An 89,156-nucleotide genomic window follows, 5' to 3' on the forward strand; every position below is an offset into this window, starting at 1 on the left:
AGAGAATGGGAATTAGTTTAAACTGCCGCCCACGTCGACGACCTATCTAAGAACTGGTTCACTCCGTCTGAGGGTCGGATAGATTGTCAGAAAAGTGCTTCACTCCGTCCGAGGGTCAGATAGTTTGCCTAAGAACTGGTTCACTCCGTCCGAGGGTCAGATAGTTTACCTGAGAACTGATTCACTTCATCCTAGGGTCGGACAGCCTGCCAGAAAAGTGGTTCACTTCGTTCGAGGTTCGGACAGCCTGCCTGAGAATTAGTTTGCTTCATCCGAGGTTCGGACGTACGAAGAGTCGTCAGAAAAAGGTGCCAGTTAGTAGACACCTTACATCTTCATGGATTTAATTTTGGCTTCATCAGGAGTAACGCGTAGGGTCTTTTGCCCCGTGTAGGTTACAAAACCAGGTTTACCACCTGTTGGCTTGTTAAGTTTTTTGACTTCAATCATATCCACCTGAACGAGATTGGACAATCTCGCCTTAGAAAAGTATGCCGCCAATTCCGCAGCATCTGTCTTGACCTCATCACTTGGTTGCAGATTGCCTGTGATGACCACGTGACTGCCGGGAATATCCTTGGCATGAAACCAGAGTTCCTCTTTTTTCGCCATTTTAAAGGTCAACTCATCATTTTGCAGATTGTTTCGTCCAACCAGAATAACTGTCTGTCCATCAGTAGACAAATATTTCTCTGGTTTTTTCCGTTTTTGGATTTTTTCACGCTGACGTCGACGAATAAAGCCTGTCTGAATCAATTCTTCTCGGATTTCTGTAATTTCTGTGAGATTAGCTTGTGACAAAGCTGTTTCTACACTCTCCAAATATTGAATGGTTTCTTTAGTTTCTTCAATCAGTCCCGTTAAATGCTTGACCGCTTCTTTCAGCTTTTGGTATTTCTTAAAATAGCGCTGAGCATTTTGGTTAGGGGTCAAAGCTTTATCCAACACAATAGTAATTTTCTCGCTTGTGTAGTAATTGTCCAGTTCTACTTGGTCTTGATTGTTTGGAACTTGGTGCAAAAAAGTAGTGAGGAGCTCTCCTTTTTGGCGAAATTCCTCCGCATTTTCAGTCGCGACTAATTCCTGCTCTTGTTTTTTTAATTTCTTGCGATTTTTTTCTAATTCATTCTCCACTCGATGAATCAGTTCACTGGCTTGCTGATTAACACGGTCGCGTTCCGCCTTGTCTTGATAGAAAGCATCTAACAATTGTGATAAACTAGGAAATTCTTTTTGACTATCCTCAAAGAGAATGGGGGTAAATGACTTGCTAGTCAGGGTACCCTGAGTGAAGCTAGCGAAGAAGGCGCGGAAGATTTTTAACTTATCACTTGTTAAGCGCTGGCTGAGTTCGGCTGCTGTATCGCGCCCCAATCCTTGAAATAAGTTTTGTAAAGAACGGGCCGACAAATCCTCTGTATGCAAAATTTCAAATAATTTTTCATCAGAAATCGTAAACGGATTGCGATTATCTGTTTGAGGTGGAGTGACATAGCTTGAACCAGGCAGAATCGTACGGTAACTATTTTGAGAAAAGCCGACATGTTTAATAGCTTCAATAATATTGCCGCTTGCCTTATCCATTAGGATGATATTGCTGTGCTTGCCCATGATTTCGATGATAAGAGTTGCTGCCACGTTATCTCCAATTTCATTTTTATTGGAGACAGAAATTTCTAAAATTCGATCATTCTCGATTTGTGAAATGTTTTCAATTGTAGCGCCTTGTAGATATTTTCGCATAACCATGATAAATGTGGTGGGCACTGCTGGATTTTCAAAGGCGGTACGGGTTAGTTGAATGCGACTAAAAACAGGGTGAGCGGATAAGAGTAATTTGTGATTTTGCCGATTGCTGCGGATTTGCAGCACTAATTCCTGCTCAAAAGGTTGGTTGATTTTTTGAATACGACCATATAGCAACTCTTGCCGCAATTCCTCTGTCATGTGGTGTAAAAAAAATCCGTCAAAGGACATGTTTTTCTCTCCTTGAATGATACTAAAGAAAATTATAACAAAAAATAGCAAGAAAAGGTTGGAAAATTATTGTCAGAAAAGTTTGACAAAATACTTGACTTTTGTTTCAGAAACATCTAAAATAATATCAAATTAGAAAAGTAATAAAATAGTTGTTGGCAGAGAGCTTGTGGTTGGTGAAAACAAGTAGCAGCGTTTTATGAAATTGGGCTAATGGATAGAAGTTGAATTTGAAACGATAAAAATTCGGTGAGCACACCTTACAGTGCAACTTGTTGTTAGACAAGATAGAGATGTGGGAGAAGTCTATTATTTTTCCCATAATTGAGGTGGCACCGCGATTTACGCCCTCACACAAGATGAACTGTGTGTGGGTTTTTCTTTTATTGTTTCATTTCCCTTAAATGGAGGAAAAATATGTTTAAACGATGGCGACTCTGGCTTTTACTCGAATAAAAAATAGAAAAATATGAAATGGATAACAGATATGAAAAACAAACGGTTAATGGGAATGATTGCTCTTTTAGTGGTATTAGTTGTCGGAGGCATTATTTATTCTAGTGTAAATGGCGAGAAAGCACCGAAGACAAACAATACAACCAAAACAGTAAAAGTTGGTGTGCTGCAATATGTCAGTCATCTGTCACTTGATTTGATTTATAAAGGGATTCAAGAAGGATTGGCGCAAGAAGGTTATAAAGGCAAGAAGATCAAAATTGACTTTATGAATGCAGAAGGTGACCAAAGTAAAGTGGCAACGATGAGCAAGCAATTAGTTGCCAATGGCAATGACGTGCTGATTGGAATCGCAACGCCTGCTGCTCAAGGTTTGGCTAGTGCAACGAAAGACAAGCCAATCGTCATGGGAGCAGTGACCGATCCAGTTGGGGCGAATTTAGTAAAGGATTTGAAAAAGCCGGGAGGCAACATTACAGGTGTGTCTGACCACAACCCAGCTCAACAGCAATTGGAGCTCATCAAACAATTAACACCGAATGTGAAAACAATCGGCGTCCTTTATTCAAGCAGTGAAGACAATTCAAAAACGCAGGTAGAAGAATTTACAGCTTTGGCTGAAAAAGCAGGCTATAAAGTGCTTCCTTATTCTGTACCTTCTACCAATGAGATTGCTTCAACCATGAATGTGATGACAGGAAAGGTAGATGCCATTTGGATTCCAATTGACAACACCATTGCTTCGGCTTTTTCAACAGTCGTTTCCAGCAATCAAACGGCTAAAAAACCTATCTATCCAAGTGCGACCGCTATGGTAGAAGAAGGTGGTCTGGGTTCAGTGGTTGTCGATCAAAAAGATCTTGGAGTGGCGACTGGAAAAATGACGGCGAAAATTTTGAAGGGCGCTAAACCAGCAGACACAGCTGTTGAAATCTTTGCTACTGGCAAATCAGTTGTGAACAAAAAAGTGGTTGCTCAGTTAGGAATAACAATTCCAGATGATGTTCTGAAAAAAGCAGGACAAGTCATTGAGTAATCCGATTATAAGAAACGATATTTTAAAAGTTAGGACAACAGTATGATACTTTCAATTGTCTCACAAGGACTTGTTTGGGCTATTTTAGGCTTGGGGATTTTTATGACTTTCCGCATTTTAAACTTCCCTGATATGACAACAGAGGGCTCTTTTCCATTGGGCGGAGCAGTAGCAGTTACGCTGATTAGTAAGGGAATCAATCCTTTTCTAGCAACTGCTGCTGCCATTCTAGCTGGCTGTCTGGCAGGCATGGTAACAGGGCTTCTCTATACTAAGGGGAAAATTCCTACTCTCCTTTCGGGGATTTTGGTCATGACTTCCTGCCATTCTATTATGCTTATGTTAATGGGGCGGGCTAATCTTGGACTTCTTGGAACGAAGCAAATTCAGGACTTTCTACCGTTTTCTGGCGAATTAAACAATCTTCTGACAGGATTGATTTTTGTTAGCTTGGTAATTGCAGCATTGCTCTTTTTCTTAGATACAAAATTGGGTCAAGCTTATATTGCCACAGGAGATAATCCGGATATGGCAAGTAGTTTTGGCATTCACACAGGACGAATGGAGTTAATGGGTCTGGTGCTGTCTAATGGTGTCATTGCCTTAGCTGGCGCCCTTATTGCCCAGCAAGAAGGTTATGCGGATGTATCGCGTGGAATTGGTGTCATTGTTGTGGGGCTTGCTAGTCTCATTATCGGAGAGGTGCTTTTTACCAGCCTGACATTGGCAGAACGCCTATTGACGATTGTTGTCGGTTCTATTTTCTATCAATTCCTGATTTGGGGCGTGATTGCGCTTGGCTTTAATACCAGCTATCTTCGCCTTTATAGTGCGGTTATCTTGGCAATTTGTCTCATGATTCCGACTTTCAAAAATAAATTCTTTAAAGGAGTCAAGTTAAGCAAATGACAGCAATTGTAGAATTAAAAAACGCGACAAAAATTGTCAACATAGGTATTGAGGAAGAAAAAGTTATTTTAAATGATGTTTCACTGGATATTTTTGAGCATGACTTCATTACGATTTTAGGCGGAAATGGGGCAGGGAAATCCACGCTTTTCAATGTCATTGCAGGAACATTACCATTGACGAGTGGCAGCATTTATATTCTAGGTGAAAATGTGACCAGTTATTCACCAGAAAAACGGGCTAAGTATCTGTCACGCGTCTTTCAAGACCCAAAGATGGGAACGGCTCCGCGCATGACGGTGGCAGAAAACCTATTGATTGCTAAATTTCGTGGTGAAAAACGCCGTCTAGTGCCACGCCGTCTGAGCCATTATCGCAAAGAATTTCAGGAGACGATAGACAAAATCGGCAATGGTTTAGAAAAACATTTAGATACGCCGATTGAATTTCTCTCGGGTGGGCAAAGACAGGCTTTGAGTCTTTTAATGGCGACTCTCAAACGCCCTGAGCTGTTGCTTTTGGATGAACATACAGCAGCGCTTGACCCTAAAACAAGTGTGGCATTGATGAGTCTGACAGATGAATTTGTGAATCGTGACCAACTAACTGCTCTTATGATTACTCACCATATGGAGGATGCTCTTAAATACGGAAATCGCTTGATTGTCATGAAAGACGGACAAATTATCCAAGACTTACATCAAGAAGAGAAAGCGAAAATGACGATTGCGGATTATTACAGCTTATTTGAATAAAAAAATTCCAATCTCCTAGCTGAGGTTGGAATTTCTTTTTTGCGCTTCTCTGATAGTGTTGGGAACCAGACGAATCCGCTTAATATCTGAAATACGAATAATCGTTGACATACTTTTCTGGAAGTTTTTGACAATCAATTGCTGGCGCTCTTTGTCATATTTGACAATATCACCCGTAAAACTTTTATCTGAAAAAATGACATGCACACCTGATTTTTTTTGCAAAGCTGTTTCAATCGTCTGCAAAATATTGGCGTTGTCTTCCTCTATCTCTTGTGTATCCTTTTTGTAATTGATAAATTCACTTGCTCGCTCTAAAATCATTTCGAGAAATTTTTTCATAGCTAAATTCTCCATAACTTGTTACAATATATTATATAACAAACTCGCTAAAAAAGTAAATTTTTTACGAATAAATCAAGAAAGAAGAAAAAGGAGACAAAAATGTCAGAATTCAAATTTGAGATAGAAGAAAAGTTATTGGTGTTATCAGAAAATGATAAAGGCTGGACGAAAGAGCTGAATCGTGTGAGCTTCAATGGTGCGCCAGCCAAATACGATATTCGTAGTTGGAGCCCTGACCATACAAAAATGGGGAAAGGGATTACACTTTCCAATGAAGAATTTCAAGTATTAGTGGATGCTTTTAAGGCTTAGTAAAGCGCAAATAGAATCAAGGTAAGAGAGTGAGAGACAGTCAATCTATAAATGGCAGCTATTGATGACTCTCTTTTTGTTGTAAAAAAATAAGAAAATTTTACACAAAAACTTGAAAATACGCTTTCAAAAGATTATACTATTAAATATAGAGATTGTATATATACATATAGTGAGCTTAGAATTTTAGGAGGTTTAGGATGCTTGAAATTCAAAATTTAGAAAAAAGTTTTGGGCAAAAACAAGTTCTATTTGGTGTTGATTTCAAAGCTGAATCAGGACAAATCCTTGGTCTGATTGGGAAAAACGGTGCTGGGAAAACAACGATTTTCCACAGCATTCTGCGTTTTTTAGAATACAGCGGTAGGATTTCTTTTGAGGGCAAAGCTATTTCTCAAGATACTTATCGGGAAATTGGCTATTTACCAGAAGAACGAAGTTTGATGCCTAAGTTGACTGTCTATGAGCAGGTGCGTTATTTGGCGAATTTAAAAGGTGTCTCAAGTGCAGTTGTGAGAGAAAAATTGCCTCAGTGGATGGAACGATTGCAAGTTAAAGGAAAATTGACTGATAAAATCAAGAGCTTGTCAAAAGGAAATCAGCAGAAAGTGCAGCTGATTATTACACTTTTACATGAGCCAAATTTGATTATCTTAGACGAGCCTTTCAGCGGTCTTGACCCAGTTAATACGGAGATTTTAAAGCAAGTTATTATTGAAGAAAAAGAGCGCGGAGCGACCATTATCTTTTCTGATCATGTCATGACAAATGTGGAAGAATTATGTGATAAGATCATCATGCTTCGTGATGGTAAAGTCATTTTGGATGGTAGTGTACAAGAAGTTCGTAATCGCTATGGGAAAACACGACTCTTTGTATCTAGTCCGCTTTCTCAAGCTGAATTAGAGGCGCTTCCTCACGTAAGCAGAGCCAGTCTGACCAATCAAGGAACATGGCGATTGATATTAGATGACGAAACAGCTGGGAAGGACTTGTTTGACTTGCTGACTAAAGGACAATATATTGCAACTTTTGACCAACAAGCTCCAACAATTGATGAAATCTTTAAGTTAGAATCAGGGGTGGAAGTATGAAACAGACGTTAATTGTGATCAAAGAGACTTATCTTCGTCATGTCAAGTCATGGAGTTTTGTCTTCATGGTTCTTTCTCCTTTCATCTTTATTGGTCTTAGTTTTGGAGTTGGGTATCTTTCTTCCATGTCAAGTAGCAATTCTAGCCGTATTGCAGTTGTAACAGACAATGCACAAATCAAGGAAGTTTTAAAAGATAGCAAGAATCTGGACTTCGATTATAAAGATGAAGCAGCAGCCAAGAAAGCTATAAAAGACGGTGATGTCGAGGGGTATTTGCTGCTATCAGAAGCAAGCGGTCAAATTAAAGCAACCTATGTTGCTGATACAGGGATGAATAGCACTACAAAGGCAGCAATTTCACAGAAATTACTACAATTGCAACAGGTTGCAAATATTAGCCAAGCTAATTTATCAGCTAATCAAGTGAAGCTACTTTCAAGAGCTATTGATTTCAAAGAAGAAATTGATGAGAAGAAAGAAGCGAAGAAGGCAACTCAAACGATTGTCGCAACAGCAATTGGTCTTGTACTTTATATGATTCTCCTTGTTTACACAAGCTCAACTGCTCAAGAAATTGCAAGCGAAAAAGGAACCAAGATTATGGAGGTTATTTTCTCCAGTATCAAGGCTTCTGAATATTTCTATGGTCGAATGGCAGGGATTTTTGCAGTTATCTTGACCCATGTCAGCATTTATGTAATCGGTGCAGTGCTGTTGCTTGCTTTTTCAGACCAGATTTCTTTTGTAAAAGAATTCTTAGATGCCAATCCAAATCTGATGAAGCATTTGGGAGAAGCAATTTCCTTTAATACTATTGCTTTCATCACCTTGAGTGTCTTTATGTTTGTGGTCTTATCTGCCTTTTTAGGATCAATGGTGACGAGAATTGAAGACGTTGGGAAAGCTGTTCAGCCTGTTGTGATGCTGATTCTCCTTGGATTTTTTGGAGTGACGGCTCTTGGAAATGCTGGTGACACGATCTTGTTGAAGGTTGGTTCTTATATTCCGTTTATTTCGACCTTCTTTATGCCCTTCCGTGCGATTAACGGTTATGCAAATGGGCTAGAAGCTTGGATTTCATTTACCATTTCCTTTGTCTTTACCTTAGGAATGACAGTTTATATCGGTCGGATTTACTCCAGTTTGATTTTGCAGACGGATGATATTGGCATTTGGAAGAGCTTCAAAAAAGCTTTAGCTTATCATTAAAAATTGTTCTCCACAAGTATTCTTGTGGGGATTTTTTCTTGATAAGGTATGCAGTCAATCTCTGTTGAAAAACTTTAAAAATGATATAATAAGACTATATTTTGACAAAAAGGATGCTCATGAAATTACTTTATACTGATATTCGCAATCCCTTAACGAAGATTTTGGTGAAAGAAGCAGAGCGCTTGGCACAAGCAGGCAAGCGCGTGTTTTATATTGCCCCCAACTCTCTTTCATTTGAAAAAGAGAGGGCTGTTTTGAGTCTTTTAGAAAACCACGCTTCGTTTGCTATTACAGTGACACGTTTTGCGCAGATGGCGCGTTATTTTGTCCTCAATGATGTGCAGCAAGGCAGACCATTAGACGATATTGGTTTGGGAATGCTCTTTTATAAGGTATTATCTGAAATGGAAGAGCATGATTTGCAGGTGTACGGAGGCATTCGGACGGATGTGCAGTTTATTCAGCAATTGGTTGAGCTTTTTCATGAATTGCAAGCTGCTCAAATGACCTTTGCGGATTTAGACTATCTAGATGAGGATGAGAAAAAAGCAGATTTGATCAAGATTTTACAGCTAGTGACGCATCAGCTAAATCAGAGTGAATTTATTTCTGAGTCAAATATTATGGTCTTTGCTAATCATATTACAGCAGGTGATGTAGATAAAGAATTGCAAGGATTGGCTTTGGTCATTGACGGTTTTACACGTTTTTCAGCTGAAGAAGCTTATTTGATCGAGCTTTTGCATAGCAAGGGTGTGGAAATCATTATTGGTGTTTATGCCAGTGAGAAGGCATACCGTGCAACTTTTCGAGAGGGCAATCTCTATCAGGCTAGCGTGGATTTCTTGCGCCATTTGGCAAATGAGTATGAAGTGAAACCTGAATATAGACCTGCAACGCAGCCAGATGATGCTTTTGGGAACATTTCAAAACTGCTAGAAAGCCGTTATGATTTCTCAGATGTTGAGTTGGAATTGACGGAGCAAGACCGCTCGCATGTACAGATTTGGTCGACTGTCAATCAAAAAGAAGAACTGGAATATGTGGCGAAAAGCATTCGCCAGCGAGTTCATGATGGTGCTCGCTACAAAGATATTCGCTTACTTTTGGGAGATGTGGAAGCCTATCGTTTGCAGTTAAAGACGATTTTTGATCAGTATCAGATTCCTTTTTATTTGGGGCGAAGCGAGTCCATGGCACATCACCCTTTGGTGCAGTTTATTGAAGCGTTAGTGCGTTTAAAACGCTATAATTTTCGGACAGAAGATTTGCTTAATCTTGTAAAAACAGGTCTTTATGGTCATTTAAAGCAAGAAGAACTAGACTTATTTGAGCAATATATTCGCTTTGCAGATGTAAAAGGGATTAGTAAATTTTCTAAAGATTTTACTCATAATCAGCATCAAAAATTTGACCTGATTCACATCAATCAATTAAGAAAAAAAATAGTCACTCCGCTTTTGGAGTTTTTAAAATCTCGCAGTCAAACAGCGACAGGTTTGCTTCAAAAATTTCATCAATTTTTAACAACAATTGCTTTTTCTCAGAATTTTGCTGGTTTGGTAGATTCTACGAATCCGCAAGATCAAGAACGGCAAGAAGAAGTTTGGAAAGCTTTTTGTCATGTTTTGGAACAATTTGCCAGTGTCTTTTCAGCCAGCAAGGTCAAGCTAGATGATTTTCTGACTCTAGTGCAGTCAGGAATGCTGTTATCCAACTATCGAACTATTCCAGCAACGGTGGACGTTGTGACCGTTCAATCTTATGATTTGATTGAGCCCTTGTCAAGTCCTTTTGTCTATGCTGTTGGTTTGACCCAAGACTATTTTCCAAAAAATTCCCAAAATAAGAGCCTTTTGTCAGACGAAGACCGACTACGATTAAATGAAGCGACTGATGCGCATTCGGAATTGCTGATTGCTGCTCAGGAAAATCTCCAGAAAAATCGTTTTGTTGCCTTGTCGCTTTTGAATGCTGCAACAGAGAGGCTTGTCCTCTCCACCCCTCAGATTGTCAATGAAATAGAGAACAACATTTCTCCATATTTGTTAGAATTGCATGAACAACCAATTGGGCTGCCGATTGAAGTGAAGCGTTTGCAGGCAACGAGTGATGATATTGGAACTTATCGAGCTCTGCTGGCAAGGGTTATTGAGTTGAATCAAGGGGATATTGATCGGGAGCGTTCTTTGACGGAGAAAGAGCAGACTTTTTGGTCAGTAGCTGTGCGGGTTCTGCGCAAAAAATTGGAAAGCGAAGGTATTTCGATTCCTAATGTAACGTCAAGCCTTGAAACAGAAACCTTGTCAACGCAGACATTGCAAGCTCTTTATCCGCCTCATCAGGCATTTCTACTGTCGACTTCAGCTTTGACAGAATTCTACCGCAATCAATATGCTTATTTTTTGAAGTATGTCTTGGCTTTGCAGGAAGAAATGACGATTCACCCAGATGCGCGCAGCCATGGAAATTTTCTGCATCGTGTGTTTGAAAAAGTCATGCAAGAGCAGTCTAGTGAGCCATTTGATAATCGCCTAGAAAAAGCCATTCAAGAAACCAGTCAGGAGGCAGAATTTAAAACTCTTTATACGGAAAATGCAGAAGCCTTGTTTGCTCACGAAGTCTTGCTGGACACAGCGCGTGCGACAGGGCGTGTTCTAGAAAGAAATGATTTAGTAGAAACCATTCAAGAAGAAGCTGTTTTCGGTCAAGAAGAAACAAATGTTCTAATCTTGTCAGACGGACGCAACCTTCAAATTCGAGGGAAAGTTGACCGGATTGACCGTTTGAGGATAGATGGCAGTCTAGGCGTTGTTGACTATAAATCAAGCGATACGAATTTTGATTTTCAGAAATTTTTCAATGGCTTAAATTCTCAATTACCTACCTATCTAGCAGCTTTGAAACAAGAGTCGTGGATGAATGAAGAAGAGCATGCTTTTGGCGCCATGTATTTGCAGATGACCAATCCACTTGTGCCTTTAGCCAAGACGAAATCGCAAGGCGACGCTGTCAAAGAAGCAATGAAGAACCTAGAATATAAAGGTCTGTTCTTGTCTGAGCAGGCTCGTCAGCTGAATGCTTTGTACGATAAAAAGAAAGTGAATCTGTTGAGTCAAGAGGAGTTGGAGACATTGTTGGCTTATAATGCACTCTTGTATCGCCGTGCTGCTGAGCAGATCTTGGCAGGGCATTTTTACATCAATCCTTATACGGAAAATGGCAGAAGTATTGCACCTTTTGTGGAGCAGTACAAGTCCATTACGGGATTTGAAGCTAACTTTCACCTCTCTAGCACCCGCCATTTGGTTAAGTTAGATAGCCACCCGACAGGTGAAAAGAAGCGTCAAGCATGGATAGAAAAGATGAAGGAGGAGTTAGAAAAATGAGACAGATTCCATTTTTGAGTCAGGAAGAAATCTATGCTTTGCAGGATCAAGAAGCACAGTCTGACAAAGCTCAAAAACGTACACCAGAGCAAATCGAAGCCATTTACTCCTCCGGTCAAAATATCCTTGTATCTGCTTCTGCAGGCTCAGGAAAAACCTTTGTTATGGTGCAGCGGATTATTGACCAAATTCTGCGGGGAGTTCGCATTGACCAGCTCTTCATTTCGACTTTTACCGTTAAAGCAGCCAGTGAATTAAAAGAGCGCTTGGAGAAAGAGTTATCCAAGGTCTTGAAGGCAACAGATGATGAGGAGCTCAAACAGCACTTGGCGCAGCAATTAGCCGATATTCCGAATGCCGACATTGGAACAATGGACTCTTTTACCCAAAAGGTCCTCAATAAATATGGTTATCTCCTAGAATTGGCGCCAAATTTTCGCATTTTGCAAAATGCGAGTGAGCAGTTATTGCTACAAAACGAAGTTTTTGAGCAAGTTTTTGAAGAATTCTATCAATCTGATCAGGCTATTTTATTTAAAAAATTAGTCAAAAACTTTACCGGTCAAAGAAAAGATTTACTTGGTTTTCGAGAGCAGATTTATAAGATTTATGCTTTTTTGCAATCCACCAGTAGCCCAATCGAATACTTAGAACAAGATTTCTTGAAAGCTTACGCTCATGCGGATTTCCAAGAAGAAAAAGCGCAACTTTTAGCACAAACAAAAGAAGCCCTTTTTGACCTAGAAGAATTTTTCCAGTATCATTTGGCGAATGAAGCCAAGGAATTTCCCAAAGCAAAATACCTTGAAAATGTGCAGCGTGTGCTTGATTGTCTGGCAAGTTTACAAGGGCATTCCTCTGAGGAAGCCTATCTCACAACGCTCAATAACATTGTAGAAATATCGCGTGCCAGCAATGGAAAAGCCTTGACGAACAGCGGACGAAAAGAAGAATTAAAAGAAATTATTAACGCCTATAACGAAAAACGCAAAGAAAAAATTCAAGTTTTACGAGATTTGGCAGATCAATTTTATCGCTTTGAATTTCAAGTGACCTATCATGAGGAAGCCAAGGAAATCTTGCTTGTATTGCAGCAATTTATGAAATCGTTTGTGACAAGCTATCTACAACGGAAAAAAGAAGAAAATGCGTTTGAATTTGCAGATATCAGTCATTTTGCCATTCAGATTTTAGAAGAATTTCCTGATGTGCGCCACTTTTATCGGACAAAATACCATGAAGTCATGGTGGATGAGTATCAAGATACCAACCACACGCAAGAGCGGATGCTAGAACTGTTATCAAATGGGGGTAATCGCTTTATGGTGGGGGATATTAAGCAGTCTATTTATCGTTTTCGTCAGGCTGATCCGCAGATTTTTAATGAGAAATTTAAAACCTATCAAGACGATAGCCAGCAAGGGAAATTGATTGTTTTGAAGGAAAATTTCCGCAGTCATGTGGAAGTCTTGGAAGCCACGAATGATGTTTTCAAACGTCTCATGGATGAGGAAGTGGGAGAAATTGATTATAATGAAACGCATTATCTGGTAGCTGGAAATCCTGCTAAAAAAGCACCAAATCCACAATATCAGACGGAATTTCTCATTTATGACGGAACGCTTGAGACGGATAATGAGGAGAATGACAAGGATGTTTCTTCTGTTTCTGCAGGAGAAGTAGCGCTGGTCATTAAGGAAATTATCCGTCTGCACAATGAGGAAAATGTCCCATTTGAAGATATGACATTGCTAACGGCTTCGCGGACGCGCAACGATGTGATTTTATCTGAGTTTGCCAAATACGGTATCCCAGTCGTTTCAGACGGTGGCGAGGATAATTATTTGCAATCTGTAGAAGTTATGGTGATGTTGGATACCCTGCGTACGATTAACAATCCGTTCAATGATTATGCTTTAGTGGCGCTCTTAAAGTCACCAATGTTCACCTTTACTGAGGATGAATTGGCTCGTTTGGCCTTGCAAAAAAAGGTGACAGAAGCTACTTATGTTACTCATCAGGAAAATCTCTATGAGAAATTGAAAAATTCTCTGAGTGGGAACGGTCAACATCCCGAACTCATCACACCTCCTCTTTTAAAGAAAATCCAGCAGTTTCAAGAAATATTGCTGGATTGGCGAGAGTTTGCAAAAATAAATTCGCTCTATGATTTGCTTTGGAAAATTTATCAAGACCGCTTTTATTATGACTATGTAGGAGCCCTACCAAATGGAGCAGGGCGTCAAGCGAATCTCTACGCTCTTACTTTGCGAGCAAATGACTACGAAAAGATGAGTTTTAAGGGCTTGTCGCGTTTTATTGGGATGATTGATAAGATCTTAGAAACTCACAATGATTTGGCGAGTGTCGTCGTTGCGGCTCCGAAGCATGCAGTCCGCTTGATGACAGTTCATAAGAGCAAAGGTTTGGAATTTAAATATGTCTTTTTGCTTAATATGGATAAAGTCTTCAATCGTAAGGATAGTAGTTCTGCTTTGATTATCAGTCGTCAAAATGGCGTCGGCATCAAGTATGTTGCGGACGTAGTGGTAGACGTTGCTGATGAGCTGGCGCCTAATCATGTTCGTTTGTCTATCGATACTCTTCCTTATGAGCAAAATGAGCGTGAGATTCATTTGGCAAGTATTTCTGAGCAGATGCGTCTGCTCTATGTTGCTATGACGCGGGCAGAAAGAAAGCTGTATCTGGTTGGCAAAGGTCGTCAAGAAAGCTTGGAGAAAAAGACCTTCCCTGCTCCTGAAAATGGTCGTTTAGCAGCCTCCATTAGGCAAACTATGACAAGTTTTCAAGACTGGATTTGGGCTTTACAGACAGTCTTTGAGAAAGACGATTTAGCTTTTTCAACACAATTTGTGACGGATAGTGACTTAACAAGTGAGAAAATAGGTCAGTTAAAGCTGAAGGAACGGATTGTCGAGGAGAACTTAGCGCACAATCGCCAGTCTGAGGATATTCGCAGGGCTTTGGATATTTTGGAAAATGTGGACAGGCTAAATACTCAGTATCGAGCAGCCATCCATTTGCCAAGTGTTCGGACACCGAGCCAAATCAAGAAATTTTATGAACCGGTCATGGATACAGACGGTGTTGAGATTATGGAGAAAAAAACTCCAGATTTTATTGGAAAAACTTCTTTTGAACTACCTGACTTTGCTAAAAAAGCCCCTGTTATAGGAGCGCAAATCGGTAGTGCTGTCCATGAACTGATGCAGCGTATTCCTTTAAATCAACTGCCTACAATAGCTATTTTAAAGAAAATATTGGCTCAGGTTCAGGCAGAAGAAACTGTCAAAAAGAAGATTGATTTGCAAAAGATAGCTAGTTTCTTTGAGACAGAGCTTGGTCAACTACTCTTAAAGCAGGCAGATAAAGTTTATCGTGAAGCTCCATTTGCTATGTTAAAGCAAGATCAAGCGAGCGGACAGGATTTTGTAGTCCGTGGAATTTTGGATGGTTATCTCCTACTGGCTGATCGTATCGTTCTCTTTGATTATAAGACAGATCAATATACAAATCCAAGTGAATTAGTGGAGCGCTACCAGGCACAATTAGCACTTTACGCTGAAGCTCTTCGTCGTTCGTATGGTATTGAAAAAATAGAAAAATATCTAGTGTTGTTGGGCGGAGTTCAACTTCAAGTAGTAAAAGTAGACTAGATAGGATTTTTAGAGAATTGGGATGATGAATGCTCCCAATTCTTTTTTACAAAAATAGAATCCTCTATTTCCGAATATTTGAGTTGTAAAAAATAAAAAAGTTCACAAATCATCTTATTTTTTAGAAAAAGTTATTGAAAATTTCAGAAAAATACGGTAAACTAGTATGTAACCAGACGATGGAGGAATGATATTTGAAATTATATCCTGTTGTTGCAATTCAATCTTATAAACTAAATTAAAAGGCGGCTTTGTGTGGCCTTTTTTGTAAAGCTGTCTAGACCTTTATGAAAATTTTCATTTAAAAAAGTTTACTCTTTTATCGACTATTTAGTAGGAATGGAATGAAAAGTTCAAAGTTTCAACAAAATCTAGTTATTTTTGCTAATAGTGGGCATTATTTGAAGAAATGTTCGGTTTTGAGAATTTTTTGTAATAATAATGGAAATTTACTTGAAAAGCAATAGGAAAAATAGTAAAATAGCATCATAGAAAACGCTTACAAAAACGAGGTGAAAAAATGGATAGACAAGAAGCGTTGAGAACTTTTACCACAGGTGAAAATTTCCATTTGCAGCACTATTTGGGGGCTCATCAAGATGAAGTAGATGGGCAAAGTGGCTATACATTTCGTGTATGGGCACCGAATGCTCAGAGTGTGCATCTGATTGGAGACTTTACCGACTGGTATGAAAATCAAATCCCTATGGCACGTAATGAAGGTGGCGTATGGGAAGTGTTTACGGATTTACCTAAGGAAGGAGACATTTACAAATACAACATCAAACGAAGTAGCGGGCAAGAAATTTTGAAAATTGATCCGCTGGCAGTTTATTTTGAAAAACGTCCTGGTACAGGTGCAGTAATTCGGACGATTCCAGAAAAGAAATGGAAAGATGGTCTATGGTTAGCTCGCAGAAAACGTTGGGGGTTTTTCTCACGTCCAGTGAATATTTACGAAGCTCATGCAGGTTCCTGGAAGAAAAATGAGGATGGTAGCCCGTATTCATTTGCTCAATTAAAAGATGAACTGATTCCTTATTTGGTTAAAATGAATTATACTCATGTGGAATTCATGCCACTAATGGCGCATCCACTTGGATTGAGCTGGGGTTATCAGCTAATGGGATATTTTGCACTTGAGCACACGTATGGAACGCCTGAAGAGTTTCGTGATTTTGTTGAAGAATGTCATGTCAATAATATCGGAGTTATCGTTGACTGGGTGCCGGGTCATTTTACTATCAATGATGATGCCTTGGCTTATTATGACGGTACACCTACGTTTGAATATCAGGATCATGACCGTGCCCATAATTACGGCTGGGGCGCTCTTAACTTTGACTTAGGAAAGAATGAAGTGCAGTCTTTCTTGATTTCTAGTATCAAGTTTTGGATTGACTTTTATCACTTAGACGGAATCCGTGTGGATGCTGTTAGCAACATGCTCTACCTAGATTATGATAGTGGTCCATGGCAACCAAATATTGACGGGGGCAATCGCAACTACGAAGGCTATTACTTCCTTCAACGCTTGAACACGGTTATCAAACTGGCTCATCCAGATGTCATGATGATTGCAGAGGAAAGCACGAGTGATACAAAGATTACAGGTATGGCAGAAATGGGTGGTCTTGGATTTGACTACAAGTGGAACATGGGCTGGATGAATGACATTCTGCGCTTCTACGAAGAAGACCCAATTTACCGCAAGTATGATTTTAATCTAGTAACCTTTAGTTTTATGTATGCTTTCTCTGAAAACTTCTTACTGCCATTCTCTCATGACGAAGTGGTACATGGTAAGAAGAGTCTCATGCATAAGATGTGGGGAGATCGCTATAATCAATTTGCTGGTCTGCGAAATCTTTATACTTATCAAATATGTCACCCAGGGAAGAAATTACTATTTATGGGCAGCGAATGGGGACAATTCTTAGAATGGAAATGCGAAGAATCTTTAGAATGGCGTGATTTGGCTGATAATATGAATGCCAAGATGCAGCATTTCACTTCTCAGCTCAATCAGCTTTATAAAGAAAATCGCGTTTTGTGGGAAAATGACTTGAGTTGGGACGGTTTAGAGATTATTGATGCGGATAATACAGATCAAAGTGTACTTTCCTTTATTCGGAAAAATGACAAGGGAGATATGTTAGTTTGCGTCTTTAATATGGCTCCGGTAGAACGCAAAGACTTTACCATTGGTGTTCCGGTAGCAGCCATATATGAAGAAATTTGGAATACGGAATTAGAAGAATGGGGAGGTGTATGGAAAGAGTACAATCAAACAGTTCAGTCTCAAGAAGGCTTGTGGAAGGATTATCCTCAGATGTTGACCTTTACTTTGCCAGCATTAGGGGCAAGTATTTGGAAAATTAAACGTCGTGTGAAATCAGCAAATGGAAGTAAGAAGTCCAAAAAGGAGTAACAGATGAAGAATGAAATGCTAGCTTTGATTCTTGCCGGTGGGCAAGGAACACGCCTTGGAAAACTCACTCAAAGTATTGCCAAACCAGCAGTACAATTTGGTGGACGCTACCGTATCATTGACTTTGCTTTGTCCAATTGTGCCAATTCAGGAATTCATAATGTTGGTGTCATTACTCAATACCAACCATTAGCTTTGAATAGTCATATTGGAAATGGTTCTAGTTGGGGACTGGATGGTATTAACACAGGAGTATCCATTCTCCAGCCGTATTCAGCAAGTGAGGGCAATCGTTGGTTTGAAGGAACTAGTCATGCGATTTATCAAAACATTGATTATATTGATACTATCAATCCTGAGTATGTCTTGATTTTGTCTGGTGACCACATTTACAAAATGGACTACGATGATATGCTTCAATCTCACAAGGACAACAATGCCAGTCTGACGGTAGCTGTTCTGGATGTTCCTTTAAAAGAAGCTAGTCGTTTTGGTATTATGAATACAGATGCCAATAACCGCATTGTCGAGTTTGAAGAAAAACCAGCTGAACCTAAGTCTACTAAGGCTTCTATGGGGATTTATATCTTTGACTGGAAACGCCTGCGTAATATGCTGGTCACTGCTGAAAAGAGCAATGTAGATATGTCTGACTTCGGTAAGAATGTTATTCCAAATTATCTTGAATCCGGCGAAAGTGTCTATGCTTATGAATTTAAGGGATATTGGAAAGATGTTGGAACGATTGAATCACTTTGGGAAGCCAATATGGAATATATTGAACCAAACAATGCTTTAGATAGCCGAGATCGTCAATGGAAAATTTATTCACGTAACTTGATTTCCCCACCAAACTTCCTTGGAGAAAATGCTCATGTAGAAGATTCTTTGGTTGTGGACGGCTGTTTTGTAGACGGAACAGTTAAACATTCGATTCTTTCTACGGAAGCTCAAGTGCGTAAAGATGCAGTTGTAGAAGATTCTGTGATTATGAGTGGTGCTATCATTGGTCAAGGTGCAAAAATCAAACGTGCTATTATCGGTGAAGGAGCTATCATTTCTGATGGTGTAGAAATTGATGGGACAGACGAAGTACAAGTTATCGGATACAATGAGAAAGTGGGGGTACCATCAGATGAAGATTGATAAATATTCAGCAATTTTAGGAAATACAGTTGGATTTCATGATATGTCTACTTTGACAAATCATCGTCCAGTTGCCAGTTTGCCGTTTGGTGGGAAATATCGTTTAATTGACTTTCCATTGTCTAGCCTGGCCAATGCAGGGATTCGGAGCGTCTTTGGCATTTTCCAACAAGATAATATTAGTTCTGTCTTTGACCATATCCGTTCTGGACGTGAATGGGGGCTGTCTGCTCTTTTGAGTCACTACTATCTTGGTATTTATAATACGCGCGTAGAAAGTTCTACTGTTGGTAAAGAATACTACGAGCAATTATTGACCTACTTAAAACGTTCGGGCAGCGATCAAACGGTAGCATTGAACTGTGATGTTTTGGTGAACATCGACTTGAACCAAGTCTTCCACTTACATGGTACAACTGATCAACCGATCACAGTTGTCTATAAAAAATTACCAAAAGAAGAAATTTCCGAAGTCAATGCTGTTTTGGAAATTGATGAAACAGATCATGTGAAAAATCACTATCTTTTTGATGATAAAAAAGATCAGGATTTGTACAACATGTCAACGGATATCTTTGTTGTGGATACACCTTGGCTGATTGAAAAGTTAGAAATAGAAGCACAAAAAGAATTTCCTCAAAAATTACGTTATGTTTTACGTGATTTAGCTGCTCAGGAAAAAGCGTTTGCTTATGAATATACGGGTTATTTAGCAAATATTCATTCTGTCACTTCGTACTTCAATGCCAATATGGATATGCTTGATTCACAAAAATTCTATTCCCTTTTCTCTCCAAATCAAAAGATTTATACGAAAGTAAAAAACGAAGAGCCAACTTATTATGCAGTCGGTTCTAAGGTTTCAAATGCTCAATTTGCTTCTGGCAGTATTATTGAAGGAGAAGTGAGTGGTTCTGTCATTTCTCGTAATACTCGTATTAAAAAAGGAAGTCGTGTAAAAAACAGTATTCTTTTCCCACGTGTCCTTATTGGCGAACATGCTGTTGTAGACTATGCAATCTTAGATAAGGGTGTTGAGATTGCTGAGAATGTGACCGTTCGAGGAACAGTTGATAACCCAGTTGTTCTTAAAAAAGGCGAAAAAGTGACAGAGGATAGAATTCAATGAAAATTTTATTTGTAGCAGCAGAAGGTGCACCTTTTTCTAAAACAGGAGGATTGGGAGACGTCATTGGCGCTCTCCCTAAATCTCTTGTGAAAGCTGGTCATGAAGTGGGTGTCATTCTTCCATACTATGATATGGTGGATAAAAAGTTTGGCGACCAAATGGAAGACTTGTTCCATTTTGAAGTGAAGGTCGGTTGGCGCGGTCAATATGTCGGTGTGAAACGTACAGTTTTAAATGGTGTAACCTTCTATTTTATAGACAATCAATACTATTTCTTTCGTGGTCATGTTTATGGTGATTTTGATGATGGTGAGCGTTTTGCTTATTTCCAAATGGCTGCTGTTGAGTTGATGGAAAGAGTAGATTTCATTCCAGATGTATTGCATGTGCATGATTATCATACAGCGATGATTCCATTTTTAGTGAAAGAAAAATACCATTGGATTCAGGCTTATCATGGTATTCGGACTGTGTTAACCATTCACAATTTAGAATTTCAAGGGCAATTTTCTGATGGCATGCTCTGGGATTTGTTTGGAGTAGGCTATGAGCGTTATGCAGACGGTACCTTGCGCTGGAATAACTGCTTGAATTGGATGAAAGCAGGGATTTTGTATGCAGATCGGGTGACAACCGTATCACCAAGCTATGCGCATGAAATCATGACCCCAGAATTTGGATGTGGTTTGGATCAAATTTTACGAATGGAATCTGGTAAAGTATCAGGTATTGTCAATGGAATTGATACAGATATTTATAATCCAGAAACAGATGCGTTATTGGATCATCATTTTAATAAAGACGATTTATCTGGCAAGTTGGCAAATAAGCGTGCGTTGCAAGAAAAAGTTGGTCTGTTTGTGCGTGATGATGTACCTCTAGTAGGGATTGTATCACGTTTGACTCGGCAAAAAGGCTTTGATTTGGTTGTGGATCAGTTGCACAATTTATTGCAAGATGATGTACAAATCGTTCTTTTAGGTACAGGAGACCCGTCTTTTGAGCAATCCTTTGCTTGGTTTGGTCAAGCTTATCCAGAAAAATTATCTGCCAATATTACGTTTGATGTGAAATTAGCGCAAGAAATTTATGCATCTTGTGATATGTTCTTAATGCCAAGTCGATTTGAGCCATGTGGATTGTCCCAAATGATGGCCATGCGTTATGGAACCTTACCTCTCGTACATGAAGTTGGTGGCTTGCGTGACACCGTTCAACCGTATAATGCCTACGAAGGAACAGGAACTGGATTTAGCTTTAATAATTTCTCAGGCTACTGGCTGAAATGGACGTTTGATATGGCTGTCAGTCTCTATCATAACGATAAAGAAGCATGGCAGTCGCTTCAAAAGCAAGCTATGGAGCGTGATTTCTCATGGGACACCGCTAGTCAGGCCTATAGCCATTTGTACCAATCTCTTTATTCATAGAAGGGAGTTTGCTATTCAGAAATGGAACTAACAAAAGAACAGTTTCTTCAAGATTTTAAAGATATTTTACATGAAGAACAGTTAATTAAGGTAGAAGATGCCACTCCGACAGAGCTGTTTCAAACCTTAGCACGTACGATTCGCAAATACATCACTCCTATGTGGTTGGAACGACGAAACAAATTAGTAGAAGACAATCAAAAAATTGCTTATTACTTTTCGATTGAATTTCTGCCTGGGCGAATGCTGGAAACCAATTTACTAAATCTTGTAATCCTCGATGTTGTCAAAGAAGGCTTTGACGAATTAGGTGTTGATTTTACGGCTGTCAAACAGGCTGAGCACGATATGGCGTTAGGAAATGGCGGTCTTGGTCGTCTTGCAGCAGCTTTTATGGATTCACTTGCAACCACAGGCTATCCGGGATTTGGCAATGGAATCCGCTATCGCTACGGACTTTTCAAACAAAAAATTGTAAATGGATATCAAGTCGAATTGCCGGATGATTGGTTTGGTAGTCTAGGAAACGTCTGGGAAACGCGGAAAGATCATGATGTTGTAGATGTTAAAATCTTTGGAAATGTCTATCTGCAAGCCAACAAAGAAGGGCGAATGCTTCCCGTTTATGAAAATTCGCAAACTCTCCGTGCAGTACCTTACGATGTACCACAAATTGGTTTTGGAAATGACGTTGTCAACAATCTTCGTCTTTGGGATATCGAAATTCCTGAAGAATATGAGCTAGAATATCCAACAATTGAAGCACGCCGCAAAGTACAAGATATCACAGCTATTTTGTATCCAGATGATTCAAGCTATGAAGGAAAAGAACTGCGCTTGATTCAAGAATATTTCATGACCAGTGCCGGCTTGCAGACGATTATCAAATCTTATCGGAAGCAAGGACTGCCTTTAGAGCAAATTCATGAAAAGGTATCGGTTCATATCAATGATACCCACCCAGCGGTTGCACCAGCAGAGTTTATGCGGCTTTTACTTGATGACTGTGGTCTTGAATGGACAGACGCTTGGAATGCAACGGTAAAGACGATGAGTTATACCAATCACACCATTCTTTCAGAAGCCTTAGAAAAATGGGATGCGGAACTCTTTAAAAATGTTCTCCCTCGTGTTTACCAAATCATTCTTGAAATTGATAATCGCTATGTCTCTGAAATGGCTGCGCGTGGCATTGACCCGCAAGTGATTGAGAACACTCGGATTGTCAAAGATAACCAAGTTCACATGGCGCATCTCGCGATTATTGGAGGTCATTCGGTCAATGGGGTGGCAAAACTTCATACAGAACTTCTCAAAGAAGATACGTTGCGTGACTTTTATGTCATTTATCCTGAAAAATTCAATAATAAAACAAATGGTATCATTCAACGTCGCTGGTTGCAAATTGCAGATGAACCATTGTCAAATGAGATTGATCGCTTGATTGGTAACGGCTGGCGGAAAAACATTCATGAACTTCGTAAGCTCTTAGACTACAAAGATGACCCACAAGTTTTGAGTGAATTTTATAATGTCAAGCAAGAAGCAAAGGTGCGCTTAGCAGCTTTCATCAAAGAATCTACGGGAGTAGAAGTATCAACGGAAGCTATCTTTGATGTACAAGTGAAGCGGCTTCATGCTTATAAGCGTCAATTGCTCAATTTGCTCCATATTCTTAAACTATATTGGGATTTAAAAGACAATCCTGATAAAGATATGGTACCACGTGTCTTCATTTTTGGTGCGAAAGCAGCGCCAGGTTATCATTTTGCCAAATCTGTTATCAAATTGATCAACGAAGTGGCTAATCTTGTCAATAATGATGAGAGTCTACAAGGCAAGCTAAAGGTTGTTTTCCTTGAAAATTATCGGGTCAGCTTGGCTGAACTCATCATTCCTGCTGCAGATGTGTCAGAGCAAATATCGCTCGCTTCCAAGGAGGCTTCCGGAACATCTAATATGAAATTCATGATGACAGGCGCCATTACTCTGGCAACCCTTGACGGAGCCAATATTGAAATCAAAGATGAAGTCGGAGATGACAATATTGTAATTTTCGGTATGGACAAAGATGAAGTCTATGACCATTATGCTCGTCATGATTACTACTCACGTGGTGTTTATGAAAGCAATCCTGTGGTTCGCCGTGTGGTGGATAGCTTTGTGGATGGAACTATTCCAAATGTCCGAAATGAAGGTTCTGAGATTTATGAAGCTTTGATTACGCACAATGACGAATACTTCCTTTTGGAAGATTTTGCTTCGTACGTAGCAGCTCAAGAAAAGATTGATCAACTCTATCGTGACAAAGAAAAATGGGCGCGCATGAGTCTTGTTAATATCGCAACGTCTGATAAATTCACATCAGATGATACGATTGAACAATACGCCAAAGAAATTTGGAACCTGAAAAAGGATTAAGTTAGGGGCTGGGATCTATCCAGCCTCTTTGTTGAAAAGTTGCTCATACTTCCTGTTTATTTGACCTATCTAGAGATAGAAAGACTATGATTTTTTGGCAAAACAAAATTTAATAAATAGGAATCGCAGTTTCATATATCAATAGGTTAGCTAGTGGGATCAAGTTCGTTTTACTACTATTCTAAAACCACAATTGTTGAGGATAGCCTACTTTTTTGGAAATTGAAAGAAATCCGTATAAAACGTTTCCAAAAGACAAAAACATTTGACAAAAAGAATTTTTAGGACTAAACTAAGTAAGTAAATTTTAAACATAAAGGAGAATTCATCATGAATTTAACATTTTTTGGATTATGTCTTGCCTGTATGGGTGTTTCGCTCTCTGAAGGTTTTTTAATGGCAAATCTATTTAAATCAGCATCACGTCAACCAGAAATCATTGGTCAGTTGAGAACGCTCATGATCATGGGGATTGCCTTTATCGAAGGTACTTTCTTCGTAACACTTGCGATGTCATTCATCATTAAATAAGAAAAGAAAGTTATCCTTTAGAAAAGGGGGTGGAGTTCGTTGGAAGAAAGTATAAATCCAACTATCACTTTAGGTCCTGTGACTTTTGATTTGACTCTACTTGCTATGTCTCTTCTAACTGTATTTATCGTATTTGCCTTTGTTTATTGGGCTAGTCGGAAAATGACGCTGAAGCCTTCTGGCAAACAAAATGTCTTAGAATACCTCTATGATTTTGTTATTGGCTTTACAAAGGGAAATATTGGCGATAAATATATAAAGAATTATTCTCTATTTATCTTTTCCTTATTCCTTTTCGTTGCAGTAGCTAACAATCTTGGTTTGATGGCAAAAGTGCAGACAACCAATGATTATAATTTGTGGACATCTCCAACGGCCAATCTTGCCTTTGACTTAGGATTTTCATTTTTGATTACCTTAATTTGTCATGTTGAAGGGATTCGCCGACGGGGAGTGAAAGCTTATCTCAAGGCATTTGCGACACCTGCTGGAATGACTCCAATGAATATTTTGGAAGAATTCACTAATTTTGCCTCTCTGGCTCTGCGTATCTATGGTAATATTTATGCGGGTGAAGTTTTGTCTGGTTTGTTGTTAACTTTATCACAACAAGCTGCTGGTTGGTATCCAATTGCTTTTGTCTTGAATCTTGTTTGGACTGCTTTTTCAGTCTTTATTTCATGTATTCAAGCATATGTATTTACCATGTTGACATCTATGTATCTAGGTAAGAAAATTAACAGTGAGGAATAGAAGGGAGATAAGAGATGAATATTACTTTAGGTAGTCTTATTGGGGATTTTATCCTTGTAGCAGGCTCATTTCTTCTGTTAATCATTTTAATCAAGAAATTTGCCTGGGAGAATATCACAAGTACTTTTGAGCAACGCGCCAAAAAGATTTCAGATGACATTGATAGCGCAGAATCTGCTCGTCAAAAAGCAGAAGATTTAGCTCAAAAGAGAGAAACAGAATTAGCAGGTAGTCGTCAAGAAGCGACAACAATTATTGAAAATGCTAAAGAAACTGCTGAGAAAAACAAGGCAGGAATCTTGGCAGATGCAGCTGATGAAGCTGGACGTTTAAAAGAAAAGGCTAATCAAGAAATCGCTCAAACCAAAGCAGAAGCCATGAACAGTATCAAAGGTGAAGTAGCCGATTTGACTGTAAATCTTGCTAGCAAAATTTTAGGTCAAAAATTGGATCAAGAAGCTCACAAAGAGCTCATTGACCGCTATATTGACAAGCTAGGAGATGCTTAATGGACAAAAAAAGATATGCGGTAATTGAAAAATATACCACACCTTTTGTCCAACTCGTGATTGAAAAAGGTCAGCAAAAAGATGTTTTTGAAAAGCTTCAGCAAATCAAAGACATTTTTGACAATACAAATTTAGCTGCCTTTTTATCAAATATTGGTGTTGTTGATACAGAAAAAGAAAGAAGCCTTCGCTATTTTCAAGGATCTGATTCATCCTTGATTGACAATTTTATTGAAGTTATTATTCACAATCATCGTGAAGATCTTTTTTATGATATTTTAGTAGAAAGTCTTCACCAGCTTGAAAAGATTAGTAATGAATTTGAAGTGATAATCAAATCAGTTCAAGCTTTATCGGAGGAGCAAAAATCTAAAATCATTCCGATTATTGAGCGAAAATTTGGATTGCAAGTTCGTTCTTTAAAAGAAGAACTGGATGCAAGCCTCATTGGTGGCTTTATCATCACAGCTAATAATAAGACAATTGATGCAAGTATTAAACGTCAATTACAAACAGTAAAAGAAAATTTGAAATAGAAAGTGGTGTGAATTTTGGCGATTAACGCACAAGAAATCAGCGCTTTAATTAAGCAACAAATTGAAAATTTCCAGCCAAATTTTGACGTCACAGAAACAGGGGTCGTCACATATATTGGTGATGGAATCGCCCGTGCTCATGGTCTTGACAATGCAATGAGTGGTGAGCTGTTGATTTTTGAAAATGGCTCATACGGTATGGCACAAAACTTAGAATCAACAGATGTAGGGATTATCATTTTAGGTGATTTCACAGATATTCGCGAAGGGGATACCATTCGTCGAACTGGTAAAATCATGGAAGTGCCTGTCGGAGATGCTTTGATTGGTCGGGTTGTGGATCCGCTCGGTCGTCCGGTTGATGGGCTTGGCGAGATCAAGACAGATAAGACGCGTCCAGTTGAAACACCTGCTCCAGGGGTTATGCAGCGGAAATCTGTATCAGAACCGCTTCAAACAGGTCTGAAAGCGATTGATGCTTTGGTGCCAATCGGTCGTGGACAACGGGAATTGATTATCGGAGACCGTCAAACGGGTAAAACAAGTATTTCGATTGATGCGATTTTGAACCAAAAGGGACAAGATATGATCTGTATCTATGTTGCTATTGGTCAGAAAGAATCAACGGTTCGTACGCAAGTAGAAACGCTTCGTCAGTATGGAGCGTTGGATTACACAATCGTTGTCACAGCCTCAGCTTCGCAACCCTCACCATTGCTGTTTTTAGCACCTTATGCAGGTGTAGCAATGGCAGAAGAATTTATGTATAATGGTAAACACGTTTTGATTGTTTATGATGATTTATCTAAACAAGCGGTTGCCTATCGTGAACTGTCGCTTTTACTTCGTCGTCCACCAGGTCGTGAAGCTTTCCCAGGAGATGTATTCTATCTTCATAGTCGTCTTTTGGAACGTTCTGCAAAAGTTTCGGATGAATTAGGTGGTGGTTCTATTACAGCACTGCCGTTTATCGAAACGCAAGCAGGAGACATCTCCGCTTATATCGCAACCAATGTAATTTCAATTACGGACGGTCAAATCTTCTTAAGCGACAGTCTCTTTAACGCAGGTGTTCGACCTGCTATTGATGCCGGTTCATCTGTATCACGTGTAGGTGGTTCTGCACAGATAAAAGCGATGAAGAAGGTTGCTGGAACCTTGCGTATTGACCTTGCTTCTTATCGTGAATTGGAAGCATTTACCAAGTTTGGTAGTGATTTGGATGCGGCAACGCAAGCGAAATTGAATCGTGGTCGTCGGACGGTAGAAGTCTTGAAACAACCTGTTCATGAACCATTACCAGTGGAAAAACAAGTCGTTATTTTGTACGCCTTGACACATGGTTTCTTGGATAGTGTACCGGTTGATGATATTCTTCATTTTCAAGCAGAATTGTTTGATTACTTTGATGCTCATCATGAAGACCTCTATGAAATCATTCGTACAACAAAAGACCTTCCAGAGGAAGCAGTCTTAGATGCTGCAATTACTGAATTTATCAATCAGTCTAGCTTCAAGTAAGAATAGAGGTGTCAGATGGCAGTTTCATTAAATGATATAAAAAATAAAATTGCATCCACAAAAAACACCAGTCAAATCACAAATGCCATGCAAATGGTATCTGCTGCTAAGCTAGGAAAGTCAGAAGAAGCGGCCAAGAATTTCCAAATCTATGCTTCTAAAGTCAGAAAGTTATTGACAGATTTGCTTCATGGGCATGAAGGGCAAAATTCCAAATACCACCCTATGTTGATTAGTCGTCCGGTGAAAAAAACAGCCTATATCGTTATTACATCGGATCGCGGCTTAGTTGGCGGTTACAATGCGACCATTCTCAAATCCATGATGGAACTTTTTGCAGAATACCATGATAAAGATGATTTCGTCATCATTTCAATTGGTGGTATGGGCTCGGACTTCTTTCGGGCACGCGGGCTTCAGCCTATTTATGAACTACGTGGTTTAGCAGATCAACCGAGCTTTGATGAGGTTCGTAAAATCATTAACAAAACGGTTGAAATGTACCAAAACGAATTGTTTGATGAATTATATGTTTGTTATAATCACCACGTCAATAGTTTGACCAGCCAAATGCGTGTTGAACAAATGCTTCCAATCGTGGATTTGGATCCAAATGAAGCAGATGAAGACTACGTTTTGAATTTGGAATTGGAATCTAGCCGAGATGTCATTTTGGATCAATTATTGCCTCAGTTTGCTGAAAGTATGATCTACGGGGCAATTATTGATGCGAAAACAACAGAAAATGCAGCTGGAATGACCGCAATGCAGACAGCAACAGATAACGCGAAAAAAGTTATCAATGATTTGACCATTCAGTATAATCGTGCTAGACAAGCAGCTATCACGCAAGAAATTACTGAAATTGTGGCGGGTGCAAGTGCACTAGAATAGTGTCACAGAAAATAAATATAAAGAGGAGAAAAGAATGAGCTCAGGCAAAATTGCTCAGGTTATCGGACCAGTCGTTGACGTTGCGTTTGCAGCTGGTGATAAATTACCTGAGATAAATAATGCACTTGTAGTCTATAAAAATGACGAAAAAAAATCGAAAATCGTCCTTGAAGTAGCTCTTGAGCTTGGTGACGGAGTGGTTCGGACTATTGCTATGGAATCAACTGACGGGTTGACTCGTGGCATAGAAGTCCTAGATACTGGTCGTCCAATTTCTGTCCCCGTTGGGAAAGAAACACTCGGTCGCGTCTTTAACGTTTTAGGAGATACCATTGACTTGGAAGCTCCTTTTGGTGAAGATGCAGAACGTCAACCAATCCACAAAAAAGCTCCAACTTTTGATGAGTTGTCTACTTCATCAGAAATCTTAGAAACAGGAATCAAGGTTATTGACCTCCTTGCACCTTATCTAAAAGGTGGGAAAGTCGGGCTTTTCGGTGGTGCCGGAGTTGGAAAGACAGTCTTGATTCAAGAATTGATTCACAACATTGCCCAAGAACACGGTGGAATTTCTGTCTTTACTGGTGTTGGAGAACGAACACGTGAAGGGAACGACCTTTACTGGGAAATGAAAGAATCTGGCGTTATTGAAAAAACAGCCATGGTTTTCGGTCAAATGAATGAACCACCTGGAGCACGTATGCGTGTGGCTTTGACTGGTTTGACCATTGCCGAATATTTTCGTGATGTCGAAGGTCAAGATGTGTTGTTATTCATTGACAATATCTTCCGTTTCACGCAAGCAGGTTCTGAAGTATCTGCCCTTCTTGGACGCATGCCTTCAGCCGTTGGTTACCAACCAACACTTGCGACAGAAATGGGACAATTGCAAGAACGGATTACGTCAACCAAGAAAGGTTCTGTAACCTCTATCCAAGCTATCTATGTGCCAGCCGACGACTACACTGACCCTGCGCCAGCTACAGCGTTTGCTCACTTGGATTCTACAACTAACTTGGAGCGGAAATTGGTGCAATTAGGGATTTACCCAGCAGTTGACCCACTTGCTTCTAGCTCCCGTGCCCTTGCTCCTGAAATTGTTGGAGAAGAGCACTATGCTGTAGCAGCAGAAGTGAAACGCGTCCTTCAACGTTACCATGAATTGCAAGATATTATTGCAATCCTTGGTATGGATGAATTGTCAGACGAAGAAAAGACTTTGGTTGCGCGTGCGCGTCGGATTCAATTCTTCTTGTCACAAAACTTTAATGTTGCTGAACAATTTACTGGGCAACCAGGTTCTTATGTACCAGTTGCTGATACAGTTCGTGGCTTTAAGGAAATCCTTGAAGGTAAATATGATCATCTTCCTGAAGATGCCTTTCGCGGCGTTGGTTCTATTGAAGATGTGGTTGCTAAAGCTGAAAAAATGGGATTCTAAGAGGTGACTTATGGCTCAAATGACAGTACAAATCGTTACACCTGATGGTCTTGTTTTTGATCATCATGCAACGTTTGTTTCCGTTAAAACTCTTGATGGAGAAATGGGGATTTTGCCGCATCATGAAAACATGATTGCTGTTTTGGCTGTCGATGAGGTCAAAGTAAAGCGGATTGATGAAGAAGATCATGTCAATTGGATTGCGGTGAATGGTGGAATTGTCGAAGTTGCTGATAATTTGATTACCATCGTTGCAGACTCTGCTGAACGCGCTCGTGATATTGACATCAGTCGTGCTGAAAGAGCAAAATTGCGTGCCGAGCGTGCCATTGAAGAAGCACAGGAAAAGCATTTAATTGACCAAGAACGTCGTGCCAGAATTGCCCTTCAACGTGCCATTAATCGAATTAACGTTGGAACAAGATTATAATACGAAAAGGCCAATTGGCCTTTTTATAATGGCTTTTTTGCTATCAGTACCTGATTTGTGTCTGATAGTTTGCTCTCATCTATTTTTTTGGTATAATGGGGATATGATTCAGTTAATTTTTACGCTTAGTAGCCACATGATTTTTATTTTTCTTTCATTTCACTTGCTTTCTACTGTTGTGAATTGGGAAAGACTATTAAAGGTGAATGCTGACAATGCTCTTAAGATTCGATTTCTAATTTTATTGCTTAGTATTGCGTTAGGATTTTTGTTCAGTTCTTTCTTCCTCAGTCTCTATACATTGGGACGAGATGTGTTTAATAGTAATTTATAGGATAAGAAAAGAAATACAATAGGTGTTTTGGAGAAATATGGATAAAATTATTATACAAGGCAGTTCGAATCCATTAGTCGGTTCGGTTAAACCTGAAGGTGCCAAAAATGCTGTTTTGCCTTTGCTTGCAGCAACTGTTCTAGCGACGACAGGGAAAACAACTCTAACCAATGTTCCGGTTCTATCTGATGTATTTACGATGAACAATGTGGTTCGTGGATTGAATACAAAAGTGACTTTTGAACAAGAAGAGAACAGGATTACGGTGGATGCTACACAGCCGTTGAGCGAAGAAGCTCCTTATAAATATGTGAGTAAAATGCGTGCTTCTATCGTGGTATTAGGTCCGATTTTGGCAAGAAATGGTTATGCCAAAGTTTCTATGCCTGGTGGCTGTACGATTGGAAGTCGTCCTATTGACCTTCATTTGAAAGGATTGGAGGCAATGGGAGCTGAAATTAAGCAGACGGCTGGATTTATTGAGGCCAAAGCTAACCGATTGCATGGAGCTCATATTTACATGGATTTTCCAAGTGTGGGTGCGACGCAAAATATCATGATGACAGCAACTTTAGCGGATGGTGTAACAGTGATTGAAAATGCGGCGCGCGAACCGGAGATTGTTGATTTAGCTGTTTTATTGAACAAAATGGGGGCGAAAGTTCGTGGTGCTGGTACAGAAACATTAACCATTACTGGAGTTGAGGAGCTGATGGGGACAAGTCACAGTGTAGTACAAGACCGCATTGAAGCCGGGACTTTTATGGTAGCCGCTGCTATGACTGGCGGTAATGTCCTTGTGCAAGATGCTATCTGGGAGCATAATCGTCCTCTCATCGCGAAATTGATGGAAATGGGTGTGTCTGTTACCGAAGAGGATAAAGGGATTCGGATTCGTTCCGATTTGTCTAAACTAAAAGCTGTCAATGTAAAAACTCTTCCTCATCCAGGTTTCCCAACAGATATGCAGGCGCAATTTACAGCCTTGATGACGGTTGCCAAGGGTGAGTCTACTATGATTGAGACTGTTTTTGAGAATCGTTTCCAACATCTGAAAGAAATGCGTCGGATGGGCTTGCACTCAGAAATTATGTGGGACACAGCTCGTATCGTCGGTGGTCAAGCCTTGCAAGGGGCAGAGGTGATGTCAACAGACTTGCGTGCGAGTGCCGCGCTGATTTTAACAGGCTTGGTTGCAGAAGGTGAAACAAAAGTAGGACAGCTAGCTCATTTGGACAGAGGATATTATCAGTTCCATAAAAAGTTGTCTAACTTAGGTGCTTCTATTAAGCGAGTGAAGGAAGAAGACGATGAATAATGATTTGAAATACGTTGGAAAACAAGTTGGAATTGTTCTAGCATTCTTGTTGCTTGGTTTGATTTTGTTTGCACTTGGCTTAGTTGTTGGCTACGGTGGAAAAAATCCATGGGCTATTTTATCGCCAGATAAGTGGCAGGAAATCATCAGCAAATTCACAGGACAATAATCTTAATAGTAAGAAGAGGTCGAAATAAAAATTGACCTCTCATTTAAATAATGTTCGATTACACGCAGTAGTTGCGTGACTTCCAGTTATTGAGCGGATCAGTTTTTAGAAGTTAATAACTTTGAGGGAGTGAGACAAAAGTCATGATTTCGTAGCAATAGACTTTGTAGTCTCACCCCCTCCTATTTATTTAAAAGGGAGGAGAAATGGTGAGAAAGAAATCCAACCAGAAAGTAACACAAAGTGTAGCTGGTCTGGTTATAGCACTGGTTCTTGCGCTAGGAGGTTATTCTTTTAGCAATCATCATAGTAGTCCGAAGCCTTCTGACAGCACTGCTATTAATCGAAGCATTCGGACGAATCATGCAGCACCCAGTCAAGAATTAGCACAGAGCGTTGTAATAGAATCTGTCAAACGACAGCTCAAAGGGAAAATCGAGTGGAATGGCGCAGGGGCTTTTATTGTCAATGAGAATAAAAATGATTTAGATGCTAAAGTGGGCAGTATTCCTTATGCGGATAATAAGACAAAATTGGTCAGAGGTCGAACTGTTCCGACGGTAGCAAATGCTCTTTTGTCTAAAGCTACTCGTCAGTATAGGAATCGTGAAGAAACAGGTAATGGTTCAACAACTTGGACACCTGCTGGCTGGCATCAGGTGAAGCATTTATCGGGTGAATATCATCATGCAGTTGACCGTGGACATCTGCTAGGTTATGCCTTGATTGGTAACTTGAAAGGCTTTGATGCTTCGACTAGCAATCCTAAAAATATTGCGCTGCAAACGGCTTGGGCCAATCAAGCAAATACTGGTCATTCTACGGGTCAAAATTTTTATGAAACAAAGGTACGTAAGGCACTAGACAAAAATAAACGAGTTCGGTATCGGGTGACTTTAATTTATGCTAATGAACAGGATTTGGTGCCGGTTGGTTCGCATATTGAAGCTAAATCAAGCGATAGTAGCTTGGAAATAAATGTCTTTGTTCCCAACGTACAGACAGGACTTCGGCTAAATTATCAAACAGGAGAAGTGACTGTTACCAACTAGATTATTGCTAGTGTTGCATTTATATCATCTTTTTGTTATACTATTTTTACATGAGGTCGGACAAAACGTATCTCAGCCTCTATCTAATTTGGTAATAAGCGAATGACGCAGTAGGTGATTGGACTCTTTATTCGCTTTTCAAGCTCGAAAGAGCACCTAATCACCCTTGAGGGGGTGGGACTACGAACTTAAATTTTTTAAGATAAGTTCTGTCCCACTCCTATTTTGTCTAAAAGGTACGTTGGTGCTTTTTTATTGTGGATTTGTTTTATGAGGAGAAAGACAAACTATAAGAGTTGTCAATAGTTTGTTCTAAATTTTTTAGAAAACTTTAGAATGTGTTTTAGACACGACAAAAAGCCTTTTAAAACGACTGTTTTAAAAAGTTTTTCATCTATGTTTTTGTTGGTTTATCTCAGTTTATCCTCGTCAAAAGTTTCATTATTCTTAAGCAGATAAAACAGCACTCGAATGAGCTTCTTAGCGACGTGAGAAATAGTGACATTGTAGTGTTTTCCCTGCGCTAATTTGGTTTTAAAATAAGCTTTAAACGCAGGGGAGTATCTAGCTACTTTAATGGCAGCTTGTATGAGTGCCCAACGTAGGTGTGATGAGCCTCGTTTGACCATTTTCCCTGAGCATCTAGTTGTCCAGATTGGTAGATAGCTGGTTCTAACCCTGCAAAAGCTTGGAGTTGAGCTGAATGATTAAAAGTATTAATATTTCTGATTTCAGCTAAAATGACAGAACCAAGACGATTACTAATGCCTGGTACTGTAGTGATGACCGAGTTGAGCTCAGCCATCAACTCATCAATCTTCTTTTCAGTTTGTTTGATGAGTTTTTCGTAGTGTTGGATATTCTTAATAATTTCAATCAATTCAAATTCACGAGCCAAAGAAGTTGTGCCAATGGAATTTGGAGCTAGTTCAAGAATATCCAATGCATGTTTAGCTGTTAATCGTTTAATCTCAATAAGTTTATCAAAGCCAGCCGTTACCATTTTCTCGGGAGAAGGGAAACGTTTGAGTAACTCATAGACATAATCAGAGTGCTTCGTAACGACCTGATGTAGTTCCGGGAAAATAATATCTAAACACTTGGTATATTGGACTTTCCAATCTGATTGATGTTTCTTTAAACGATTCATGTGACGTGTCATAATTTTAAGTTCTTCTTGCTTGTTGTCATGCATAAATAGGGCACGATTAGGGTCTGAAAGTAATTTAAGAGCTATTGTACGTGCATCTTTCTTATCCGTTTTTGTTTTACGAAGTGAGATAGACTTTGTGAATTCTTTGATGAGTAAGGGATTATAGGTGTAAATCTGATAATTGTTTTGATGTAAGAATGTTAAGAGATTTAAGGCATAATGTCCAGTATCTTCCATGGCGATAAGACAGTTCTGGTTGAGTTGTTTCAAGGTATTATGAAGTAGTTCAAATCCTTGTTTACGGTTTGTAATAGTGATGGGTTTTAACACCATTTTCCCTGTATTATCAATAACTGTCACATCGTGTTTGTTTTTAGCGACATCAATGCCAACATAGAGCATAAAAGTACCTCCAGATATTAAGTATTAAGCCCACTTGGTATCCACTTACTTTTTGCCTTGTTACCTTACTGAAGATTAAACGTCTAGCGTTATCAAACTCATTACCAATGAAAACAAAAAGCTGTGGTTAGAGCCTTTCTGAAATCGTCAAGTGATTGGAGACAACAAACTAATCCACAGTGGCTTTTTCCAAGTATAACACTTGGGCTTTGGCAGTAGCTAACTGCACTAAATATAATATAAGGAGAAACATGAAGTATATTTGGTCTTATTTGAAAAAATATCCTAAATGGTTGATGCTGGATTTCTTTGGTGCTGTCTTCTTTGTCGTGGTGAATCTCGGCTTGCCGACTGTTTTGGCACGAATGATTGACGAAGGGATTAATCGAGGAGACAGCAATCGTTTGTATTATTGGGCGATTGTGATGCTCATTGTCATTTTGCTAGGAGTCTTTGGACGGATTGTCCTTGCCTATGCTGCTGGGAAATTAACGACGAGTATGGTACGGGACATGCGCAATGATGTGTATGATAAATTGCAAGAGTATTCGCATCATGAATATGAGCAAATTGGCGTTTCGTCTTTGGTGACACGGATTACCAGTGATGCCTTTGTTCTCATGCAATTTGCAGAGCAATCCTTAAAAATGGGAGTCATTACGCCTATGATGATGATTTCTAGTGTGATGATGATTTTTGTCACCAGCCCCTCTTTAGCTTGGATTGTTGCGATTTCTGTGCCCTTCCTCGGCATTGTCGTTTGGTATGTGGCGACAAAAACACGTCCTCTATCCGAAAAGCAACAAAAAACGTTAGATAAAATCAATCAATACGCGCGTGAAAATTTAACAGGTCTGCGTGTCATTCGAGCTTTTGCACGAGAAGAATTTCAAGAAGAGCGCTTTGCTTCACAAAATGAAATTTATGCGGATAACTCCAATCGCTTATTTAAATTAACTGGTTTGACAGAACCACTCTTTGTTCAAATTATCATTGCCATGATTGTTGCCATTGTCTGGTTTGCTTTAAAACCACTTGGTACAGGAGACTTGCAAATTGGGGATTTGGTTGCTTTTATCGAATACAGTTTCCATGCTTTGCTGTCTTTCTTGTTGCTATCTAGCTTGTTTACCATGTATCCTCGTACAGCTGTTTCAAGTGAACGCTTGAAAGAAGTAATGGAAATGCCAATCTCAATCAATCCAAATGAAGATGGTGTTACGGAGACAGACAGTCACGGTTATTTAGAGTTTGATAATGTTACTTTTGCTTATCCTGGTGAGACAGAAAGCCCAGTGCTACATGATATTTCGTTCAAAGCGAAACCTGGTGAAACGATTGCTTTTATCGGCTCGACCGGCTCAGGGAAGTCCTCATTGGTGCAATTGATTCCGCGCTTTTATGATGTGACTTTAGGAAAGATTTTAGTGGACGGAGTGGACGTGCGTTCTTATAACCTAAAAGCGCTTCGGCAGAAGATAGGTTTCATTCCACAAAAAGCTCTGCTCTTTACCGGCACAATCGCAGAAAACCTTCGCTATGGGAAAGAAAATGCTAGTCGTGAGGAATTGGCGCAAGCAGCAGATGTGGCACAAGCAAGGGACTTCATTGAAAGCAAGGAAGAACGCTTTGAGACGCATTTGGCTGAAGGGGGAAGCAATCTCTCAGGTGGGCAAAAGCAACGCCTTTCTATCGCACGTGCTGTCGTGAAAGAACCAGATATTTATATCTTTGATGATTCATTTTCTGCGTTGGACTATAAGACCGATGCCATTCTTCGAAGTCGACTTAAAGAAGTTACGCAAAATGCTACTGTATTGATTGTAGCACAACGCGTGGGAACCATTATGGATGCAGATCAGATTATTGTTCTGGATAAGGGAGAAATCGTCGGGCGCGGAACACATGAAGAATTGTTGCAACAAAACGATATCTATCGCGAAATTGCTAATTCTCAGCTTAATAGTCAATCACTAACAGAAGAATAGGAGGGAAAGATGAAACAACATAGTTTTATGCGCTTGTGGAGTTACTTAAAAGTTTATAAACTCTCAGTAATCCTTGCTATCTTTTTGAAGGTGGTGAGTATTGTGATGAGCGTGCTAGAGCCTTTTGTACTTGGTCTTGCTATTACAGAATTGACACGAAATGTGCTGAACATAGCCAAAGGAGTCGAAGGCGCCAGTATAAACACAACATATGTCTTTGGGGTAATGGCACTTTACCTTTTGCGTGGTTTGTTCTATGAAATTGGGGCTTACTATTCTAATTATTTTATGACCAATGCAGTGCAAAATACAGTACGTGACATGCGCAGTGAGTTGAGTTCTAAAATTAATCAAATTCCAGTTTCTTACTTTGATAAGCATCAATTTGGAGATTTGCTAGGGCGCTTTACCAGTGATGTAGAGACTGTTTCAAATGCGCTTCAACAGTCATTCCTGCAAGTTGTCAATGCGGTTTTGACTATTACCTTGGTTATCGGAATGGTCTTGTATCTCAATTTTCAACTGGCTTTGATCGTGATTGCCAGCATTCCTTTGACCTATTTTGGTGCGAACTTTATTTTGAAGAAATCGCAGCCTTATTTTAAAAAGCAAGCAGATGCGCTGGGTGCTATGAACGGATTTGTGCAGGAAAATCTGAGCGGTTTTAATGTGCTGAAACTTTATGGCCGTGAAGAAACATCTTCAGAATATTTTCGCGGAATCACGCAAAATCTCCAAGAAGTTGGCTTCAAAGCTAGCTTTATTTCTGGTTTGATGATGCCAATTTTGAACGCCGTTTCAGATTTGACCTATCTGATTGTAGCGGTTGTTGGTGGTCTGCAAGTCATTTCTGGACAATTAACGATTGGGAACATGCAAGCATTCGTACAATACGTGTGGCAAGTAAACCAGCCAATCCAAAACTTAACGCAACTGGCTGGGCAATTGCAGAGTGCTAAGTCTTCGCTAGATCGTGTCTTTCAAGTCTTGGATGAACCAGACGAAGTGACGGATGTAAAAGAGCACTTGGAGCATGATTTGACAGGTCAGGTCAGCTTCAAGCATGTTGACTTTCAATACGTGGAAAACAAACCGCTCATTCGAGACTTCAACTTAGAGGTTAAGCCGAGCGAAATGGTGGCGATTGTCGGTCCGACTGGTGCTGGAAAGACTACCCTCATCAATCTACTGATGCGTTTTTACGATGTAACTGCCGGTTCAATTTCTGTTGATGGCCATGATATTCGCAATTTGTCTCGCCAAGAATACCGCAAACAATTTGGTATGGTCTTGCAAGACGCTTGGCTTTATGAAGGAACAGTCAAGGAAAACTTGCGCTTTGGAAATCTGAATGCGACAGATGAAGAGATTGTGGAAGCTGCCAAAGCGGCTAATGTCGATCATTTCATTCGGACGCTTCCAGGTGGCTATAATATGGAAATGAATCAGGAATCCAGCAATATTTCGCTGGGGCAAAAACAATTGCTGACCATTGCGCGAGCATTATTAGCCAATCCAAAAATCTTGATTTTGGATGAAGCAACCTCGTCCGTTGATACACGCCTAGAGCTCTTGATTCAAAAAGCGATGAAGAACCTCATGCAAGGACGAACAAGCTTTGTCATTGCTCACCGCTTATCGACGATTCAAGAGGCGGACAAGATTTTGGTTCTCAAAGACGGGCAAATCATTGAGCAAGGAACTCACGAATCGCTTTTAGCTGATAAAGGTTTCTATTACGACTTATATACAAGTCAGTTTGCTAAGAAAGAAGCCTAACGAATAAAGGAGCAAAAGAAAACTCCAATTAAACAATAAAAACACGAACCCTGTCTTGACTAGCAGTTAGCTAATCTGGACGAGTTCGTGTTTTTTTATCTTTGGTGACATAAAGCTAAAATGCAATTGCTCTGTCTCACAACTATAAATGGTTGAAATTATAACACTCAAAGGAATGAAAAGTGCTAAGATGAGCAAAGAAAGCATTGCCAGATTTCTATTGACAAGTTGTTCCATATGAATCACAAACAAACCAGAAACGATAGCGGAAAATAAAATTAAAACGATACTAAGCAAATACGCATTGAAGAGTCGCCTTGGCTCTATATAAAACAAGACAAGAAAAAGAAGAGCAGGAAGAAGCCAAATAAGATGCAATACCATAATGTGATAACAATCCTTTCAAACAGATTCCTTTTTAGTATAGCATAAAAGTTCCTGTAAAAAAGTAGATTTAAAAAACAATGGACTTAAAAATTGAAATATTATTAAAAAATATGGTATAATATTTTTATGTCTTGGGGTCGTTACGGATTCGACAGGCATTATGAGGCACATTTTGCGACTCATCGAGCGGATGTAAAGCGCCAGTTAAATATAACTGCAAAAAATAATAATTCTTACGCTTTAGCTGCCTAAAAAACAGCCAGCGTGACCAGATTCGGATCGCTCGTGTTCGATGACCGGTCTTAATAATAGCGAGATACGATTAAGCCTTGTCTAGGGGCTTGATAAGAGACTGATAGACTCGCTTGGCTTGGGCTTGAGTTATGTGTCAAAGCGAAGTTAAATCCAATACATAACCTATGGTTGTAGACAAATGTGTTGGCAGGTGTTTGGACGTGGGTTCAATTCCCACCGGCTCCATTGTTAAATATGGAAGATTACTCAAGAGGCTTAAGAGGCTGTGTTGGAAACGCAGTAGGCGTGTGAAAGCGTGCGTGGGTTCGAATCCCATGTCTTCCGTTTTGTTATAAAACGCTCGTTAGTGGCGTTTTTTCCTTACTAGAAGATAAAATGAGTGAAGAGAACGGATTCACTCATTTATTTTTTTGAAAAATATTGAAATTTTTCTGAAAAGTAGTAGACTGTTACTAGAAAGTTTGGAGGTTTCTTGTGAAATTATACGTACAATTGATGATTATTTTTTCGATTTCTTTGATAGGAGAAGGGATTTCCTATCTTTTTCATTTGCCTATTCCAGGAAGCATTATTGGCCTCATTCTTCTTTTTTCGGCTTTGCAATTTAAAATTTTCAGATTGCGGCATGTGAGTATTGTGGGAAATTTTTTATTAGCCAATATGACGATTCTATTTTTGCCGCCAGCGGTCGGAATTATGGATAAATTTCATGTCATTGCGCCTTATCTGCTGCCGATTGTTTTGATTATTGTTGGAGCGATTGTGATCAATGTGGTTGTCATTGCCGTGGTTGTTCATTTTATCAAAAATCGCTTTGAAGGAGATTACGGAGAAGGAGAAACAAGAAATGTCTAATTTGTGGGGCAATCCTTTATTTGGTTTGGCTTTATCAATCTTTGCTTATCTGGTAGGAATGTTGATTTTTCGCAGATTTCCGCATCCTTTGACAACCCCTTTACTTCTAGCCACCATATTTGTCATTGTATTTTTAAAATTGACAGGAATTTCTTACAAGAATTACTACGTAGGCGGGGCGTATTTGAATAATCTCATTGTGCCGTCAACGGTTGCACTGGGAATTCCTTTGTATAAAACATTTCATCTCATGAAACACCATGCCAGAAGCATTTTGGTTGGTACTTTTATAGCGGTAGTAGTGAATACTAGTTTTACGGCCTTGGTCGCCAAGGCTTTTGGAATGGATTTTTTCTTAGCAATTTCACTCTTTCCCAAATCAGTAACAACAGCTATGGCGGTTGGAATTACAGATAAAATGCAAGGGCTGACGACAGTGACGTTGGTAGTTGTAGTTGCAACGGGAATCTTGACAAGTGTGATCGGTCCGACTGTTTTAAAAATCTTAAAAATCAAAGATCCTGTTGCAGTAGGCTTAGCTCTTGGAGGAACGGGACATGCTGTTGGGACAGGGACAGCCTTTAAATACGGACAAGTTGCAGGAGCTATGGCTGGTCTAGCTATTGGGGTGACAGGGATTATGTATGTGATTGTCAGTCCAATTGTTGCAAGTATTATTTTAAAATAGCAAAAGACGAGAATGACTGTGCTGTGACTATTTTTTGAAAGCAAGTATGTTTTCTGCCCCATTTCCTAAAAAACATGATATAATAGAGAGTAAAAACTTTTTGATAGAAAGACAGTTATGGATTTAAAAGATTATATTGCAACCATTGAAAATTACCCGCAAGAAGGGATTTTATTTCGTGACATTAGCCCATTAATGGCAGATGGGAATGCCTACAGCTATGCCATTCGTGAAATTGTCCAATATGCTACGGACAAGAAAATTGACATGATTGTCGGTCCAGAAGCGCGTGGATTTATTGTTGGATGTCCGGTAGCTTATGAGCTTGGAGTTGGTTTTGCTCCAGTACGTAAGCCTGGGAAATTGCCTCGTAAGGTTATCTCAGCTAGTTATGAAAAAGAGTATGGTGTAGATACCTTAACAATGCACGCAGACTCTATCAAGCCTGGACAACGCGTACTGATTGTTGATGACCTTCTTGCAACGGGAGGAACGGTTAAAGCAACAATTGAAATGGTTGAACGTTTAGGTGGTATCGTTGCAGGTTGCGCTTTCCTTATTGAATTGGATAAATTGAAGGGACGCGAAGCTATTGGTAACTACGATTACAAAGTTCTCATGCATTATTAAGGTATAAGTAAAAGCTATATCTTGTTGTAAAAAAGTATAATTGAAAACTATATCTCCTTTCAGTATAATAAAAGCAGAACGTAAAAGGAAGATATTTTCATGCCTATTAAAATTGATAAGAAATTACCAGCTGTTGACATTTTAAGATCTGAGAATATCTTTGTCATGGATGATGAGCGTGCAGAACACCAAGATATTCGTCCTCTGAATATCTTGATTTTGAATTTAATGCCGCAAAAACCAGTAACAGAAACGCAGTTGTTGCGTCATTTAGCAAATATGCCATTGCAACTTCGGATTGAATTTCTTTATATGACTTCTCATACCTTCAAAACGACACATGCGGACTATATGGAGACGTTTTATAAGACTTTTGATGAGATCAAGGGTCGTTATTTTGACGGTTTGATTGTCACTGGAGCGCCAGTCGAGCATTTGCCTTTTGAAGCAGTAGATTATTGGGAAGAATTTCGACAAGTTATTGACTGGTCCAAATCGCATGTTTACTCAACGTTGCATATTTGTTGGGGAGCGCAAGCGGCTCTTTATGCTCGTTATGGCATTGCCAAACACCAGATGAAGCGCAAGTTGTCCGGTATTTATAGTCAATCCACACCAGAAAAACCAAATTTGCTGTTTCGTGGTTTTGATGATGAATACGCAGCTCCTCATTCGCAGTATACAGAAGTTCGCAAAGAGGATATTTTAATAAGAGTAATTTGGAAATTTTAGCTTGTGGAGAAGAAGTCGATGCCTCCGTTGTGGCAAGTCGTGATCTTCGCGAAGTGTATAGCTTTGGTCATTTGGAATATGACCGCGAGACCTTGGCAAAAGAATATTTGCGTGATGTAGACGAAGGGCTGAATCCGCGTATTCCAGAAAATTATTTCAAAAATGATGACGTTACTTCAGTCCCCTGTTTACGATGGAATCTGGCTGCGGCGCTGTTTTTCAACAATTGGATTAATTATGCTGTTTATCAAGAAACACCATTTGACTGGGAAAATGCAGCAAATGACGCTTCCTTGTTTGCTTATTTATAAGAGGTGCTATGACTTATTTATCAGCGTATAAGACGGGCAATTTAGTATTGCCAACTGAGCTTCTTTTTCATTTTCATGAGATATTTGATAATAGTGATGACTTTTTGGTCTGGCAATTTTTCTATTTGCAAAATACAACGTCGCTAGAAGAGATTTCTCCTGTTCAGATTGCGGAAAGTATTGGGAAATCCGTTGCAGAGGTCAATCGCTCTATGTCAAATTTGACAGAAAAAGGATTGTTGCAATATAAAACAATTGCCCTCAATGGTGAAATTGAGGCAGTTTTTGATGCACTGCCAGCGCTTGAACGATTGGATGAAATTGTAGAGAATCACTCAAGCGTTGCGCAAGCTATTTCTCAGAATGTTTTAAAAGACTTGGTTGAGACTTTTCAGCAAGAATTAGGTCGTCTCTTGACACCGTTTGAAATCGAGGATTTAACAAAGACGATTCAAGATGACAAGACCAGTCCTGAACTTGTTACTGCTGCTCTTCGTGAAGCTGTTTTTAATGGAAAGGCAAACTGGAAATACATCCAAGCTATTTTACGGAATTGGCGCCGTGAAGGCATTACAACAGTAGCACAGGTAGAAGCGAAGCGAGAAGAGCGTGAGGCGACAAATCCACAAAATATCACTGTCTCGGATGATTTTTTGAAGGCTATGGATTTGTGGCGAGATTAAGAAATCGGAGTTTATTCTCTTGGAATAGACTCTTTTTTTAGTTCCTTAAAAATGATATACTAAGTGAAACGATTATTTTAGAAATGAGTTATCATGCAAGTAAAGAATATCTCAAAACGTTTGAGAAAAGTGGCTGGTTTTGTACCACAGGATGCCAAAATCTTGGATGTAGGAAGTGACCACGCTTATTTACCGATTTATCTAATTCAGCAGGGGAGACTTTCCTCAGCCATTGCTGGTGAAGTTGTTGAGGGACCTTATCAGTCTGCGGTGACGAATGTGGCCGATAACCACATGTCCGATAAAATTTCTGTCCGCTTGGCAAATGGTCTGGTAGCTTTTGATAAAAAAGATCAGATTGACGTTATTATCATTGCAGGGATGGGAGGACGATTGATAGCAGATATTTTAGACAATGGCAGTGCGAAATTGGCATCTGTTAAGCGTCTGATTCTTCAGCCTAACAATCGGGAAGATGAACTTCGCAGGTGGTTGTGTGGTCATGATTTTCAAATTACAGAAGAAGCTATTGTGGAAGAAAATGGGAAATTTTACGAGATAATGATAGCTGAACAGGGGCATCAAGTGTTGAATGCTGAACAAGAACGCTTCGGACCTTATCTAATGAGAGAGCAATCAGCTGTTTTTCTAGATAAATGGCAGCGAGAAGTAGACAAGCTGGAAAAAGCTTTGGCTAAAATCCCCGAGAAAAATCTAACGGAACGCTCTGCTATGTCCCAAAGAATCAAGCAAATCAAGGAGGTACTGCATGCTGGCAAGTGATGTTATTAACCGTTATGAAGCATACTGTCCTAAGGATCTGTCCATGACGGGAGATGTCTGTGGACTGCAAATTGGAACTATGAATAAGGAAGTTAAGCGAGTACTGGTAGCTTTGGATATCCGCGAGCAGACAGTTGCAGAGGCGATTGAAAAAGATGTAGATTTGATTTTGGTTAAGCACGCACCGATCTTTCGGCCTATTAAGGATTTAGTGGTAGACCGACCTCAGAATCAGATTTACATCGATCTGATTAAGCACGATATTGCAGTCTATGTCAGCCATACCAATATTGATATTGTGGATGACGGTCTCAATGACTGGTTCTGTGATCTACTAGAAATCACTGATACGGATTATCTTAGCGAAACGGTTCCTGAACACGGCATTGGTCGTATTGGCAAGATTGCACCTCAGACTTTTGGAGAATTTGCAGGCAAGGTTAAGGAAACTTTTGGTCTGGATAGTTTGCGTTTGGTGACTTATTCGGATGTGGATTTGGAGCAAATGATTGAGAAAGTGGCGATCTGTGGTGGCAGTGGTCAGTCCTTTTACAAGGAGGCTTTAGCACAGGGCGCTCAGCTTTATATTACAGGTGATATTTACTACCATACAGCACAGGATATGCTGAGCGAGGGGCTTCTAGCTTTGGATCCGGGTCACCATATAGAAGTGCTCTTTGTAGAAAAATTAGTTGAAAAATTTCAAGACTGGAAAGTAGAAGAGAGTTGGGAAGTTGAATTTTTAGCCAGTCAGGTTTCTACAAATCCGTTTAAACATATCTAAGTAGGAAATTGTATGAAAAAAGTAGCGATTATCGGAGCAGGGATTGTCGGATCGACTGCTGCTTATTATCTATCGAAAAATTCTATCTTTCAGGTGACCATTTTTGATCATGGAATAGGTCAGGCAACCAAGGCAGCAGCTGGTATTATCAGCCCATGGTTTTCCAAACGGCGTAATAAAGCGTGGTATCGTATGGCACGACTGGGAGCAGATTTTTATCTGGATTTGATAGCTGATTTACAGAAGGACGGTTTTGCAACGAAGTTTTATCAGCAAACTGGCGTCTTTTTATTGAAGAAAAAAGAGAAAAGTCTGGAGACGCTCTATGAGTTAGCAAACCAACGGCGGCATGAGTCGCAACTAATTGGTAACTTGCAGTTATTTTCACGAGCGGAAGCAATGGAGTACTTTCCGGGGCTTCAAGGTTTTGACCGGCTGCTCTATGCTTCTGGAGGAGCACGCGTGGACGGTTCTTTATTGACTCAGATTCTGCTTGCGGCTAGTGGTGCAAACCTAATCCAAAAGAAAGTAAATTTGGATATTCGAGATGATGCTTGCTGGATTAATCGTTCTTGTTTTGATCAAGTTATATTAGCAACAGGAGCGTGGTTGCCTGAGCTGTTGAAACCACTAGGTTATCAAGTGGATATTCGTCCACAAAAAGGTCAATTACGAGATTATCAGACTGGTCTGATGACAAATGATTATCCAGTGGTCATGCCAGAAGGAGAGCTAGATATTATTCCTTTTCAAAATGGCAAAATCAGTATGGGCGCTACTCACGAAAATGAAATGGGCTATGATTTAAGAGTGGATCAAGACTTGCTGGATAAAATGGAACAGGAAGCTTTTTACTATTTTCCTAGTTTGTCTCAAGCAAACAGAATGAGCGAACGGGTCGGAATTCGAGCCTATACCAGTGACTTTTCTCCCTTTTTTGGTCAGGTGCCAGATCTTTCGCAAGTATTTGCAGCCAGTGGTTTAGGCTCTTCTGGTTTGACGACAGGCCCTCTCATCGGTTATCATTTAGCTCAGATGGTTCAGGGAAAAAGCGGTAGCTTAAATCCAGCGGATTATCCCATTGAAAGATACATTAAGAAAGAGAAATAGATGACAGAAAAAATTTTAAATTGGGTTAATATTTGTGTGAAAAAAGGGGACAAAGTTCTTTTGCTTAACCGCCAGCATGATGATTTTAAAGGCTGGATTCAACCAGGTGGGAAAGTTGAGTTTCCAGAATCTTTTTTTGAAGCAGCTGTGCGAGAGTTGAAAGAGGAAACAGGATTGATAGCTTTGAATTTACAGCTTAAAGGCATTTCAGGTTTTACCAATCCGACAAAAGCAGAGCGTTATGTCTATTATGATTTTCTATGTGAGAATTTTGAAGGAGAACTACTAACAAAATCACGAGAAGGTCAGCCAAAATGGTGGTCAATTGATGAACTGGATTCAATATCTATGCAGGATGATATCAGGGATAGGCTTCCTTTATACTGGCGAGAAGGCTCTTTTGAGCGTATTCACTATTGGGATGAAGAAAATCATTGTATCAAAGAAACCAAGACGATATTGTATGACTGAGTTAGCAATGATTTTAGGTTAAATGTAAATCCAAGAAACTCTTACAGGAGTGTGCTTTAAAATTTTAGTTTTTAAGTAAAAAGTGACATCCGCTTTCAAAAATGGTAAAATAAAGAGAATACATTAAGAGAGGAAACTCATTATGAAAGGTATTATTCTTGCAGGCGGCTCTGGTACGCGTTTATATCCTTTGACTAGAGCTGCATCTAAACAACTCATGCCGGTTTATGATAAACCCATGATTTATTATCCATTGTCAACCCTCATGCTAGCTGGTATCAAGGATATCTTGATTATCTCAACACCAACAGATCTTCCTCGCTTTGAGGATTTGTTGGGTGATGGCTCGGAGTTTGGCATCAAACTTTCTTATGCTGAGCAACCAAGTCCAGATGGTTTGGCTCAAGCCTTTATTATTGGTGCCGACTTTATCGGTGATGACCATGTGGCTTTGATTTTAGGTGATAATATTTATCATGGACCAGGCCTTAGCAAAATGCTTCAAAAGGCTGCTTCAAAGGAAAAAGGAGCGACTGTTTTTGGTTACCAAGTGAAAGATCCAGAACGTTTTGGTGTGGTTGAATTTGATGACAATATGAATGCAATCTCTATTGAAGAAAAACCAGAACAACCACGTTCTAACTATGCAGTTACAGGACTTTATTTCTATGACAATGACGTAGTAGAAATTGCTAAAAATATCAAGCCTAGTCCACGTGGAGAGCTGGAAATCACTGATGTCAATAAGGCTTACTTAGACCGCGGCGATTTGTCTGTTGAGCTTATGGGACGTGGTTTTGCTTGGTTGGACACTGGTACACATGAGAGCTTGTTAGAAGCTGCTCAATACATTGAAACCGTTCAACGTATGCAAAATGTGCAAGTAGCAAACTTAGAAGAAATTGCCTACCGTATGGGTTATATTACCAAAGAACAAGTGCATGATTTGGCACAATCACTTAAAAAGAACGAATACGGTCATTACTTATTGCGCTTGATTGGAGAAGAATAAAACATGTCTGAACAATTTTTTGAAAAGAAATTAGTAGCCCGTAAGATTGAAGCCATTCCTGGCATGCTGGAATTTGATATTCCAGTACATGGAGACAATCGTGGCTGGTTCAAGGAAAACTTTCAAAAAGAAAAAATGGTGCCCCTTGGTTTTCCAGAAAGCTTTTTTGCAGAAGGTAAGCTTCAAAACAATGTCAGCTTTTCCCGCAAAAATGTGCTCCGTGGACTCCATGCAGAACCTTGGGACAAGTACATTTCTGTCGCAGATGGCGGAAAAGTTCTCGGTTCTTGGGTTGATTTGCGTGAAGGGGAAACATTCGGAAATACCTACCAAACGGTTATTGATGCCAGCAAAGGGATTTTCGTTCCTCGCGGTGTAGCAAATGGCTTTCAAGTGTTGTCAGATACGGTTTCTTATAGCTATTTGGTCAATGACTACTGGGCATTGGAATTAAAACCTAAGTATGCCTTTGTCAACTATGCTGACCCTGCTCTTGGGATTGAATGGGAAAGTCTTGATCAGGCAGAAGTTTCTGAAGCAGATAAGAATCATCCAATGCTTAAGGATGTTAAACCTTTGACCAAAGATATGTTATAATACCCTCAGAAAATAGGAGAAAATCTTTTCATGACTGAATATAAAAATATTGTAGTGACAGGTGGTGCTGGTTTTATCGGTTCTAACTTTGTTCACTATGTGTACAATAACTTTCCAGATGTGCATATCACAGTTCTGGATAAGCTAACTTATGCTGGTAATCGTGCCAACATTGAAGAAATTCTAGGCGACCGAGTGGAGTTAGTCGTTGGAGATATTGCAGATGCAGCAATTGTTGATCAAGTAGCTAAGAATGCGGATGCAATTGTTCACTATGCAGCCGAAAGTCATAATGACAATTCTCTCAAAGATCCATCCCCATTTATCTTCACCAACTTTGTAGGCACATACACACTCTTAGAAGCAGTTCGTAAATACGACATTCGTTTCCATCATGTGTCGACTGACGAAGTTTACGGAGACCTTCCTCTTCGTGAAGATCTTCCAGGTCACGGTGAAGGACTGGGTGAAAAATTCACACCAGAAACGAAGTACAATCCAAGTTCACCTTATTCTTCAACTAAGGCAGCTTCTGATTTGATTGTCAAGGCTTGGGTGCGCTCTTTCGGTGTTAAGGCCACCATCTCTAACTGTTCAAACAACTACGGACCATATCAACACATCGAAAAATTCATTCCGCGTCAGATTACCAATATCCTTTCAGGCATTCGTCCAAAACTTTATGGTGAAGGAAAGAATGTTCGTGACTGGATTCATACTAATGACCATTCATCAGGGGTTTGGACCATTCTCACAAAAGGGAAGATTGGTGAAACCTACCTAATTGGTGCAGACGGTGAGAAGAATAACAAAGAAGTGCTAGAGCTCATTCTTAAAGAAATGGGACAACCAGCTGACGCTTACGATAGTGTAACAGACCGTGCGGGTCACGACCTGCGCTATGCTATTGATGCTAGTAAGTTGCGTAATGAACTTGGCTGGAAACCTGAATTTACTAACTTTGAAGCTGGTTTGAAAGAAACTATAAAATGGTATACAGACCACCAAGATTGGTGGAAAGCTGAAAAAGAAGCTGTCGAAGCTAACTATGCTAAGACTCAAAAAGTGTTGAAATAAACTCTATTATTGAAGCATTGTCTTTAAAGGAGAATCATGAAACATAAAATTTTAGTAACAGGTGGAGCCGGATTTATCGGAACGCATACCGTTATTGAGTTAATCAATGCTGGACACGAAGTTGTTATTGTTGATAATTTAGTGAACAGCAGCAAAAAAAGTGTAGAAGTTGTAGAACAAATTGTTGGTCAAAAAATTCCATTTTATCAAGTGGACATTCGTGATAAGAAAGCCTTACTTGAAATCTTTAAAGCAGAACAACCAACAGGTGTGATTCATTTTGCAGCGTTGAAAGCAGTTGGTGAATCAACACAAATTCCATTGACTTATTACGAAAACAACATTACAGGAACATTGACATTGCTACGCGTCATGGAAGAAGTCAATTGCAAAAATATCATTTTCAGCTCTTCTGCAACTGTCTATGGAGATCCTCATACCGTTCCAATTTTAGAAGATTTTCCTCTGTCAGTCACCAATCCTTACGGACGTACAAAACTGATGATTGAAGAAATGCTGACGGATATTTACAAATCTGATGCAAACTGGAATGTTGTCTTGCTTCGGTATTTTAATCCAATTGGTGCTCATGAAAGTGGTGATTTGGGTGAAAATCCAAATGGCATTCCAAATAATCTCTTGCCATATGTGACGCAGGTTGCTGTTGGAAAATTAAAAGAAGTGCAAGTATTTGGCAATGACTATCCAACAGTTGACGGTACCGGCGTTCGTGACTATATTCACGTGGTGGATTTGGCAAAAGGACATGTGGCTGCTCTGCAAAAAATTGAAGGAACTGCTGGTCTAAATATCTATAACCTTGGTACCGGTAAAGGATACTCTGTTTTAGAAATTATCCAAAATATGGAAAAAGCAGTCGGCAAACCAATTCCTTACAAGATTGTTGACCGCCGCCCTGGTGACATTGCAACTTGCTATGCTGACTCTACCAAAGCAAAAGAAGAGCTTGGTTGGGAAGCACAATTTGATATTACGCGTATGTGTCAAGATGCTTGGCATTGGCAAAGCAAACACCCAAATGGATTTGATGACTAAATAAAAAATATGTCAAATAGTAGACGAGGCTGGGATAGTAGTTTCTCAGCCTCGCTTATTAAATAGAAATAAGCTTGATGCACAGTAGTTGATTGTTCAAAACATTGCGTTGAAGTTGCGAATAATGCTTGCGAGGTAAGGTTAATTTTGTTTCCTAGTCAAACTCGTAAGAAGTACCTAATCAGCCTTGTGGAAGTTGACCAGAATTCACTGTTCTGAGGTTTTTGCGTGATGACTTGAAAGTAAGCTTACTAAAAAAAGTAGAAAACAAGTTAAGTATTTTTTTTGAAGAATGATTTACTTTCTGTTAAACTAAAAATATGGAACATCATTTTAATCATAAGGCAGAATCATTCGATTCTCCCAAAAATATATTTATTGCTGATCTCATTCGCCAGGAAGTGGAAAAAAATAGTAGATTTTTCTGACAAGCGCATTTTGGATTTTGGCGGTGGTACAGGCTTGGTGACTCTGCCATTAGCGGCACAATCCAAGTCAGTCATGCTTGTTGATATTTCAGATAAAATGCTTGATCAAGCTCGCCTAAAAGTGGAAAAGCAAGCCATTGATAATGTTTATTTGTTACAGCAGGATTTGTTGACAAACCCATTAAATCAATTATTTGACATCATCGTGGTTAGTCGTGTTCTTCATCATATGCCAAATGTTGAGAAGACTCTAGCAATGTTTAGAAATCATCTTGTAGAGGACGGACAGCTTTTTATTGCAGATTTTGTTAAAACAGACGTAAATCATCATGGCTTTCATCTTGATGAATTGGAAGAAAACTTATCTCAGAATGGTTTTCTGCCTGTCAAATCTCAGATAATTTATAGTGCAGAGGAACTCTTTTTAGGAAATTATGCGGAGCTTTTCTTGACATTAGCACAAAATCACTCGTTTGTATGATGAGTGATTTTGGTTTGTCTTTATAGTAAATTTCTTGTTTCTTTTATGGAAATAGTAGAAAATGCCGTGTGGATATAGTATAATGGGGTTATATAATTTTTAAGGAGAATGAGATTAAGTGAAATCTTCGGATTTATTGATTATTATCCCTGCCTACAATGAAGAAGGCTCTATTGAAAATGTTGTAAATAATATTATTCAAAATTATTCACAATATGATTATGTGATTATCAATGACGGTTCAAAAGATAGAACATCAGCCATTTGCCATGCAAACAGTTATAATATTGTGGATTTGCCGGTCAATTTAGGATTGGCAGGCGCATTTCAAACAGGACTTAGATATGCTTATGAGCAAGGCTATAAAAAGGCAGTGCAGTTTGACGCAGATGGTCAACATTTGCCTGAGTATATCTCAGTTTTAGAAGCAAAAATGAACGAAGGCTATGAAATGGTTATCGGATCTCGTTTTGTGACGGAAAAGCGCGAAACGTCTTTGCGGATGATGGGGAATATTCTCATTAGCGCAGCCATTAAATTAACCACAGGAAAGACAATCAATGATCCAACTTCTGGTATGCGGATGTTTTCTGAAGGACTTATCAAAGAATTTGCTCTCAATATCAATTATGGACCTGAGCCAGATACCGTCTCATATCTAATTCGTCATGGTGTAAAAGTAGCAGAAGCCCAAGTGCGAATGGAAGAGAGACAAGCTGGTGAGAGTTATCTGACACTTTCTCGCTCTATTCAATATATGACGCATATGTTTGTATCTATCTTGATTATTCAAAATTTCAGAAAGAGAGGGTAGACATTAAATGACTATTTGGTTTCAAATTGTATTGATTTTTGTCTCTATTATGACTTGTGCCTTTATTTTACGTAGCATTCGAAAATCACAAGTTCAAATCAACGATGCTATATTTTGGGTGTTTTTCTCTTTAATTCTATTAGTATTTAGCATCTTCCCAAGTTTAGCGGAAGCAATTGCAAGTGCATTAGGAATTGTATCAGCAGTCAATTTTATCTTTTTATTTGTCATTTTCTTATTGCTCATCAATCAATTCCAACTTACTATTAAATTATCAAAATTAGATACGAAATTTAAAAATTTAGTTCAAACAATCGCACTGAGGGAGAAAGATGAAAATAAAAACTAATCCTTCTGCTAAAGAGATTTATTTTTGGAATTTATTGGGGAATTTAGCGGCTTCAGGAGTTTCTGTCCTTTATCTACTGATTGTAACAAGATTAACTTCTGCCAAAGTAGCAGACCAATTTAGCTTGGCGAATTCCATTGGGACTCTTTGGATTGTTATTGGATTGTTTCAAGTCAGAAATTATCAAGGAACGGATGTGAATCAAAAGCATTCTTTCATAGGATATTTTCAAACTAGGTTGATAACAATTTTAGCGATGTTGGTTACATTGTATCCCTATTTATATATTGTCGGAGAAGGCCGTTATTCTTTTGAAACGACTTTACTGACATTTTTAATGATTTTGTATCGTATGTGGGATGCGGTATCTGATTTATTTCAAGGATTATTTCAACAAAGAGAACGTATGGATATAGCTGGGAAAACAATGTTTTACCGTTATTCCACTAGTGTAGTTGTCCTGTTTCTTAGTATTTTGCTTTCGAAGTCTGTGATTGTAGGTTTATTTTCTTTAGTCATTTGGAATGGCTTAGTTATCATTTTTTATGAAACAAGTTTTCTTAAGTATTTTGAAACGATTCAATGGAAAGAACTCTTCTCTAGCAATTACAAAAAAGATATAAAAGATATTTTTCTGGCTTGTTGGCCATTATTTGTGAATGGATTTATTTTATTATATATTTTAAACGAGCCTAAGATTATTATTGAAAAAGGCCTAAATCAAGGAGTTTTGCAGACTGGCATGCAACGTGATTTTAACATTCTTTTTATGCCTGTTTTTTTTATGAGTCTCATCATTTTAATGGTTAGACCTCTGATAACCCAAATGGCTATTTTGTGGAATCGAGAAAAGTATGCAGAATTTTCTCTAATTGTGAAAAAACTCTTGCTCTATTTATTTATAGGTGGGATAGCCGTTACGATAGTGGCTTACTTCATAGGCACCCCAATTCTTAGTTTAGTATTTGGAGTGGCATTATCACAGTACACTCTTCCTTTTGCAATTCTAATCTTTGCAGGAGTTTTATATGCCTTAGCCATTGTTTTTGAAAATATTCTAACTATTATTCGAAAACAGCACTTATTAGTAGGTTTATATATCGTTTTATTAGTTATCACTAAGTTGGTAACAGAACCATTTATTTATCATTATCATATGTTAGGTGCAGCACTCAGCTTTCTGATTGTTATGACCGCTTATTTAGTCGGTATTTTTGGTATTTATATGGTAGTTGGGAGAAAAAGGAAATAAGAATGAAATATGATTTAACTGTCATTATTCCTGTTTATAATACAGAAAAATATTTAAGAAGATGCTTAGATAGTATTGTTCATCAAGATAATTTAAAAGATTGCTCTTTACGCGTTATTTGCGTCAATGACGGGAGTACTGATCGTTCGGAAGAAATTATTAAGGAGTATGCTGCAAAATATCCATTTATCGAATTGTTTTCAAAGGAAAATGGAGGACTTGCAGATGTTCGTAATTTTGGTCTTGCTCACATTGAAGATAGTTTGTATACTGTTTCACTCGATTCAGATGATTTTTGGGAAGAATCATTTATTACAGAATTTTTAAAGGTTAAAGAGCAAGGATCAGATATAATATTTTTTGATATTAATTTAGTAGACTTTCAAGGAAAACTTATCAATGTCCTAAGAGTTCATCCTTACTCTGAGAAATATAGTCAAAAAGAAGATTATATGGTTATAAAGCATGCTGCTTGGTCTAAAATTTGTAAAACAAGCTTGTATAATGGGATACAGTTTCCAAAAGGAAAATTATATGAAGATTTGGCAGTAATGCCATACTTAACGTCAAAATCAACTGATATTGCATATATAAAAAAACCACTAATTAATTATGTCATTAATACTCCAGGTTCAATCATGAATTCAAGCAAGTCAAATATTTTTGATATCTATGATGCTTTAGAGTATCTGTTTGCTTTATTTGGTGATGATTTTGATAAATATAAAGAAGAATTACAATATTTGGCCTTGGAACATCTATGTGTTGGTCATACCTACAGATTATTGAAATATCCAGAAGTGAAGAAGCAAGATTTTAAAGATATTATCCTCTTTATGGAAAAGTATTTTGGAAAAAACTGGGAAAAGAATAAATATATCAGACAAGGTGTACAAAAAGTAAATATTCACTCTAAACTAGCTTATGTTGTACCATTGTTTTTAAAAGTATTAAAGAATGAATGGTTTGGGTTTTTTATGACTTTAAAGAGATTAAAAGGATAAAATACTGTTAATTAGAGATTGACTAAAATTTTTGCTGGGGATGAAAAATGAAAATTAATTTAAAATCATTTATTATAAGTTTTGCATTTAGTATTTTAATGATTCTATGGGAAGGAGTTACTTTATTTAATCGTATAAATAAAGATGGAAAAATTACAACAGGTCTAAAACAAATTTTTTTCTCTCCTAAAATAATCCTGTTATTCTTATTTATTTGGCTAATTAGCTATTTCTTTGTATATCTTGGAACTAAAAAAATACAAAATATAGGAGAACTTCTTTATAAATATAGATATGGTGTTGCAGTTGTAATACTTGTTGTAGGTGTATCTTTTGAATTAAGTGGCTCATCGCTTGGAATATGGGGAAATTATTTACATAGTAATGAGTATCAAAAGGTGCTATTAGGAGTTAGTCGCCAGATTAGATCGGATGAATGGGCAACAAGTATTCCGTTTATTTTTTCTCAGGGATTGCATGTACCAAGCTATCCCTACTTTAATGATTTGATTCGTGCTACATTAACAGACATGTTTATTGTTAGTAGTGCTCCTGTTGCAACAATAGCAATTATTTTCAAACCAGCTTTTATCGGTTACATTTTTTTAGGAACAGCTAAAGGTTTATCTTTCTATTGGATTTTTAGATTTCTTCTTTTATTTCTGTCTGTATTTGAGTTAGGGATGCTTTTAACTCGTAAAAATAAAAAGCTATCTTTAATGTTGAGTATGTTGATTTCGTTTAGTTCAGTTATTCAATGGTGGTTTGTTGCTGCAGGATTGGTGGAAATGATTTCCATGGGAGCGATTGCTACAATTTTAATTGAGAAATATTTTCATTTAGGGAAAGACTATTTTAAAAAGTTTTTAATCTCACTAGCATTGATTTGGTGCGCTATTGTATATGCTTTAACATTATATCCTGCTTGGCAGGTTCCAGTAGCATATATTTATTTAGCTATTATTGTATATATTATATGGACTAATATAAAGAAGGCAAATCTTTCTTTAGTAAAAGATGGAGGAATTATTTTATACTCTATTCTTTCAATAGCTTGTATTCTATTATTATTATTGCTTCATTCAAAAGAACATATTCAGATTATGGCAAATACGGTCTATCCTGGTCGAAGATTTGAGGTTGGGGGGAAAGTCTCTTATATTCTTTCGGATTATCCATATTCTATTTTTTATTCGATTGTTAATATTAATTCGGAAAGATTTATGAATGTAATATATGATTTCTTTCCTTTTAGTTATCTTTTTTCAATATATGTTTTTTGGAAAACAAAAGATAAATTGTTGCTACCTCTGCTTATTATAAGTACAATGTTTCTTATCTACATTACGGTAGGCTTTCCAGCATTTCTTGCTCAAATTACATTTATGTATATAAGTACAGGTTTTCGAGTAGTTTCAATTTTTGGTTTGGTAAATCTATTTTTGTTAATAAGATCTCTTTCAGTATATGATAACAACATAAAAAAAATAGTATCCTTTGCTATAGCTTCAGCATTTACTTTATTAATTTCTGTTCTTGCTTTTAAGAACAACCAAATATTTTTTGAATTAGTTAGAACAAATATTAGTAATTCTTCTAGATTGATATACGCTTTGATTATAGTATCATGTTTTGTTCTTTTCTCCTTAATATATTTGATACTGAGAAATGATAAAATGAAATTAATGTATGGTATAGCAATATTATCATTTCTTACTGGAGTAATGGTTAATCCTATTCAACAAGGGATTGGAGTGATTGAAAATAGTCGAATTGTAAAGACGATTTCAATGATAAATCGTAAAGAAAGAGGGGTATGGTTAGTAGATAATTTAATGTTTCCAAATATAAATATCCCTTTATTGGCGGGAAGTGCTACGATTAATTCAACTTCGGTATATCCTAATTTAAACGCATGGCATAAAATAGATACAAAAAAAGAATACGAAGAGATCTATAATAGATTTTCACATGTAAATATTCAATTAAGCAACAGCAATCAATTTCAGGCAAGTTTAATTGCTGCTGATAGTGTGCTTTTTTCACTACCTGTAGAAAAACTAAAAACCTTGGGCGTAAATTATGTTTTAACGAATCGCGATCTTGCTGGTTTGACTAATGAAAAAATCCATTTTGAATTAAAAAAGGAAGTAGATGGATTTAAGGTATATGCACTTAAATATAATAGTTAGGATTAGAAAATGACAATTTCAATCATCGTTCCTTGTTTTAACGAGGAAGAGTCGCTTCCGTTGTTTTATGCGGCAATGGAAAAAAATAAATTTCAGCTAAATGATCATTTTGAATACATCTTTGTCAATGACGGCTCAAAAGATAGAACCTTAGCTATTTTACGAGAACTCAATCAGAAAAATAATAGTGTTCGTTATCTTTCTTTTTCGAGAAATTTTGGAAAAGAAGCGGCTCTGTATGCAGGTCTCAAACTTGCAACTGGTGATTTAGTGACTGTCATGGATGCGGATTTGCAAGATCCTCCGGAACTTTTACTTACAATGAAATATATGCTGGAGAAGAACCCAGATTTGGATTGTGTGGGCATGCGGCGGACAACGCGTGATGGGGAACCTCCGATTCGTAGCTTTTTTGCTAAGATGTTTTACAAATTAATCAATAGAATTAGTCAAGTTGAAATGGTGGACGGTGCGCGGGATTTTCGTCTCATGCGCCGACAAATGGTAGATGCCATTTTAGAAGTTTCTGAGTACAATCGTTTTTCCAAGGGAATATTTGCATGGGTTGGATTTAGAACGGAATATTTGGAATATAAGAATGTAGAACGAGTTGCAGGAAAAACCAGTTGGAGTTTCTGGCAATTATTGAATTATTCTTTAGAAGGGATTATCAACTTTTCAGATGCTCCTTTGACAATAGCTTTTTGGGGAGGTGCTGTTGCCTGTTTATTGGCATTCTTCCTTATCATGATTGTCATTGTTCGTACGTTGATTTTTGGCGATCCAACATCTGGCTGGCCTTCTATGGTGTCGATTATTCTTTTTCTAGGTGGTTTTCAGTTGTTGACAATTGGCATTATTGGTAAATACATTGGGAAAATTTTCATGGAAACCAAAAAAAGACCAATTTACGTGGTTAAAGAGAAGAGCGAGTAGAAAAAGCAGATTTTTTCTGCTTTTTTTGGTATAATTAAGTTCATTGAATGTATTGAATGTTTATTGTTCAGAAAGGAATTTCAAATGATTTTAATTACAGGAGCTAATGGACAGCTTGGAACAGAACTTCGTTATCTTTTAGATGAACGCAATGAAGAGTATGTGGCAGTTGCCGTAGCAGAAATGGATATTACAAATGCCGAAATGGTAGAGAAGGTTTTTGCAGAAGTGAAGCCAAGTCTCGTCTATCACTGTGCTGCCTATACAGCTGTGGACGCAGCAGAAGATGAAGGAAAAGAGCTAGATTATGCAATCAATGTCACAGGAACTGAAAATGTTGCTAAAGCAGCAGAAAAGCATGGTGCAACACTTGTTTACATTTCTACAGACTATGTTTTTGCTGGAGATAAGCCAGTTGGGCAGGAATGGGAAGTAGATGATCAACCAGACCCTCAGACAGAATATGGTCGCACGAAGCGCATGGGAGAGGAATTGGTTGAGAAATATTCTAGCCGTTTCTACATTATCCGCACAGCTTGGGTCTTTGGAAATTATGGAAAGAACTTTGTTTTCACTATGCAGAATTTAGCGAAAACACATAAAACTCTGACTGTTGTCAATGACCAACACGGTCGTCCGACTTGGACGCGTACGTTGGCTGAATTTATGACGTACTTAGCAGAAAATCAAAAAGAATTTGGCTATTATCACTTGTCAAATGATGCCACAGAAGATACGACTTGGTTTGACTTTGCAGTAGAAATTTTAAAAGATACAGATGTCGAAGTTTTGCCAGTGGACTCTAGTAAGTTTCCAGCGAAAGCGAAGCGACCACTCAATTCTACCATGAGTCTAGCTAAAGCTAAGGCAACAGGCTTTGTCATCCCAACTTGGCAAGATGCCCTCAAGGAATTTTATAAACAAGGAAAGAAATAAGGTAGAAGCAGCCGAAAGGTTGCTTTTCTTTTCTATTTTATGTTACACAAACGATTTATAAAGTGATATAATAGATTAGATTGCAAAATCTTGAATTGAGGGAAATCATGAAACATGTATTCATCATCGGAAGTCGTGGGCTTCCTGCTAAATATGGTGGGTTTGAAACCTTTGTTGAGAAATTAGTGGAGAACCGTATATCTCCTCAAATCCAATACCATGTGGCTTGTTTATCAGATGATGAAGCTTATCATCATTTTGATTACAAAGGCGTAGATTGTTTTACGATTAAAGCACCAAAACTTGGTCCAGCTCGCGTTATTGCTTATGATATGATGGCAATTAACTATGCTTTGAAGTTAGTGAACAATCAAAAAATTGCTCAACCGATTTTCTATATTCTAGGAAATACAATCGGCGCTTTTATCGCACCTTTTGCTCGAAAAATTCACCATGCTGGTGGTATCTTTTATATCAATCCTGATGGACTTGAGTGGAAACGCGCTAAGTGGTCTAAGCCCGTTCAAAAGTACCTCAAATATTCTGAGAAAGTGATGACTAAACATGCCGATTTGGTGATTTCGGACAATCAAGGAATTGAAAGTTATATCCAGAAAGCTTATCCGTGGGCTAAAACCACCTTCATTGCCTATGGGACCGATTTGCGCTTGTCATCTTTAACTGCTCAGGATGAAAAAGTTCGACACTTTTTTGACACGTGGGCAAGTAAGGAAAAAGATTATTATTTGATTGTTGGGCGTTTTGTTCCAGAAAATAACTATGAAATCATCATTCACGAGTTTATGAAGTCACAGACGCAACGAGACTTGCTGATTGTCTGCAATCATCAAGGCAATGCTTATTTTGAAGAACTACAACAAAAAACAAATTTTGACCGAGATGAGCGGATTAAGTTTGTCGGTACTGTTTATGATCAAGATTTATTGAAGTATATTCGCAATCAAGCGTTTGCTTATATTCATGGTCATGAGGTCGGCGGCACCAATCCTGGTCTCTTAGAAGCCTTAGCTCAGACAGATTTGAATTTGGTCTTGGGTGTGGACTTTAACCGACAAGTGGCAAAAGAAACAGCTCTTTACTGGGATAAGAAAGAAAACAGCCTAGTTGATTGCATTCATCAGGTAGATAAACAGTCCGACTTTTCAGATCTAGGTCAAGCTGCGAAAGAAAACATGAAAGAACACTACACTTGGGAAAAAATTGTGGGTGAATACGAGGAATTATTTTTATCATGAAAGTGACCATTCTCATGTCCACCTACAATGGTGAACGGTTTTTAGCAGAACAGATTGAAAGTATTCGGCAGCAGACCTATACAGGCTGGCAACTGTTAATCCGAGATGATGGTTCTAAAGACAGGACGCGTGAGATTATTCAAGATTTTTGTCAAAAAGATAATCGCATTCAGTTTGTGAATCCTGATAGCGTCGAAAATCTTGGTGTTATCAAAAGTTTCTTTTATCTTTTGAAATATCAAACATCAGATGTTTACTTTTTTAGCGACCAGGATGATGTCTGGCTGCCTGAAAAAGTAGAAATGCAGCTAGAAGAAGCGATTAAACACGATACCAGTCAGCCTTTGCTGGTTTACACGGATTTAAAAGTTGTAGATCAAGAGTTAAATGTCGTACATGAAAGTATGATTCGTACACAGTCTGACCATGCAAACACGGAACTGCTCCAAGAATTAACAGAAAATACTGTTACAGGCGGCGTTTCGATGATTAACCAAGCTCTGGCTGACTTATGGACAGGCCAAGAAGCTCATGATCTTCTCATGCATGACTGGTATTTGGCTTTGTTGGCAGCAGCTTTTGGTCATTTAGTCTATATAGACCAACCAAGTGAATTATATCGGCAACATTCCAATAATGTTTTAGGTGCAAGAACCCTCAGAAAAAGAATGCAGAATTGGATTCGCCCGCATATTCTCTTCGCAAAATATTGGAAATTGATTCAAGATAGCCAAGAACAAGCAAGGAATTTATTAGCTTTGCCTTTGGCTACTCAAAATAAAGAACTGATTGAAAATTTTGTGACAATCATGGAAGTCCCGTTTATGGAACGCTTACGTCGTCTTCAAAAATATGGTTATCGAAAGAATCGTGCCTTCCACACTTTTGTCTTTACAACACTCATTCTTACAAAATTTGCTTATAAGGAGTAATGATGGACTTATTTAGTCGAAAAAATATGATTCTCTTACGCGAGATGATTAAAACAGATTTTAAATTACGGTATCAAGGGAGCTTGATTGGGCATTTATGGTCCATTTTGAAGCCCTTGCTCTTATTTACGATTATGTATTTAGTTTTTGTGCGCTTCTTGAGATTTGATGATGGAACGCCACATTATGCTATCGGTCTTTTAATCGGTATGGTAACTTGGAATTTCTTCTCTGAAGCTACAAATATGGGGATGATGTCTATCGTTTCTCGTGGTGATTTGCTTCGGAAACTGAACTTTTCAAAAGAGATTATTGTTATTTCTTCAGTTGTTGGTGCAGCAATTAACTACTCTATTAATTTATTGGTCGTTTTCATCTTTGCTTTGGTTAATGGAGTAGCAGTATCCATTGGCTGGCTTACAGTTATTCCATTATTTGTTGAATTGATTTTATTTTCAACAGGAATCGCTTTTGTGTTGGCGACGTTATTTGTTAAATATAGAGATATTGGTCCGATTTGGGAAGTGGTGATGCAAGCAGGAATGTATGCGACACCTATTATCTACTCTCTTACCTTTATTTTGCAACGTGGTCAGGTAACAATTGCAAAACTCATGATGCTAAATCCTTTGGCACAGATTATTCAAGATTTGCGGCACTATATTGTTTTTTCAGGAAGCATGCGTGGCTGGGATTTAATTGGTCATAAAGGTGTTGCTATGGTACCCTATATTCTTCCTTTCTTTATCTTTGGAATTGGGTATTATATTTTCCACAAAAATGCTAAGAGATTCGCGGAGATTTTATAATGTCAGATAAAAAAATTGCAGTAAAAGTTGATCATGTCAGCAAGTATTTTAAACTTCCTACTGAAGCAACGCAAAGTTTACGTACCAATTTAGTCAATTATTTTAAGGGGATTAAAGGCTATACGGAACAACATGTTTTAAAAGATATTAACTTTGAGGTCGAAGAAGGTGATTTCTTTGGGATTGTTGGCCGTAATGGTTCAGGAAAGTCCACTCTTTTAAAAATCATTTCTCAAATTTATGTCCCTGAGAAAGGAAAAGTCACTGTTAATGGGAAAATGGTTTCTTTTATTGAACTTGGTGTCGGCTTTAACCCAGAATTAACTGGACGTGAAAATGTCTATATGAACGGTGCCATGCTTGGTTTTACAACAGAAGAAATTGATGCTATGTACGATGATATCGTTGATTTTGCTGAGTTACATGAATTTATGAATCAAAAACTGAAGAATTATTCAAGCGGAATGCAAGTTCGTTTGGCGTTTTCGGTCGCGATTAAAGCACAAGGTGATGTTCTCATTCTTGATGAAGTTCTTGCAGTCGGTGATGAAGCTTTCCAGAGAAAATGTAACGATTATTTCTTAGAACGAAAAAAATCTGGGAAAACAACCATTCTTGTTACGCACGACATGGGCGCTGTTAAGAAATATTGCAATAAAGCTGTTTTGATTGAGGACGGATTGATTAAGGCGATTGGAAATCCGGATGATGTTGCGAATCAATATAGCTTTGATAATGCGATTCAACCAACACAAGAAAAAGCTGCTGCTTCAGAGAATAAAACGAAACAAGTTGCATTGGTTGAAAATTTTGAAGTAAAATTGTTATCTCCAAATCAAGTAACACCAGACGATGAATTGAAGTTTGAATTTACTTTTACACAGCTTCAAGATATTGAGACTCATATTGCTATGTCGTTCGTTGATATAAACACTAATTATGGCTATTACAATGATAATTCTATGGATTTAAAAATTAGTGGAACAGGAGAAAAGAAAGTCATCTATACATGCAAACTTCCTTATTTAAATCATGCTCGTTTAAGATTGGAAGCAACCATTCGTGATTCTGACAAACGTGTTTTAGCCTTTGCCGTATCTTCAAAAGCTCCAATCGTCTTTATTGAACGGAATGATATTCCAGAGGATGACGAATCAGCACTAGATTCGGCAACAGGTTTACTTGTTAGAAATGGAAGTTGGCAAGAATCGCACACATAAAACTTTACAAAGCGAGGGCTTAATATGGTAAAGCGTATTTTATTTATCTCTCCAACTGGAACTTTAGATAATGGAGCCGAGAAATCAATAACGAATTTAATGGTTTATTTATCTGAAATAGGCTATGACATTTACAACGTCTATCCTGAAAACGGGCACCCAACTCATGCAAGTTATGAAAGCAAGCTGTCGAATGCCAATGTTCATTTATTTCCACTATCTACGATAAAATGGTGGTGGGAAGAAGCACCAGGCGATCGTCTCTTTTCTAAGGAAGAAAGGGTAATATATTATCAAAAGAATATTAAAGAAATACGAGATATTATTGTTGAGCAAGATATTGATTTAGTTATTTCTAATACAGCAAATGTTTTTCAAGGAGCTGTAGCAGCGGCCTGTGAGGATATCCCACATTTTTGGCTTATCCATGAATTTCCAGAGAGAGAATTTCAATATTATGCAAAAAAAATGAAGTTTATTTTTGAGAATTCGGATAAAGTTTTTTCTGTACGGGGAAATCTAGCCCAAAAATTAGCTGAGTTAAATAACAATCCTGCTAATTTAGAAACATTTATTCCTTATACACAATTTACAACTGAAGCTTTGGCAGAGTCCAATCAAAGAAGAATCATTTCAATTGGTGTAATAAATGAAAATAAAAATCAAATTGAGCTTCTTAAAGCATATAAAAAACTTAGGCGCAATGATATTCCCCTAATTTTTATTGGTGATTGGCAAAAAGAGACAAAAGAAGAGTGTGATGCTTATATTGAAAAATATGAATTAACTAATGTCCAATTTTGGGGTTATAATGATCAACCATGGAAAAAAGTGACAAACTCAGATATTTGTGTATGCACCTCGAAATCTGAATCCTTTTCTCTTGTTTTTGTTGAATCTATTTTAAGAGGAGTTCCTACAATAGTTTCAAATAATGATGGCTATAAATCAGCTAAAGAATATTTTCATAGCGGTACGACATATCAGTTGGGAAATATCGACTCATTGGCTGATAAGATGGCAGACTTTCTTGAAAATTTCGATATAAATAAGAATAATGCAGTTCTTGCAAGCGAGAGAGCTAAACAGCTTTATACGCTTGATAAGTGTTATGATAGTTTACTTGCAAATATAGCATCTCTTTCAACAAGAACAGAGAAATCACTACAAGCTATTAGCTCCTTGCTAGGAGAAACGTTGCCAAATCATTCCATATTGAATATAAAGAAGCAGCCTATTACGATTTTTTATGCACGGGCAGATGAAGAATTTTCGGAAACAAATAGTCTGAAATTCCCATTACAGTATGCAGATGAGCTTTATTTTCAGATTCCACATGAAGCAGCTAGATTGAGAATTGATTTATCTGAGATTCCAAATTATTATAAAAACGTTAGTCTAAAAACTTATCATAAACAAACAGAGTTGAAAATTGCCTTTACAAACGGGCTCTTGCTTTCTAATGAATTACTTTTCGGGAAAAATGATCCTCAGCTTCATTATCAGATTGATGATGTTGAGGATTCAGAATTTCTTTTTTCGTATGAAATGAAAGATATTTTTGACCCTATGAAAGAAGGTTCAGTTTTGACTGAACTTTCAGAGGCGAATGAAGTTAACCAGAAATTGCTGGAGAACATTACGGATTTGGAAGAGCGCATTCACCAGTTAGAATGTAATTATCAAGAATTAGTTCATGAACACAATGCGGTTATAGGGAGCCGACGCTGGATAATTCCGACTAAAATTATTAACTTCTTTAGGAGAAGACAATGAAACGATTATTAATTTATGTTCATTTTAACAAATACGACCATATCAGTCGACATGTATTTTACCAAATTGAACATATGCGACCTTTATTTGAAAAACTTATTTTTATTTCAAATAGTCAGTTAAGCCTATCTGAAGTGGAAAAACTTCGTGACAAAAAGCTGATTGATGAATTTATTCAACGTGAAAATACTGGCTATGATTTTGGAGCTTGGCATGATGGCATGGCTTTAGTCGGTTTTGATAAGTTGAAAGAATATGATTCAATTACCGTAATGAACGATACCTGTTTTGGTCCACTTTGGGATATGGAACCTATTTATCAAAGATATGAGTCTGATCCAGAAGTAGATTTTTGGGGAATGACAAATCATCAAGAAGTAAAACAAAGAAATCTGTTCATTAATGAGCATCTTCAATCTTATTTTATTTCTTTTAAAAAGAGACTCGTTCAGTCAACTGTATTTCAAAACTTCTGGCAATCAATTGAAAATTATATAGATGTACAAAAGGTTATTGATAATTATGAGACCCAGTACACTAAGAAATTTGTAGATGCAGGTTTTAAATACCAGACAATTTTGGATACAGTGCCTTTAAAGGATGACTTCTTCCATAGTAACTTCACAATTCATTATCCGCATGTTTTGTTGGAAAATCACGTTCCTTTTATTAAGATAAAAACGTTTGATTTAACTCAACATTTAGCCCCTTACTTACTGCAAGAGATTGAAAAGGTATCAGATTATCCGACAGAATTTATTTTATCTCACATGTCTGATATGAGTTTACCAACGCCTCCATATTTGCTTGATAGAAAAGTATTAAAAGATAATCAACTTCAGTATTCAAATCAAAAGAAAGTTGCGGTGCATCTCCATACTTATTATGTAGATCTTTTGGAAGTGTTTTTAACGGCTTTTGAAAATTTTCATTTTGATTATGATTTGTTTTTGACAACAGATTCTGAGAAAAAGAAAGCAGAAATTGAGAAGATTCTAACAGAACGTGGTAAGGTAGGCAAAGTTTATATTACTGGAAATCTCGGTCGTGATGTTATTCCGATGTTAAAACTCAAAAATGAACTATCAAAATATGATTATATTGGTCATTTTCATACGAAAAAATCTCCAGAATATCCGCATTGGGTAGGAGATTCATGGAGAAATGAACTTTTTGATATGTTAATCAAACCGGCGGATAAAATTATGGCTAGTTTGGAAAGTGATGAACGGTTAGGTTTAGTTATTGCTGATATTCCAACTTTTTTCCGTTATACAAAGATTGTTGATCCGTGGAATGAGAATAAATTTGCAGATGATATGAATTTACTCTGGGAACGAATGAATATTAAACGGTCTATAGATTTCAATCAATTAAATACATTTATCATGAGTTATGGAACCTTTATTTGGTTCAAATATGATGCTCTAAAGCCTTTATTTGATTTGAATTTGCAAGATGCTGATATTCCAGCAGAACCATTGCCTCAACATACCATTCTACATTCCATTGAGCGAATTTTAGTTTATTTAGCTTGGTCTCAACGTTATGACTATGCAATCTCTAAAAATGAGATTTATATCACTCCTTTTGTGGATAATATCGTTTTAAATATCCGTCCAGATACCCTGCCAAATACATATATAAACTTTGACAATATTGGCGGCATTAAAGGTGCTCTGAAATATATCTATCGTGGACCAGGGAGTGCTGTTAAATATATAGTGAAACGAGTGGTAGGAAAGATTAGGAATTCAAAATGAGTGATAATAAAAAAAGAAAGTCGTTGAATTTTTATTTTAAAAATAAAAGTTATCAACTTATGGTATTTAAATATCTATTTTCTATTGTAATTAGTTTTTTAGTTTTAAAGACTACACATGAATGGTCTTTTGTACTGTTTAATTTATTAGAATTAGCAATTATCTTTTCTATTTCTAATATTCTTTTAAAAAATCATAAAATAATTGGTCAAATAGTAAATAATCTTTTGTTATTACTATTTAATATTGAAGTATTAGTATTACTTTTTGGTAACAGCTTTGTTACTTTGATAATGATTAATAATTTAAGTTCCTGGGAAGCTCTTAAGGGACGAATATGGATATTTGGTTTAGGAATTATACTTTTACTTATCTTTAGCTTTTTGCCTTCTAGATATGTACAATTGAGTAGAGAAGAGAGGTCTAAGTTAGTAAATAATAGAAGTTTCAAACTATTGGTGGTGTTATTTTTAGGAGAATTGATTTGTTTGGGACTAGTTGGAGAGAAATACTCTCCAGCAAGTTCTCTATATAATTTAGGTAAAGCAGAGTATCAATATATGCAGCTTATGAAAGAAGCAAAAGAGAAAAGTGCACATGCGAAAGAAAAATTTCATAAAGATGATATAACTAATTATGTATCGAAACCTCAAGAGCTGCCTGAAAATCCAAATATTATTTTAATCTTTACGGAGGGCCTCTCTCAACATATTATAGATGATACAAGGGGCATAATGCCTAATGTTTCCAAATTACAAAAAGATTCATTAAATTTTTCTAATTATTATAATCATACCTTTGCAACTTATTGTGGAATTATAGGACAATTGTATTCAGGGTACCAGTTGAAAAATCCAGATAGTAATTATTTAGTATCTTTACAAAGTGTTTTGGCTAATAGAGGATATGCTACATCTTTTATTAATACAGAACCCAATAATAGGGAATTTTCAACTTATCTAAATAATATGAAATTTGGAAAGGTTGTAAATGGCACCATAACAAAAGGATATGATGCTACTTTTGATAAAGAGGCGTATAATGACTTGTTAAACCAAATGTCTAATCAATCTAAAGATAAACCATTTTTTATTTCAATGTATACTTTTGGTACTCATATTGGGATGGACTCAACAGCTAAGAAATTTCAAGATGGGAAAGATAGGGTTTTAAATAGATTTTATAATTTAGATGTACAGATTGGTAAGTTTATAGAAAAATTCAATCAAAGTGAGTTTGCAGATAATACTATTTTAGTTTTTACCACAGATCATGCAACTTATGTTGATGATGAATATAAAAAAGCTTTTCCAAATTTCTCTCGGTCATTAGGAAATCTTGATAAAGTTCCTTTATTCATATATCATAAAGGAGTAACTCCTAGCGATATAAATGTGCAAGGAAGAAATTCTATCAATCTTACTCCAACAATATTAGATTATTTAGATATTTCTTCTCCTAATTATTTTTTAGGAAATTCTTTATTTGCTGATAAGAGTCAAATGACTGATTTTGGAGCAACATTTATATCAGAAGTATCCTACTATAGTACAAATGAATCAAAAGTATCTGATTTTTCAAAAGAGGAATATGAAAAAATAAAAGAGAAAGTTACTGATTATTTTGCTGCATCTCGATATCCATAATACAGGAAATGACTTGTTTTTAAGATAAAGTTGATACAAAGATTTTGACTGTCACAATTACGGTAAATTAATTTTCAGATAAAATCTTAAGAGATCGTATAATAAGGGAGTAGTTTCGCGATTGTATGGAAGTGAATTATCATTTCGCTTCATCAATCTAATAGATAAAAACAACAGATAAAAAGAGGAAGAGATATTCGTGTAGGAGTATTCTTTTCCTCTTTTTGTATAAGAGCCAGAAAATTTAGAAATCATAGAATTTGATTGTTTTCGACCGAATTTGTCTATTTATTTTCCTAAGCAAAATTGGCTGAAAAGTTGGCTAATGAGTTCATAAGGAGCGGCGTCGCCTGTTATTTCACCAAGGATTTCCCATGTTCGGGTGAGATCCATTTGAACCAAAACCAATACAGGCTTCAGTCCTTAAATCAACTATTTTAGCATCTTTTTCAGTATTTTAATCAAAATAGAGTAAATCTTTGCTTGTACTTGTAAAGACTTCAAAGCCATTTTTTGTGACATGACCGCAGTCTTCGATACGAACGCCAACTTTTCCTGGAATATAAATTCCAGGCTCAACAGAGAAGCACATACCTTCTTCGATAACCATATCGTTTCCTTCCATGATAGATGGAAATTCATGTACGCTCATACCGATACCATGTCCCAGACGATGATTGAAATATTCACCATAACCGGCTTTTTCGATGACTTCGCGTGCTGCGCGGTCTACTTCATGAGCTGTTACTCCGGGCTTGATGAAGTCAAGAGCTGCCCGTTGAGCTTCAAGCGTTAGATTGTAAATGTCTTTTTTAAACTGATCTGGTTTTCCAACAGCAACTGTCCGTGTCATATCGCTGGCATAACCATTGACCATACAGCCAAGGTCAAATAGAAGCAGGGCATTGTTTTCGACTTTGTTTGTACCCGGAATGCCGTGCGGATTAGCAGCATTATCACCTGTCAAAACCATAGTCTCAAAGCTCATCTCATAGCCGAGTTGTTTGATACCAAAGTCAATTTGAGCAATAATATCTGTTTCTGTTTTATCGAGAGAAATAGTCTCAAAACCAATCTTAACAGCCTTATCTGCATATTCTCCAGCAACAAACATTTTCTTAATTTCATCGGATGATTTGATGAGACGCATACGATTGATACAAGGTGTTAAGTTTGTAAATTCAGCTTGTTCAAAAACAGTACGCAATCCATTGTATTTGGTCAAAATCAAGTTATCAAACTCAACAGCAACTTTGTGGGCACTGTCCGCTGGCAAGGCTGCTTTGATTTTTTTCCATGGATTTTCAGAATCAACATAACCCACAACCTTGAAATCAACAATCGCACTAGCGCGATCTACTTCAAGAGCTGGGACAAAGAGCAGTGGTTCATGATTTGTGAAAATAAAAAGAAACATCTGGCGTTCATGAGGGTCGCTATAAAATCCTGTTAAATAATTAATCGTTACAGGATCAGAAACCACGGCGACATATGTTTTCTCTGTTTCTAGATAAGAAATAATTTGATTTATTTTGGTCATTCTGTTACCTTCTTTCTACTCCTCTATTTTTGCAAAAAAACAAGTAAAAATCAAGAGGACAGTAAGAACTTTTTTGTCGCTTCAAAAATTTCACAGATTGGGTAGATTTTTCTTGTAAAATCATTGATAAAATTGCTAGAAATTTGCCTAAAGAACAAGATTTTTCAAAAAGTTATCAAAATGCTTGAAAGTGTTTCCAATAAGTGATAAAATGATTTTGGTAGGAATGTGAAAACGATATTTTCAATAATAGAAAGGATAATTTATGAACACAGATGATACTGTAACGATTTATGATGTCGCCCGTGAAGCGGGAGTTTCAATGGCAACCGTTAGCCGTGTGGTAAATGGAAATAAAAATGTAAAGGAAAATACAAGAAAAAAAGTTTTGGAAGTGATTGACCGCCTTGATTATCGTCCAAATGCAGTTGCTCGTGGACTTGCCAGTAAGAAAACGACAACAGTAGGAGTTGTCATTCCAAACATTACAAGCAGTTATTTTGCAACGCTTGCAAAAGGAATTGATGATATCGCAGAGATGTACAAATATAATATTGTCTTAGCCAATAGTGATGAAGATGATGACAAAGAAGTTTCTGTTGTCAATACGCTGTTCTCAAAACAAGTAGATGGTATCATTTTTATGGGCTATCATTTAACAGAAAAGATTCGCTCCGAGTTTTCTCGTTCGCGGACGCCAGTTGTGCTTGCAGGCACAGTTGATGTGGAGCATCAATTACCAAGTGTGAATATTGACAATAAGCAAGCAACCATGGATGCAGTTGAACGTCTTACGAAAAATAATCAAAAAATTGCTTTTGTAAGCGGACCTTTGGTGGATGATATCAATGGTAAGATTCGTTTAGCTGGTTACAAAGAAGCTTTGAAGAAAGCTAAACTTACTTATAGTGAAGGATTGGTTTTTGAGTCAAAATACAGCTATGATGATGGTTATCAATTAGCAGAACGGATCATTGCTTCTAAAGCTACAGCAGCTTTTGTGACTGGTGATGAGCTGGCGGCTGGGCTGTTAAATAGTTTATCAGACAAGGGTGTAAATGTACCAGAAGACTTTGAAATCATCACTAGCGATGATTCACAAGTAGCACGCTTTACTCGTCCAAATTTGACAACTATTGGTCAGCCTTTGTATGACCTTGGTGCGATTAGTATGCGCATGCTGACTAAGATTATGCACAAGGAAGAGCTAGAAGAACGCGAAGTGGTATTAGCTCATGGCCTTATTGAGCGCCGTTCAACAAGGAAGTAGGGAAGAGACCGTAAGGTCTTTTTCTTTTGCTTTTATAATGCGATGTCCCTTCTTGGTTTTATTTTTTCTATCTTTTGGGTATAATAGAAGACATGAAAGTATTACTGTATTTAGAAGGTAAAGCGGTTTTAGAAAAATCAGGCATTGGACGAGCTTTGCAACATCAGATGAAAGCCCTAGATTTGGCTGGAATTCCCTACACGACAGATCCTTCAGGAGATTATGATGTGGTTCATATCAATACCTATGGACCTAGAAGTTTGCGACTTTTGCACAAAGCAAAAAAGCAAGGAAAAAAAGTGATTATGCATGGGCATTCGACTAAAGAAGATTTTCGAAATTCTTTTATCGGGTCAAACTTTTTTGCGGAAGCCTTTGGAAAATATCTGGCTCACATGTACCAAATGGCGGATTTTATCATTACACCGTCTGAGTATTCCAAAAAGTTGATTCAGGGCTATGGCGTTACAACACCAATTGTGGCGGTTTCTAATGGGATTGACCTTCATAAATATCAAAAAGATCCACATAAAGAAGAAGTGTTTAGAAAACATTTTCATACCCAAGAAGGAGATAAGGTGGTTGTCTGTGCGGGACTTTATTTCAGACGCAAGGGAATAGAAGACTTTGTAGAGGTAGCACGCAGAATGCCAGATGTTCGCTTTATTTGGCTGGGTAGTATTAACAAGTGGATCATTCCTCGGAAAATCAGAAATCTTGTACTTTTTAATCATCCTAAAAATGTTGAATTCCCGGGTTATTTTAAAGGTGCCGTTTTTGAGGGAGCTATGAGTGGTAGCAGTCTTTTCTTTTTCCCAAGTTATGAGGAGACAGAAGGGATTGTAGTGCTAGAGGCGTTGGCTAGTCATCAACATGTCGTTTTACGGGATATTCCTGTATATGAGGGCTGGATTGATGAGCAATCAGCTGAATTGGGGCATAATGTAGATGAATTTGTAGATTCTATCCAAAAGATTTTGGATGGTAAAGTAGATAAGCGAGAAGCTGGCTATAAGGTGGCGCAGAGTCGTTCAATTGATGATGTGGCTTATAAACTTGTGGATGCTTATCAAGAAGTATTGGAGATGTAGCATGCGAATTGGTCTTTTTACGGATACGTATTTCCCTCAGGTTTCAGGGGTGGCAACTAGTATTCGCACTTTAAAAACAGAATTAGAAAAGCTTGGACATACTGTTTTTATTTTTACAACGACAGATAAAGATGTCAATCGTTATGAGGATTGGCAGATTATTCGAATTCCCAGCGTGCCGTTTTTTGCCTTTAAAGATCGGCGAATTGCTTATCGCGGTTTTTCAACGGCTTTAGAGATTGCTCGCCAATATCAATTGGATATTATTCATACCCAGACTGAATTTTCTTTGGGTTTATTAGGTGTTTGGATTGCAAAGGAGCTGCGAATTCCAGTTGTTCATACTTATCATACACAGTATGAGGATTATGTACGTTATATTGCTAAAGGCATGGTCATTCGTCCTAGCATGGTCAAATACATTGTTCGCGGTTTTATGAGTGATTTAGACGGTGTGATTTGTCCGAGCGAGATTGTTTATGACTTGCTCATGAAATACAAAGTAAAAGTAGAAAAACGTGTTATTCCTACTGGAATTGAATTGGCTAAATTTGAACGTCCAGAAATTACTAGTGAGAACATTGCTGATTTACGGGGAAAATTAGGAATTTCAAATCAAGAAACCATGTTGCTTAGCCTATCACGTGTTTCGTATGAAAAAAATATTCAGGCAGTTTTAGCTGCTCTACCGGCTGTTTTAGAAGAAAATCCAGATGTGAAATTGGTAGTGGCAGGAGATGGACCTTATTTGTCTGACTTAAAAGCGCAAGCCAAACGGTTGAATATTACGGATGCAGTGATTTTCACAGGAATGATTGCGCCCAGTGAGACAGCCTTGTATTATAAAGCAGCGGATTTCTTTATTTCCGCTTCAACGAGTGAGACGCAGGGCTTGACGTATTTAGAAAGTCTAGCGAGTGGCACTCCGATTATTGCGCATGGAAATCCTTATCTAGACAATGTTATCAATGATAAAATGTTTGGAACGCTTTATTATGAAGAACGTGATTTGGCAGGAGCGATTTTGGAAGCTGTTATTGCAACACCGGATTTGGATGAGAAAAGTCTCGCTGCAAAATTATACGAAATCTCTGCTGAAAACTTTGGACGTCGTGTCTATGAATTTTATTTGGATTTAACCATTTCAAAAGATTTCAACAATGATTTATATCCGGAGGAGTCTGTTAGTAAGCGATTAGCGAAATCTGTCATTTATCTTCCCAAAAAAGCGATAGCCCTTCCTGTAAATGGATCAGCGCGAATGTTTAAAGCATCTAAACGACAAATCAAAAATATACAGAAATACCTGAAATAAAATTCCAAAACTAGCGAGGTGGGAAAATGAAACGCGATATTCCTTTTTTAGCCGTACTACTCTTTTTCTATTTGTTATTTTATGGAATTGTTTACGTGATACCGATGGACGAATTGTTACGAAAGGGGTTGGTGGTGAATAATGTTTTGATATATTCACCGCTGGCAACATTCCTTGTGGGAGCTGTCTATGCTGGACTATATGGTTTTTCTTGCCGTTTTTTGCTTTTAGCAACGCTTATGTTCTTTGTGACGATTATAATCTTTGGTAAATGGATTTTACTGTATCATGTGGCCTATTTTATCTGTTTATTGTTGGGGACGCTGTTAGGTTATAGCGTATTTCGCTGGAGAAAGACAAGTAAATGAACATCAAGCAGCTCGAACATTTGCTTCTTTAGGAAATTACTACAGTAGCAGTGAAAAGTTAAGACAGGTGTATTGCGTTTCATAGTTTTTCCTAAGAATTCAATGAATGGTCTAAGGCTTTTGTCTGGACTATTTTTTGATATAAAAGACTGTCTTTGCTGTCATATTTTTAACATATTTGTTTTAAATTTGTAAAGTAAAGAAATGATGTGTTATGAGTTGAATTGGTAAATTTTAAGAAAAATTTGGTATAATAAAAAGATAGAAAAAGGTAAATAAAATGAAAAAAATATTAGTTGTAGATGATGAGAAGCCAATCTCAGATATTATAAAGTTTAACATGGTAAAAGAAGGTTATGAAGTAGTGACAGCCTTTGACGGTCGCGAAGCGTTAGAGATGTTTGAAGCAGAACGTCCAGATATTTTGATTTTGGACTTGATGTTGCCTGAAATGGACGGCTTAGAGGTGGCGCGAACGATTCGGAAAACGAGTAATGTGCCAATCATCGTTCTTTCTGCCAAAGACAGCGAATTTGACAAAGTTATTGGTCTTGAAATCGGTGCGGATGACTATATGACAAAGCCTTTCTCTAATCGTGAGTTGCAGGCGCGTGTCAAAGCCATTTTGCGGCGCACAGATTTGACAATTGAAAATCAAGAAGCAGAAGCTGCTCCGACAGAAATTGTGATTGGAGATTTGCAGATTTTGACCGATGCTTTTGTCGTGAAAAAGCATGGCGAAGAATTGGATTTAACACACCGTGAGTTTGAATTGCTCCACCATTTGGCAACGCATATCGGACAAGTGATGACGCGTGAACATCTGCTAGAAACGGTGTGGGGTTATGATTATTTTGGAGATGTGCGGACTGTTGATGTGACAATTCGTCGTTTGAGAGAAAAGATAGAGGATATTCCTAGCCGACCAGAGTACATTTTAACGCGGCGCGGCGTTGGATATTACATGAGAAACAATGATTGATAATATTAGACAATTTATTGTATCAAAAGACTTTGTATTTGTTTTACTTATTTTAGGGTTCATCTTGGTGATTACCTTGCTTTCCTTGGAAAATAGGCGAGACAATATTCGTATTCGCCAATTGAATCAAAAAGTAAAAGATTTAATTGCAGGCAATTACTCAGAAATTTTAGATGTACAAGGTGGTCCAGAAATTACGGATATTACCAATAGTATCAATGATTTATCTGAGGTAATCCGTCTAACGCATGAAAATTTAGAGCAAGAAACTAAGCGCCTGTCGAGTATTTTATCCTATATGACGGACGGTGTTCTTGCGACCAATCGTCGTGGGCAGATTATCATGATCAATGATATGGCAACCAAGCAGTTGGGGGTCAAAGAGTCTGAAGCACGAAAGATGAATATCTTAAAACTGTTGGATATCGAAGACGAATATGACTTACGAGACTTGATTACGAAAGTTCCAGAGTTGACCATTGATTCGCAGGATGAAAATGGAGAGTTTTTAAGTTTACGTGTCCGATTTGCCTTGATTCGGCGAGAATCAGGCTTTATTTCAGGGCTGGTTGCAGTGCTACACGATACAACGGAGCAGGAAAAAGAAGAGCGTGAGCGGAGACTGTTTGTTTCGAATGTCAGTCACGAATTACGTACTCCCTTGACCAGTGTCAAGTCTTATCTGGAAGCACTAGATGAAGGTGCCTTATCAGAACCAGTCGCACCGGATTTCATCAAGGTTTCATTAGACGAGACCAATCGGATGATGCGCATGGTTTCGGACTTGCTGAGTTTGTCACGTATTGACAATGCAACCAGTCATTTGGATATTGAATTGACGAATTTTACTGCTTTTATCACCTTTATTTTGAACCGTTTTGATAAAATCAGAAGCCAGAATGATGATAAAAAGTATGAAATTATACGAGATTATCCGATTAACTCTATTTGGGTCGAAATTGATACAGATAAGATGACACAGGTGATTGATAATATTATCAACAATGCCATTAAATATTCTCCTGACGGTGGCAAGATTACGGTCAGTATGAAAACGACGGATACCCAAATGATTTTGTCGATTTCAGATGAAGGCTTAGGAATTCCTAAAAAAGATTTACCGAAAATTTTTGATAGATTTTATCGTGTAGATAAAGCGAGAAGTCGTGCACAAGGTGGGTCCGGACTGGGCTTAGCCATTGCCAAAGAGATTATCAAGCAGCATAACGGCTTTATCTGGGCAAAGAGCGAGTACGGCAAAGGTTCAACCTTTACTATTGTCCTGCCTTATGATAAGGAAGCTGTCAAAGATGATGATTGGGAAGAAGATGAATTAGAAGGGTAGCATGAACGAGAAGGGATTTAAGTACAGTATTTTAGCGTCAGGTTCTACCGGTAACTGTTTTTATTTAGAAACTCCAAAGAAGAAGTTGTTGATTGATGCGGGCTTATCTGGGAAGAAAATTACCAGCTTATTGAGTGAAATTGACCGTAAACCAGAGGAGTTGGATGCCATTTTGGTAACGCATGAGCATAAGGATCATATCCATGGTGTGGGCATTTTGGCACGGAAATATCATTTAGATATTTATGCCAATCAAGCAACATGGAATGCGATGGAAGTAGCGCTTGGGAAGATTGATGTCAGTCAGAAGCACATTTTTGAAATGGGAAAAACCAAGACATTTGGCGATATTGACATTGAAAGTTTTGGTGTTAGTCATGATGCGGTTGCACCGCAATTTTACCGACTGATGAAAGACGATAAAAGTTTTGTTCTACTGACGGATACTGGCTATGTTAGCGATCGTATGGCAGGGATTATTGAAAATGCGGACGGGTATTTGATTGAGTCCAACCATGATATTGAAATCCTTCGTAGTGGAGCTTATCCTTGGAGCCTGAAGCAGCGGATTTTATCTGACCAAGGACATTTGTCGAATGATGACGGGGCAGAAACCATGATTCGTACGTTGGGTTATCGCACTAAGAAAATCTATCTAGGGCATCTTAGCAAAGAAAATAATACCAAAGAATTAGCTCATATCACAATGGTTAATCAATTGGAACAGACTGATTTGGCGGTTGAGCATGATTTTCATATTTGTGATACATCTCCAGATACGGCAACTCCATTGACTGATATTTAGGAGAGTCAATGTGAATTTTTATTTAATCATTTCATTGCTTTCACTGCTTTGGGGGCTGCTCTTGTTGAAGCTTTCCTTTTACTGCTGTCTGTTACTTGTTTTTTACGCAGTTCTAAGCGGTTTGAATAATGGTTGTACCACACTAAGTTGTATCAAATCTATGTGGCGGACTTTCACGAAACAGGTGCCATTGCTCGGGAGCGTAAGAGAAAAATTCTTATTTCCATTTATATTCTAATGGGAATTTCTATCTTCTTTGCACCTCTTATCTGGGTGAAGTTTGCTTTAGCTACCTTAACCCTTTTTATGACGTATTATTTATTCAAAGTCATTCTAGATAAAGAATGAAAATTCATTTCATCTCTGGTGAACTTTTCCTATCAAATTCTTGGTATCGTTGGAGTATCAAGTATTTTTTGATATAATAATAGAGAATTTGTTTTCATTTTATACTCTGTGAAGATCTCTTCAAACTTCGTCGGATTTCACAGTTCGGGTGACTGTGAGAGGTGGCAAAGAAGGAAAGCGAAACTTTTGCCAACCTTGCTGTACTCTTTGTTGCTGACTTCGTTGATTACACCTGCAACTTCAAAAGCTCTACTTGAACTTTTGCTCCCCCGCAGCTTGCTTTCTAGTTCCAATTGTCTGGGAGACAGCTGGAGGTGATTGTCAAATTTTTGATGTTCATTAAGTATTAAAAGAAAAAGTTCTTCTTGAAAGGAGAAAAAATGAGAGATTTACATAAAGTTTTGAGTCAGCAATTTGGAATTGTCTTCCAAGATGAAAAGTTGCTGGAGACAGCTTTTACACACACTAGCTATGCCAATGAGCACCGCCTCTTAAACATTTCACACAATGAGCGCTTGGAATTTTTAGGAGACGCTGTTCTGCAATTATTGATTTCAGAATATCTGTATAAAAAATATCCGAAAAAACCAGAAGGGGACTTGTCAAAACTTCGCTCAACCATTGTACGTGAAGAGAGTTTGGCTGGTTTTAGTCGAGATTGCCAGTTTGATCAATTTATCAAATTAGGTCGTGGCGAAGAAAAGTCAGGTGGGCGTAATCGGGATACCATTCTTGGGGATTTATTTGAAGCCTTTTTAGGAGCTTTGTTGCTAGATAAGGGAGTGGAAGCGGTCAAAAACTTCCTGTATCAAGTCATGATTCCAAAGGTAGAAGTTGGAGACTTTGAGCAGGTGGTTGATTACAAGACCAAGCTACAAGAACTGCTCCAAGTCAATGGTGATGTCGAGATTGTCTATCAAGTCATCTCTGAGTCCGGTCCAGCTCATGCTAAAGAATTTGCTGTAGCGGTATCTGTTGATGGCAGAACGGTTGGACAAGGTCAAGGACGCTCGAAAAAATTAGCAGAGCAGGAAGCTGCTAAAAATGCATTTGAAAAGGAAAGTCATTCATGTATTTAAAAGAAATTGAAATTCAAGGTTTCAAATCTTTTGCAGATAAGACCAAGGTAATATTTGATCAGGGAGTGACAGCAGTCGTTGGACCAAATGGCTCAGGAAAGAGTAACATTACTGAAAGCCTGCGTTGGGCACTGGGAGAGTCCAGTGTTAAAAGTCTTCGTGGCGGGAAAATGCCAGATGTTATTTTTGCGGGGACTGAAACTCGCAAACCACTGAATTATGCTTCTGTTGTTGTCGTTTTGGACAATAAAGACCGTTTTATCCAGCAAGCTGCAGATGAGATTCGTGTGGAGCGTCATATTTATCGCAGTGGGGATAGCGAGTATAAAATAGACGGCAAGAAGGTACGTTTACGAGATATTCATGATTTGTTTATGGATACAGGGCTTGGGCGAGATAGTTTTTCCATTATTTCTCAAGGAAAGGTGGAAGAAATTTTCAATAGCAAGCCAGAGGAGCGCCGTGCCATTTTTGAAGAAGCGGCTGGCGTACTGAAATACAAGACGCGGCGCAAGGAGACTGAAAGTAAGCTCAGCCAAACACAAGATAATCTAGATCGGCTGGAAGACATTATTTATGAGCTCGATAGTCAAGTGAAGCCTCTTGAAAAGCAAGCTACGACAGCTAAGCAGTTTTTGAAATTGGATGAGGAACGCCGTGCTCTTTATTTGGGTGTATTGATTGCTCAAATAAAGGGAAATAAAACACAGCTGAATGATACTGAAGAACGGCTTGTGGGGATTCAGCAATCTTTGTCTGCTTATTACAGCAAACGTGACCAGCTAGAGCAAGAAAATGCTCTTCTGAAAGAAAAACGCCATGATTTGCAAAAACAAATGGCAGATGACCAAGTGAGTTTGCTTGAACTAACCCGCCTCATCAGTGACTTAGAACGCCAAATCGAAGTTTCCAAATTAGAATCTAGTCAAGCTGCCAACAGTCGGAAGGAAAATGAGGAACGCCTGAAAGGATTGACAGAAAAATTAGAGGCGGTTCAAACAGAATGGCAGGGGAAAGACGAGCAGTTGATTGATTTTGATGTAAAATTGGAACGAAATCAACAAGCGATTCATAAATTAGAAGCTGAAATTGAGGCATTTTCGGATGATCCTGACCAGATGATTGAAAAATTACGTGCTGAATTTGTCCAATTGATGCAGGAAGAAGCGGACTTATCCAATGACTTAACTGCTTTAGAAAGTCGCTTAGCCAACGAATTACAATTATCTGAAAGCAAACAAGTAGAATTTGCTAAGTTAAAAGAAAATTTAAAGAATCTTCAAATCAACGAGCAAAGTCAACTGGAAGATTTAGCAACAGCTCGGCAGTCGGTTCAGCAGTTACTGACAGATTATCAGGCACAGCTAAAGCAAGTGCAAACTGTAAAAACGAATTATCAGCAAAACCAAACGGCAATGTTTGATTTAATGGATGATGTAAAAAATAAAAAGGCGCGTGTTGGTAGTTTAGAAGCTATTCTGAAAAATCACAGTCATTTCTATGCTGGGGTTAAAAGCGTTCTTCAAGAAGCAGAGTGTCTGGGCGGTATTATCGGTGCTGTTAGTGAAAAATTGAGCTTTGATTCGCATTACCAGACAGCACTTGAAATTGCACTTGGAGCAAGTAGCCAGCATATTATCGTAGAGGACGAACAAGCTGCGACACGAGCAATTGAATTTCTGAAACGCAATCGAACAGGACGGGCAACTTTTCTGCCACTGACAACGATTAAAGCGCGGCATTTACCAGATCATCATCAAGGAAGCATTGAAAAAAGCACTGGTTTTCTTGGTTTGGCTTCGTCTTTGGTGCGCTATGATAAGAGTTTGGAGCATATTTTCCAAAATTTGCTAGGTACAACAGCCATTTTTGATACGGTAGAAAATGCGCGAGCAGCCGCTCGCAAAGTTCGGTATCAAGTACGAATTGTCACGCTGGATGGAACAGAACTGCGGACAGGCGGTTCTTATGCAGGTGGCGCTAATCGAAATAACAATACGATTTTCATCAAGCCGGAGCTAGACGCTTTACAAATGGAACTTTCTGAGAAGAATGCGACTTTAGCAGAGCAAGAAAAACAAGTGGAAGATTTGCACACGCAGCTAAGCCAAGCCAACAGTCTGTTAGAAGAAATAAAAGTAAGTGGTGAGGAAGCACGATTAGCAGAGCAAAAGGCTCAAATGGCTTATGAGCAAACGCACAAACAGGTTGAAGACTTATCTGAGCTCTTAGTGCTGCAAGAAAGAGAGTTATCTCGTGAAGTTCTTCCTGATATGGCGGAGCAAAAAGAAAAGTTAGTCAATCGCCTTGCAGAAATTGAGCAAGATAAATCCGAAACAGAAGCCGAGATTGAGCAGATTAAGTCGGATAAAGATGCTGTTCAAGCACGTTTAGACAAGCTAACAGCCCGCTTATCTGAGCTTCGTTTGGCTCGTACCGAGCTGACGGGGCATCAGCGTTACGTTCAGACGGATCTCACGCGTTTGTCTAATGAAAAATCTGAATTGGACAAAGGGATTTCAACTTTACAATTTCTAATGGAGCAAAAGGAAGAAAACGCTTCAAAAGTGGATATTGCTGTTTTAGAAGAGCAATTAACACAGGCTATACAGGAAAAGACAACTTTGAACCAAGCTACCATTCGTCGTCAGTTTGAACTGGACGATTTGGAAGGGCAAGCAGAGGATCTTACTAGTCATCTGGAACAAGCCCGCCAGCAAAATGAGGATCTGATTCGCAAACAGGCAAAAGCAGAAGCTGAAAAAGATAAGATTGCAGATGTCTTGCGTCGCCTTTTGACGAATTTGACAGATGACTATCAAATATCTTTTGATGAAGCTAGTAAACAGGCTCGTCCACTAGAAAATCTTACGGTTTCTGAAACTAAGGTTAAGGACTTAGAAAAGGTTATTCGGGCTTTAGGACCAGTCAATCTTGATGCGGTAGAGCAATTTGAAGAAGTCAGTCAACGACTGCATTTCCTCAATACTCAAAGAGATGACGTACTCTCTGCGAAAAATTTGCTTTTGGAAACCATTGAAGAAATGAATGACGAAGTAAAAGAACGCTTCAAATCAACCTTTGAAGCGATTCGTGAGAGCTTCAAAGTGACTTTCAGACAGATGTTTGGTGGCGGTTCAGCGGACTTGATTTTGACCGAAGGCGACCTGTTGACTGCGGGGGTAGAAATTTCGGTTCAACCGCCCGGCAAAAAAATCCAATCACTCAATCTGATGAGCGGAGGAGAAAAGGCGCTATCAGCCTTAGCATTACTCTTCTCCATTATTCGTGTCAAGACGATACCATTTGTCATTTTGGACGAGGTGGAAGCTGCACTTGACGAAGCTAATGTCAAACGTTTTGGCGACTATCTTAATCGCTTTGACAAGGACAGCCAGTTTATTGTGGTAACACACCGTAAAGGAACGATGTCCGCAGCAGACTCTATCTATGGGGTAACCATGCAAGAGTCCGGTGTATCAAAGATTGTCTCCGTAAAATTAAAAGATTTAGAAAGTATGTAAAATGAATATAAAATTAGTTGCAACAGAAATAAGAAGAAGTTAATTGATACAATTTAACGTAATAAAATCCTTGAAATCAGCAAATTTCAAGGATTTTTTGGTGATCTTATGGATAGCATTGAGGAAATAAAACTTTTTAGAGGAGTTGAGTTTGGCTCTCAGCATTGTAATCGTTAAATAGTGTCAAATCGTTAAATAATGTGATATTACCAAATACGCATCATGTGGAGGTAGTCGGACTGCTGGTGAGAGAGGGATAAAGCCCACCGTTTCAGGGTTTAGAAAAGCCTTGATTTCAAGCCTTTTTTGAATTTTTTGGTGAAGTATCAATCAAACAATCTGAAGTGAGGTAGTTGGATTGATAGCGGTAAAGTATAAAATTTATTCCCACATACGCAGAGGGGGTGCAAAATGTTCTGACAGGTAGGGTGTCTGTGGGAATAGTTTTGCCCCCACTTTTTTGATTTTCTGATATCACCAAGATGGTCGATAGAAGTGTGAGTTCTATATGTTGATACTACATATTTTAAAGTTAGTATTTTTAAATCAGTAAAATAATATCCTTATTTTAACATTTAGAGAAAAGTAGTATAATAATAGAAAAGAAGAGAGTTCGTGGTTGTTAATAGATATAATCTTGTTTACAATCAGAATATTTCTGAGAATAGTCACTGCCTTTTAAAAGCTTCATTCGTAAAAGGTATAGAAATATAATATTTTTTGAAGAGGTAAAGGAGAAAATAAGATCTGTTTAATTTAGGGTACTGATAAATCAGAATGGAGGTGATTTTTTTGCGAACATACGAAAATAAAGAAGAGCTGAAAAAAGAAATAAGTAAAGCATTTGAGAAATATATTTCAGAATTTAATAATATTCCGGAAACCTTAAAAGATAAAAGAGTTGATGAAGTTGATAGAACTCCAGCTGAGAATCTTGCTTATCAGGTTGGATGGACAACTTTGATTCTTAAATGGGAAGAGGATGAAAGAAATGGACTTCAAGTTAATACGCCATCAGATAACTTTAAATGGAATCAACTAGGCGACTTGTATCAATGGTTCACAGATACTTACGCTCAATTATCTCTACAAGAGCTAAAAGCCAAACTAAATAAAAACATTAATTCTATTTATGCCATGATTGATGCACTAAGTCAGGAAGAATTATTTAAACCACATATGAGAGAATGGGCTGATCAGGCGACTAAAACAGCGACTTGGGAAGTATATAAGTTTATTCATGTTAATACAGTTGCACCTTTTGGAACTTTCAGAACAAAAATCAGAAAATGGAAGAAGGTAGTATTATAATTGTAGCTTGTAAAATAAAAATTTCATAAAATTGTTTACTAGAGGCGATAAAGAAAAACTATCGTCTTTTTTTATAAATCCTACTTACTTCATTGAACTATCCTTTATTTAATACTATATAGTGCTATCATGTTACTTCATTCAATATTTTAAAAATAATATGTTTTTGACTACATAATATTGAAATAATATTTTTTATTTTACTTTTCTTAAGCTAAGCGCTATATTATTACCATAAATAGTTGGAGGTATTACAATGGTAAATCAAGTTAATAATTTAACTGAATTCATCGAAGCAATAAAAATTGAAAACAATGATATTTATGTCGCTTCATCTATCCTTATTCCTTATTCTGTGACACTTTCAGCGGGAGTAAGTATTCATGGTTCTAGAGATAAAGGAACCATGTTAAGTTTTCCAAATAGTGATGGGATTGCTTTAACAAAAAATAATAAGCTTTCAGACTTAATTATTCAAAGCATCTCTAACCAAAGAGCGATTTACATTTCATCAAGTGACGAAGATTTATCTACAATGACTTTAGAGAAGCTCACAGTAACTGGTCAGGTTCAACTATTAACACGCGCACCAAATAAAACTATGGAACTGATTATTGATGACTTAGACATCCCATTTAGCGACTCCAGAAATCGTTCCGAAAAGCCACTAAAATATGGAGTCGTCGTCCAACAAGGGGCTTTAACTATCTTTAATTATAATCAAGACAGTGCATCAACCATATCAGCCGATATTAAAAACGTTTCAATTGGTCGTAAGAATGCCCCTGTATTAGGATCAGGTGTTTTTATTGCAGGTTTTAATGAAACAGGTGGTTCTGTAGAAGTTAAGGAATTAGTAACTAAAGATATTTATTCAAATGGTATGATTCCTTTTGGTCAGCCTAATATGATTACAGGAGGAATATTCATTTTAACCGGCGCTCATGCTCAATCAATTCACTCTCAAGGAACAGTTACCACCTACGGTGTAAACGATATGGTCTTAGATGTATGGGGTGAAGTGGATAGCTGGATTACAGAAAAACCTATTGAAAGCTTTGGAACTTCTGGCATTGGATTTGTCAATTTTGGGACAGTGCATCGTTTTCAAGCCAATGATGCAGTTGTGACTTACGGCTCAGGAGCACGGGGGTTTAATCAATATGATGGTACAATAGATTTTGCCTCATTTAAGTCAATTACTACTTACGGAGATGGTTCAATTGGAATGCAGTTTTCAAAACCAGTGGGAGAGATTATTATTGAAGATTCTATTACTACATCTGGTGATGTTGGAGATTCCTTAGTAAAAGGTGAAATTCAATCCCTTAAGGCAATTGCTTTATCCCTACAACCTGGCGGTGAGATAGAAAATCTTAGTGTTGGTAAAAACATTGCAACTAAAGGTAAACATGTCCACACCATTGAAATTAAGCAAGATGCTTTTCTTCATGATTTTTCAATAGGCGGAGAGATCAAACAAGAGGGAAATGACAATCCAAAGGTTATCATAGAAGAAACACTTTCTGCAGATATAAAAGCTTTACTAGATAAATAACTAGTTCTTAAAAAATATTCCCCCAACTAAATAATGACTTGCATCTCAAAAGTTAGACAGAAAATCTAACTTTTGGGATTGGACCTGGTTAAATAATGTGGACACAAAATTAAGTGGAAACGAGGAAAATAATCAAGTCAAGAAAACATTTGATAAGGCGTTTAAATTAGCTGTTGTTAAAGTTTTCTTGAGGCGGAGTAGTCTGTAAAAATCGTTGGAGAAGCTTTAGGAATTCATCCAAATGGTTTCGTTGGTTTCAAGAATATGAAATAGATGAAGAAAGAGCGTTCCCAAGACATGGGAGCGCTCTTTGTCATGGTCATGCTCAATTTGAGAAAAAACTTGGAAAATAAGATATTACAAGAGGAATAGAGTCTGAAAGAAATAGTCTTTAATTAGCTTAACTTTTTGTCTATTATTGCTTGATATGTCCAAAGTTCTTTCACTAATTATTGTCCAACTTTTTGGAATCAGTAGAATAATTAGTAAAGTAGCATTTTGTTGATTATTTTTTTAACCCAAACATCATACTAGAAAGGTTTAAATCTATGAATTGTTAGTAGCATACTACTTTAATTTGTCAAGGCTATATGTAATCATTGACACACAAGGAGCTGTGAATACTGTTGCAAGAAGTGTCCCTTCGCGTATTCCCAAAAAGGGTCTCGATAATAGAAACGAAAGGATTAAAGCCGTGAACACCATGGATAAATCTGACCACAGTTTGACTTTTGCGAAAGGTAAGTGAAAATGCTTTGCTATTGTTTGAGGTAATCCTTCTCCAGGCATTAAAATAAAATCTGCTTTAACTTCAATAACTACACCCAGCGCTAAAATAACTATACTAATCAATAGTAAGCTAATCTTTAAAAAATAATTGTCAAATGGAGGAAGTATTTTCAAAAGGTTAACATAACAATTGATAAAATATCCAAATATAGCGCCAGGGAACATTTGAATACAAATATTGAAAAGCTTAACTTTATTTATTTGATGACCAACAATTATTATTTGTAGAATAATCAAAAAAAGCATAAACAACAGCATGTATAACCCTATCGATTGTTTCCATACTTCTGATAGAACATTGGGAATAGAGGCAATAGGAGAAGTTCCCAATTGTGAGACTTTGGATAAGGCAACAGCTAAAGCCATAATATTGATACCAATCATAAATCGTAAAAATTTCAACTTAATCATCCTTTCCCATATGAGAAACATTCATTTATCAAATCTAATGACGATTGAGAGGTAATTGAAAGCAAACAACAACTTAATTATATACCTTTAATAAGTTTACGTAAACCATAATACAGAAATTAGTTTAAACCAACTATGTAGCATATCGAATTAGTTGAAATGAATATTTTATAACATTAGGTATATCATTGAATGGGATAATAGTAAGTTTCCATTTATTTTGCCATTGTCAATTGTAGTGGGTGATACCATTGGCAGTAGTTATAGAGTTTTTTTATATAGAAAAAGATCCAGAGAGGAGCCTGTCATCAGTGGCTCTCCTCTGGATCTTTTTGAGTCTGTCCTTTACTGGTCTGCTGACTCGCCAAATTATTTTGCTGCGCATACTTTAATGGACTGATCCCAACCACTCTTTTGAAGGTACGTGAAAAATTAGCTGATGTTGAGAATTGGAGTAATTCCGCAATGTGAGCCAATGTTTTTCCTTCCTCTAATAACTGTTTAGCCACTTCAATTTTTAAATGAAGAAAATATTGTAGAATGGTCATGTGCTTTTCTTGTTTAAATAACTTTCGTAATTTAGATTCACTCATGTGAAACTGTCTGGCTATTTCCGCAGTCTTAATAGCTCGATTGAGGTTATTTTCAAGATATTGAATAACCCCAATAACTGTTTGAGAATATTGTGATACTAGTTTTTGTTTAATCCCCGACACTTGTTGAGTGTAAAATAGAATAGCTGTATCGCGTAACTTCAAAACAGCGTGTAATGATTGAGCTTGTTCTGTTTCTGTAACAAAGCGATCTCGCGATTGATAGGCTGTCTCAATATCAAGGCCAGAGTGAACAGCTCCTTGAGCTAAACGATCATAAATCATAATAGAGTAATTCTTTTCGGACCGTAATTCATCGCCACTTAACGTAGCAGAAACGGCATTGCTTAATTGACTTACAGTTTCTCTTAAAAGCTCTTCCTTCCCAGATTTAACAGCTTGTAAAATCCTAGTTTCATACTGGTATTGATAAGTATAGGTATTACTATTTTCGACAGACAACTGTTTGATTTTATTTAAATCAAAAGCATTGCTCCACCCTTTTGTATAGTGATGTAAAGGGGCTGACAACAAATCTTCAATTTTCCCAGTTAAACAATAGTTAACTAAAATAAGTAGCTCTCTAATTTGACTGAGGGGGAAGAAAGGAAGTTGAACCAACTTCTCAAAGAAATAATTTTGTTCATCGTTCTCAATATGAGCTTCGTTCATTTTCCTTTTAAAGAGTAAAGGATCAATGGCATTACTCCTCCAAGGACCAATAATGACGTAGTGATTGTCTGTGCGAAGAGCAAGGAACAATTCTCCCATAAACCCATAGTGAAATAAGAAATTCTCTTTGGTTTTACTAAACTCATTTAAGATAAGATGATGGTCATAATAAAGAGAAACGGTTTTATCTGATTTATACTCTGTTAGAACTGTAAAGGATCTGTCACAAACGGTAATAGATAATTTTAAAGTGCTATGTAATGATTTTAACAGTAAAGAGTTTATGATGAGCACCTCCTCTTTTTGATTTATAGTAATAATTCTAAAAAAGATTCTAAGAAAGTCAATAGATATCACCTCTAAAAGTTAAAAATACCAAAAATGATCAAAAAAATTAAATACGCTTTATTAGAAAAAAAAAAAACACATGAGAAAATATAAATAAATAGAGATATTCTAATCAAACTCCTAAACAGGTAGACTTAATTTTGTATAAAAATATACAAAATAAAAAAGGAGACTACGTATGTTTAGTAAGGCAAGAGGGACACAATACGATGCTTCACAGACGAAACAACGCTTTTCGATTAAGAAGTTTAAGTTTGGTGCTGCTTCTGTATTAGTCGGGTTATTATTTTTAGGAATGAATAGTCATTCTGTTTTGGCGGATGAGTCAAGTGCTATGAGTGCAGAGGTAACACAAGCGGCTGAAGTAACCTCAGTGGACAATACAATTAATTCAGATACTGTAGTTTCAGCAGGTCATACAGAAAATATAAATCCTGATGATGTGGTTAAAATTTCGGAATCTGGTATCAGTGAAGACTCTAATATCTCATCAGAAGATACAGATAAAGTTAATGATTTGGGAGAAACTGTAAGTGAAAAAGATATTACTGTACCTCCTGTAAATACAATGCGTTCTATAGATGATGCTGATGAAAGTTTGGAGAAAGCTAGTGTTGATAATAATAGGGGAAGCGAAGTATCTGGTGAACATCAAAATAAGGAAGAACAGGATACGGTATATACCCTTCAGGATACTCCAAACAAGCAGGAGTACTCAGATAAATATCAGTTACCTTCAAGAGATAGTGTAGATAAACCAAAAGTAAGGTCACGTCGTTCATTAAATTTATCTGATAGAGAATCTAGTAGTCAAGAGTTTCCATTGGGATCTGCTGAGTATGTGGATAAAGCTCATCTAATTGTCACTAAAAATAATATGGTTGACCACTTTGAAGTTAGAGGAACAGCACATGGTGATGACCAAAATCCTGTTGTACTAACTGAAGATGTTTCAGGTCAAGCTGGAAGTTTACTTTTGAATAAAAGAATTGATATGAATGAATCTTTTAGACTAGAAGGTAGATTAAGTTTAGGTGATAAATATGAAGGATACAACGTTGGTGGAAGAAGCGGTGGAGATGGAGTTTCTTTTGCTTTTACTTCAACTGCACCAGGGACAATTGGACTATCAGGAGCGAGTATTGGATTAGGTGGCCTTCCAAATTCTTTTGGGTTTAAGTTCGACACATGGCATAATACCTCAAACCCTAATGTAAATCAGAAAGCAGGAGCGGATCCTAAGTTTAGTGGATATCAAAATGGGGCTTTTGGTGCCTTTTATGGCACAGATGTTAGTGGAAAAGCAATTACATTGTTGCAAGATGCTCGAAGATTAGAGTCACAACCGCATAATAACGAATTTAAAAATGTGATTGTTGATTATAATGGACAATCAAAGGCTATGACAGTGACATATGATGGACAAATATTCACAAAAAATATTCAAACCTATTTAGATAAAAGTAGACTAACTACTAACCAGGCTAAGGGAAGAGAAGAGTTGGGCTTTGCGATTTTTGCTTCTACTGGGTCAGGAACAAATTTACAACAATTTGATTTAACTAGGTTTGAGTATTCTTCAGGTGGTAGCTATATAAAATTATTGTATGTTGATGATTCAACTGGAAATGTTATTAAAGAAAAGCTATACTCAGGTCTGACTTATCAATCTCTAGATTTGTCGGATAAATTGATGTTACCTAATTATACATTTAAGAGGACTAATGCTCCTACTGCAGTAGGATATCAGGACAGTAACACAATTAATTTCAATTCAGGTATTCAAACTATTACCTATACTTATAAAAAGGTTGAGAAAGAAGAATTACAACGACTTTTAGATAATGATTCTAATTTGAAGTTAACTGATATATATGTTAATGCAGATAAAACAAAACAAACGGCTTACGATGATTCTATCAAAAAAGGTCAAGTAGTAGTAAACGATAGTTTTACAAGCCAAGATAAAGTAGATGATGCAGTTAAGATTATAACTGATAGTATAGTTGCTCTAAGAGTTTCCGCAGCTGAAGCAGCCGTGAAAGCAGCCG

At 37.7% G+C, this 89,156-nt stretch carries 70 protein-coding genes, 1 tRNA gene, 1 other RNA gene, 5 pseudogenes and 1 other annotated feature; of the genes and pseudogenes, 70 read left to right on the forward strand and 7 right to left on the reverse strand.

All coding sequences use genetic code 11. The annotated features are described in order from the left end of the window. Positions 1–327 precede the first annotated feature (327 nt). Positions 328–1,977 (reverse strand): Rqc2 family fibronectin-binding protein Fbp62, encoded by a 1,650-nt coding sequence (gene fbp62, locus HMPREF2933_RS06775; RefSeq protein WP_024051914.1) that lies wholly within the window; start codon positions 1,975–1,977, stop codon positions 328–330. A 118-nt stretch (positions 1,978–2,095) separates the two neighbouring features. Next, positions 2,096–2,332: a binding site (T-box leader), on the forward strand. Between the two features lie 132 nt (positions 2,333–2,464). Between fbp62 and trpX the strand changes: the two genes are divergently transcribed. The 3 genes from trpX to HMPREF2933_RS06790 are packed head-to-tail and all read left to right on the forward strand — an operon-like array spanning position 2,465 to position 5,133. Beyond that, positions 2,465–3,469 (forward strand): tryptophan ABC transporter substrate-binding protein, encoded by a 1,005-nt coding sequence (gene trpX, locus HMPREF2933_RS06780; protein WP_024051913.1) that lies wholly within the window; start codon positions 2,465–2,467, stop codon positions 3,467–3,469. A 42-nt stretch (positions 3,470–3,511) separates the two neighbouring features. Then, the gene (locus HMPREF2933_RS06785; RefSeq protein ID WP_024051912.1) at positions 3,512–4,378 is read left to right on the forward strand and encodes an ABC transporter permease; all 867 of its coding nucleotides are present in this window, start codon (positions 3,512–3,514) and stop codon (positions 4,376–4,378) included. Next, a complete protein-coding gene (locus tag HMPREF2933_RS06790; RefSeq protein WP_024051911.1) occupies positions 4,375–5,133 on the forward strand; it encodes an ABC transporter ATP-binding protein in 759 nt (252 codons plus the stop codon). Before HMPREF2933_RS06785 ends, HMPREF2933_RS06790 begins: the two co-directional genes overlap by 4 nt. 15 nt (positions 5,134–5,148) lie before the next feature. Here HMPREF2933_RS06790 and HMPREF2933_RS06795 read toward each other — a convergent pair whose 3' ends face one another. Next, positions 5,149–5,490, reverse strand: coding sequence for a hypothetical protein (locus HMPREF2933_RS06795; RefSeq protein WP_003028044.1), 342 nt, complete (start codon positions 5,488–5,490; stop codon positions 5,149–5,151). Positions 5,491–5,577: 87 nt separating this feature from the next. On the opposite strand from HMPREF2933_RS06795, the gene HMPREF2933_RS06800 reads away from it, so the two are divergent. The 22 genes from HMPREF2933_RS06800 (at position 5,578) to HMPREF2933_RS06900 (ending at position 33,209) form a co-directional block, all read left to right on the forward strand. Then, on the forward strand, positions 5,578–5,790 hold the full coding sequence (locus HMPREF2933_RS06800) for a YdbC family protein (RefSeq protein ID WP_003025304.1): 213 nt from the start codon (positions 5,578–5,580) through the stop codon (positions 5,788–5,790). A gap of 200 nt (positions 5,791–5,990) precedes the next feature. Further along, entirely contained in the window at positions 5,991–6,884 is an 894-nt protein-coding gene (locus HMPREF2933_RS06805) for an ABC transporter ATP-binding protein (RefSeq protein WP_024051910.1), read from the forward strand. Further along, the gene (locus HMPREF2933_RS06810; RefSeq protein WP_024051909.1) at positions 6,881–8,095 is read left to right on the forward strand and encodes an ABC transporter permease; all 1,215 of its coding nucleotides are present in this window, start codon (positions 6,881–6,883) and stop codon (positions 8,093–8,095) included. Before HMPREF2933_RS06805 ends, HMPREF2933_RS06810 begins: the two co-directional genes overlap by 4 nt. 119 nt (positions 8,096–8,214) lie before the next feature. Then, positions 8,215–11,487, forward strand: coding sequence for an ATP-dependent nuclease subunit B (gene rexB / locus HMPREF2933_RS06815; protein ID WP_024051908.1), 3,273 nt, complete (start codon positions 8,215–8,217; stop codon positions 11,485–11,487). Next, positions 11,484–15,164, forward strand: a complete 3,681-nt coding sequence (gene addA, locus HMPREF2933_RS06820) for a helicase-exonuclease AddAB subunit AddA (protein WP_070672704.1) — start codon at positions 11,484–11,486, stop codon at positions 15,162–15,164. The genes rexB and addA overlap by 4 nt, the downstream gene beginning before the upstream one ends. Positions 15,165–15,684: 520 nt before the next feature. Continuing rightward, entirely contained in the window at positions 15,685–17,595 is a 1,911-nt protein-coding gene (gene glgB / locus HMPREF2933_RS06825) for a 1,4-alpha-glucan branching protein GlgB (RefSeq protein WP_024051906.1), read from the forward strand. Between the two features lie 3 nt (positions 17,596–17,598). Further along, entirely contained in the window at positions 17,599–18,741 is a 1,143-nt protein-coding gene (locus tag HMPREF2933_RS06830) for a glucose-1-phosphate adenylyltransferase (protein ID WP_024051905.1), read from the forward strand. Next, positions 18,731–19,870: a glucose-1-phosphate adenylyltransferase subunit GlgD gene (glgD, locus tag HMPREF2933_RS06835; RefSeq protein WP_024051904.1), complete on the forward strand. Its 1,140-nt coding sequence runs from the start codon at positions 18,731–18,733 to the stop codon at positions 19,868–19,870. Before HMPREF2933_RS06830 ends, glgD begins: the two co-directional genes overlap by 11 nt. Then, complete coding sequence (gene glgA / locus HMPREF2933_RS06840; RefSeq protein ID WP_024051903.1) at positions 19,867–21,300, forward strand: glycogen synthase GlgA; 1,434 nt, start codon at positions 19,867–19,869, stop codon at positions 21,298–21,300. The genes glgD and glgA overlap by 4 nt, the downstream gene beginning before the upstream one ends. Positions 21,301–21,321: 21 nt before the next feature. Then, complete coding sequence (locus HMPREF2933_RS06845; RefSeq protein ID WP_024051902.1) at positions 21,322–23,721, forward strand: glycogen/starch/alpha-glucan phosphorylase; 2,400 nt, start codon at positions 21,322–21,324, stop codon at positions 23,719–23,721. A 330-nt stretch (positions 23,722–24,051) separates the two neighbouring features. Continuing rightward, positions 24,052–24,252: a F0F1 ATP synthase subunit C gene (locus tag HMPREF2933_RS06850; RefSeq protein WP_024051901.1), complete on the forward strand. Its 201-nt coding sequence runs from the start codon at positions 24,052–24,054 to the stop codon at positions 24,250–24,252. Positions 24,253–24,291: 39 nt separating this feature from the next. Next, positions 24,292–25,005: a F0F1 ATP synthase subunit A gene (atpB, locus tag HMPREF2933_RS06855; RefSeq protein ID WP_024051900.1), complete on the forward strand. Its 714-nt coding sequence runs from the start codon at positions 24,292–24,294 to the stop codon at positions 25,003–25,005. Between the two features lie 14 nt (positions 25,006–25,019). After that, a complete protein-coding gene (gene atpF, locus HMPREF2933_RS06860; RefSeq protein ID WP_024051899.1) occupies positions 25,020–25,514 on the forward strand; it encodes a F0F1 ATP synthase subunit B in 495 nt (164 codons plus the stop codon). Further along, entirely contained in the window at positions 25,514–26,050 is a 537-nt protein-coding gene (locus HMPREF2933_RS06865; protein ID WP_024051898.1) for a F0F1 ATP synthase subunit delta, read from the forward strand. The genes atpF and HMPREF2933_RS06865 overlap by 1 nt, the downstream gene beginning before the upstream one ends. 15 nt (positions 26,051–26,065) lie before the next feature. Next, complete coding sequence (atpA, locus tag HMPREF2933_RS06870; RefSeq protein WP_024051897.1) at positions 26,066–27,571, forward strand: F0F1 ATP synthase subunit alpha; 1,506 nt, start codon at positions 26,066–26,068, stop codon at positions 27,569–27,571. Between the two features lie 15 nt (positions 27,572–27,586). Continuing rightward, entirely contained in the window at positions 27,587–28,465 is an 879-nt protein-coding gene (locus HMPREF2933_RS06875; protein WP_024051896.1) for a F0F1 ATP synthase subunit gamma, read from the forward strand. 34 nt (positions 28,466–28,499) lie between these two features. Then, positions 28,500–29,906, forward strand: coding sequence for a F0F1 ATP synthase subunit beta (gene atpD / locus HMPREF2933_RS06880; protein WP_024051895.1), 1,407 nt, complete (start codon positions 28,500–28,502; stop codon positions 29,904–29,906). A 10-nt stretch (positions 29,907–29,916) separates the two neighbouring features. Further along, positions 29,917–30,336: a F0F1 ATP synthase subunit epsilon gene (locus tag HMPREF2933_RS06885; protein WP_003069748.1), complete on the forward strand. Its 420-nt coding sequence runs from the start codon at positions 29,917–29,919 to the stop codon at positions 30,334–30,336. Between the two features lie 103 nt (positions 30,337–30,439). Continuing rightward, positions 30,440–30,670 (forward strand): DUF1146 family protein, encoded by a 231-nt coding sequence (locus HMPREF2933_RS09775; RefSeq protein WP_083308049.1) that lies wholly within the window; start codon positions 30,440–30,442, stop codon positions 30,668–30,670. Positions 30,671–30,707: 37 nt separating this feature from the next. Further along, positions 30,708–31,988 (forward strand): UDP-N-acetylglucosamine 1-carboxyvinyltransferase, encoded by a 1,281-nt coding sequence (gene murA / locus HMPREF2933_RS06890; protein ID WP_024051893.1) that lies wholly within the window; start codon positions 30,708–30,710, stop codon positions 31,986–31,988. After that, entirely contained in the window at positions 31,981–32,157 is a 177-nt protein-coding gene (locus tag HMPREF2933_RS06895; RefSeq protein ID WP_024051892.1) for a DNA-directed RNA polymerase subunit beta, read from the forward strand. The genes murA and HMPREF2933_RS06895 overlap by 8 nt, the downstream gene beginning before the upstream one ends. Before the next feature lie 206 nt (positions 32,158–32,363). Continuing rightward, positions 32,364–33,209 carry a DNA/RNA non-specific endonuclease gene (locus HMPREF2933_RS06900; protein WP_024051891.1) on the forward strand — a complete coding sequence of 282 codons (846 nt, stop codon included), beginning with the start codon at positions 32,364–32,366 and terminating at the stop codon, positions 33,207–33,209. Between the two features lie 410 nt (positions 33,210–33,619). On the opposite strand, the pseudogene HMPREF2933_RS06905 reads toward HMPREF2933_RS06900, so the two are convergent. Further along, a pseudogene (locus tag HMPREF2933_RS06905) lies at positions 33,620–34,764 on the reverse strand (IS110 family transposase). Between the two features lie 251 nt (positions 34,765–35,015). On the opposite strand from HMPREF2933_RS06905, the gene HMPREF2933_RS06910 reads away from it, so the two are divergent. Then, on the forward strand, positions 35,016–36,752 hold the full coding sequence (locus HMPREF2933_RS06910) for an ABC transporter ATP-binding protein (RefSeq protein WP_024051888.1): 1,737 nt from the start codon (positions 35,016–35,018) through the stop codon (positions 36,750–36,752). 9 nt (positions 36,753–36,761) lie between these two features. After that, positions 36,762–38,531 (forward strand): ABC transporter ATP-binding protein, encoded by a 1,770-nt coding sequence (locus HMPREF2933_RS06915; RefSeq protein WP_070672697.1) that lies wholly within the window; start codon positions 36,762–36,764, stop codon positions 38,529–38,531. 144 nt (positions 38,532–38,675) lie between these two features. Here the strand turns inward: HMPREF2933_RS06915 and HMPREF2933_RS10560 are convergent. Next, a pseudogene (locus tag HMPREF2933_RS10560) lies at positions 38,676–38,915 on the reverse strand (hypothetical protein); the annotation flags it as partial. Positions 38,916–39,051: 136 nt separating this feature from the next. Here HMPREF2933_RS10560 and ssrA point away from each other — a divergent pair. The 30 genes and pseudogenes from ssrA to HMPREF2933_RS07070 all read left to right on the forward strand — a co-directional run bounded on the left by ssrA (position 39,052) and on the right by HMPREF2933_RS07070 (position 67,756). Next, positions 39,052–39,401, forward strand: a transfer-messenger RNA (tmRNA) gene (gene ssrA, locus HMPREF2933_RS06925). Between the two features lie 8 nt (positions 39,402–39,409). Further along, positions 39,410–39,497, forward strand: a tRNA-Ser gene (locus tag HMPREF2933_RS06930). Between the two features lie 150 nt (positions 39,498–39,647). Continuing rightward, positions 39,648–40,028 carry a CidA/LrgA family protein gene (locus HMPREF2933_RS06935; RefSeq protein WP_070241614.1) on the forward strand — a complete coding sequence of 127 codons (381 nt, stop codon included), beginning with the start codon at positions 39,648–39,650 and terminating at the stop codon, positions 40,026–40,028. Continuing rightward, complete coding sequence (locus HMPREF2933_RS06940; protein WP_070241615.1) at positions 40,021–40,716, forward strand: LrgB family protein; 696 nt, start codon at positions 40,021–40,023, stop codon at positions 40,714–40,716. Before HMPREF2933_RS06935 ends, HMPREF2933_RS06940 begins: the two co-directional genes overlap by 8 nt. Before the next feature lie 117 nt (positions 40,717–40,833). Beyond that, entirely contained in the window at positions 40,834–41,346 is a 513-nt protein-coding gene (locus tag HMPREF2933_RS06945) for an adenine phosphoribosyltransferase (RefSeq protein WP_070241616.1), read from the forward strand. 99 nt (positions 41,347–41,445) lie between these two features. After that, positions 41,446–42,389 (forward strand): annotated as a pseudogene (gene metA, locus HMPREF2933_RS06950) (homoserine O-succinyltransferase). A gap of 8 nt (positions 42,390–42,397) precedes the next feature. Continuing rightward, positions 42,398–43,072: a DnaD domain-containing protein gene (locus HMPREF2933_RS06955; RefSeq protein WP_003025231.1), complete on the forward strand. Its 675-nt coding sequence runs from the start codon at positions 42,398–42,400 to the stop codon at positions 43,070–43,072. Between the two features lie 93 nt (positions 43,073–43,165). Then, on the forward strand, positions 43,166–43,855 hold the full coding sequence (locus HMPREF2933_RS06960) for a tRNA (adenine(22)-N(1))-methyltransferase (protein ID WP_024051880.1): 690 nt from the start codon (positions 43,166–43,168) through the stop codon (positions 43,853–43,855). Beyond that, entirely contained in the window at positions 43,842–44,639 is a 798-nt protein-coding gene (locus HMPREF2933_RS06965; protein ID WP_024051879.1) for a Nif3-like dinuclear metal center hexameric protein, read from the forward strand. Before HMPREF2933_RS06960 ends, HMPREF2933_RS06965 begins: the two co-directional genes overlap by 14 nt. A 12-nt stretch (positions 44,640–44,651) precedes the next feature. Further along, the gene (locus HMPREF2933_RS06970; protein ID WP_024051878.1) at positions 44,652–45,749 is read left to right on the forward strand and encodes an NAD(P)/FAD-dependent oxidoreductase; all 1,098 of its coding nucleotides are present in this window, start codon (positions 44,652–44,654) and stop codon (positions 45,747–45,749) included. Then, complete coding sequence (locus HMPREF2933_RS06975) at positions 45,750–46,220, forward strand: 8-oxo-dGTP diphosphatase (protein ID WP_024051877.1); 471 nt, start codon at positions 45,750–45,752, stop codon at positions 46,218–46,220. Positions 46,221–46,362: 142 nt separating this feature from the next. Further along, the gene (rfbA, locus tag HMPREF2933_RS06980) at positions 46,363–47,232 is read left to right on the forward strand and encodes a glucose-1-phosphate thymidylyltransferase RfbA (protein ID WP_003025214.1); all 870 of its coding nucleotides are present in this window, start codon (positions 46,363–46,365) and stop codon (positions 47,230–47,232) included. A gap of 3 nt (positions 47,233–47,235) precedes the next feature. Continuing rightward, positions 47,236–47,829, forward strand: coding sequence for a dTDP-4-dehydrorhamnose 3,5-epimerase family protein (locus HMPREF2933_RS06985; protein ID WP_024051876.1), 594 nt, complete (start codon positions 47,236–47,238; stop codon positions 47,827–47,829). Positions 47,830–47,859: 30 nt separating this feature from the next. Beyond that, positions 47,860–48,906, forward strand: coding sequence for a dTDP-glucose 4,6-dehydratase (rfbB, locus tag HMPREF2933_RS06990; protein WP_024051875.1), 1,047 nt, complete (start codon positions 47,860–47,862; stop codon positions 48,904–48,906). Positions 48,907–48,942: 36 nt separating this feature from the next. Further along, positions 48,943–49,962, forward strand: coding sequence for a UDP-glucose 4-epimerase GalE (gene galE, locus HMPREF2933_RS06995; protein WP_024051874.1), 1,020 nt, complete (start codon positions 48,943–48,945; stop codon positions 49,960–49,962). Positions 49,963–50,282: 320 nt separating this feature from the next. Then, positions 50,283–50,871: pseudogene (locus HMPREF2933_RS07000) on the forward strand (class I SAM-dependent DNA methyltransferase). Positions 50,872–50,989: 118 nt separating this feature from the next. Next, positions 50,990–51,685, forward strand: a complete 696-nt coding sequence (locus tag HMPREF2933_RS07005; protein WP_003025201.1) for a glycosyltransferase family 2 protein — start codon at positions 50,990–50,992, stop codon at positions 51,683–51,685. 7 nt (positions 51,686–51,692) lie between these two features. Beyond that, positions 51,693–52,034, forward strand: a complete 342-nt coding sequence (locus HMPREF2933_RS07010) for a DUF2304 domain-containing protein (protein WP_003025200.1) — start codon at positions 51,693–51,695, stop codon at positions 52,032–52,034. Next, positions 52,018–53,286 (forward strand): lipopolysaccharide biosynthesis protein, encoded by a 1,269-nt coding sequence (locus HMPREF2933_RS07015; RefSeq protein WP_024051872.1) that lies wholly within the window; start codon positions 52,018–52,020, stop codon positions 53,284–53,286. The genes HMPREF2933_RS07010 and HMPREF2933_RS07015 overlap by 17 nt, the downstream gene beginning before the upstream one ends. Positions 53,287–53,288: 2 nt before the next feature. Continuing rightward, positions 53,289–54,290 (forward strand): glycosyltransferase family 2 protein, encoded by a 1,002-nt coding sequence (locus HMPREF2933_RS07020; protein WP_024051871.1) that lies wholly within the window; start codon positions 53,289–53,291, stop codon positions 54,288–54,290. A gap of 47 nt (positions 54,291–54,337) precedes the next feature. Next, positions 54,338–56,482, forward strand: coding sequence for a DUF7657 domain-containing protein (locus tag HMPREF2933_RS07025; protein ID WP_024051870.1), 2,145 nt, complete (start codon positions 54,338–54,340; stop codon positions 56,480–56,482). Between the two features lie 9 nt (positions 56,483–56,491). Then, complete coding sequence (locus HMPREF2933_RS07030; RefSeq protein ID WP_024051869.1) at positions 56,492–57,418, forward strand: glycosyltransferase family 2 protein; 927 nt, start codon at positions 56,492–56,494, stop codon at positions 57,416–57,418. Between the two features lie 84 nt (positions 57,419–57,502). Further along, a complete protein-coding gene (gene rfbD / locus HMPREF2933_RS07035) occupies positions 57,503–58,354 on the forward strand; it encodes a dTDP-4-dehydrorhamnose reductase (RefSeq protein ID WP_024051868.1) in 852 nt (283 codons plus the stop codon). A gap of 107 nt (positions 58,355–58,461) precedes the next feature. Further along, positions 58,462–59,610: a beta 1-4 rhamnosyltransferase Cps2T gene (cps2T, locus tag HMPREF2933_RS07040; protein ID WP_024051867.1), complete on the forward strand. Its 1,149-nt coding sequence runs from the start codon at positions 58,462–58,464 to the stop codon at positions 59,608–59,610. Next, positions 59,607–60,542 carry a glycosyltransferase family 2 protein gene (locus tag HMPREF2933_RS07045; protein ID WP_024051866.1) on the forward strand — a complete coding sequence of 312 codons (936 nt, stop codon included), beginning with the start codon at positions 59,607–59,609 and terminating at the stop codon, positions 60,540–60,542. The genes cps2T and HMPREF2933_RS07045 overlap by 4 nt, the downstream gene beginning before the upstream one ends. A gap of 2 nt (positions 60,543–60,544) precedes the next feature. Beyond that, entirely contained in the window at positions 60,545–61,351 is an 807-nt protein-coding gene (locus HMPREF2933_RS07050) for an ABC transporter permease (protein WP_003040405.1), read from the forward strand. Next, entirely contained in the window at positions 61,351–62,571 is a 1,221-nt protein-coding gene (locus HMPREF2933_RS07055; protein WP_003040182.1) for an ABC transporter ATP-binding protein, read from the forward strand. Before HMPREF2933_RS07050 ends, HMPREF2933_RS07055 begins: the two co-directional genes overlap by 1 nt. A 24-nt stretch (positions 62,572–62,595) precedes the next feature. Beyond that, positions 62,596–64,347: a glycosyltransferase family 4 protein gene (locus HMPREF2933_RS07060; RefSeq protein ID WP_024051865.1), complete on the forward strand. Its 1,752-nt coding sequence runs from the start codon at positions 62,596–62,598 to the stop codon at positions 64,345–64,347. After that, positions 64,344–66,110, forward strand: coding sequence for a rhamnan synthesis F family protein (locus HMPREF2933_RS07065; protein WP_070241617.1), 1,767 nt, complete (start codon positions 64,344–64,346; stop codon positions 66,108–66,110). The genes HMPREF2933_RS07060 and HMPREF2933_RS07065 overlap by 4 nt, the downstream gene beginning before the upstream one ends. Beyond that, a complete protein-coding gene (locus HMPREF2933_RS07070; protein ID WP_024051863.1) occupies positions 66,107–67,756 on the forward strand; it encodes an LTA synthase family protein in 1,650 nt (549 codons plus the stop codon). Before HMPREF2933_RS07065 ends, HMPREF2933_RS07070 begins: the two co-directional genes overlap by 4 nt. A gap of 457 nt (positions 67,757–68,213) precedes the next feature. Here HMPREF2933_RS07070 and HMPREF2933_RS07075 read toward each other — a convergent pair whose 3' ends face one another. Next, positions 68,214–69,296 (reverse strand): M24 family metallopeptidase, encoded by a 1,083-nt coding sequence (locus tag HMPREF2933_RS07075; protein ID WP_024051862.1) that lies wholly within the window; start codon positions 69,294–69,296, stop codon positions 68,214–68,216. Between the two features lie 265 nt (positions 69,297–69,561). Here HMPREF2933_RS07075 and ccpA point away from each other — a divergent pair, with 265 nt between their 5' ends. From ccpA to HMPREF2933_RS07135, 12 genes and pseudogenes are all read left to right on the forward strand, one after another. Beyond that, positions 69,562–70,566, forward strand: a complete 1,005-nt coding sequence (ccpA, locus tag HMPREF2933_RS07080) for a catabolite control protein A (protein ID WP_024051861.1) — start codon at positions 69,562–69,564, stop codon at positions 70,564–70,566. A 92-nt stretch (positions 70,567–70,658) separates the two neighbouring features. After that, the gene (locus tag HMPREF2933_RS07085) at positions 70,659–71,657 is read left to right on the forward strand and encodes an LTA glycolipid anchor biosynthesis glycosyltransferase, IagA/BgsA family (RefSeq protein WP_024051860.1); all 999 of its coding nucleotides are present in this window, start codon (positions 70,659–70,661) and stop codon (positions 71,655–71,657) included. Between the two features lies 1 nt (position 71,658). Then, on the forward strand, positions 71,659–72,972 hold the full coding sequence (locus HMPREF2933_RS07090) for a glycosyltransferase family 4 protein (RefSeq protein WP_024051859.1): 1,314 nt from the start codon (positions 71,659–71,661) through the stop codon (positions 72,970–72,972). 26 nt (positions 72,973–72,998) lie between these two features. Then, positions 72,999–73,340: a hypothetical protein gene (locus HMPREF2933_RS07095; protein ID WP_024051858.1), complete on the forward strand. Its 342-nt coding sequence runs from the start codon at positions 72,999–73,001 to the stop codon at positions 73,338–73,340. A 280-nt stretch (positions 73,341–73,620) separates the two neighbouring features. Continuing rightward, positions 73,621–74,322 carry a response regulator YycF gene (gene yycF, locus HMPREF2933_RS07100; protein ID WP_003025150.1) on the forward strand — a complete coding sequence of 234 codons (702 nt, stop codon included), beginning with the start codon at positions 73,621–73,623 and terminating at the stop codon, positions 74,320–74,322. Next, complete coding sequence (gene vicK / locus HMPREF2933_RS07105; RefSeq protein ID WP_003032751.1) at positions 74,315–75,667, forward strand: cell wall metabolism sensor histidine kinase VicK; 1,353 nt, start codon at positions 74,315–74,317, stop codon at positions 75,665–75,667. Before yycF ends, vicK begins: the two co-directional genes overlap by 8 nt. Position 75,668: 1 nt before the next feature. After that, positions 75,669–76,472 (forward strand): MBL fold metallo-hydrolase, encoded by an 804-nt coding sequence (locus HMPREF2933_RS07110; RefSeq protein ID WP_024051857.1) that lies wholly within the window; start codon positions 75,669–75,671, stop codon positions 76,470–76,472. Positions 76,473–76,505: 33 nt separating this feature from the next. Continuing rightward, positions 76,506–76,820: pseudogene (locus tag HMPREF2933_RS07115) on the forward strand (YbaN family protein). Positions 76,821–77,200: 380 nt separating this feature from the next. After that, a complete protein-coding gene (rnc, locus tag HMPREF2933_RS07120) occupies positions 77,201–77,899 on the forward strand; it encodes a ribonuclease III (RefSeq protein ID WP_003025140.1) in 699 nt (232 codons plus the stop codon). Beyond that, positions 77,890–81,423: a chromosome segregation protein SMC gene (smc, locus tag HMPREF2933_RS07125; RefSeq protein ID WP_024051856.1), complete on the forward strand. Its 3,534-nt coding sequence runs from the start codon at positions 77,890–77,892 to the stop codon at positions 81,421–81,423. The genes rnc and smc overlap by 10 nt, the downstream gene beginning before the upstream one ends. Positions 81,424–82,215: 792 nt before the next feature. Beyond that, complete coding sequence (locus tag HMPREF2933_RS07130; RefSeq protein ID WP_003047214.1) at positions 82,216–82,734, forward strand: ClbS/DfsB family four-helix bundle protein; 519 nt, start codon at positions 82,216–82,218, stop codon at positions 82,732–82,734. 256 nt (positions 82,735–82,990) lie between these two features. Continuing rightward, the gene (locus HMPREF2933_RS07135) at positions 82,991–84,292 is read left to right on the forward strand and encodes a hypothetical protein (protein ID WP_003047216.1); all 1,302 of its coding nucleotides are present in this window, start codon (positions 82,991–82,993) and stop codon (positions 84,290–84,292) included. A 567-nt stretch (positions 84,293–84,859) separates the two neighbouring features. Here HMPREF2933_RS07135 and HMPREF2933_RS07140 read toward each other — a convergent pair. Both HMPREF2933_RS07140 and HMPREF2933_RS07145 read right to left on the reverse strand, forming a co-directional pair. Then, positions 84,860–85,483, reverse strand: a complete 624-nt coding sequence (locus HMPREF2933_RS07140) for a YczE/YyaS/YitT family protein (RefSeq protein ID WP_001872998.1) — start codon at positions 85,481–85,483, stop codon at positions 84,860–84,862. A gap of 317 nt (positions 85,484–85,800) precedes the next feature. Next, complete coding sequence (locus tag HMPREF2933_RS07145) at positions 85,801–87,045, reverse strand: YSIRK-targeted surface antigen transcriptional regulator (protein ID WP_025195529.1); 1,245 nt, start codon at positions 87,043–87,045, stop codon at positions 85,801–85,803. 238 nt (positions 87,046–87,283) lie between these two features. Here HMPREF2933_RS07145 and HMPREF2933_RS07150 point away from each other — a divergent pair. Further along, positions 87,284–89,156, forward strand: a 1,873-nt coding sequence (locus HMPREF2933_RS07150) for a lectin-like domain-containing protein (RefSeq protein ID WP_070672701.1), incomplete at its 3' end; no start/stop codon positions are given.

This window comes from Streptococcus sp. HMSC066F10, from assembly GCF_001813805.1.
GTDB lineage: Bacteria > Bacillota > Bacilli > Lactobacillales > Streptococcaceae > Streptococcus > Streptococcus vaginalis.

Coding starts and splice junctions, on each gene's coding strand:
- HMPREF2933_RS07050 (WP_003040405.1), top strand. CDS start 60,545: ATGGACTTATTTAGTCGAAAAAATATGATTCTCTTACGCGAGATGATT.
- yycF (WP_003025150.1), top strand. CDS start 73,621: ATGAAAAAAATATTAGTTGTAGATGATGAGAAGCCAATCTCAGATATT.
- HMPREF2933_RS07010 (WP_003025200.1), top strand. CDS start 51,693: ATGACTATTTGGTTTCAAATTGTATTGATTTTTGTCTCTATTATGACT.
- HMPREF2933_RS06795 (WP_003028044.1), bottom strand. CDS start 5,490: ATGGAGAATTTAGCTATGAAAAAATTTCTCGAAATGATTTTAGAGCGA.
- smc (WP_024051856.1), top strand. CDS start 77,890: ATGTATTTAAAAGAAATTGAAATTCAAGGTTTCAAATCTTTTGCAGAT.
- HMPREF2933_RS06875 (WP_024051896.1), top strand. CDS start 27,587: ATGGCAGTTTCATTAAATGATATAAAAAATAAAATTGCATCCACAAAA.
- HMPREF2933_RS07030 (WP_024051869.1), top strand. CDS start 56,492: ATGACAATTTCAATCATCGTTCCTTGTTTTAACGAGGAAGAGTCGCTT.
- HMPREF2933_RS07055 (WP_003040182.1), top strand. CDS start 61,351: ATGTCAGATAAAAAAATTGCAGTAAAAGTTGATCATGTCAGCAAGTAT.
- rfbB (WP_024051875.1), top strand. CDS start 47,860: ATGACTGAATATAAAAATATTGTAGTGACAGGTGGTGCTGGTTTTATC.
- HMPREF2933_RS07020 (WP_024051871.1), top strand. CDS start 53,289: ATGAAATATGATTTAACTGTCATTATTCCTGTTTATAATACAGAAAAA.
- glgA (WP_024051903.1), top strand. CDS start 19,867: ATGAAAATTTTATTTGTAGCAGCAGAAGGTGCACCTTTTTCTAAAACA.
- HMPREF2933_RS06915 (WP_070672697.1), top strand. CDS start 36,762: ATGAAACAACATAGTTTTATGCGCTTGTGGAGTTACTTAAAAGTTTAT.
- HMPREF2933_RS06910 (WP_024051888.1), top strand. CDS start 35,016: ATGAAGTATATTTGGTCTTATTTGAAAAAATATCCTAAATGGTTGATG.
- HMPREF2933_RS07070 (WP_024051863.1), top strand. CDS start 66,107: ATGAGTGATAATAAAAAAAGAAAGTCGTTGAATTTTTATTTTAAAAAT.
- HMPREF2933_RS06785 (WP_024051912.1), top strand. CDS start 3,512: ATGATACTTTCAATTGTCTCACAAGGACTTGTTTGGGCTATTTTAGGC.
- HMPREF2933_RS06960 (WP_024051880.1), top strand. CDS start 43,166: ATGCAAGTAAAGAATATCTCAAAACGTTTGAGAAAAGTGGCTGGTTTT.
- HMPREF2933_RS07015 (WP_024051872.1), top strand. CDS start 52,018: ATGAAAATAAAAACTAATCCTTCTGCTAAAGAGATTTATTTTTGGAAT.
- HMPREF2933_RS07090 (WP_024051859.1), top strand. CDS start 71,659: ATGCGAATTGGTCTTTTTACGGATACGTATTTCCCTCAGGTTTCAGGG.
- addA (WP_070672704.1), top strand. CDS start 11,484: ATGAGACAGATTCCATTTTTGAGTCAGGAAGAAATCTATGCTTTGCAG.
- rfbA (WP_003025214.1), top strand. CDS start 46,363: ATGAAAGGTATTATTCTTGCAGGCGGCTCTGGTACGCGTTTATATCCT.
- HMPREF2933_RS06895 (WP_024051892.1), top strand. CDS start 31,981: ATGAATAATGATTTGAAATACGTTGGAAAACAAGTTGGAATTGTTCTA.
- HMPREF2933_RS07075 (WP_024051862.1), bottom strand. CDS start 69,296: ATGACCAAAATAAATCAAATTATTTCTTATCTAGAAACAGAGAAAACA.
- HMPREF2933_RS06940 (WP_070241615.1), top strand. CDS start 40,021: ATGTCTAATTTGTGGGGCAATCCTTTATTTGGTTTGGCTTTATCAATC.
- HMPREF2933_RS06945 (WP_070241616.1), top strand. CDS start 40,834: ATGGATTTAAAAGATTATATTGCAACCATTGAAAATTACCCGCAAGAA.
- glgD (WP_024051904.1), top strand. CDS start 18,731: ATGAAGATTGATAAATATTCAGCAATTTTAGGAAATACAGTTGGATTT.
- HMPREF2933_RS07060 (WP_024051865.1), top strand. CDS start 62,596: ATGGTAAAGCGTATTTTATTTATCTCTCCAACTGGAACTTTAGATAAT.
- rnc (WP_003025140.1), top strand. CDS start 77,201: ATGAGAGATTTACATAAAGTTTTGAGTCAGCAATTTGGAATTGTCTTC.
- ccpA (WP_024051861.1), top strand. CDS start 69,562: ATGAACACAGATGATACTGTAACGATTTATGATGTCGCCCGTGAAGCG.
- HMPREF2933_RS06830 (WP_024051905.1), top strand. CDS start 17,599: ATGAAGAATGAAATGCTAGCTTTGATTCTTGCCGGTGGGCAAGGAACA.
- HMPREF2933_RS06965 (WP_024051879.1), top strand. CDS start 43,842: ATGCTGGCAAGTGATGTTATTAACCGTTATGAAGCATACTGTCCTAAG.
- HMPREF2933_RS07095 (WP_024051858.1), top strand. CDS start 72,999: ATGAAACGCGATATTCCTTTTTTAGCCGTACTACTCTTTTTCTATTTG.
- HMPREF2933_RS06975 (WP_024051877.1), top strand. CDS start 45,750: ATGACAGAAAAAATTTTAAATTGGGTTAATATTTGTGTGAAAAAAGGG.
- trpX (WP_024051913.1), top strand. CDS start 2,465: ATGAAAAACAAACGGTTAATGGGAATGATTGCTCTTTTAGTGGTATTA.
- HMPREF2933_RS06800 (WP_003025304.1), top strand. CDS start 5,578: ATGTCAGAATTCAAATTTGAGATAGAAGAAAAGTTATTGGTGTTATCA.
- HMPREF2933_RS06865 (WP_024051898.1), top strand. CDS start 25,514: ATGGACAAAAAAAGATATGCGGTAATTGAAAAATATACCACACCTTTT.
- glgB (WP_024051906.1), top strand. CDS start 15,685: ATGGATAGACAAGAAGCGTTGAGAACTTTTACCACAGGTGAAAATTTC.
- HMPREF2933_RS06985 (WP_024051876.1), top strand. CDS start 47,236: ATGTCTGAACAATTTTTTGAAAAGAAATTAGTAGCCCGTAAGATTGAA.
- HMPREF2933_RS07045 (WP_024051866.1), top strand. CDS start 59,607: ATGAAAGTGACCATTCTCATGTCCACCTACAATGGTGAACGGTTTTTA.
- galE (WP_024051874.1), top strand. CDS start 48,943: ATGAAACATAAAATTTTAGTAACAGGTGGAGCCGGATTTATCGGAACG.
- atpF (WP_024051899.1), top strand. CDS start 25,020: ATGAATATTACTTTAGGTAGTCTTATTGGGGATTTTATCCTTGTAGCA.
- HMPREF2933_RS06955 (WP_003025231.1), top strand. CDS start 42,398: ATGACTTATTTATCAGCGTATAAGACGGGCAATTTAGTATTGCCAACT.
- HMPREF2933_RS09775 (WP_083308049.1), top strand. CDS start 30,440: ATGATTCAGTTAATTTTTACGCTTAGTAGCCACATGATTTTTATTTTT.
- HMPREF2933_RS06970 (WP_024051878.1), top strand. CDS start 44,652: ATGAAAAAAGTAGCGATTATCGGAGCAGGGATTGTCGGATCGACTGCT.
- HMPREF2933_RS06845 (WP_024051902.1), top strand. CDS start 21,322: ATGGAACTAACAAAAGAACAGTTTCTTCAAGATTTTAAAGATATTTTA.
- rexB (WP_024051908.1), top strand. CDS start 8,215: ATGAAATTACTTTATACTGATATTCGCAATCCCTTAACGAAGATTTTG.
- HMPREF2933_RS07135 (WP_003047216.1), top strand. CDS start 82,991: ATGGTAAATCAAGTTAATAATTTAACTGAATTCATCGAAGCAATAAAA.
- HMPREF2933_RS06805 (WP_024051910.1), top strand. CDS start 5,991: ATGCTTGAAATTCAAAATTTAGAAAAAAGTTTTGGGCAAAAACAAGTT.
- rfbD (WP_024051868.1), top strand. CDS start 57,503: ATGATTTTAATTACAGGAGCTAATGGACAGCTTGGAACAGAACTTCGT.
- HMPREF2933_RS07065 (WP_070241617.1), top strand. CDS start 64,344: ATGAAACGATTATTAATTTATGTTCATTTTAACAAATACGACCATATC.
- cps2T (WP_024051867.1), top strand. CDS start 58,462: ATGAAACATGTATTCATCATCGGAAGTCGTGGGCTTCCTGCTAAATAT.
- fbp62 (WP_024051914.1), bottom strand. CDS start 1,977: ATGTCCTTTGACGGATTTTTTTTACACCACATGACAGAGGAATTGCGG.
- murA (WP_024051893.1), top strand. CDS start 30,708: ATGGATAAAATTATTATACAAGGCAGTTCGAATCCATTAGTCGGTTCG.
- HMPREF2933_RS07025 (WP_024051870.1), top strand. CDS start 54,338: ATGAAAATTAATTTAAAATCATTTATTATAAGTTTTGCATTTAGTATT.
- HMPREF2933_RS06850 (WP_024051901.1), top strand. CDS start 24,052: ATGAATTTAACATTTTTTGGATTATGTCTTGCCTGTATGGGTGTTTCG.
- HMPREF2933_RS06900 (WP_024051891.1), top strand. CDS start 32,364: ATGGTGAGAAAGAAATCCAACCAGAAAGTAACACAAAGTGTAGCTGGT.
- vicK (WP_003032751.1), top strand. CDS start 74,315: ATGATTGATAATATTAGACAATTTATTGTATCAAAAGACTTTGTATTT.
- HMPREF2933_RS07085 (WP_024051860.1), top strand. CDS start 70,659: ATGAAAGTATTACTGTATTTAGAAGGTAAAGCGGTTTTAGAAAAATCA.
- HMPREF2933_RS06790 (WP_024051911.1), top strand. CDS start 4,375: ATGACAGCAATTGTAGAATTAAAAAACGCGACAAAAATTGTCAACATA.
- HMPREF2933_RS06810 (WP_024051909.1), top strand. CDS start 6,881: ATGAAACAGACGTTAATTGTGATCAAAGAGACTTATCTTCGTCATGTC.
- atpD (WP_024051895.1), top strand. CDS start 28,500: ATGAGCTCAGGCAAAATTGCTCAGGTTATCGGACCAGTCGTTGACGTT.
- HMPREF2933_RS07110 (WP_024051857.1), top strand. CDS start 75,669: ATGAACGAGAAGGGATTTAAGTACAGTATTTTAGCGTCAGGTTCTACC.
- HMPREF2933_RS06885 (WP_003069748.1), top strand. CDS start 29,917: ATGGCTCAAATGACAGTACAAATCGTTACACCTGATGGTCTTGTTTTT.